General features: G+C 62.2%; 85 protein-coding genes and 7 pseudogenes (2 of these 92 only partly in view). 28 read left to right on the top strand and 64 right to left on the bottom strand.

Features of this window, described 5'->3' with window-relative positions; all coding sequences use genetic code 11:
- Positions 1-339, top strand: partial view of a LysR family transcriptional regulator gene (locus tag VCJ09_RS11610; RefSeq protein WP_324734435.1) — the end only. The gene continues 522 nt to the left of window position 1, outside the view; 339 of the gene's 861 nt are visible here — the last part of the coding sequence; the start codon falls outside the window, past its left edge; it ends in the stop codon at positions 337-339.
- Positions 340-396: 57 nt separating this feature from the next.
- Here VCJ09_RS11610 and VCJ09_RS11605 read toward each other — a convergent pair whose 3' ends face one another.
- The 11 genes from VCJ09_RS11605 to VCJ09_RS11555 all read right to left on the bottom strand — a co-directional run bounded on the left by VCJ09_RS11605 (position 397) and on the right by VCJ09_RS11555 (position 14,166).
- Entirely contained in the window at positions 397-1,533 is a 1,137-nt protein-coding gene (locus tag VCJ09_RS11605) for an HPP family protein (RefSeq protein WP_324734434.1), read from the bottom strand.
- 349 nt (positions 1,534-1,882) lie between these two features.
- On the bottom strand, positions 1,883-2,626 hold the full coding sequence (locus VCJ09_RS11600) for an SDR family NAD(P)-dependent oxidoreductase (RefSeq protein WP_324734433.1): 744 nt from the start codon (positions 2,624-2,626) through the stop codon (positions 1,883-1,885).
- Positions 2,627-2,779: 153 nt separating this feature from the next.
- Positions 2,780-3,970: an NnrS family protein gene (locus VCJ09_RS11595; protein ID WP_324734432.1), complete on the bottom strand. Its 1,191-nt coding sequence runs from the start codon at positions 3,968-3,970 to the stop codon at positions 2,780-2,782.
- 273 nt (positions 3,971-4,243) lie between these two features.
- Positions 4,244-4,423 carry a Sec-independent protein translocase subunit TatA gene (locus VCJ09_RS11590; RefSeq protein ID WP_324734431.1) on the bottom strand — a complete coding sequence of 60 codons (180 nt, stop codon included), beginning with the start codon at positions 4,421-4,423 and terminating at the stop codon, positions 4,244-4,246.
- A 26-nt stretch (positions 4,424-4,449) separates the two neighbouring features.
- Positions 4,450-4,989, bottom strand: a complete 540-nt coding sequence (locus VCJ09_RS11585; protein ID WP_324734430.1) for a nitrous oxide reductase accessory protein NosL — start codon at positions 4,987-4,989, stop codon at positions 4,450-4,452.
- Positions 4,990-5,054: 65 nt separating this feature from the next.
- Complete coding sequence (locus VCJ09_RS11580; RefSeq protein ID WP_079201946.1) at positions 5,055-5,885, bottom strand: ABC transporter permease; 831 nt, start codon at positions 5,883-5,885, stop codon at positions 5,055-5,057.
- Positions 5,882-6,808 (bottom strand): ABC transporter ATP-binding protein, encoded by a 927-nt coding sequence (locus VCJ09_RS11575; protein WP_324734429.1) that lies wholly within the window; start codon positions 6,806-6,808, stop codon positions 5,882-5,884. The genes VCJ09_RS11580 and VCJ09_RS11575 overlap by 4 nt, the downstream gene beginning before the upstream one ends.
- The gene (locus VCJ09_RS11570; protein WP_324734428.1) at positions 6,805-8,088 is read right to left on the bottom strand and encodes a nitrous oxide reductase family maturation protein NosD; all 1,284 of its coding nucleotides are present in this window, start codon (positions 8,086-8,088) and stop codon (positions 6,805-6,807) included. The genes VCJ09_RS11575 and VCJ09_RS11570 overlap by 4 nt, the downstream gene beginning before the upstream one ends.
- A 150-nt stretch (positions 8,089-8,238) precedes the next feature.
- Positions 8,239-10,149, bottom strand: a complete 1,911-nt coding sequence (gene nosZ / locus VCJ09_RS11565) for a TAT-dependent nitrous-oxide reductase (protein WP_324734652.1) — start codon at positions 10,147-10,149, stop codon at positions 8,239-8,241.
- A 77-nt stretch (positions 10,150-10,226) separates the two neighbouring features.
- Entirely contained in the window at positions 10,227-12,416 is a 2,190-nt protein-coding gene (gene nosR, locus VCJ09_RS11560) for a transcriptional regulator NosR (protein WP_324734427.1), read from the bottom strand.
- A 499-nt stretch (positions 12,417-12,915) separates the two neighbouring features.
- Positions 12,916-14,166 (bottom strand): acyl-CoA dehydrogenase family protein, encoded by a 1,251-nt coding sequence (locus tag VCJ09_RS11555; protein WP_324734426.1) that lies wholly within the window; start codon positions 14,164-14,166, stop codon positions 12,916-12,918.
- A 648-nt stretch (positions 14,167-14,814) separates the two neighbouring features.
- Between VCJ09_RS11555 and VCJ09_RS11550 the strand changes: the two genes are divergently transcribed.
- The 4 genes from VCJ09_RS11550 to VCJ09_RS11535 are packed head-to-tail and all read left to right on the top strand — an operon-like array spanning position 14,815 to position 19,953.
- Positions 14,815-15,684: a cytochrome c gene (locus VCJ09_RS11550; protein ID WP_324734425.1), complete on the top strand. Its 870-nt coding sequence runs from the start codon at positions 14,815-14,817 to the stop codon at positions 15,682-15,684.
- Positions 15,685-15,733: 49 nt separating this feature from the next.
- Positions 15,734-17,104, top strand: a complete 1,371-nt coding sequence (locus VCJ09_RS11545) for a cbb3-type cytochrome c oxidase subunit I (RefSeq protein ID WP_324734424.1) — start codon at positions 15,734-15,736, stop codon at positions 17,102-17,104.
- An 11-nt stretch (positions 17,105-17,115) separates the two neighbouring features.
- The gene (locus VCJ09_RS11540) at positions 17,116-17,928 is read left to right on the top strand and encodes a CbbQ/NirQ/NorQ/GpvN family protein (protein ID WP_407693027.1); all 813 of its coding nucleotides are present in this window, start codon (positions 17,116-17,118) and stop codon (positions 17,926-17,928) included.
- Positions 17,929-19,953, top strand: a complete 2,025-nt coding sequence (locus VCJ09_RS11535) for a nitric oxide reductase activation protein NorD (RefSeq protein ID WP_324734422.1) — start codon at positions 17,929-17,931, stop codon at positions 19,951-19,953.
- A 190-nt stretch (positions 19,954-20,143) separates the two neighbouring features.
- Here the strand turns inward: VCJ09_RS11535 and VCJ09_RS11530 are convergent, their stop codons facing one another.
- From VCJ09_RS11530 to VCJ09_RS11510, 5 genes are all read right to left on the bottom strand, one after another.
- Positions 20,144-20,584: a CopD family copper resistance protein gene (locus tag VCJ09_RS11530; protein ID WP_324734421.1), complete on the bottom strand. Its 441-nt coding sequence runs from the start codon at positions 20,582-20,584 to the stop codon at positions 20,144-20,146.
- 127 nt (positions 20,585-20,711) lie between these two features.
- Positions 20,712-22,100, bottom strand: a complete 1,389-nt coding sequence (gene hemN, locus VCJ09_RS11525) for an oxygen-independent coproporphyrinogen III oxidase (protein ID WP_324734420.1) — start codon at positions 22,098-22,100, stop codon at positions 20,712-20,714.
- 438 nt (positions 22,101-22,538) lie between these two features.
- Positions 22,539-23,237 (bottom strand): anaerobic ribonucleoside-triphosphate reductase activating protein, encoded by a 699-nt coding sequence (locus tag VCJ09_RS11520; RefSeq protein ID WP_324734419.1) that lies wholly within the window; start codon positions 23,235-23,237, stop codon positions 22,539-22,541.
- Entirely contained in the window at positions 23,234-23,401 is a 168-nt protein-coding gene (gene nrdD / locus VCJ09_RS11515; protein WP_079201935.1) for an anaerobic ribonucleoside-triphosphate reductase, read from the bottom strand. Before nrdD ends, VCJ09_RS11520 begins: the two co-directional genes overlap by 4 nt.
- A gap of 189 nt (positions 23,402-23,590) precedes the next feature.
- The gene (locus tag VCJ09_RS11510; RefSeq protein ID WP_324734418.1) at positions 23,591-25,618 is read right to left on the bottom strand and encodes a ribonucleoside triphosphate reductase; all 2,028 of its coding nucleotides are present in this window, start codon (positions 25,616-25,618) and stop codon (positions 23,591-23,593) included.
- 1,107 nt (positions 25,619-26,725) lie between these two features.
- Between VCJ09_RS11510 and VCJ09_RS11505 the strand changes: the two genes are divergently transcribed.
- Entirely contained in the window at positions 26,726-27,706 is a 981-nt protein-coding gene (locus VCJ09_RS11505; RefSeq protein WP_324733723.1) for an IS5 family transposase, read from the top strand.
- A 386-nt stretch (positions 27,707-28,092) separates the two neighbouring features.
- Positions 28,093-28,533, top strand: coding sequence for a hypothetical protein (locus VCJ09_RS11500; protein WP_324734417.1), 441 nt, complete (start codon positions 28,093-28,095; stop codon positions 28,531-28,533).
- Positions 28,534-28,633: 100 nt separating this feature from the next.
- Here the strand turns inward: VCJ09_RS11500 and VCJ09_RS11495 are convergent.
- The 3 genes and pseudogenes from VCJ09_RS11495 to VCJ09_RS11485 all read right to left on the bottom strand — a co-directional run bounded on the left by VCJ09_RS11495 (position 28,634) and on the right by VCJ09_RS11485 (position 32,413).
- A pseudogene (locus tag VCJ09_RS11495) lies at positions 28,634-29,664 on the bottom strand (IS30 family transposase).
- Between the two features lie 210 nt (positions 29,665-29,874).
- Positions 29,875-30,591: a hypothetical protein gene (locus VCJ09_RS11490; protein WP_407693026.1), complete on the bottom strand. Its 717-nt coding sequence runs from the start codon at positions 30,589-30,591 to the stop codon at positions 29,875-29,877.
- Positions 30,592-30,864: 273 nt separating this feature from the next.
- Positions 30,865-32,413, bottom strand: a pseudogene (locus VCJ09_RS11485) (IS3 family transposase).
- Between the two features lie 1,184 nt (positions 32,414-33,597).
- Between VCJ09_RS11485 and VCJ09_RS11480 the strand changes: the two are divergent.
- Together VCJ09_RS11480 and bglX are read left to right on the top strand one after the other, a co-directional pair.
- Positions 33,598-34,059, top strand: a complete 462-nt coding sequence (locus VCJ09_RS11480; RefSeq protein ID WP_324734416.1) for a methyltransferase family protein — start codon at positions 33,598-33,600, stop codon at positions 34,057-34,059.
- Positions 34,060-34,298: 239 nt separating this feature from the next.
- Positions 34,299-36,593: a beta-glucosidase BglX gene (gene bglX, locus VCJ09_RS11475; RefSeq protein ID WP_324734415.1), complete on the top strand. Its 2,295-nt coding sequence runs from the start codon at positions 34,299-34,301 to the stop codon at positions 36,591-36,593.
- Positions 36,594-36,734: 141 nt separating this feature from the next.
- Here the strand turns inward: bglX and VCJ09_RS11470 are convergent, their stop codons facing one another.
- The 9 genes and pseudogenes from VCJ09_RS11470 to VCJ09_RS11430 all read right to left on the bottom strand — a co-directional run.
- Entirely contained in the window at positions 36,735-36,902 is a 168-nt protein-coding gene (locus tag VCJ09_RS11470) for a hypothetical protein (RefSeq protein ID WP_324734414.1), read from the bottom strand.
- Positions 36,903-37,422: 520 nt separating this feature from the next.
- Entirely contained in the window at positions 37,423-38,415 is a 993-nt protein-coding gene (moaA, locus tag VCJ09_RS11465; RefSeq protein ID WP_324734413.1) for a GTP 3',8-cyclase MoaA, read from the bottom strand.
- 72 nt (positions 38,416-38,487) lie between these two features.
- Positions 38,488-39,459, bottom strand: a complete 972-nt coding sequence (locus tag VCJ09_RS11460) for a peptidylprolyl isomerase (protein WP_324734412.1) — start codon at positions 39,457-39,459, stop codon at positions 38,488-38,490.
- Positions 39,460-39,556: 97 nt separating this feature from the next.
- Positions 39,557-40,369 carry a respiratory nitrate reductase subunit gamma gene (gene narI, locus VCJ09_RS11455; RefSeq protein ID WP_324734411.1) on the bottom strand — a complete coding sequence of 271 codons (813 nt, stop codon included), beginning with the start codon at positions 40,367-40,369 and terminating at the stop codon, positions 39,557-39,559.
- The gene (gene narJ / locus VCJ09_RS11450) at positions 40,362-41,117 is read right to left on the bottom strand and encodes a nitrate reductase molybdenum cofactor assembly chaperone (protein ID WP_324734410.1); all 756 of its coding nucleotides are present in this window, start codon (positions 41,115-41,117) and stop codon (positions 40,362-40,364) included. Before narJ ends, narI begins: the two co-directional genes overlap by 8 nt.
- A 2-nt stretch (positions 41,118-41,119) precedes the next feature.
- A complete protein-coding gene (gene narH / locus VCJ09_RS11445) occupies positions 41,120-42,658 on the bottom strand; it encodes a nitrate reductase subunit beta (protein WP_079201923.1) in 1,539 nt (512 codons plus the stop codon).
- An 11-nt stretch (positions 42,659-42,669) separates the two neighbouring features.
- Positions 42,670-46,440 (bottom strand): nitrate reductase subunit alpha, encoded by a 3,771-nt coding sequence (locus VCJ09_RS11440; RefSeq protein WP_079201922.1) that lies wholly within the window; start codon positions 46,438-46,440, stop codon positions 42,670-42,672.
- Positions 46,441-46,509: 69 nt separating this feature from the next.
- On the bottom strand, positions 46,510-47,925 hold the full coding sequence (locus tag VCJ09_RS11435) for a NarK family nitrate/nitrite MFS transporter (RefSeq protein ID WP_324734409.1): 1,416 nt from the start codon (positions 47,923-47,925) through the stop codon (positions 46,510-46,512).
- Positions 47,906-49,208: pseudogene (locus VCJ09_RS11430) on the bottom strand (MFS transporter); the annotation flags it as partial. The gene VCJ09_RS11435 and the pseudogene VCJ09_RS11430, both read right to left, overlap by 20 nt.
- 235 nt (positions 49,209-49,443) lie before the next feature.
- Between VCJ09_RS11430 and VCJ09_RS11425 the strand changes: the two are divergent.
- Positions 49,444-51,243, top strand: a complete 1,800-nt coding sequence (locus tag VCJ09_RS11425) for a HAMP domain-containing protein (RefSeq protein WP_324734407.1) — start codon at positions 49,444-49,446, stop codon at positions 51,241-51,243.
- A complete protein-coding gene (gene narL / locus VCJ09_RS11420) occupies positions 51,240-51,878 on the top strand; it encodes a two-component system response regulator NarL (RefSeq protein ID WP_079201918.1) in 639 nt (212 codons plus the stop codon). The genes VCJ09_RS11425 and narL overlap by 4 nt, the downstream gene beginning before the upstream one ends.
- Before the next feature lie 242 nt (positions 51,879-52,120).
- Here narL and can read toward each other — a convergent pair whose 3' ends face one another.
- Positions 52,121-52,747 carry a carbonate dehydratase gene (can, locus tag VCJ09_RS11415; protein WP_324734406.1) on the bottom strand — a complete coding sequence of 209 codons (627 nt, stop codon included), beginning with the start codon at positions 52,745-52,747 and terminating at the stop codon, positions 52,121-52,123.
- A 267-nt stretch (positions 52,748-53,014) separates the two neighbouring features.
- Here can and VCJ09_RS11410 point away from each other — a divergent pair, with 267 nt between their 5' ends.
- The 3 genes from VCJ09_RS11410 (at position 53,015) to VCJ09_RS11400 (ending at position 55,832) form a co-directional block, all read left to right on the top strand.
- Complete coding sequence (locus tag VCJ09_RS11410; RefSeq protein ID WP_407693039.1) at positions 53,015-54,229, top strand: alginate export family protein; 1,215 nt, start codon at positions 53,015-53,017, stop codon at positions 54,227-54,229.
- Positions 54,230-54,312: 83 nt separating this feature from the next.
- Positions 54,313-55,086, top strand: a complete 774-nt coding sequence (locus VCJ09_RS11405; RefSeq protein WP_324734404.1) for a type IV pili methyl-accepting chemotaxis transducer N-terminal domain-containing protein — start codon at positions 54,313-54,315, stop codon at positions 55,084-55,086.
- Positions 55,087-55,154: 68 nt separating this feature from the next.
- Positions 55,155-55,832, top strand: a complete 678-nt coding sequence (locus VCJ09_RS11400) for a Crp/Fnr family transcriptional regulator (protein ID WP_324734403.1) — start codon at positions 55,155-55,157, stop codon at positions 55,830-55,832.
- 152 nt (positions 55,833-55,984) lie between these two features.
- On the opposite strand, the pseudogene VCJ09_RS24780 reads toward VCJ09_RS11400, so the two are convergent.
- The 9 genes and pseudogenes from VCJ09_RS24780 to norR form a co-directional block, all read right to left on the bottom strand.
- A pseudogene (locus tag VCJ09_RS24780) lies at positions 55,985-56,584 on the bottom strand (methyl-accepting chemotaxis protein); the annotation flags it as partial.
- 267 nt (positions 56,585-56,851) lie between these two features.
- Positions 56,852-57,580 (bottom strand): annotated as a pseudogene (locus tag VCJ09_RS24775) (type IV pili methyl-accepting chemotaxis transducer N-terminal domain-containing protein); the annotation flags it as partial.
- A 97-nt stretch (positions 57,581-57,677) separates the two neighbouring features.
- Positions 57,678-58,178, bottom strand: coding sequence for a ubiquinone anaerobic biosynthesis accessory factor UbiT (gene ubiT / locus VCJ09_RS11390; RefSeq protein ID WP_324734401.1), 501 nt, complete (start codon positions 58,176-58,178; stop codon positions 57,678-57,680).
- Positions 58,175-59,062, bottom strand: a complete 888-nt coding sequence (locus VCJ09_RS11385; RefSeq protein WP_324734400.1) for a U32 family peptidase — start codon at positions 59,060-59,062, stop codon at positions 58,175-58,177. Before VCJ09_RS11385 ends, ubiT begins: the two co-directional genes overlap by 4 nt.
- 10 nt (positions 59,063-59,072) lie before the next feature.
- Positions 59,073-60,068: a ubiquinone anaerobic biosynthesis protein UbiU gene (gene ubiU / locus VCJ09_RS11380; RefSeq protein WP_324734399.1), complete on the bottom strand. Its 996-nt coding sequence runs from the start codon at positions 60,066-60,068 to the stop codon at positions 59,073-59,075.
- A 172-nt stretch (positions 60,069-60,240) separates the two neighbouring features.
- Positions 60,241-61,473, bottom strand: coding sequence for a molybdopterin molybdotransferase MoeA (locus tag VCJ09_RS11375; protein WP_324734398.1), 1,233 nt, complete (start codon positions 61,471-61,473; stop codon positions 60,241-60,243).
- Positions 61,470-62,027: a molybdenum cofactor biosynthesis protein B gene (gene moaB, locus VCJ09_RS11370; protein WP_324734397.1), complete on the bottom strand. Its 558-nt coding sequence runs from the start codon at positions 62,025-62,027 to the stop codon at positions 61,470-61,472. Before moaB ends, VCJ09_RS11375 begins: the two co-directional genes overlap by 4 nt.
- A gap of 183 nt (positions 62,028-62,210) precedes the next feature.
- The gene (locus VCJ09_RS11365) at positions 62,211-63,569 is read right to left on the bottom strand and encodes an oxygen-independent coproporphyrinogen III oxidase (RefSeq protein ID WP_324734396.1); all 1,359 of its coding nucleotides are present in this window, start codon (positions 63,567-63,569) and stop codon (positions 62,211-62,213) included.
- A gap of 209 nt (positions 63,570-63,778) precedes the next feature.
- Positions 63,779-65,308: a nitric oxide reductase transcriptional regulator NorR gene (norR, locus tag VCJ09_RS11360; protein ID WP_079201907.1), complete on the bottom strand. Its 1,530-nt coding sequence runs from the start codon at positions 65,306-65,308 to the stop codon at positions 63,779-63,781.
- A gap of 157 nt (positions 65,309-65,465) precedes the next feature.
- On the opposite strand from norR, the gene ytfE reads away from it, so the two are divergent.
- Positions 65,466-66,131 (top strand): iron-sulfur cluster repair protein YtfE, encoded by a 666-nt coding sequence (gene ytfE, locus VCJ09_RS11355; RefSeq protein WP_324734395.1) that lies wholly within the window; start codon positions 65,466-65,468, stop codon positions 66,129-66,131.
- A gap of 169 nt (positions 66,132-66,300) precedes the next feature.
- Here the strand turns inward: ytfE and VCJ09_RS11350 are convergent, their stop codons facing one another.
- The 5 genes from VCJ09_RS11350 to VCJ09_RS11330 all read right to left on the bottom strand — a co-directional run bounded on the left by VCJ09_RS11350 (position 66,301) and on the right by VCJ09_RS11330 (position 70,019).
- On the bottom strand, positions 66,301-66,744 hold the full coding sequence (locus VCJ09_RS11350) for a CopD family copper resistance protein (RefSeq protein WP_324734394.1): 444 nt from the start codon (positions 66,742-66,744) through the stop codon (positions 66,301-66,303).
- A gap of 53 nt (positions 66,745-66,797) precedes the next feature.
- The gene (locus VCJ09_RS11345) at positions 66,798-67,988 is read right to left on the bottom strand and encodes an NnrS family protein (protein WP_324734393.1); all 1,191 of its coding nucleotides are present in this window, start codon (positions 67,986-67,988) and stop codon (positions 66,798-66,800) included.
- Positions 67,989-68,028: 40 nt separating this feature from the next.
- Positions 68,029-68,202, bottom strand: a complete 174-nt coding sequence (locus VCJ09_RS11340; RefSeq protein WP_324734392.1) for a hypothetical protein — start codon at positions 68,200-68,202, stop codon at positions 68,029-68,031.
- Positions 68,203-68,297: 95 nt separating this feature from the next.
- The gene (locus VCJ09_RS11335) at positions 68,298-68,648 is read right to left on the bottom strand and encodes a hypothetical protein (protein WP_324734391.1); all 351 of its coding nucleotides are present in this window, start codon (positions 68,646-68,648) and stop codon (positions 68,298-68,300) included.
- 354 nt (positions 68,649-69,002) lie between these two features.
- Positions 69,003-70,019, bottom strand: a complete 1,017-nt coding sequence (locus tag VCJ09_RS11330) for a zinc-dependent alcohol dehydrogenase family protein (protein ID WP_324734390.1) — start codon at positions 70,017-70,019, stop codon at positions 69,003-69,005.
- Between the two features lie 259 nt (positions 70,020-70,278).
- Between VCJ09_RS11330 and VCJ09_RS11325 the strand changes: the two genes are divergently transcribed.
- The 5 genes from VCJ09_RS11325 to VCJ09_RS11305 all read left to right on the top strand — a co-directional run bounded on the left by VCJ09_RS11325 (position 70,279) and on the right by VCJ09_RS11305 (position 78,297).
- Positions 70,279-71,196: a LysR family transcriptional regulator gene (locus tag VCJ09_RS11325; protein ID WP_079201901.1), complete on the top strand. Its 918-nt coding sequence runs from the start codon at positions 70,279-70,281 to the stop codon at positions 71,194-71,196.
- Between the two features lie 312 nt (positions 71,197-71,508).
- Positions 71,509-72,750: a multidrug efflux RND transporter periplasmic adaptor subunit MexE gene (gene mexE, locus VCJ09_RS11320; RefSeq protein ID WP_324734389.1), complete on the top strand. Its 1,242-nt coding sequence runs from the start codon at positions 71,509-71,511 to the stop codon at positions 72,748-72,750.
- A 13-nt stretch (positions 72,751-72,763) separates the two neighbouring features.
- Positions 72,764-75,937: an efflux RND transporter permease subunit gene (locus VCJ09_RS11315; RefSeq protein WP_324734388.1), complete on the top strand. Its 3,174-nt coding sequence runs from the start codon at positions 72,764-72,766 to the stop codon at positions 75,935-75,937.
- The gene (locus VCJ09_RS11310) at positions 75,934-77,337 is read left to right on the top strand and encodes a TolC family protein (protein ID WP_324734387.1); all 1,404 of its coding nucleotides are present in this window, start codon (positions 75,934-75,936) and stop codon (positions 77,335-77,337) included. The genes VCJ09_RS11315 and VCJ09_RS11310 overlap by 4 nt, the downstream gene beginning before the upstream one ends.
- 330 nt (positions 77,338-77,667) lie before the next feature.
- Complete coding sequence (locus VCJ09_RS11305; RefSeq protein WP_324734386.1) at positions 77,668-78,297, top strand: disulfide bond formation protein B; 630 nt, start codon at positions 77,668-77,670, stop codon at positions 78,295-78,297.
- Positions 78,298-78,308: 11 nt separating this feature from the next.
- Here the strand turns inward: VCJ09_RS11305 and VCJ09_RS11300 are convergent, their stop codons facing one another.
- Positions 78,309-79,043, bottom strand: a complete 735-nt coding sequence (locus VCJ09_RS11300) for an SDR family oxidoreductase (protein ID WP_324734385.1) — start codon at positions 79,041-79,043, stop codon at positions 78,309-78,311.
- A gap of 370 nt (positions 79,044-79,413) precedes the next feature.
- On the opposite strand from VCJ09_RS11300, the gene VCJ09_RS11295 reads away from it, so the two are divergent.
- Positions 79,414-80,421 (top strand): TRAP transporter substrate-binding protein, encoded by a 1,008-nt coding sequence (locus tag VCJ09_RS11295; RefSeq protein WP_324734384.1) that lies wholly within the window; start codon positions 79,414-79,416, stop codon positions 80,419-80,421.
- A gap of 96 nt (positions 80,422-80,517) precedes the next feature.
- On the opposite strand, the gene VCJ09_RS11290 is transcribed toward VCJ09_RS11295, so the two are convergent.
- The 13 genes from VCJ09_RS11290 to VCJ09_RS11230 all read right to left on the bottom strand — a co-directional run bounded on the left by VCJ09_RS11290 (position 80,518) and on the right by VCJ09_RS11230 (position 103,673).
- A complete protein-coding gene (locus tag VCJ09_RS11290) occupies positions 80,518-84,090 on the bottom strand; it encodes an EAL domain-containing protein (RefSeq protein WP_324734383.1) in 3,573 nt (1,190 codons plus the stop codon).
- The gene (locus tag VCJ09_RS11285; protein WP_324734382.1) at positions 84,066-85,169 is read right to left on the bottom strand and encodes a chemotaxis protein CheB; all 1,104 of its coding nucleotides are present in this window, start codon (positions 85,167-85,169) and stop codon (positions 84,066-84,068) included. Before VCJ09_RS11285 ends, VCJ09_RS11290 begins: the two co-directional genes overlap by 25 nt.
- Before the next feature lie 16 nt (positions 85,170-85,185).
- A complete protein-coding gene (locus tag VCJ09_RS11280) occupies positions 85,186-87,384 on the bottom strand; it encodes a hybrid sensor histidine kinase/response regulator (RefSeq protein WP_324734381.1) in 2,199 nt (732 codons plus the stop codon).
- Between the two features lie 7 nt (positions 87,385-87,391).
- Positions 87,392-89,149, bottom strand: coding sequence for a methyl-accepting chemotaxis protein (locus VCJ09_RS11275; RefSeq protein ID WP_324734380.1), 1,758 nt, complete (start codon positions 89,147-89,149; stop codon positions 87,392-87,394).
- 64 nt (positions 89,150-89,213) lie between these two features.
- Positions 89,214-90,851, bottom strand: a complete 1,638-nt coding sequence (locus VCJ09_RS11270) for a methyl-accepting chemotaxis protein (RefSeq protein ID WP_324734379.1) — start codon at positions 90,849-90,851, stop codon at positions 89,214-89,216.
- A gap of 31 nt (positions 90,852-90,882) precedes the next feature.
- Positions 90,883-91,512 carry a chemotaxis protein CheW gene (locus VCJ09_RS11265; protein ID WP_324734378.1) on the bottom strand — a complete coding sequence of 210 codons (630 nt, stop codon included), beginning with the start codon at positions 91,510-91,512 and terminating at the stop codon, positions 90,883-90,885.
- Positions 91,497-93,014, bottom strand: a complete 1,518-nt coding sequence (locus VCJ09_RS11260) for a CheR family methyltransferase (protein ID WP_324734377.1) — start codon at positions 93,012-93,014, stop codon at positions 91,497-91,499. The genes VCJ09_RS11265 and VCJ09_RS11260 overlap by 16 nt, the downstream gene beginning before the upstream one ends.
- Entirely contained in the window at positions 93,001-93,480 is a 480-nt protein-coding gene (locus VCJ09_RS11255) for a chemotaxis protein CheW (protein ID WP_324734376.1), read from the bottom strand. The genes VCJ09_RS11260 and VCJ09_RS11255 overlap by 14 nt, the downstream gene beginning before the upstream one ends.
- 120 nt (positions 93,481-93,600) lie before the next feature.
- The gene (locus VCJ09_RS11250; RefSeq protein WP_324734651.1) at positions 93,601-95,055 is read right to left on the bottom strand and encodes an efflux transporter outer membrane subunit; all 1,455 of its coding nucleotides are present in this window, start codon (positions 95,053-95,055) and stop codon (positions 93,601-93,603) included.
- Positions 95,056-95,141: 86 nt separating this feature from the next.
- A complete protein-coding gene (locus VCJ09_RS11245; protein ID WP_324734375.1) occupies positions 95,142-98,249 on the bottom strand; it encodes an efflux RND transporter permease subunit in 3,108 nt (1,035 codons plus the stop codon).
- 37 nt (positions 98,250-98,286) lie between these two features.
- Positions 98,287-101,379, bottom strand: a complete 3,093-nt coding sequence (locus VCJ09_RS11240) for an MdtB/MuxB family multidrug efflux RND transporter permease subunit (RefSeq protein ID WP_324734374.1) — start codon at positions 101,377-101,379, stop codon at positions 98,287-98,289.
- Positions 101,376-102,587 carry an MdtA/MuxA family multidrug efflux RND transporter periplasmic adaptor subunit gene (locus VCJ09_RS11235; RefSeq protein WP_324734373.1) on the bottom strand — a complete coding sequence of 404 codons (1,212 nt, stop codon included), beginning with the start codon at positions 102,585-102,587 and terminating at the stop codon, positions 101,376-101,378. The genes VCJ09_RS11240 and VCJ09_RS11235 overlap by 4 nt, the downstream gene beginning before the upstream one ends.
- A 174-nt stretch (positions 102,588-102,761) precedes the next feature.
- Positions 102,762-103,673, bottom strand: a complete 912-nt coding sequence (locus VCJ09_RS11230; protein WP_324734372.1) for a LysR family transcriptional regulator — start codon at positions 103,671-103,673, stop codon at positions 102,762-102,764.
- A gap of 116 nt (positions 103,674-103,789) precedes the next feature.
- Between VCJ09_RS11230 and VCJ09_RS11225 the strand changes: the two genes are divergently transcribed.
- A complete protein-coding gene (locus VCJ09_RS11225) occupies positions 103,790-104,785 on the top strand; it encodes an aldo/keto reductase (protein ID WP_324734371.1) in 996 nt (331 codons plus the stop codon).
- Between the two features lie 60 nt (positions 104,786-104,845).
- Here the strand turns inward: VCJ09_RS11225 and tpx are convergent, their stop codons facing one another.
- Together tpx and VCJ09_RS11215 are read right to left on the bottom strand one after the other, a co-directional pair.
- Entirely contained in the window at positions 104,846-105,346 is a 501-nt protein-coding gene (gene tpx / locus VCJ09_RS11220; RefSeq protein ID WP_079201886.1) for a thiol peroxidase, read from the bottom strand.
- A gap of 251 nt (positions 105,347-105,597) precedes the next feature.
- Positions 105,598-105,753 (bottom strand): annotated as a pseudogene (locus VCJ09_RS11215) (TetR/AcrR family transcriptional regulator); the annotation flags it as partial.
- On the opposite strand from VCJ09_RS11215, the pseudogene VCJ09_RS11210 reads away from it, so the two are divergent.
- Positions 105,740-105,943, top strand: a pseudogene (locus VCJ09_RS11210) (DUF4442 domain-containing protein); the annotation flags it as partial. The pseudogenes VCJ09_RS11215 and VCJ09_RS11210 sit on opposite strands and share 14 nt — an antisense overlap.
- Before the next feature lie 81 nt (positions 105,944-106,024).
- Here VCJ09_RS11210 and VCJ09_RS11205 read toward each other — a convergent pair.
- Positions 106,025-107,017 (bottom strand): YhdH/YhfP family quinone oxidoreductase, encoded by a 993-nt coding sequence (locus VCJ09_RS11205; RefSeq protein WP_324734370.1) that lies wholly within the window; start codon positions 107,015-107,017, stop codon positions 106,025-106,027.
- A gap of 25 nt (positions 107,018-107,042) precedes the next feature.
- Positions 107,043-108,062, bottom strand: a complete 1,020-nt coding sequence (gene sohB, locus VCJ09_RS11200) for a protease SohB (protein ID WP_324734369.1) — start codon at positions 108,060-108,062, stop codon at positions 107,043-107,045.
- A 211-nt stretch (positions 108,063-108,273) separates the two neighbouring features.
- Between sohB and VCJ09_RS11195 the strand changes: the two genes are divergently transcribed.
- The 4 genes from VCJ09_RS11195 (at position 108,274) to VCJ09_RS11180 (ending at position 111,433) form a co-directional block, all read left to right on the top strand.
- The gene (locus VCJ09_RS11195) at positions 108,274-108,984 is read left to right on the top strand and encodes a histidine phosphatase family protein (protein WP_324734368.1); all 711 of its coding nucleotides are present in this window, start codon (positions 108,274-108,276) and stop codon (positions 108,982-108,984) included.
- Between the two features lie 56 nt (positions 108,985-109,040).
- Complete coding sequence (locus tag VCJ09_RS11190; RefSeq protein WP_154067046.1) at positions 109,041-109,355, top strand: SCP2 sterol-binding domain-containing protein; 315 nt, start codon at positions 109,041-109,043, stop codon at positions 109,353-109,355.
- Positions 109,356-109,560: 205 nt separating this feature from the next.
- Entirely contained in the window at positions 109,561-110,628 is a 1,068-nt protein-coding gene (locus VCJ09_RS11185; RefSeq protein WP_324734367.1) for a phosphotransferase family protein, read from the top strand.
- Between the two features lie 37 nt (positions 110,629-110,665).
- Positions 110,666-111,433 carry an SDR family oxidoreductase gene (locus VCJ09_RS11180; RefSeq protein ID WP_324734366.1) on the top strand — a complete coding sequence of 256 codons (768 nt, stop codon included), beginning with the start codon at positions 110,666-110,668 and terminating at the stop codon, positions 111,431-111,433.
- A gap of 112 nt (positions 111,434-111,545) precedes the next feature.
- On the opposite strand, the gene VCJ09_RS11175 is transcribed toward VCJ09_RS11180, so the two are convergent.
- The gene (locus VCJ09_RS11175) at positions 111,546-112,193 is read right to left on the bottom strand and encodes a hypothetical protein (protein WP_079201879.1); all 648 of its coding nucleotides are present in this window, start codon (positions 112,191-112,193) and stop codon (positions 111,546-111,548) included.
- Between the two features lie 106 nt (positions 112,194-112,299).
- Between VCJ09_RS11175 and VCJ09_RS11170 the strand changes: the two genes are divergently transcribed.
- Positions 112,300-113,079 (top strand): TSUP family transporter, encoded by a 780-nt coding sequence (locus VCJ09_RS11170; protein ID WP_324734650.1) that lies wholly within the window; start codon positions 112,300-112,302, stop codon positions 113,077-113,079.
- Positions 113,080-113,213: 134 nt separating this feature from the next.
- Here VCJ09_RS11170 and nudC read toward each other — a convergent pair whose 3' ends face one another.
- Complete coding sequence (nudC, locus tag VCJ09_RS11165) at positions 113,214-114,044, bottom strand: NAD(+) diphosphatase (RefSeq protein WP_324734365.1); 831 nt, start codon at positions 114,042-114,044, stop codon at positions 113,214-113,216.
- On the bottom strand, positions 114,045-115,343 hold the 3' portion of the coding sequence (locus tag VCJ09_RS11160) for a ferrous iron transporter B (protein ID WP_324734364.1). 381 nt of this gene lie beyond the right edge of the window; only the last 1,299 of its 1,680 coding nucleotides appear in the window; its start codon lies beyond the right edge, outside the window — the gene reads right to left on this strand; its stop codon occupies positions 114,045-114,047.

Genomic DNA, 115,343 nt, shown 5'->3' with positions numbered 1-115,343 from the left:
CCCTATATGTATGTCGACTGGGGACCGACGTTTCGCCAACTGCACGACAATGCCCTGCCGGAACACACCCGCACCACCCTCTCCTTCGATCTCGGGCCACTCGCTCTGCAGTACCTGCTGCAATGTGGCGGGCGCGGTTACTTCCGCACCCGCGTAGTGCAGCGCCATATCGATGAAGGCACCCTCAAACGAGTGGAAATGGCGCCGGAGTTCTCCTACCCGATCTATCTGGTTTATCCCCGAGCGGCCGACAATCCAGCCCTGCGCAGTGCTCTGCAACTGGTGCGCGAAGTGGCTCAGGACGACTTCGACTGGTCACGCTGGGATTACGATATTTGAAGCGCCATGGCGCAGTCCGCCACACCAGCCCTGACGCGACAACTAGCCAGGAACGACTCAATCCGGCAGCTGCTTGAGCCAGTTGCGGTATAGCGCCGCGATCAGATCGGTCTGGGTGATCATGCCCACCAGCCGCTCGTGCTCGTCTACCACCGGCAAGCAGTGCAGGCCGCGGTCGGAGAGCAGGAACACCAGTTCGACCATATGAACGTCTTGTTGCACAGCAACCACAGGCGCACTCATGATCGAGCGCAGCTTGGTTCCGCGCAGGTACTTCAGTTGGCCGAAATTGACCCGCGCCTGACTGGGCTGAAACTGTTTGAGCAGATCGACCAGGGTGACAATGCCGATCAGCTTGCCACTGCCCTCCTCCACTACCGGCAGCGAACGCAGGCGGTGTTCTCGCAGGGTCTGCCAAGCCTGTTCGATAAAGCTCTCCGGCGCCGCCGAATAGAGATCGCGCGACATGATATCGGCCGCACTGATCTCGCCCATGCTGCGGCGCAAGGCATGTTTTTCGGTTTGTTTGATCAGCCGTTCGAGATCGTCACGGGTGACGTCAACATATTCGCCGAACTCCTCGAGGGCCCGATCCATGTCGTCGCGGCTGAAGCTCAGGCGCTCGCCCGGTAATGGATCGCGAGTGTGATGGCGGTTCTCCCCGGATCGGCGAGGTTTCGGGTAGGTGTGGCCGGTCAGGTTGTTGTAGATCAACGCTACCGCCACCAGCAACAGCGAGTTGAGTGCCACCGGATAGAGCACGGCGTAGCCCATGTCGACCCCAAGACCACCACTGGCGGCCAACACGGCCAACGCACAGCTTGGTGGGTGCAGGCAGCGCAAGGCAAATAGGCAGAAGAGCGAGAGGCTGGCGGCCAGCACAGTCGCAGTCACACCATCCAGCGCACTCAAGCCCAGGCTGATGCCGATCAGGGCGGCGCACATATTGCCCGCCAGGACCGACCATGGCTGAGCGAACGGACTGGATGAGGCGCCGAACAGCAATACGGCGGAGGCTGCGATAGGCGCAGCGATATGCAAGGTGATCGGCGCACCGAACAACCAGACGCCGATCGAAACGCACAGCGACATGCCGAGCGCGATACCGATGGCGACGCGCATCCATTCCTGGGCGCGGGCATTGAGCGGTGCGGGGGCGAAAGACTTGAACCAGTCGAGAAGCTGTTCTTGCATTATTCCTGCTTGGCATTGGGGGACTGCAATAGCGAATCCTACGCAGGCCATAAGCCCAGTACAGGGCAAGGCTGGAACCAATCGCTGCAGACAGTCGAAGCAAGATGGCTTGGCACTGGATTCAGCGTGTTTGCGAGAGCAATCACGACCGCCAGCAAGCAGACATAGCGCACGTATACGCAGCCGCTTTGAAGAACTCGGTCGGATTGGCGCAACAGACGATGGCGCGTAGGCATGAGTGCCTACGCATTGTGAGGGGGGTGTTAAGTTATCTCTAATGAATGTTATTGCTCCTGTTGAGCAATATTAATGCTTTAAAAGTGCAGCCAATGCAGAAATGCGCCGCCCTTCAGCTCAAGGTATAACCATTATCGACAACCCAGTCCTGACCGTAGACGCCGCGGGCGCCCTGAGACAGCTGGAACAGGATGACATTGGCCACCGCCGCGGCTTCGAGAAAGTGGCCGGGCAACAAGCGTTTGGTGACCGTATCGGCAACATCGCCCAACTGCTCGTCGGTCAGTCCCAGGCTGCCCCAGATAGCGGTTGCCGTGGGTCCGGGCGAGACCAGATTGATGCGCACACCGACTGGTGCAAATTCCACCGCGAGGGTGCGCGCCTGGGCGCTAAGCGCCGCCTTGCTGGCGATATAGGCGGCCAGGCCGGGAAAGGTCGAACGGGTAAGAAAACTGCTGATGAACACCACCGAACTGGGACTGGCCAGGGTGTCACGCAACGCTGCCAGGGTATTCAAGGCGCCGGCACCGTTGACCGCCCACTGCCGATCGAATGCACTCAAGTCGAGGCTCTCGGCCAGTTCGGCGATACCCGCGTTGGGTACCAGATAATCCACCTGCCCCAGTTGCGCTGCGCGCAAACCGAGGCTGGCCAGATCCTCGCTCGAGGTGACATCGCCAGCATGCCAGAACAGGCGCTCGGGGTGGCTCGCCTGCAGGCCTTGCAAGCCGCCCAGGCTGCGCGACATTGCCAGTACCCTGGCGCCGCGCTGCAGCAAAGCGGCGCATAACGCCAGGCCGATACCTGAACTGGCGCCGGTGACAACGGCCAGACGATCTTGAAATTCGGTTTTCATTAGCTTCTCCGATGCTCGGCAGCGCCGAGCGGCAAGGCCACCCATGCGCAAGCACGGGTAACCGGATATCAATTACTGGGCAGCGCGGCGCTGCATGCTCAAACGGTAGACGCAACAGATCGCCAACCTGGATTCAACACTCAGCCCGAGCTATCAGCCCGGATGACCATCCACCCGTGCCGTGATTAGCATCGGTACATAGCGCCAGGCATAGATGGCCAAGGCCAGCGACCAGCCGATGGTCGCCAGCCACAGCCCTGCCAGCGGCCAGAGCGGGTAAACGAAGACCCGCGCCACGCAACCCAGATTGAACAGCACCAGGGCCCAGGCCATGCCCGCCGGCAGTTGTAATGGCCGCCCGGTATGCCCCAGAGTGACGCGGGCAAGCATGGCCACAATCAGCCCGCTCATCGCGCCCATGGTCAAGCCATGCAAGGCCGGGCTGAAGCTGGCCAGCAGGCCGGCATGCCACAGCGCCAGGCCGAGGGTCGCGACCACCAGCCAGAGCATCGCCAAGTGCAGCGACCAGAGCAGCGGTACGCGCCAGATACCCGGGTCGTACCAGCGCGCCAGGCGCAACAGGTGGCCACCAGCCACCACCAAGAACAGCGGCGCCAGTAGCGGCTGCGCCTGCAAGGCCACCCCGCTGGCATAGAGCGCAGCGATCAGGCCGGTGCCGAGCAGCAAGGCGATTTCCAACCAGGCCCAGGGTTTGACCGCATTGAGCCGGCCCAGGCCGCGCTGGGTGAAGAAGGGAATCACCCGGCCGCCGATCAGGCCCATTAACGTCGCTACCAGCCACAACCCGGCCAACACGCCGCGGCGCTGCAGCTCATCGTCGCCCAACGCCAGGCCGGCCAGCAGCAAGGCATTGGCCGCGGCCAACAGGCTCAACACCAGCACGATCGGGTAGTTACGCTTCTGCCGCGCCACCCAGAGCATCCGCCCCATCAGGGCGGTTACCGCCAGCAGGAAGCTGAAGTCGAGCGGAATCAACAGCAGTGGTGCCAAGCCGAATAACCAGCCCAGGCGTGCCGCCAGCCAGAGGCCAGCGAGCATCATCAAACGCGTGCCGCTCAGGCCCGGCTGACCGGTCCAAGTCTGCACCGCGGTCAACAGAAAACCGGCCACTATGGCGCTGGCGAAGCCAAACAGCATTTCGTGTCGGTGCCAGGCAAGCCAACCACCACTTGGCTGCCAGTCCGCCAACAGGCCGGACCAGGCCATCACCCACAGCGGGATCGCGACCAGCGCATAGAGGCTGGCGCAGAGGAAGAACGGGCGAAAGGCAAGACGCCAGATAGGCGGGATACTCAAGGCGGTACGCCGGTCGAGAACGTGCACTGCAAGCCTCCTAAAAAGATCGTCAAGCACCGGCAAGCAGCATATTCAGCAGTACCAGCCGGGGCATTACAGCTGCGTGGGAATTGCCAGCTGTTACGGTCTTTTTACAGGGAGGAAGGGCTTTGGCGACTTGACCGCGATCAGCTTTGCGACTTGGCCAAGCACAAAGCGCCTGGCGCGGGGACGTTCGGCGGCCGGGCTAGTGGTGCGGCGGAACCTGCGCAAACAGCACAGACTCGCACACCGCCTAGCCTGGCAGACATGGTGGGTGAACTACGGCAAGGGCTGCTTGGTCGACTCCGGCTGTTGCGGCGCATCGCCGCTGCCCATCGATTTACGAAATCCGTTGATCGCCCCGCCGACATCGGAACCCAAGCTGCGCAGGCGCTTGCTGCCGAACAGCATGACCACGATCAACAGCACAATCAGAAATTGCCAGATGCTGATACCCATTTGGATCTCCTCTTTACGGATGGCAATCAGTGCATGCCCGCAGGCTGCATGGCGGCGGCCTGTTGCAGCACGCCTTGGTCGATCTCGTCGAAACGTAACACCCGAGCGCCGTGGATGGTGGCCAGTTTCTGCGCGGCCTGCTCATCGGCAAACGAGGCCAGCACCGCGCCCATGGCGCCCTTCAACCCGCTGTCGGCAAGACCAATCACATAAAAAGCGCTGGCGGCATCGATCAGGTGGCTGTCGTCGGGCTTGGCCCACTCACTGCGACCCATGTCATGCACATAGAGCTTGGCAGTGCCTATACGGTTTTCCGGTTGCAGCCACCAGCCGAACATCTCGGCGGCGGAACAGAACTTCTTAACCCCGGACTTATCCACGGCCTGGCCCTTGGGGCCGGGAAAATCACTGATGATCATGCCGCACACATGGCACTCATCGCTGTCGTGGAAGGCTACCGGGCCCAGGCTTTTCTGTTGCTCCTCAGGCTCGCTGCAGGCCACCAGTAACAGACCAAGCAGCATCACCAGCAGGGTTCGCGCCGTACGTATATACAGGTTGTTCATCGTTGCTAACTCCATAGCTGAAACAGGCCTTGAAGGGCACGCCGTGCGCATGGCCAAGCCGATAGTCATGTCGGCCGACGCAGAAACATCCGATAGGCCAACAACAGCGGCGCCCCGACCCACAGCAGCAGGCACAGCCACAGCAACAGGCCGCCAATTGGTAGATCGCCGCCCAGGGCCATGACCCCGACGGCATTGCCGCTGCCCGCAAAACCGGACAGGTTGATCAGCCGGTAGACGTCAGCAGGATTGAGCAGCAGCAGCCAAGGCAGCAGATCCGGGTTGAACTTGCCCTCGCTCAGCACCAGCAGCGCCAGCAAAGCCAAGTCGAACACCAGGACGAAGAGAAACCACACGCCCAGGGCCAGCCCGGCGGCGCTGGATTTTTCGCTGGCCCTGCTACTCAGTACATAGGCCAGGGCGAGGAACACCCAGCCGAGCAGAGTCGACGACAGCATGAAGCGGCCGAAGGCCCAGGCCAGCAGGCCCAGTTCGATATCATCGACCAGCACGGCGATGGCCAGGGCCGCGCAGCCGAAGCCGATCAGGGTGGCCAGCGCCAGAATCAGACCATGGCCGACGAACTTGCCGAGCAGCAACTGGCCGCGGCCAAGGGGGTAGGTCAGCAACAGCATCAGGGTGCCGGCCTCGTCCTCGCCGACGATGGCGTCATAGGCCAGCAGTAGCGCGATCAGTGGCACCAGGAAAGTGGCCAGGCTGGCCAGGCTGGCTATGGTCGCCGGGATCGAGGTAAAGCCCAGTTGCCCGGAGGCCGCCGCACCTAACCAGGCGATGCCCACGGCCAGCACGGCGAACAGCAGACTGATGGACAGCAACCAGCGATTGCGCAGGCCGTCGCTCAATTCCTTGCGGGCAATATTCCACACCTGGTTCATGTTCTGCCCTCCGCGCTCGGCACAGTGCTCGCTCGCTCCATGTAATAACGGTAGAGGTCCTCCAGCGACGGCTGGTGGATGTCGATGTCCTGCGCCCCGCCCTCGCCAAGCAACTGGCGCAGCAGGCCGAGTTTATGGCCGTTGATGGCGACCACTTCGACGCCATCGACGCCGACCGAACGCGCCTCATGCCCGGCGGCGTGCCAGCGTTGCAACAACTGCGCGCTCTGCTTCAGTCCACTGGCGCGAATCACTGCCGGCAGACCGGCATCTTCGCGCAGCCTGGCCAGGCTGCCGACCGCCTGCAGCCGACCATGGGCGAGGATGGCCGCGCGGTTGATATGCGCCTCGACCCCCGGCAAGACATGCGAGCAGAGGATGATGCTGGTGCCCTGCTGACGCAGACGGTCGACCAGCTGATAGAGATCCTGGGTGGCGATGGGATCGAGGCCGACCGTGGGTTCATCGAGCAGCAGCAGGCGCGGTGCGCCGAGCAGTGCCTGGGCCAGGCCGAGACGCTGGCGCATGCCCTTGGAGTAGGTTTTGACCCGCCGATTCATGGCGTCGGCCAGACCCACCTGCTCCAGCAGTTCGTCCACCTGCGTCAGCGCGGCGCCCTTGAGGCGAGCGAAATGGCGCAGGGTCTCGCGTCCGCTGAGTTGCGCATAAAAGGTGACGTTCTCCGGCAGATAGCCGAGCTGACGGCGCACCACCGAATCATTCGGACTGCGCCCGAGCACATGCACCTTGCCGGCGCTGGCCTGCAACAGGCCGAGAATCAGCTTCATGGTGGTGGTCTTGCCGGCGCCGTTGTGGCCGAACAGGCCGAGTACTTCGCCTTCGCCCAGACACAGGTTCAAGTCGTGCAGCACGGTCATGCTGCCGTACTGCTGGCTGACGCCTTCGATTTCGACGGCATTCATGGTGTTGGCTCCGGGCTGGCTCGCAGCAGATCGGTGGTCGGCAGTTGCATCAGCGGGTAGCTGTCCTGCACGCCAGGGGATTTCATCACCGGAAAGGCGCGCTGCACCCAGCGCAGCAATTCGATGCTCGGGCTGTTCATCAACAGGCGCACCTGCGGGTACAACCACAGCAGTCGGTCGACGTTGTCGTTGGGTTCATAGGCCACATCACCCAGGCCATCGTCGTTGCGATCCCAGCCCAGGTAATCGCTCCAATAGTTGCCGCGGCCGTCCACCGACCATTCCTGGGTACGGGTGGCGACATACTTGACCTGCTGCTGGTTACCGACAAAGGCATTGCCGGCGATGCGGTTGTCTTCCGAGCCGGCGGTCAGGTGGATACCCAGGGCGCTGCGCTCGAAGTGGTTGTGTTCGATGCTGTTGAACAGCGAGTTGTAGATGAACAGCGCCTTGCCTTCGGCACCGGAGATCATGTTGTCGCCGGTCGAGCCGCTGCGCACATCGCTGACGAAATTGTCGCGCAGGGTGGAATAGGTGATGTAGTTCATCAGGATGCCGTAGTTCTCGTCCTGCTCGGAACGATTGCCGATTACCGTCAGCTTGCGGCTCTGCATCAGCGCATAGCCGGTGCGGGTGCGGCGGGTGATGTTGCCGAGCACCTGGTTGTCGTTGGAGAACATGTAATGAATGCCATAGCGCAGATCCTCGAGGGTGTTGCCTTCGAGGCGATTGCCGTTGGACACGTCGATATAGATGCCGTCGCGTGTATTCCACACATGATTGCCGATGATTTTGGCGCCGCTCACGGAAAACAGGTGAATACCGTTGCCGCGGTCCTGGGAGCGGATGCGTTGATCGCCCTCGATCTGATTATTGAGCACACTGACGTTCGGGGTGCCATCGACCCAGATGCCGAACCCCGGCCCCGACAACTGACTGTCGCGCACCTGGGCACCGCTGGCCTGGCGCTCGATAAATACGCCGGAATTCAAGGCCGTCAGGTCTTGGCCCCAGTTGCGCAGCGTACAGCCCTGGATGCTGACGTTGGCAGCCTGAATGGTCAGGGCACTGCCCTGGCCCTGAGCGTCGATTATTGCGCCGGGCGCGCAACTCAAGGTCATCGGGGTGGTAATGCGAAACTGTCCGCGGTATTCACCGGCGGGCAGTCGCCACTGTGCTTCCCCTACGGCCTGCAGGGGCAGCGTCGCTAACGGCTGCGCCAACACCTCGGAAGGACCGAGGAGCCAGCAGAATAGGAGCAATGCCCACTTACGTGGCATTGCGCGTCTTGCTTGATGGAGCGCTACGGCTTTAGTAATACGGATAGCCAATTACCTGTTATGCAAGTACCAATTACCAGCAGCCCGCCACCCGCCAAGGCAGCCACTGGCTGCACCGACGCCCCGCAACAGCGGGGCGACGGTGCGAGTTTATGCGGGTTCGACCAGCATGCGCCCGACCATTTCCATGTGCAGGGCATGGCAGAACCAGCTGCAGTAGTACCAATGCAGACCCACCTTGTCGGCGGTGAAGGTAATCGACGAGGTCTGCTGCGGGCTGATTTCCATGCTCGCACCATGGTTGACCATGACGAAGCCGTGGGACACGTCCTCGATCTGGTCGATGTTGGTGATGGTCACTGTGACTTCGTTACCCTGCTTGACGGTGAACTCGGTAAGGCCGTAGGCCGGTGCCATCGAGGTCATGTACACCCGTACCTTGTTGCCGTCACGGATAACCTTGTTGTCGGTTACCAGGTTGATGCCGTCCTTTTTCGCCCGCTCTACGGTGGGGGCGAAGAACGGGTCGTCGCGATCCCAGATCTTCTTGGTCTTGACCTGATCACGACGAGCCATGGTGCAGTCATGTGGCTCGGCGAAGGTCGGGCCGTCGTGCACCAGCTTCATTTCATCGCCGGAGATATCGATCAACTGATCGTTCTCTGGGTGCAGCGGGCCGACCTGCAAGAAGCGATCCTTGGAGAACTTGCACAGGGCAACCAGCCACTTGCCATCGGCTTCACTGGTTTCACACAGAGAAGCGTGGATGTGACCCGGCTGGTAATGCACATCGAGCTTCTGCTTGATGTAATTGACCTTCTCGCCCTTGTAGGCGCGTACGGCGTCAGCCATGCTCCACTTGACCACCTGACTGTCGATAAACAGGGTGGTGTAGGCGTTGCCGCGGCCGTCGAAGGTGGTGTGCAGCGGGCCCAGACCCAGCTCCGGCTCGGCGATGATGGTGTCGCGCGGATCCTTGAGCTTGTCGGCGAACAGGTCGTCCAGCCTGGCGATTTCGATCATCGACACGGTGGGCGACAACTTGCCGTTGGCAATGAAGTACTTGCCATCTGGCGAGGTATTGAGGCCGTGCGGGTTCTTCGCCACCGGGATATAGCGGGTGAACTCGCTGTTCTTGTCGCCTTTCTTACGACCGTCGAGTACCGGCACCTTGGAGTCGCCCAGGGTGATGAACTTACCGGCCTTGACCGCCGCTTCGGCGCGTTCGATGTTGAACACCACCACCCAGTCACGCTCGTTGCGCATCATGCCGCCGAGATCGGTGGCTTTCTCGGAGTTGTAGCAGGTGGCTGCGGTATAGCGACCCGTGTAGTCAGCGTCGGTGTTGTCCAGGTTGCCGTCGACGATGATCTGGAAAGCCATCTCCATCTTTTCGGCGTCGATGACGTTGTACATGGTGTAGCTGTTTTCATCCTGCAGATCGAAGATCTTGCCATCGTTGGGATGGGGGATGACGAACTCGGCGTTGGCGTACACGTACTTGGTGTACGGCACCTTTTGCAGGCGCAGGCCGTGGATGGACTGGCAGTTCGGCACGGTCAGCATCTTGTCGCACTTCATGATATCCAGGCGGATACGTGCAACGCGGGTGTTGGCCTTGTCGTTGATGAACACGTACTTGCCGTCGTACTTGCCGTCAACCATGGAGATGTGCGGGTGGTGGCAGTCACCGTTGAGGAACTTGACGCTGTCGCCCATGATGGCGCGGCTTTCGTTGGTCAGGCCCCAACCGGTGGCCGAGTCGACGTTGAATACCGGGATGCGCATCAGCTCGCGCATGGACGGAACGCCCAGCACGCGCACTTCACCCTGATGGCCGCCGCTCCAGAAACCGATGTAGTCGTCCAGCTCGCCCGGCGCAACATTGTAGTTCTGCTTCGCGTCCTTGGCCGCTGCCGCCCAGGACTCGCGAGTCATCACCGCGCTGCCCAGCGCTGTGGCACCGACCAGGGCCGCGCCTGTCATGGCGCTGGCGCCAAGGAAGCCGCGGCGGCTCAAGCCGGCCTTTTCCAGAATTTGCGTCTGCTCTTTACTATCGATTGCCGGCTTGTTCTTCGGTTCTTTATCGCTCACGGGTTCTGCTCCTTGGCTAGATAAATACTATCGCGCTCACGCGGTTATAGGGCTCGTTCAGGCACGACTACTTGCACTACGGGGATCAAATCGGCGCTGACAGGGGCCTTTTTGCTGCGTTTCTTCTGCTTGAGAATCAGCGGCGGGCACTTGTCGTCGTTGTGATAAGTCATCTGGCAATCGAGGCAGTAGTGGCACTCGTTGGCATTGATATGGCCGTCGGGATGGATCGCCTGGATCTCGCATTCCTTGGCACACAACTGGCACGGACTGCCACACTCCTTGCGCCGCTTGAGCCAGTCGAACAGACGGAATTTGCTCGGAATGGCCAGCGCCGCGCCGAGCGGGCAGACATAGCGGCAATAGACCTTGCGGGTGAAAATATTGATCACCAGGAGGATCACCGCATAGAGCACGAACCACCATTGGCGATCGAACTTCAGGGTGATGGCGGTCTTGAACGGTTCCACTTCGGCGAAGCGCTCGGCGGTGGCCAGCGATTCCAGAGAGAGGCCAAACAGCAGCAGGAGGATGATGTACTTGATCGCCCAGAGCCGCTCATGCAGCGCGAAAGGCAGCTCGTACTGGGGGATTTTCAGTTTGCGTGCGGCCTCGTTAATCAGCTCCTGCAGGGCGCCGAACGGGCACAACCAGCCGCAGAACACGCCACGTCCCCAGAGCAGGATGCTGGCGGCGGTGAAGGTCCAGATAATGAAGATGATCGGGTCGGTGAGGAACAGCTCCCAGCGGAAGTCCTGCACCAGGGCATGCACGAAGGTCAGCACGTTGACCACCGACAATTGGCCCAGGGCATACCAACCGATGAACACCACGGTGAAGATCAGGTAGCCACGGCGCAGCCAATGGAGGAAATGCGGGCGCTGGGTGAATTTATCCTGGAGGAACAGGATCACCGTGAGCAGCAGCAGGGCCAGGCAGATCACGCCGATCTGGAAACTTTTCTGGTACCAGATATTCAGCCACAGCGGCCGATTGGCTTCTTCGACGGCAGCCAGTTCGGCGGCAGTCGGCTGTGGCCGCTCAAGGTACTCCTCGGGCATCTGATAGGGCAGCTCGAAGCTGCTGAAGATGCCGCTGATCGGTCCGGTCTGCCGCTTCACCAGTAGCTCAAGGGCCCAGGGCGAGCCCGGATCGAAGCCATGGGGCTCGCGCACGATAAAGATCGCCATCTCGCGGAAGTCCGGCATGCCCTCGGCATAGACATCGCTCAAACGCTCGAAATCGCGGTCATGGAAGCTGATGGTTGCGCCGAACTGACGCAGTTGCACCCGATCGAAAATACCTCCACGCACATAGCCCGACCCCTTGAACGAGTACTTGCCGCTGCCGAGCACGGCAATCGCCTGCTCACCGGGCTTGAGTTCTTCCATGAGGAAGCGGTACTGGTTGTCGCCCAACAGGTTGCGACCGATAGTCGGAGCATTCAGGTGAGCGGTGTAAAGGTCGATAAAGGTGTCGTCAACTTGATCGGTCGACGCCTGGTCGACACCTTCGGCCTCGCTGCCCTTGAAGGCTTCGTCGACCTGACCGCGGGTCAGGTGCAGGCGGCGGATGGCACCATTACCGGTCAGCTCGGCCCAGTCGGCAGGCTGATAGATATCCTCGCGCACGGTGGCCGGCTTCTGCGCCAGCCCGGCATTCTCTTCGACCAGACCAAGCGACACAGCTACCGCGCGGGCAGAGCGCATGACTATTTCATTGACCACCATGACCGTAACGGTGGCGCCGGTGACCGCATCGACAGTCACTGCATCGGGGTCACCGGAACGGCCGACCACCACCCGCTGGTTGACCTGAATGCCTTTGTACTTGGCGTTGAAGGCGTGCAACTTGGAGATGGGAATACCGACCAGCAGGATCGGCTCGTGGTGCTCGAGCACATAGGCGTCCTGAATCACGCCGGTGGTATCGAGGATCACCTGCATGTTGATCGGCTTGCCGGAATAGGCCGGAATATCGACCACATCCAGGCTCTGGAACACATAACCGAGCACCTCGTCGCCACTGGACAGGGTGCGCACCTTGAACTCGCCTTGCGGCTCGGAGGCGCTGTCAGCCTTTGGGAAAACCAGATCGATGCGCTGCTGCTCGATCTCGCCGTAGCTCTTGGCTTGCACGCCTTGAAGCGTCGCCAATGTCAAAACCAGCAAAAGCAGGCAAGCGTTCTTCCATGAATACAGATGACTGCTCGTTAAAAACCGATTGATCTTCATGGGGTTATCTAAAGCCAACAATGAAATATATGCTTGCATGGTACTCACCACGCCCTCTTTTTCTATTGACACAGGTCAAGTTGCGTCAAAGTGCGGCAAGGTGCCGTAAACCCACGTCGAGATGCTCGGGATAGACCTGTAAAATCCGTCGACACGCATTCTGGGGCGGGCGGCACAGATTAGGCGCCAGCCCGTCTCGCCGAAGACGCTGCATCGCTGATCATACTCTTCCCGAGCAGTCTATCGCCATGAGGGTGCCCCGTGCGCAGCAGGCTTCGGAACCTTAGGTGCGCCTAGGCCTGTACGGTTAATCCGTTAATCCATGGGCTCAAGCCTGTCCAGAACCTTGACGGAGGCGCGCTCAGCGGCCGCAGGGCTGCCTGGTTGCGGTGTCGTAGTGCGGGCGAAAGACTTCGTCCCGAGGGCGGGCCTGCCACAGATAAGGTTCAAGCCTGCGAATTTAACTTAACCAACTAACCGCACAGGCTGCCAGCGTCTCTCAGCTTCTGCCGAATGGCGTCAGATAGGCCGCGGTTGCCCCCCGCGTGGCTTCGCTGGCCTTGAGTTCCATACGCGCGATGCTGCGCAGGTGCACCTGGTCCGGGCCGTCGGCGAAGCGCAGGGCGCGGCCGGTGGTCCACATGTCGGCCAGCGGCGTGTCCGGGGTCAGGCCCATGGCACCGTAGACCTGCATGGCGCGGTCGACCACGCGGGTGTGCATGCCTGGCACCAGCGCCTTGATCATGGCGATTTCCTTGCGCGCGGCCTTGGCGCCGACCTCGTCAATCATCCAGGCGGTCTTGAGTACCAGCAGCCGCGCCTGTTCGATTTCGATGCGCGACTCGGCGATCCAGTCGCCGATATTGGCGTACTGGTGCAGATACTTGCCGAAAGCCTTGCGTTCCTGGCAGCGCTCGACCATCAGTTCCAGGGCCAGCTCGGCCATGCCGATCGAGCGCATGCAGTGGTGAACGCGCCCCGGACCGAGGCGCGCCTGGGCCATCATGAAGCCCGCACCCTCCTCGCCCAGCAGATTGCCGACCGGCACCCGCACATTGCGCAGCAGCAGCTCGCTATGGCCTTCCGGGGCAATGTGGTTCATCACCGGGATATTGCGCAGCAGCTCCACCCCAGGCGTGTCGAACGGCACCAGAATCATGCTCTGCTGGCGATGGGCGTCGGCGTCCGGGTCGGTCTTGCCCATCACGATCAGCAGCTTGCAATCAGGGTGCGAAGCATTGGTGATAAACCACTTGCGCCCGTTGAGCACGTAATCGTCACCTTCGCGACGGATCAGGGTCTGGATATTGCTGGCGTCTGATGAGGGCACATCCGGCTCGGTCATGGCGAAGGCCGAGCGGATCACGCCGTCGAGCAGCGGCACCAGCCAGCGCGCACGCTGCTCGGGCGTGGCGAACAGGTGCAGCAACTCCATGTTGCCGGTGTCTGGCGCGTTGCAGTTGAACACCTCCGAAGCCCAGGACACGCGACCCATGATCTCCGCCAGTGGCGCGTATTCCAGGTTGCTCAAGGCAGTGCCCGGTTCGTCCGCATGCAGCGACGGCAGGAACAGGTTCCACAGCCCTTCGGAACGGGCCAAGGCCTTGAGGTCGGCCATGAACGGCACCGGGAACTGCCCGGCGCCGACCGCCTGATGCCAGGCGCCGATACGCGGCACGACATGCGCGTCCATGAAAGTGCGCAGCTGCTGACGTAGCGCCTCGGTGCGCGGGCTGTAGGCGAAGTGCATGGTGGACCTCGAATCGATCATGGGTTGAGGCTTTACGATAGGCCGGCATGTTGCGAAAACCCAGGATCTTCGACTGGCTGAATCGGCGCCAATCACAGCGGCTAAGACGGCAGCTAATCTTGATCTGGATCATCATCGATGTCGCCAGAGCTGCTAAGTGCTGCAATTTACCTCGCCCCAAGGAGCCGGCTTGCTCCGGCAGCTAATGCCCAGTCATTCTATGAATTCAGGCTTCAATCTTTTCTATAAAAGTGAACAGGCCATCAAGTGCGCCCCCACCACGTTTCTGGACAGTGGCGTAAAGCTTAACTACCTTCATCTTTACTTCATTACATTCAACCATGGCTCCTGCAACAGGCGGACGCGGGTTCCAATGTGAATATCCATTCCGTCTATTCGCCAATTTCTTAACTCGGCTTTCAGGCAATAGTCTGCAAACCGCAAATCGAGGTTGCTAGCCTCAAGAGGCACAGCAGCAGCGATCTGCCAGGCACCTTCCAACTGCACGTTCAACCAGGAATGCAGCCGTGCAAAAAGCACTGAAGATAGTCAGCTTCGTGATTCTCGCGCTGATGGCCGGCGCGATCGTCTATGCCGGGCTTATCGGCATCACCTATTGGACCGGCATCGGCGTCTAGAGAGTTGGCTATGAATAAACGACAAACACGCTCGTTCGCCCTTATATCGACCGCTATCGCTGTTGTTGTGTTTCTTGGCCTTACAGTCGACAGTCACCGACAGTTCCCCAAACTGACCAATGCCGAGCAGATCACCCCGCAAGTCACGCGCGGCAAAGATGTCTGGCACCAGTACAACTGCATCAATTGCCACACCCTGTTCGGCGAGGGCGCCTATTACGCCCCGGACCTGACGAAAATCGCCCAGCAGCGCGGCGCCCCCTATCTCACGGCCTTCCTCAAGGATCCCTCAAAGTTCTACGATGAGCAGCGCCATCGCCGATTGATGCCAAACCTGAACCTCGCCGACGATGAAATCGCCGGGCTGATTGCCTTCCTCGACTGGGTGAGCAAGGTCGACAACAATGGCTGGCCGCCACGACCGATTCTGGTCACTGGCTCGTCGATCCCGGGCACAGACCTCTCGGTGGCACAACAGGACCTCTCCGGTTCGACAAAACCCGGCGGTCAGCTGCCACCCGGCGCCCGTCCGGTCTCCGGCAAAGAAAACCCGATCGCCCTCGGCGAGGCGCTGTTTCGCACGGCCACTCCGGTGTGTAGCGCCTGCCACTCCATCGCTCCTGGGGTCAACCTCGCCGGACCAACGCTCGCCGGCCTGGCCAGCCGGGCCAAACAGGTCATCGCCTCACCCGACTACAAGGGCAGCGCCGAGGACGTCGAAGGTTTCATCCGCGAATCCATAATCACGCCGAGCGCCTACCTCCATCCGGGCGACATGTATTCAGCTGACGGCATGTCCTTCATGCCCAACACCTTTGCCAAATCGCTGACGCCCGAACAGATCGACCAACTGGTCGCCTACCTGGCGTCCTTCCAGTAACCGCCGGTTGCCTCACTCGCAACGCCGCAACTGATCGCAGGGGATGACCATGCGCTACAGATCTCAATCCGTCGCCTACTGGTATTTCGCCGTTGCCATGGTGCTGTTTGGCCTGCAACTAGTCTTCGGTCTGCTCTCGGCGGCGAAGTACCTGGGGCCGGACCCACTGCTGCAGTTCCTGCCGTTCGATGTGACCAAGGTCATCCACACCAACCTGTTGATCGTCTGGGTGCTGACCGGATTTATGGGGGCTACCTATTGGCTGGTGCCGGACGAGTCGCGCACTGAGTTGCATAGCACCAAGCTGGCGTACATCCAGCTCGGCTTGTGGACGGCCATGGGCGTCACTGCGGTCATCGGCTACCTGTTCGGCTATGGCACCGGTAACAAGTTGCTCGAACAACCACTGCCGCACAAAATCGTGATCGTCATCTGCATGTTGATCTTCCTCTATAACATCGGCATGACGATCAAGAAATCCGGGCGCTTCACCACGACCGAAGGCGTACTGTTACTTGGCCTGGGCAGCGCCGCGGTGCTGTATGTTCCGGCCCTGCTGCATTACGAAAACTACACGGTATCCATCTACTACCGCTGGTGGACCATCCACCTGTGGGTCGAAGGTGTTTGGGAGATGATCCAGGGCGCCTTCCTCGCCTACCTGCTGATCAGGCTGTCCGGCGCCGACCGTGAAGTGATGGAAAAGTGGCTGTACGTGATCGTCGGTCTGGTCTTCATCGCCGGCATCCTGGGTACCGCACACCATTATTACTGGGTCGGCGTGCCGGGCTACTGGCTGCCGATCGGAGGCGTATTCAGCGCGCTGGAGCCGTTGGCGCTGGTAGGCATGGCGATGTATGCCTACAACGCGTTACGCCGTTCCGGGCTCGCCCACCCCAACAAGCTGGCCTTGCACTGGACCCTCGGCAGCGCGATATTTACCCTGTTCGGAGCCGGTCTGCTCGGCTTGGCCCACACCTTTCCCGACGTTAACAAGTGGACCCACGGCACCCTGATTACTGCCATGCACGGCCACGCGGCCTTCTACGGGGCCTACGTCATGATCATCCTGGCGATGATCACCTATGCCCTGCCGAGCATGACCCGGCGCAACGAGGAAGGCAGCAGCATCGGCTATTGGGCGTTCTGGATGCAGATGGCGGGCATGTTCGGCATGACCCTGTCATTCGCCACCGCCGGTATCGCCCAGGTCTACCTCGAACGCATCCTCGGCATGGGCTACCTGGACGTGCAACTGAAGATCCAGGTGCACTTCCTGATGCTGGTGGCCACTGCATCTATCTTCGCCACGGGTGTAGGGCTGTTCATCTTCGATTTCTTCCGCCACGCGCCGCGCTTCGTTATCGACGAACCCGATCCGGCACTGGCAACGCCCCCAACCTCAAGCCCCGCGTTGTAATGGAGCATTCGTTGTCGCGCCGCTCCGGCACGCAGCCCGCACGGCTGGAAGTAGAGCCCTATTACCAGCCCTGCGGTGACGAGGTGGCGATCTTCGAACAATGCCATGCACAGCAACTAGCGATCATGCTCAAGGGCCCGACCGGTTGTGGCAAGACTCGTTTCGTCGAGCACATGGCCTGGCGCCTCAAGCGCCCGCTGATCACCATATCCTGTCATGACGATCTGAGTGCCAGCGACCTGGTTGGGCGCTTCCTGATCGGTCACCAAGGCACCCATTGGACGGAAGGCCCACTGACCCGGGCGGTGCGCGAAGGCGCTATTTGTTACCTGGACGAGGTGGTCGAAGCGCGCCAGGACACCATTGTCGTGCTGCACCCGCTGACCGACTATCGGCGCATCTTGCCACTGGACAAAACCGGCGAAATTCTCGAGGCCTCGCCGCACTTCCAACTAGTGGTGTCCTACAACCCCGGCTACCAGCGCATGCTCAAGGATTTGAAACCGAGCACCCGACAACGCTTCGTGGCACTGGACTTCAACTTCCCGCCGGCCGAGCGCGAGATAGCCATCGTCATGCACGAAGGCGGAACCGACCACGCCACCGCGCACGCCCTGGTCTCGCTCGCGCAGCGGCTGCGCGCCCTGCAGGATTGCGGACTGGCGGAAGTCCCCAGCACGCGTCTACTGATCGCCAGCGCACGCCTGATCAGCAGCGGTATCGCCGCCCCCATCGCCTGCCAGGTCGCGCTAATCTCGCCGCTGTCCGATGACGCCGCGCTGATCGGTGCCATGCGCGACCTGGTCGACCTGACGTTCATCTAGATGGCCGAAGCCGAAGATGTAATCACCGATGTCGCGCGCCATGCCACCGTGTATGCCCAGGCGCTATGGCGGCGCCACCACCGCCCCGCGGCCGCGGCGAAAGTCGTCACCTTGGCCGATGTCGCGCAACGCATCGATCTGCTGATCAGGGCTATGTTCGGCACCAGCTACCCACTGCGTGTCGCACAACCGCCCTTGCCCCCCACCCTATTGGTAAAGCTGTTCCAGCGTAACGAAAAACCCCGCCAGCAAACCGCCGTTCCCGCTACCGACGGCGTGCATATATGGCTGCCGGGGCAACTGGACGGCGAGGATGCCCCACTCGCCCTGGCGCGCTACCGAACCCTCGCCCTGCAACAGGCGATGCGCGCCCAACGGGGCAGTGCAGCTCACCTGCATGCCCTCGACGATCCGCTGCAGCGCAGCCTCTATCTGCTTCTCGAAGCCTGGGCTGCCGATCGCGATCTGCTGCGACAGTTGCCGGGGCTCACCGCCTCGCTGCAGGCGCTGCGCCAGCAGGCCTTGGCCAATCGCCCGCCCATGCGCGCCTTCTCCAGCCAGCGCCAGCCGCTGGAACGCTTCCTGCGTGCCCTGCTGCGCAACCAATGCGGCCAGCCTCTGGAGCATCTGCCGATACCCGTGACAGCGGCCGACTCGCTGCAACAGGTGGCGGCACTGGCGACACGCCTCATGCCACCCGAGCAAACCCGCAGGCTCGGCGCCCAACCACTGTTGCGCGACGCCTGGACCGGCGATCTACGGTTGCCGGCGACCTCCTTGAAGCTGCCGGACACAGCCGGCGCCGAAACCGAACCAGCCGATGCCCTGCCGCGTAGCGCGCGCCTACCGCGCCGACCGAACGTGCGCGAGGCCCAGGCGGGCGAGGATGACGTTCAGGAACAGGGCCCGAGCATGGTGCAGCCCGGCGAGCCGCTGGAACATGCCGAAGACCCCATGGGCATGTCGCGCCCCACGGACCGGGACACCGCCACCCCAGCCGCCGATTTCGCCGACTCGCTGGCGGAGCTGAACGAAGCCAGGCTGGTGGTTGCGCCGGGCCGGCCGAAGGAAATACTGCTCTCCGATGAGCCGCCAGAAACGCGGGTTCGGCGCAGCGCCGAGGCCTCGGCAGCCAGCGGGATCAGTTATCCCGAATGGGATTACCGCAGCCAGACCTACCGCGACCCAGGCGCGACCGTGCGGCTGTGCGCCGCCGAGGACGGCCCGCAACAATGGGTCGAACAGACCCTGGAGACCCATCGTTCGATGCTCGATGCCATCCGCCGGCAATTTGAACGACTGCGCGCCAGTCGCGTCAGGCTGCGTAAGCAGCTCGATGGCGACGATATCGACCTGGAAGCGTATATCGACGGCTGTGCCGAGGCCCGCGCCGGCCTGAGCATGCCGCAGGCGCTGTACCAGACCCAGCGCTGCACTCGGCGCGACATGGCAATCATGTTGCTGATCGACGTCAGCGGTTCTACCGACGGCTGGATCTCCCAGCAGCGACGGATCATCGATGTCGAGCGCGAGGCTCTGCTCCTGGTTTGTCTGGCGCTGGAGAGCATGGGCGAGCCCTATAGCGTACTGGCGTTCTCCGGCGAAGGCCCGCAACAGGTCACGTTACGCACGCTCAAAGCATTCGATGAGCGCTACAGCGACGAGGTTGGTCGGCGCATCGCCGCACTCGAACCGGAGCGCTATACCCGGGCGGGCGCCGCCATCCGCCACGCCAGCACCTTGCTGATGCGCGAAGCAGCCAAACACCGGCTGCTATTGCTGCTCTCCGACGGCAAGCCGAACGATGTAGACGAGTATGAGGGTCGCTATGGTGTGGAAGACATGCGCCAAGCCGTGACCGAAGCCAAACTGCAAGGCATCTCCCCCTTCTGCCTGACCATCGACCGCCAGGCCGCGAACTACCTGCCGGCGGTGTTCGGCCCTCGCCACTACGCACTGCTGCCCAAGCCTGAGCTGTTACCCGCGGTGCTGCTGGAATGGATCAAGCGCCTGGTATCGGCATGAGCTCGATTGCGGCAGGGCCGCGCATAGCCACTAGACGACAGCGGGAAGCATCAGGGCGCTCTGCGTCAGCCGCGTAGCTTGCCGGCCAATCGGCGAGTAATCCATCACCGCCTAGCGTGACTATGCCCAAGTCCAATTTCGTCACCCCCGCAAACGCGGGGCAACCGATGTCACCGTCTGTGCAGGGGGCTCACCAATGGATATAGAACATCGCCTTGGCCAACAGCACGATGCCGAGCATCTGCGCCAGCACCGCCCAGTGCAACTTGCGGTAGAGGCTCGGAGTCATGCGCCCGGACCTGAGCAGCATGGCGACCAGGCCGAAGCTGAAAAATACGCTGACGGCCAGCACAATTTTCAGACTCAACAACGTTGCGAAACTGCTGGCGAAGGGATCGGCCAGCGCCTGGCGGTGCTGCCAGGCCAGGCCGAAACCGGCACCGTAAACCAGCAGCACCACCCAGTGCAGAACCGAGCGGGTACGCCGGCCGAGCGCCTGCTCAAGTGCGCCCAGCGTGCCAGGATCGAGCTGCGGCTTGACCTTGGCGAGGATGATCACCTCGAAGAACAGCGTACCGATAAAGGCAATAGCCGCGAGCAGATGCACGGCATGCAGGAGTGAATAACTCATCGCGGGATCCTGGTGAGCCGTCGGCAAATGATCGTTGCGCCGGATTGGTCAACGTTGTAGAGCTCGGCATGCTGGCGATCTAATGCTCCAAAGATCACCAGCATGCCGGACCACAGCAAGTTGACTGTTACACCGTGCGCGAGAAACGGCCCTTCTGCTCGCCGCCCAGGTAGGCGTCGAAGGCCATGGCCACGCTGCGCATCATCAGGTGGCCTTGCGGCAGCAGCACCAGGGCGTCGTCGTGGATTTCGACCAGACGATCCGTTACATGCTCCTCGAGTGCCGCCAGGGAATCGGCGAAGTAGTTTTTGAAGTCGATAGCGTGACGCGCCTCGACAGTGGCGAAGTCGACTCGGCCATGGCACATCAGGGCGCTGATCACCTCGCGGCGCAGCAGGTCGTCGGCGTTCAGGCTGTAGCCGCGATGCACCGGCAGCAGGCCCTGATCGAGACGCGCGTAGTACTGCGAGAGTTCCTTGACGCTCTGGCTGTAGCTGTCGCCGACATTACCGATCGAAGACACGCCGAGGCCGATCAGGTCGCAGTCGGCATGAGTGGAATACCCCTGGAAATTACGCTGCAAGGTGCCATTGGCGCGCGCCAGGGCCAACTCGTCATCCGGCAGGGCGAAATGGTCCATGCCGATATACACGTAGCCGGCGTCGGTCAGGCGCTTGATGGTCAGCTCCAGCAGCTCCAGCTTGCGCTCCGGCGGCGGCATGTCTTCGCGGCGGATCAGGCGTTGCGCGCGCACCATTTGCGGCAGGTGGGCATAGCTGTAGGCGGCGATACGATCCGGGCGCAGGGCGATGATCTTGCTCAGGGTGACGTCGAAGCTGGCCACCGTCTGCAGCGGCAGGCCGTAGATCAGGTCGACGCTGACCGACTTGAACTGCGCCTCGCGCGCGGCGGCGACCAGTGCATAGACCTGCTCCTCGCTCTGCACGCGGTTGACCGCCGCCTGTACATCCGCATCGAAGTCCTGCACGCCGAAGCTCAGCCGATTGAAGCCGAGCGCACGCAAATGTTGGATCTGTTCGGTGCTGATGGTGCGCGGGTCGACCTCGATGGAGAACTCGTGGTCGTCGCTGTCATCCATGTTGAACGCCTGGTGCAAGGTGGCCATCAGGTCGGCCAGTTGCTCGCTGGTCAGGTAGGTCGGCGTACCACCGCCAAGGTGCAATTGGGTCAGCTTGCGCGTGCGGTCGAACAAGTCCGCCTGCATGGCGATTTCGCGCTTGAGATAGGTCAGGTACTCCACCGCACGGTGGGTCTTCTTGGTGATGATCTTGTTGCAGGCGCAGTAGTAGCACAGGCTCTGGCAAAACGGGATGTGGATATACAGCGACAACGGTTTGGGCGCGATCGCCTGATTGCTGGCGGCAACGGCGTTCTGATAATCGTCCATGGCAAACGCCTGATGGAACTGCGGCGCGGTGGGATAAGAGGTATAGCGCGGCCCCGGGCGATCATACTTCTCGACCAGCGCGCGATTGAAGTTCAGCGATTGGTCCATGTTCGACCACCTCGTAGCATGAATAGGAAGACCGCGACTGCGACTAGCGCAGCGCCCGCCCTGCCCGCGTGGGTAGCCGGCAATATGCCGACATTGTATGGCGCGGCGCAGGCGCAGCACCTGACGAGGGTCAATTCTCACGCACACTCGGTTCCAGCTGCTGCTCGTGTAGGCTGGGTTAGTAACGCAGAGCAGGCGTCTACAAGCAAACGCAGAGTTTGCCCGCCACGTAACCCACCCGCGATGATCAGCCTGCTCCATCTGCCGGGTTGGGCGCAACTGATCAGGCACTCGGACCCTCAAGGCCGCACAGGCATAGCTGCGCGAAACCCAGCGGGGCAAAAACCGGCAAACCCGGAGGCCAACTTTAGACGGGCGCTGGGCTTACGCGCCCCGGCCGCAACCTACCGCAGAGCGCTACAACTGTCGGCTGACCAATTAATGATCACGCAGCTCGAAATGCGGGAACAGTTGCTCTAGGCGCTGCCACAATTCGCCCGCCTCGTTCGGCGTCGCTGTCATAGGCAGGTCTGGATCGAGCATGCGTGCGCTGCGCACTATCTGTACGGCAAAGCGCTCGACGCCGAAGGCACGCAGACGCTGGCCGATGCGCCACAGGCGTTCGACGTCCAATAGATGCCAGTGCACAGTGGTTCGGCACTCGTAGTCGACGCCGCTGGCCAGCAGGTGTTCCAGGCTGCGCCAGTTGGCCTTGCCGCTGCCGCTGACGCCGGTGATTAGCTCGGTATCCTCGGCAAGGGCCTTGATGTCGAAACCAACCCAGTCCGCCGCCTTGACTGCCCATGAGAACGCCCAGGGCTTGATGCCGGCACTGTGCAGGCCAACGCGAAAACCCATCTGCCGCACCTGCTCCATCGCCGGCACCAGGCCGCCTTGCAGGGTCGCCTCACCGCCACTGAACACCACGGCCTGCAACAAGCCCTGACGGCGCTGGAGGAAGTCCAGTACCTGCCACCAGGGAATTTCCTGCTCGCCGCGGGCCGGGATCAGATCCGGATTGTGGCAATAGCGACAGCGCCAGGCGCAGCCCTGACAGAACAGCACACAAGCCAGCAGCCCCGGATAGTCGAGGGTGGTCAGGGGCACTAGGCCCCCAACCCGTAGCGACCTGCTCACGCAGCGCTTACTCGCGCCGCCGCTTCGGTGAAGTGCTGGCGTTCGCGGTGTTCGGACTGCTTGCCCGGGTTGAAGGCGGTGACCGGGCGGTGATAGCCCATCACCCGGGTCCAGACTTCGCAGCGCTGGCGTTGTGCTTCGGGGAGTTGCTGGGTGCTGTGCATGGTGTCGCTCCTTGCTGTGGGGAAAACGGGAAATCAACTCTTGGCTGATCAACGCCGCTCCAGTGGGCGCGGCGTAGGTGGTGCTATTCCGTAGGGTGGGTTAGCGGCGCCGGACACCGAGGAACGAGCTAGCGACTAAGTCGGGCGCCGCGTAACCCACCACCCGGCCGTTAGGCCGGCAATGACGAGTCAGCCACTGACCTTCTCGGCGCCGTCCTGCCGGGTTTGCTTGTGCAGCAACGCCTCGTCGCATTTCGGGCAGAACTCATGTTCGCCATCCAGGTAGCCGTGCACCGGACAGATCGAGAAGGTCGGGGTGATCGTCAGGTACGGCAGGCGGAAACGCCCCAGGGCGTTGCGCACCAGTTGTTTGCAGGCCTGGATCGAGGAGATCCGCTCGGCCATGTACAGGTGCAGCACGGTGCCGCCGGTGTACTTGCACTGCAGTTCGTCCTGCAGTTCCAGCGCCTCGAAAGGGTCGTCGGTGAAGCCCACCGGCAATTGCGAGGAGTTGGTGTAGTACGGCGCCTCGGCGCTGCCGGCCTGGAGAATGTCCGGGTAGCGCTTGCGGTCTTCCTTGGCGAAACGATAGGTGGTGCCCTCGGCCGGGGTCGCCTCAAGGTTGTACATTTGCCCGGTTTCCTCTTGGAAGCGCACCAGGGTGGCCCGCACATGATCGAGCAAGAGCAAGGCGAATTCGCGGCCCTTGGGCGTATGCATGCCTTCCTGGTCACCGCTGAAGTTGCGCAGCATCTCGTGCATGCCATTCAGGCCGATGGTCGAGAAGTGATTCCGCAGGGTGCCCAAGTAACGCTTGGTATAGGGATAGAGACCGGCGTCCATGTGATGCTGGATCACCTTGCGCTTGACCTCCAGGCTCTCCATCGCCAGTTCCATCAGCTGATCGAGGCGCTTGAGCAGGCCCTGGGTGTCGCCCTTGAATAGATAACCCAGGCGCGCGCAGTTGATCGTCACCACCCCCAGCGAGCCGGTCTGCTCGGCCGAGCCGAACAAGCCACCACCGCGCTTGAGCAGTTCGCGCACGTCCAGTTGCAGGCGGCAGCACATCGAGCGCACCTGATTGGGCTGCATGTCGGAATTGAGGAAGTTCTGGAAGTACGGCAGGCCGTAGCGTGCAGTCATCTCGAACAGGCGGTCGGCGTTCTCGCTGTCCCAGGGAAAATCATGGGTGATGTTGTAGGTCGGGATCGGGAAGGTGAACACCCGGCCCATGGCGTCGCCGGCCTGCATCACCTCGATATAGGCGCGATTGATCAACTCCATCTCGGCCTGCAAGTCGCCATAGGCGAAGGGCATTTCCACCCCGCCGATATAGGGGATCTGCTCGCGCAGGTCTTCCGGACAGACCCAGTCGAAGGTCAGGTTGGTAAACGGCGTCTGGGTGCCCCAGCGCGACGGCACATTGAGGTTGTAGATGAACTCCTGGATGGCCTGGCGCACCTCGGCGAAACCCAGGTTGTCATTGCGCACATAGGCCGCCAGGTAGGTATCGAACGAGCTAAACGCCTGGGCCCCGGCCCACTCATTCTGCAAGGTACCCAGGAAGTTGACCATCTGCCCCAGGGCACTGGACAGGTGCTTGGGCGGCCCCGCTTCAACCCGTCCGGGAATGCCGTTGAAACCCTCGTTGAGCAGGCTGCGCAGCGACCAGCCGGCGCAGTAGCCGGCGAGCATGTCCAGATCATGTACATGCAAATCGGCCTCACGATGCGCCAGACCGATGGTCTCGCTGTACACCTCGTCCAGCCAGTAGTTGGCAGTGACCTTGCCCGACACATTGAGAATCAAGCCGCCGAGGGAATAGCCCTGGTTGGCGTTGGCCCGCACCCGCCAGTCCTCGCGCGACAGGTACTCATTCATCGACGCGGCCACATCGACCAGCGACTTACGATCACGGCGCAACCGGCCATGGCGCTCGCGGTAGACGATATAAGCGCGTGCGGTCTGGTAGAAACCGGCCTCCATCAGCACCCGCTCGACGCGGTCCTGCACCTGTTCGACATCGATACTGGGCGAGTCCTGCAGGCGCATCAGCACCGCCTCGGCCAACTCCCCCGCCAGCGCCTCATCGAACTCGCCACTGGCCTCGCCCGCCGCGATGATCGCCTGACGAATCTTACCGAGATCGAACGCCGCAATGCTGCCATCGCGCTTGCATAACTGCTGAGGATGAAGGGCTTTAACCGGGCTGAGCATGTCGCCTCCTGACACTACATATAGATATTTATTTATCTGTAACCACAATATGCAGTGAAAGTTACCCGAGAACAGCCTACCCGAGCTTGACCTCGATCAAGGACGGCGAACACCGCTCACGGCGAATAAACCGACTGAGTAGCCATTAGCTTTTGCGCGCGCTGTTGGCGCCGGCGTCTCGTTGTGGCAGCGGTTTGAGCCGAGGAAGTCGCGGATAAATCCGCTCCGGTAGAGAGACGGATAGCCCCATGCGCAGGGAACTGGGACATCGCCAATACATACACAAATGGCCGGCCAGGCATTACGCAGCGCACGCGAGCCCACCCCCAAACAACCAACGGTAAGGCAAAGGTTTGCCGCACTGATCGCTCCAGACTGAGCAATTCAGCCCAGGCAAGCTCTGCGTGCGTCCAGGAAAACAACCATCAGAGCAGCCGCTGAAGTGCTAAAACACATCAAAGGTACGCGCTGCTCAGCGGCGCCGGGCGCCAGAAATTGCATTGGTGTACAACGCCCTTACACCGTCGAGAGCTACACTTTTTCGACATTGGCGTCGGGACGCATCATGGCAACTGACTCCAGAAAGAAACCAGGAGTACAGCATCGGCCGGAGTTCGGATTATTTGAAGGCGGGGTTTATGGAGCGGTTACGATCCAACAAGCCCCCCGTTGAGCAACTGACTCCACTCCTGAGCATTCTGGATGCGCAATCGAGCGCTGCTGATGCGAAGGCTCGTGGGTCCTTGGTTCTGGCGGCGAATGTCACCGTAACGACGTGAGACCTCGCAGAGAGAACCCTAGACACAGGCGCCCGAACCCCAGGGTAAATCGTTGCCTACGGAGCCTTTCAGGGGGCTTCATGGCGAAAATCGCCAAGTCTGGATGCAAGATCCTCAAACAACTCGATTGTGAGTCCGGCAATCGACCAGAAATAATCAGTCGCACCAGGCAGCCAGCGGCCACAGCCGACAGCCATTGGCGCCTACCAACCAAGGAGCGATTCGACCTCTTGAGATATAGGCTATGGGCTTGGCCGCGCTAAGGAAACTCTGAAAAAGACTTCCCGATTTTGGCAAAATAGCCGGACACCACCCGCCGAGTTTTCCGATGAAGCAGATGACCTTCGCCGACGCCGAGTACGCTGGCAAGCGCAAGCAGACCCGCAGAGAGTTGTTCCTGATCGAGATGGATCGGGTGGTGCCGTGGAAGGGTTTGATTGCCCTGATCGAGCCGCATTACCCCAAGGGTGAAGGCGGTCGTCCGTCCTACCCGCTGATGGCGATGTTGCGGGTACATCTGATGCAAAACTGGTTCGGTTACAGCGATCCGGCGATGGAAGAGGCGCTGTACGAGACGACCATTCTGCGCCAGTTCTCGGGGTTGAGCCTTGAGCGTATCCCTGACGAAACCACCATCCTCAACTTCCGTCGGCTGTTGGAGAAACACGAACTGGCTGCTGGCATCCTCGCTGTGATCAATGGCTACCTGGGCGACCGAGGTCTGTCACTGCGCCAGGGCACCATCGTCGATGCCACGCTGATCAATGCGCCCAGCTCGACCAAGAACAAAGAAGGTAAACGCGACCCGGAAATGCACCAGACCAAGAAAGGCCAGCAGTACTACTTCGGCATGAAGGCCCACATCGGCGTGGATGACGAGTCGGGCTTGGTGCACAGCGTGGTGGGCACGGCAGCCAATGTGGCGGATGTCACCCAGGTCGATAAGCTGCTGCACGGCGATGAAAACATGGTCGGGGCCGATGCCGGCTATACCGGTGTCGAGAAGCGCCCCGAGCATGAAGGCCGTCAAGTGATCTGGCAGGTTGCAGCACGTCGCAGCACCTACAAGAAGCTCGATAAGCGCAGCGTGCTGTACAAAGCCAAGCGCAAGATCGAGAAGGCCAAGGCTCAGGTGCGCGCCAAGGTCGAACATCCGTTCCGGGTGATCAAGCGCCAGTTCGGTTATGTGAAGACGCGCTTCCGTGGCCTGGCCAAGAACACGGCACAACTGGTGACGCTATTCGCGCTGTCAAATCTGTGGATGGCGCGCAGGCATTTACTGACAAATGCAGGAGAGGTGCGCCCGTAATATGGGCAATAGCCGCCGCGAGGTGCTCGCGGCGGCTAGAAACACCGAAATGAGCGGGTGATCTGATCGTTTTTGATCGATTTGCCGCTTTCAAAATCAGCGGGGGCTGAAGTCGGCCAGAAATGCATGGCTACTTCAGAGGATCCCTAACCATAAAACTGACCAAAACACTCAAGTAAAACTCTGAAACCTAACGAGAAATATACGAAATATTCAATAATTACAACTAGTTAGACGTTGACCCGTTCTAGCCCTTTCCTGGTGACTGTTCGCTTCCCCCCTAGAAGGCCAGTTCAGGTACCATGGCGTCCGCTTTTGTAAATCGTTTGTAAACCTATGTTAATTAACAGCCTTAACGCCGACTGAATGCGTATAGCGAGTAAATTATGAAAAACGAAACTAGAGCCCTGGGATTTGCGCCACTGATAATGCCGTTTGCATTCTCTTTCTATGCATTTTTTGCCGACCTCCCTGGCTTTAATATGCAAGACGGGCTCCTGCCCTTTATAGGTTTATTTTTCGGCATCGTGTTAGTTGGCCTTCCCGTTGTGTATATCTATGAATTCTTTATCGGCTTCCGCTTTTATCAGCTGCTTTCGAAAAAGAAGCGCGTTAATATTTTTACATTAACTTTGGGTGGGGCGCTGATAGCCGACATCCCTATGTTCTTAATATGGCCAATGACAGGAGGGGGGGGCACGGTTAGCTTTGCTGTGACTTTCCAATTATTTTCATTTATTGGCTTTATGATAGGCCTCAACTTCTGGGCTTTGCTGAATTTCGAACGCCTACGAGATTACGTAAATAATCTATTGAAGAGCGCGTAATTTTCGTCTTGGGCAGGCATCAGATTGCAAAATCAAAAAGAAACGAAGGCGACTACAGAACCAAAGAAAAGGGCGGTTGCAGGAGCTGAGTGCAACACGGTTATTGAATTGAGGCTGGAGCATCATGCTGCATTGTCATGGCCTTTTGCATTACTTCCCCAATAACTTCGATCGGGCATTTAAAGTCGAAGCGTTTACGGGGACGCATATTCATTTGCAAGGCAATGGCATCCAACGTTTCCTGGCTATGCACCGACAAGTCCGTTCCTTTGGGCAGGTACTGACGGATCAGGCCGTTGATGTTTTCGTTGCTGCCGCGCTGCCAGGGGCTGTGCGGGTCGCAGAAGTAAATTGCCACCCCGGTCTGCTGGGTGATTTCAGCATGCCGCGCCATTTCTCGGCCCTGGTCGTAGGTCATGCTCTTGCGCATCGCCAACGGCATGCCATTGAGCGCTGCACTGAAGCCCTCCATCGCCGAGGTTGCCGTCGCGTCATTCATCTTCACCAGCATCAGGTAGCCACTGGTGCGCTCCACCAACGTGCCTACAGACGAGGCGTTGGCCTTACCCTTGATCAGGTCGCCTTCCCAATGCCCCGGCATCAGCCGGTCTTCGATCTCCGGCGGGCGCACATGAATGCTGACCATCTCGGGGATCTGTCCGCGCCGATCCACGCCGCCAGAACGCGGTCTGCGCGTCGTCTTGCTTTGGCGCAGGCAGATGATCAGCTCCTTACGCAGCTCGCCGACCGGCAAGGCATAGATCGCGTTATAGATCGTCTCGCGACAGACGTAGGCATCTCTGAGGCTGGGAGTGTTCATGCTGCGCAGCTTGCCGGCAATCTGCTCTGGAGACAAACGCCCACGCAGCATATGGGCCACCAACGCCCGAAGCGCTCGCTACCCGGCAACAGTTTTCGCATCGGTCGACAAACCTGACGGCGGTCCTGCATCTGCTGCTGGGCCAAGCGGGCCGAGTAGCCGCCACAGGCATCTCGATTGCGGCGCAGCTCACGGCTGATGGTCGAAGGGGATCGGGTGATCAAGCAGGCAATCTTGCGCAGGCTGAAGCCTTGGGCACGACCGATTTGAATGGTGGCGCGCTCTTCAACGCTGAGTTCGGAATAAGACATAGGGGCAGCACCGTACCGGAAAGGTCAGGTGTTGCACTCAGTTCTTGCCGCCGCCAAGCCTATGCCGGAATGGCACTTACTTGAGCTTTAGGGTGCCCGTTTTTTATGACGTCATCGCGAGCAGAGTGCCGCAATTTGGCCAGCACTAGGTAGGTCGCGGTAGGGACGGCAGTTACCTGCCGCCCCCCGCACAGATCCGTACGTGCGGAACTACCGCATACGGCTCCTGCCTCGGGTATGTGACGCGAAGCGATCCTCAGGGTACGGATGTGCATTTCTAGGTTTAGGTATGTAGAGGTCGGCGAGGCGTCCGTAGCGTGACCATTGGAGCCTATTGCGCTGGCTGCGACGTATGAGGGCTTGCCGCCATAGACGGCAAACCGCCGAACGAAAACCGCCAAGACGTATCAGGTTCCCCGGCACCGCGTGGTAGTTGAAGTAGCCCCTGACCACCCGGGTAAGCCACTGACCCACGACGTGAACAGACTCGTGGCGTCGACGTTTCAGCTCATCCCGAATAGCCAGCAGCGTCGCACGCATTCGCTTCTTGACCGTCAGTCGCAGTATTTGAAAACCACCGCTTCTGTTGGTACTACAACAGTGCGTGAAGCCCAGGAAGTCCTCTTCATAGATCGCATTCAGAACGGTAACAACCGCCTGCTGTACGATCTTGTCCTCCAAAGAGGCAATACCCAACGGGCGCTGCCTGCCATCGGCTTTGGGAATGTAGACCCGCCGCGATGGCGTTGCCCGATAGGCTCCGCTGTGGAGCTTTGCGTGCAAATCGGTTACCCGCTGGAGAAGACCTTCCTCATACTCTCGCCACGACATGCCGTCCACGCCCACCGCTGCATCGCGGCGCAGGGCATAAAAGCTCTGCTCCAATAACTGCGGTGTGATGTGGTGCAGCAATGCCGTGAACTGCATGCCCTTGTTCCTTCGGGCTGCTTCACGTACACCTTCAAGTCCCATCGACGTGCAACTGATCCGGCTCAGTGTCCGGGGCACGGGGTTCTTCTCGGTGTTTCCCTTGGCTACGTCCCTTTCCTCCACTATCTCCGCAGGGCCAGGCCCTTTGTTCGATGGCTTCTCAGGTACTACGGACGTATCCGACTTCTCAGCGACGTGAACAGCAGGGTTATGGCTTTTGGCCTTTCCTGCTCGGCGTTTTGCAAGGTAGTTGTCGCGTCAGCCGTGTTTTTAAGCTGCTATTTTCAGTGCCGGTTGCTCTCTGTCTGGATTGAGTGTGACAGCGCCGATAGGTTGCCAATTTCGAGTCGCGCCCGACCAGCGATGCGGGTGTTGATTGCGAGCATGCTGGTAAAGCGCATGACGCTTGGCCAGCACCTCTTGATCCTCGCCGCGATGCCGCTGCGCCGGGGTCACGAAGCGGATGCGGCTATGCCGGTGTTCGTGGTTGTACCAGCGGATAAAGTCGCGCACCCAGCTGCGTGCTGCATCCAAATCGGCAAAGCCATCCTGCGGCCATTGCGGGCAGTATTTCAGGGTTCTAAACAGCGATTCTGAGTAGGGGTTGTCGTTGCTCACCCGTGGTCTCCCGCGCGACGGCGTAATGCCCAGGTCGTACAGTTTGCTCAGCAGCGTCACTGATTTCATCGGTGCGCCGTTATCCGAGTGCAACACCAAGGGCCGGCGCAGCGCTCAGTCAGTACGGTGCGCTGCATCAGTTCGGCCGCCAGTTCGCCGCTTTCTTGTTCGTAGACTTCCCAGCCCACGCCCTTGCGGCTGTAGATATCCTCGATCAAATACAGGTAGTAATACTTCCCGCGCACCTTTGAAGCCAGGTAGGTGATGTCCCACGACCAGACCTGGTTGGCCTTCGTAGCGTTGTGCGTGGTCGGCGCGGCATGCTTGTGCGGTGTATGACTGCGGCCACGTCGATGCTGCTGATCGGCGGCTTTAAGGACGCGATAAAAGGTCGCCTCCGAGGCCAGGTAGCGGCCTTGATCGGCCAACCTTGGCACGACCTGGCTGGGCGGCAGGCTGGCGAATTCCGGGCTGTTGCAGGCAGCCAAGATCGCGCTGCGCTCGCACTCACTCAGGGCGTTCAACGGTCGTGGGCGTAGCGTGGTGGTGCGCACGTCAGCCTGCACCACCGGCGTAGACGCCCAGCGTTGCAGGCTGCGTAGCGACAGCCCGATCTCAGCGCAGGCAACCGCCTTGCGCGCACCCGAAACCACCGCATGGTTAAAACGCTCAACGAGTTGTTGCCGTTCTGGCAACGAGGTCAGACGTCCTCGCTGTCGTTTCCCCAGAAGGCATTCATCTTTTTTCGTAGCACCAAGATGGCGGCGGTCTCTGCCAGCGCCTTGTCCTTGCGCCGCAGTTCGCGCTCTAGCTCTGCGATGCGCTTCTTGTCGGCACGCGCTTGTTCGCGCTCGGCTTGACGCTGAGCCTGGGCCGACTGCTGGCCGCTGATGCACGCTTGGCGCCATGCGCTGATTTGCTCAGGGTACAAACCCTTGCTGCGGCAGTACTCACTGAGCTCAATCTCACTCAAGGACGCCGCGTGCAGCACCGCTGCAAACTTGGCTTCAGCCGGCCAATTATCGGTTTGTTTCTTGTCTCCAGGCACCACCGCACCTCCTGCTTTGAGCTTGGTTCGCCAAGCATACAGCGTCGCTTCGGGGATACCTTCTTGGCGCGACAACGCCGCCACAGACATGTTTTGTGGCGGGAGTAATTTGTTCAGCAGGGCAGCTTTACGCTCAGGTGAATAACTCGACATATCAGCTCTCTTTGACGCCCCCGATCTATCGTTTTGATAAATCAGCCGAGGCGACAACTAGCCTGACACCGGGGGTGCTCCGCCCGGTGCTTGCGCACCGGGCGCCGCTGAGATCTCCCAGTTTCTGTGCGAAGGACTTCCCGACGTGCACAGGGTCTCCGACCGCGCGGGATCAGAGCATGACTGGCGTAAAACGCCATGCTCCCTGTTGCCTTCTGCTTCGCTTAACAGCATCGGCATCCCGAACTTGTGATTACGCGGCTCAATGGCTGGCCCATCGGTTTCCCCTGTCAACGCTTCACCCTGCACCTCACGGTGCAACATGCATGACTCGGGGTCTGGTTGATTCGCCATTTCTTATCAGTATCGAACTTTCATCGACTATCCTCCGCCAGCTTTAACTGGCGCACTAAGCGCTCCATAAATTCCGGCTTCACTGACCTGAATATCCGCCGGTGCGTAACAACTCTCCCAGCGATCTCCCGGACGACTCGGTATCGGCAAGTGTGGTGCAAGGAAAGTCCATCAAGTCGTTCGTTTCACTCACTGGAACTGGCAAAAAACCAGCCCCTTAGCTTAGTCGTTAGGGTCAAAGTCAAAATCGGAGTACGCCCACATGGAAGTCAGATGCAGCTCACTCAATGAAGTCCGCGATAATATCGACTCGAAAAAATATCGTCGCAATCGAAAACCAGGCCATTTTTCACCTTCAAATGCATATTTTTGCCCTGTGAGGGGCACTTTGCAGGCCACATTCCCCGCATTACCCGCGCACCTCTCCTGCAATGATTACTGTTTGTGCACCATCTACAGGTGCGACAACGCAAACAGCGTGACCTGCTGGGCGGTGTTTTTCACCAAGTTGCGAAAGCGCACCTTGGTGTAGCCGAACTGGCGCTTGATCACCCAAAGTAGCCTGGATACCCATTGGTGGAAAACGCTTCGCGGTTTGCCACCCTACGCGAACTGGGGGGCCAGGCAGGGCGGATAACGCTTTGCTTGTCCACCGATTGCGACGTCTTGGGTCGATGGGGGTGGCGCGCCCACTCCGACCACGGCCAAGTATTTGCGGGCCGCTCAGTTTAAAGTAGCGCGACACGCTCTGGAGCAGTGGCCTGCCCCACTATTAATGAACCAGTCGGGCACCCTGCCCGGCACCCTGAACGCCGTCACAAGGACAGCCGATGCAAGCACTAGAAAACAAGATGCCACCGCCACTGGTCGCGGCGCTGTTCGCGCTGTTTATGTGGGCGCTTGCCTCTGTGCTGCCGAGCGTTGATATGAGCGACGCGGTGCGCATAGCCTCCACAGCGGCCGTGCTGTTACTTGGCGCTTTCTTCTGTCTGGCTGGAGTGATGTCTTTCCGCCGGGCCAAGACCACGGTCAATCCGCTGAAGCCGGAAACGGCATCGTCGCTAGTGAGTTCGGGGATCTATCAGGTTTCGCGCAACCCGATGTACCTTGGCTTTGCCCTGTTTCTCGCTGCCTGGGCGGTGTTTCTTGCAGCGCCCTGGGCTCTGGTTGGGGTGTTGGGGTTCGTCCTCTATATGAACCGCTGGCAGATCACCGCGGAGGAGCGTGCGCTTGAGGCACTGTTCGGCGCTGAATTCGATCGCTATAAATCCAGAGTTCGCCGCTGGTTGTGACCCATAATGCCTGGCTGTAGCCGGAGCCTAGCGTTGACCGGCTGTTGCCCGGGGAAGCCGCTGGCCGGTCAGGCATGCACGCATTGCCGGTGATTGGCTGGTGCACACGGCGCACCCTGCGCGGATCATAACCGGCGCTGGGCGGGCCAAACGTCAGGCGCAGTTACGCTTCTATCGCACAGTCCAACCAATGCACCCTCGCGGCTTTCAAGTACTGCGTTACTCAGGAATACCATCGAATGATCAGGCTGTACCTGCTTGGCCTATTAGCCAGTTTTGCCAGTCACGCGGCTCTGGCCGCCACGTCCCCCGTCCTGCTGGATAACAAACAGGCCTTTATCGCCGACCTGATCACGCAGATGACGCTCGAGGAAAAGGTCGGGCAATTGCGCTTGATCAGCATCGGCGGGGATATGCCGCGCCCGCGCATCCTCGAGGAGATCGCCGCCGGCCATATCGGCGGTACCTTCAATACAGTGACACGCCGCGACAATCGGCCGATGCAGGACGCCGCCGTGCAGAACAGCCGGCTGAAGATTCCGCTGTTCTTCGCCTACGACGTGATCCACGGCCACCGCACTATTTTCCCAATCAGCCTGGCCCTGGCGTCGAGTTGGGATCTGCAGGCGATTACCCTGAGCGGTCGCATATCCGCCATCGAGGCCAGCGCCGACGGCCTCGACATGGTCTTCGCGCCGATGGTCGATATCACCCGCGACCCGCGCTGGGGCCGCACCTCGGAAGGCTTTGGCGAAGATCCCTATCTGGTGTCGCAGATCGCCCGGACCATGGTCAAGGCCTTGCAAGGGGCAACGCCCAGCGCCGCCGACAGTGTGATGGCCAGCGTCAAGCATTTCGCCCTGTATGGCGCGGTCGAGGGCGGGCGCGATTACAACGTGGTGGATATGAGCCCGATGCGCATGTACCAGGACTACTTGCCGCCTTATCGTGCCGCCATCGACGCTGGTGCTGGCGGGGTGATGGTCGCCCTGAACTCGATCAATGGCGTGCCGGCCACCGCCAATACCTGGCTGATGCAGGATCTGCTGCGCAGTGACTGGGGCTTCCGCGGGGTCACGATCAGCGACCACGGCGCGATCAGCGAGCTGGTCAGCCACGGGATTGCCAGGGATGGTCGCGAGGCCGCCAAACTAGCGATCAAGGCGGGCATCGACATGAGCATGGCCGACTCGTTGTATCGCCAGGAGCTGCCCGCCCTGGTGCGTTCGGGCGAGGTCAAGGTGCAGGAAATTGACAATGCCGTGCGTGAAGTGCTCGGCGCCAAATACGACATGGGCTTGTTCCATGATCCCTACCGGCGCATCGGCATCGCCGCCGAAGACCCAGCCGAGGTCAGCGCCGAAAGCCGCCTGCACCGCGCCGAAACCAGGGCTGTGGCGCGCCAGTCGATGGTGTTGCTGGAGAATCGCCAGCAGACCCTGCCGCTGAAAAAAACCGCCACCATTGCCCTGGTCGGGCCGCTGGCGGATTCGCCCATCGACATGCTGGGTAGCTGGTCGGCAGCCGGAGTTGCCGCGCAGTCGGTAACGCTGCGCCAGGGCCTGAACGCGGCGCTGGGCGACCCGGCGCAGGTGATTTATGCCCTGGGGGCGAACCTCACCGATGATCAGCACATCATCGACTACCTGAACTTTCTCAAAGAGGACAAGCCGGTGGTCGTGTTGGACCCGCGCCCGCCGGCCGAGTTGCTCGCCGAAGCGCTGAAGGCCGCCGAACAGGCCGATGTCATAGTCGCTGCGGTTGGCGAGGCGCGCGGGATGTCACACGAATCGTCGAGCCGCACGCGCCTGGACATTCCCCCCAGCCAGCAGGCGTTGCTGCGCGCGCTAAAGAAGACCGGCAAACCGCTGGTGCTGGTGTTGATGAACGGCAGGCCGCTGGCACTCAACTGGGAGCAGGCCAACGCCGACGCGATCCTGGAAACCTGGTTCAGCGGCACCGAGGGCGGCAATGCAATTGCCGATGTCCTGTTCGGCGACTACAACCCGTCCGGCAAGCTGCCCATCACCTTCCCGCGCTCGGTCGGGCAGATTCCGACCTACTACAACCATTTGCGCCTCGGTCGTCCGTATGTCGAGGGGCAGCCTGGCAACTACACCTCGCAGTACTTCGAGGAAGCCAACGGGCCGCTGTATCCATTCGGCTATGGTTTGAGTTACACCGACTTCAGCCTGTCCGAGGTGCAGCTTTCGAGCCACAGCCTGGCGCGTGACGGCAGCCTCGACGTCAGCCTGACCCTGAAAAATACCGGGCCACGTGATGGCGCGACTGTGGTGCAGCTATATATCCGCGACGTGGCGGCTTCCGTGGTGCGTCCAGTCAAGGAATTGAAGCGCTTCCGCAAAGTAACCCTCAAGGCCGGCGAGCACACCCAGGTGCGTTTCAGCATCGATGAAGATGACCTGAAATTTTTCAACGCACAGTTGCACCACGTAACCGAGGCGGGTGAATTCGAAGTGCAGATCGGCCTGGATTCGAAAACCGTGCAGACGCAACGATTCGAGCTGCTGTAGAGGGGGTCAATGCAGCGCCGAGTCGATTGGATGAGTGTCGGCTCGAGCTGGGCCGCCTGACTCGGCGGTTATCCGGCGCAGGAGAACGTCTTGAACGGGAGCTTGGCGCTCGATTCGAGAATCGCCAGGCTCCGCTAAGGGTCAGGCGTCTTTTTGCCCAGTGACGGTCGCGCCCTGAACGATGGCGAGCCAAGCCAGGCAGAGCACACCAACGCTAATCCACTGCGCAGGCACGTCGAGCCAATGAGCGCCAAACGCCAGGCCGACGATGAATATGATGTAGCCGACGATATATATCCCAAATGACATCACGATCACCCAGACTAAACAGACCTCGCGACTATACCCACCTGGCCTGGCCAGCTCTGTACGCCAGCGCACGCTGATTAGTGGTTGTGGCAGGCAGGGCGGACTCAGCCGCGCAAGTGAGCAGTCCGCCATTTTGCGGCCGGTCGACGTGCCACTTCAGCCGTAACAAGCGCTTCTACAGAGCGAGCCTTAGGCCAGAAATCGGCTAAACAATGGCTAGGTACCCGTTAACTGTTGCAACGCGCTTTTGCCGGGTGGGTTAGTGGCGCTGAGCAGAGGCGGAACATCAACTGCGGAAATTGCGTGCCGCGTACCCCACCAAGCGGTTGTCGACTTCCCTCATCTAGTGGGTTAGGGCGCAACCGACTACGCACCCACAAATAGCCTGCAGTCATGCGCCTAATTCAACCGAGGAAATGGCGCTTCAACCCATAACGGCTACATAGCCCAGAAATGGCCGCTCAGGGCGACCAACTGAGAGGTAAAAGGAGTTTATCGATAGGGCATCGGAGACAAGGCTTCAGCCGCCGCTGGCGTTCATGAAACGCAGGATCTTCACTTCGCCATCGGCGCTGAATTCGTGGCGCAGTGGTTTGCGTTGCAGGGCCTGCTGCACCGCGTCGATGATTGGTTGGTCGTCCAGCGGGTAGCGGCGCACCAGGGCGCGCAGGTCGATGGAGTTTTCATGGCCCAGGCACAACAGCAGGCGGCCTTCGACGGTCAGGCGCACGCGGTTGCAGGTGCTGCAGAAGTTGTGCGAATTCGGTGAAATGAAGCCGATTCGGGTAGCCGCATGCTCCTTCAGGCGGATATAGCGCGCTGGCCCGCCGCTGTGTTCGGCGCTATCGAGTACCGCATGCCGGCTGCTGATCAGGTTGCGCACTTCTTCGCTGGAACAGTACGACTCGCCACGTGAACGGCCGACGTCGCCCAGGGGCATTTCCTCGATGAAGCTGATATCGAGCTGCTTGGCGATGGCGTAGTCGACCAGGTCGAGCACTTCGTCGAAGTTGCGCCCTTTCATGACCACCGCGTTGAGCTTGATCCGCTCGAAACCGGCATCGCGCGCCGCTTCGATGCCGTCCAGCACCTGGCGCAGGCTGCCGGTCCGGGTGATGCCGCGAAATTTTCCGGCATCCAGGCTGTCGAGGCTGATGTTCAGGCGCTTGACCCCGGCGTCGGCCAGCGGCCTGGCCAGTTTGACCAGTTGCGAGCCATTGCTGGTCATCACCAGCTCGCGCAAGCCGGGCAAGGCGGCGATGCGCTGGCACAGCTCGACGATGCCGTTGCGCACCAGCGGTTCGCCGCCGGTCAGGCGGATCTTCTTCACCCCCAGGCCGACGAACAGCGCCGCCAGGCGATACAGCTCCTCGATCCCAAGTACCTGCTGACGCGGCAGGAAGGTCATGTCTTCGGCCATGCAATAGACACAGCGAAAGTCACACCTGTCGGTGACCGACATGCGCAGGTAATCGATAGTGCGGCCAAAGCCATCCTGCAAGACAGTGTTCATGGGGTACTCCATGCCTGGGAAAAATCGAGCCTCGCGGCGCGCAGCAGGCACTGCGCACCGTTGCCATCGGGGCTACTGCAACAGCGGTGAATCGGCGCCTTGCAACAGGATGCCGACGATAGTCGCCGCGCCAATCAGGGTTTGCAGGTACTGAGCCACGCCCTTCTGCCATACGCCTTGTTGCAGCAGTGTACGGATCGAGTCGGCGACCACGTCGTAAGGCAATTGCTTGCCTTCGATGCGCTGATCGACGCTGACTACATGCCAGCCGTAGCGGCTTTCCAGCGGTTGGCCGGCCAGCCCGGCAGGCAGCTTGAACAGTTGCCGCTCGAACTCGGGCACGGTCTGGCCTTTGCTCAGTTGCCCCAACGCACCAGCCTGGGCCTTTGAAGGACACGCCGAGTGGACCAGGGCCAGTTCGGCGAAGCGACCGCCATCCTGGCGCAACAGCTCAAGCAACTGATCAGCTTTCTCACGAACCAGGCTGCGCGCCTCGGCATCGTCCGGGGCACACTCGAGCAGGATGTGCCGCGCGGCCAGCAAGGGAGCGGTGACGTAGCGCGCCCGATTGCTCTGGTAATAATGCTGACAGCTTTGCTCGTCGCACTCCGGTAGCGCCACTTCCTGCTCGATCAGCTGGCGGGTAGCGGCCTCCTCCGCGCTTTCGCCAGGTTCGGCCTGCACCGACAAGCCCAGTTCGACGATGCGCTGCTGCAGCAGTTCACGAATCACCAGCGCCTGGGCGGCAAGAAACACCGCTTCCTCGCGGCTCTCTGCCGGGTGATATTGCAGCTCCTGAGCCATGGCGTCGGACGCGATAGTCACGCCGTTGACCGTGACCCGCGGCCATTCCTGCTCGCTGCTGGCGATCAGCGTGGGGGCTGACTCGACTTCCTCGGCAAGGGCCTCCGGCTCATCGGCCGTAGGCCGCGATTGGGGAGTTACCTCTTGTACTCCAGGGGCATCAACCAGCAGATCGACTGGCGGCTTTTGTCCGCCGCACCCGCCCTGCCCTGCATTGCTACCACCGCATCCACATCCCATGAGAAATTCCTCGTTAGCGCTTACATCATTCATTCACGTACCAGCTGTGGTGGGCCGCTGCGGATCGCCGCCCGGCCCACCCGACACCACTGGCCTGTTAGATATCCTTGGCCTTGGCGGCGCTAAAGGCATAGCCAGGCTGCGGCGCTTGCACAGGTCTCTCATGAGCAGGTTGTGCGAGCGGACGCACCTGCGGCCGTTGCGCAACCGGACGCACAGCCTTCTGCCGGACGATCTGGTAGCGCCGTCCCAGGTACCACACCGGTGCGCTGATGATGTGCACCAGGCGGGTGAAGGGGAACAGCACGAACAGGGTCATCCCGAGGAACACGTGCAGCTTGTACACCACGCTCACCGATTCGATGCTGGCGGCCGCGGCCACTGGCTGCAGGGTGACGGTGTATTGTGCCCAGTCGGCCAGCAGCACCATCACCGAGCCGTCCATGTGGCCGGCCGAGACGAAGATGCTCAACAGGCCAAGCAGCAACTGCGTCAGCAGCACGAACAGGAGGACGATGTCCGAGGTGGTGGAACTGGCTCGCACCCGCGCGTCGGACATACGCCGTTTAAGCAGCATCAGCAGGCCGATCAGGCACAGCACGCCGAAGAAGCCGCCGGAGACCATGGCCAGCAATTGCTTGTTCTCGGTACTGATAAACACGTGGTAGAGCGCTGCGGGCATCAACAGGCCGACGAAGTGACCGGCCAGGACGAACAGCACGCCGACGTGGAACAGGTTGCTGGCGATGCGCATGTAGCGTTGCTCGGCCGCCGAGCGGGCGAATATCTGGCTCGATCCGGCCTTCCAGCTGTACTGCGACAGGTCGAAACGCGCCCAGCTGCCGATGATGCAGATAGCCAGGGCGATGTAGGGATAAACCCCGAACGCCATCAGATTGAAGTTAGACATTGCGCACCTCCTGGGTCAGCTCGGTGGCCAACCCATCCTGATTGAAATCAACCCAGTGCAACGGCACCGCCGACTCTTCACGGGCCTTGCCCGGCAAGCTGGTCTGGCTCGGGCAACGGTCTTGCTGCTCGGCTTGGAGGAAGTCCACGGCCTCCTCCTCCCAGATCTTGTCGAGGGCTTCGAGCGAGTCGTCGCGTACCTCGGCAGCGACCTGTTCGCGCATCTCGGCCATGGCTTCCTGCGGTTCGACCCCGGCGATCTGCAGCAGTGCGCGGAAGCAGCCGGCATAGGCACTTTCGCGCTCGTCCAGACGAGTAGCCAACAACGTCAGCAGATGACTGACATCGGCCAGGCCCTCGCGGGCCTCCAGGTCTTCGCGGGTGGAGAGAAACTCCAGGTACAGCGGGATGTAGTCGGGCAGTTCCTTGATGCCGATGGCGAAACCGGCTTCCTCGTACTGCGCCATCATGTCGACCATCGCCTGACCACGATCACGCGACTCGCCGTGTACGTGCTCGAACAACAGCAGCGACAGCGAGCGACCACGACCGAACAGCGCACCATAGTGCTCCTGGCCATCCATCAGGTCGTTGTCGCAGATCAGTGCCAGCAGCTCGTGCAGCGCGCCGCGTTGCGCCGGGCTGATTTCCCGCGAGGCGTCGACGGCCAGGGCCAACTCGGCCCGGCCCTCCAGCAACTGCTCGGTCGGATAATCCAGCAGCAGTGAAATCACCTTGAGAATTTGCATGCTCACTCCTCCCACATCTGTACGGTTTTGAGGATGTCGCGCTTGTTGGCCTTCTTCGCCCCGAACATGTTGGTGTCGGAGGAGCCGCCACAACCGCTGCCGAAGCTGAAGCCACAGCCGGAACGCTCGGCGAAGGCATCGCTGGTCGCCTCCTCACGGTGCGCACTGGGGATGACGAAGCGGTCTTCGTAGTTGGCGATGGCCAAGTAGCGGTACATGTCTTCGACTTGCGCCACGCTCAGGCCGACATCGGCCAGCACCTGCAGGTCCTGCACGCCGTCCACTTGCTCGGAACGCTTGTAGGCCCGCATGGCCAGCAGCCGCTTGAGCGCCAACTTGACCGGGATGACGTCGCCGGCGGTGAGCAGGTTGGCCAGGTAACGCAGCGGAATGCGCAGGCTGTCGACATCCGGGATCACCCCGTTCATGCCTACGGTGCCAGCGGTCGCGGCGTTCTGGATCGGCGACAGCGGCGGCACGTACCAGACCATCGGCAGGGTGCGGTATTCCGGGTGCAGCGGCAGCGCCAGCTTCCAGTCAACCGCCAGTTTGTACACCGGGGATTTCTGCGCGGCGTCGATCACCGACATCGGTACGCCGTCGGCCAGGGCCTGGGCGATGACCTTCGGGTCATTCGGGTCGAGGAAAATCTCCAGTTGCTTGTGGTACAGATCCTGTTCGTTCGGCGTGCTGGCCACTTCAAGGATGCGGTCGGCGTCATACAACAACACGCCGAGGTAGCGGATGCGGCCGACGCAGGTTTCCGAACACACGGTCGGCATGCCGGCCTCGATGCGCGGGTAGCAGAAGATGCACTTCTCGGATTTTCCGCTCTTCCAGTTGAAGTAGATTTTCTTGTACGGGCAGCCGCTGATGCACATGCGCCAGCCGCGGCACTTTTCCTGGTCGATGAGGACGATGCCGTCTTCTTCGCGCTTGTAGATCGCCCCGCTCGGGCAGGAAGCCGCGCAGGTCGGGTTGAGGCAGTGCTCGCACAGACGCGGCAGGTACATCATGAAAGTATTTTCATACTCGCCATAGATGTCGGCCTGGATCTGGTCGAAGTTCTTGTCCTTACGCCGCTTGGCGAACTCGGTACCGAGAATCTCTTCCCAGTTCGGGCCCCACTCGATCTTCTGCATACGCTTGCCGCTGATCACCGAGCGCGGCCGAGCGGTCGGTTGGTGCTCACCCAGGGGCGCGGTGTGCAGGTGCTGGTAGTCGAAATCGAACGGCTCGTAGTAGTCGTCAATGGTCGGCAGATCCGGGTTGGCGAAGATATTCGCCAGTACGCGGAATTTGCCGCCAATCTTCGGATTGATCGAGCCGTCCTTGTTGCGGATCCAGCCGCCCTTCCACTTGTCCTGGTTTTCCCATTCCTTGGGGTAGCCGATCCCTGGCTTGGTTTCGACGTTGTTGAACCAGGCGTATTCCATACCTTCGCGGCTGGTCCAGACGTTTTTGCAGGTGATCGAACAGGTGTGGCAACCGATGCACTTGTCCAGGTTGAGGACCATGCCTACTTGCGAACGAATTTTCATGGCAGAGCTCCTCAAATGTCTTGCGGCAGGGGTTGTGGCAGAGCTTCGTCGTCTGTGCCATCAAGCCAGTCGATCTTGTCCATCTTGCGTACCACGACGAATTCGTCGCGGTTGCAACCAACCGTGCCGTAATAGTTGAAACCGTAGGCCTGCTGGGCATAGCCACCGATCATATGGGTCGGCTTGAGCACCACGCGGGTCACCGAGTTGTGGTGGCCGCCGCGGGTCTTGGTCATCTCGCTGCCGGGCATGTTTATGATGCGTTCCTGGGCGTGGTACATCATCACCATGCCGTCCTTGACCCGCTGGCTAACTACCGCACGGGCGACCAGAGCGCCGTTGACGTTGAAGCATTCGACCCAGTCGTTGTCCTCGATACCGGCACGCTTGGCGTCGGTTTCCGAGAGCCAGATGATCGGCCCACCACGGCTCAGGGTGAGCATGATCAGGTTGTCGCTGTAGGTGCTGTGGATGCCCCACTTCTGGTGCGGGGTGATCCAGTTGAGAACAATCTCGGTGTGGCCGTTAGGCTGCTTGCCCTTCACTGCATCGATGGTGCGGGTGTTGATCGGCGGCCGGTAGCTCATCAGCTGCTCGCCAAACGCCTGCATCCACGGGTGATCCTGGTAAAACTGCTGACGGCCGGTGATGGTGCGCCATGGGATGAACTCGTGGACGTTGGTGTAGCCGGCGTTGTAGCTGACCTTCTCGTCTTCCAGACCCGACCAGGTCGGACTGGAGATGATCTTGCGCGGCTGCGCCTGGATGTCGCGAAAGCGAATCGCCTCGTGCGCCTTGGAGATCGCCAGGTGGCTGTGATCCAGGCCGGTGAACTCGGACAACGCCGCCCAGGCCTTGAGCGCTACGTGGCCGTTGGTTTCCGGGGCCAAGGTGAGGATCACCTCGCAGGCATCGATGGCCGTCTCGATCTGTGGCCGGCCTTGGCTGACGCCTTCGGCACGCACCTTGTGGTTGAGTTCGCCGAGGAATTCGACCTCATGCTCGGTGTTCCAGTTGATGCCCTTGCCGCCGTTACCCAGCTTGTCGAGCAACGGGCCGAGGGAGCTGAACTTCTTGTAGACGTTCGGGTAGTCGCGTTCGACCACGGTCATATTCGGGCAGTTCTTGCCTGGTACCGGGACTTCGCCTGCAGTTTTCCAGTCGATACCGCCGAACGGCTGGGCCAGTTCGCCGACGCTGTCGTGCTGCATCGGAATAGTGACCAGATCCTGCTCGACGCCCAGATGGCCGACCGACATCTCGGAGAAGGCCTTGGCGATGCCCTTGTAGATTTCCCAATCGGAACGCGATTCCCAGGCCGGATCGATGGCCGCGGACAGCGGGTGGATAAACGGGTGCATGTCCGAGGTGTTCATGTCGTCCTTCTCGTACCAGGTCGCCGTCGGCAACACGATGTCCGAGTAGACGCAGGTGGAAGACATGCGGAAGTCCAGGGTGGTGACCAGGTCGAGCTTGCCGATCGCACCTTCGTCAACCCACTCGACATCGCTCGGCTTGACCCCGCCACGTGTGCCAAGGTCTTCGTTCATCACGCCGTTCTTGGTGCCCAGCAGGTACTTGAGCATGTACTCGTGGCCCTTGCCCGAGCTGCCCAGCAGGTTGGAACGCCAGATGAACATGTTGCGCGGGAAGTTCTCCGGGCTATCCGGCTGCTCGCAGGAGAAACGCAGCGACTCGTCCTGCAGCGACTTGAGCACGTAATCCACCGGCGACATGCCGGCAGCTGCCGCATCCTTGGTGATTTGCAGCGGGTTACGGTTCATCTGCGGCGCACTCGGCAGCCAGCCGGCGCGTTCGGCGCGGATGTTGTAGTCCAGCGCATGCTCGGGGAACTGCGACTTGTCGGCCAGCGGCGAGAGCACTTCGTGCATGCTCATCGTCTCGTGACGCCATTGCGAGCTGTGGGCATAGAAGAAGCTGGTACCGTTCATCTGGCGTGGCGGACGGCTCCAGTCCAGACCAAAGGCCAGAGGCAACCAGCCACACTGCGGACGCAGTTTTTCCTGGCCGACGTAGTGAGCCCAGCCGCCACCGGTTTGGCCGACACAACCACACATCATCAACATGTTGATGAGGCCGCGGTAGTTCATGTCCATGTGGTACCAGTGGTTCATCGCCGCACCGACGATGATCATGCTGCGACCCTTGGTCTTGTCGGCGTTGTCGGCAAATTCGCGGGCGATCTGGATCGCCTTCTCGCGCGACACGCCGGTGATCAGTTCCTGCCAGGCCGGAGTGCCTGGCACAGTGGCATCGTCGTAGTCCTTGGCGACGTTGCCACCACCCAGGCCGCGGTCGATCGCCAGATTGGCTGCCGACAGGTCGAACACGGTGGCGACCTTGGCTTGGCTGCCGTCGGCCAGCGTAATGCTGCGTACCGGTACGCGACGCAGTTGCACGGCTTCGCCGGCGACATGCTGGAAGTGCTCGTGGGTCTGGCCGCCGAAGTACGGGAAGGCCACTTCGGCTATCTCTTCGCCGATCAGGCTGAGTTGCAGATTGACCTCGCGACCATCGCCGCCTTCACGGGCTTCGATGTTCCACTTGCCCTTCTCGCCCCAGCGGTAGCCGATCGAACCCAACGGCGACACCAGTTGATTGGTGTCGCTGTCCAGCGCGATGGTCTTCCACTCGGGATTGTTTTCCTGATCCAGGTTGGCGGCCAGGTCAGCGGCACGCAGGAAACGATCCGGCTGGTAGCCGTTGAGTTCCGGGGTGGCGCCGACGTGATCCTTGAGCAGCACCAGCATCGGGAAGTCGGTATAGCGACGCACGTAGTCGGTGAAGTAAGCGCTCGGCTTGTCGAGGTGGAATTCTTTGAAGATGACGTGGTTGAACGCCTGGGCCAGCGCCGCATCGGTGCCCTGCTTGGGGTTCAGCCAGAGGTCGGTAAGCTTGGCCACCTCGGAGTAATCCGGAGTGATGGACACGGTCTTGGTGCCCTTGTAGCGCACTTCGGTGAAGAAGTGTGCATCCGGGGTGCGCGTCTGCGGCACGTTAGAGCCCCAGGCAATGATGTAGTTGGAGTTGTACCAGTCGGCCGATTCCGGCACGTCGGTCTGCTCGCCCCACACTTGCGGCGAAGCCGGCGGCAGGTCGCAATACCAGTCGTAGAAGCTCAGGCACACGCCACCGATCAGCGACAGGTAACGCGAACCGGCGGCGTAGCTGACCATCGACATGGCCGGGATCGGCGAGAAGCCGACCACGCGGTCCGGGCCGTGCTCTTTAACGGTGTAGACGTTGGCCGCGGCGATGATCTCGTTGACTTCGTCCCAGCTCGAGCGGATGAAGCCACCCATGCCGCGCTTGCTCTTGTAGGACTCGGCCTTGACCGGATCCTCGACAATGCTCGCCCAGGCCTGCACCGGGGCCATAGTAGCCCGCGCTTCACGCCAGAGTTTCAACAGCGGCTTGCGGATTTTCGGGTACTTCAGGCGGTTGGCGCTGTAGATGTACCAGCTGTAGCTAGCCCCGCGCGGACAGCCGCGTGGCTCGTGATTGGGCAGGTCGTTGCGGGTGCGCGGGTAATCGGTCTGCTGGGTTTCCCAGGTGATCAGACCGTTCTTCACGTAGATCTTCCAGGAGCACGAGCCGGTGCAGTTCACCCCGTGGGTGGAACGCACGATCTTGTCGTACTGCCAGCGCGAACGGTAGACGTTCTCCCAGTCGCGGGACTCGATACGGGTTTCGCCATGACCATCGGCGAATTCACCCTGCTTACGGTTGAAGAAACGCAATTGGTCGAGTAGATGACTCATCTCTATATTCCTCTCAGGCTTGCCGCGGGATCTGCGTCCCGCACACGCAATAATTCGATTCGTTACCGGTTAGCAGGGGATTTCCGCGCCTTTGCGCGAGTACCACCACCAGGTCACCAGGATGCAGCTGACGTAGTAACCGATGAACACGTACAGGGCCATTTGCGGGCCGCCTGTCAGCGCCATCGAGGTGCCGAAAGACTTGGGGATGAAGAAGGCGCCGTAGGCCGCCACTGCCGAACTGAAACCGAGCACCGCGGCCGCTTCCTTGCCGGCGTCCTTGAGCGCCTGCGCCTTGATCGCCGGCGTTTTACCGATGCTGCTGCGCTCGTGCAGGGTGCGGAAGATCACCGGAATCATGCGGAAGGTGGAGCCGTTGCCGATGCCGGTGGTGACGAACAGCAACATGAACATGGCCAGGAAACCGTAGAAGTTGCCCTCGGTGCCGGCTACCGGGATGAAGGCGAGTACGCCGAACACCGCCGCGATCATCAGCACGAAGTTCCACAGGGTCACCCGTGCGCCGCCCAGCTTGTCGGCCAGCCAGCCACCCAGCGGGCGCACCAGGGCGCCGACCAACGGGCCGAGGAAGGCGAACTGGAGCGGATCGACGCCAGGAAACTGGGTCTTGATCAGTAGCGGGAAGCCGGCGGCGAAGCCGATGAAGGAGCCGAAGGTGGCCAGGTACAGCCAGCACATCAACCAGTTGTGCTTACGGCCGAAGATCACCGACTGCTCTTTGAAGGACGCCTTGGCGCTGGACAGGTCGTGCATACCGAACCAGGCCGCCACGGCCACCGCGGCAATGAACGGCACCCAGATGAAGCCGGCGTTCTGCAGCCACAGTTGGCTACCGTCGCCCAGTTCCTTGGCCTGACCACCGACCGCACCGAACAGGCCTACGCCGATCACCAGCGGCACGGTGAACTGCATCACCGATACGCCGAGGTTGCCCAAGCCGGCATTCAGACCGAGCGCGGTGCCCTGCTGCGACTTGGGATAGAAGAAGCTGATATTGGCCATGCTCGAGGCGAAGTTGCCGCCGCCGAAGCCGCACAGCAGCGCAATGATCACGAACACACTGTACGAGGTGTTGATGTCCTGTACGGCGAAGCCCATCCACAAGGCCGGCAGCAACAGCGAAGCGGTACTCAGGGCGGTCCATCTACGGCCGCCGAAAATCGGCACCATGAACGAGTAGAAGATCCGCAGGGTGGCGCCGGACAAGCCCGGCAGCGCCGCCAGCCAGAACAACTGGTCATTGGTGAAGCTGAAGCCGATGCTGTTCAGGCGCACGGTCACCGCGCTCCAGACCATCCACACGGCGAAGGCCAGGAGCAACGCCGGGATCGAGATCCACAGGTTGCGGGTGGCGATCTGCTTGCCGACGCTGCCCCAGAAGTGCGGGTCTTCCGGTCGCCAGTCGTGAATAACCGGTCCCTGGTTGGGCACCCCGGTTACCGGGGGATTCTTGGTTGCGGACATGCTCATTCTCCTTCAAGCGGCAGGAAAGCAGGAGCCGTGGACTTCTCGGAGACCAGGCCCATAACGGGAGTTTTGCGAACTTCGCTGAAGTACATCCAGATCAGGGAGACCCAGACCACGCCGTACATCAGCATGAAACTGGAGGAGCGCACGCCCGTCAGATCGACCAGGGCGCCGAACATGATCGGCAGGATGAAGCCACCGAGGCCGCCGGCCAGGCCGACGATGCCGGAGATGGCGCCCATGTTGTCCGGGTAGTCATCGGAGATGTACTTGAATACCGAAGCCTTGCCGAAGGCGAAGGCGATACCGACGATGAACAGCAGCGCGGTGAAGGCCCAGGCATTGAGGCCAATGCTGTAGGTCTGCGGGCCATTGACGGTCTGCACGATCAGTTCGGTCTGCGGGTAGGACAGCAGGAACAGGCACACCCAACTCACCCACATCACCCACCAGGTCACGCTCTGCGCGCCCCACTTGTCCGACATCCAGCCACCCATGGCGCGCAGCACACCGCCCGGCAGGGAGAAGCAGGCGGCCAGCAAGGCGGCGCTCTGCAGGTTGAAGCCGTATTCTTCGACGTAGTACTTGGTCATCCACAGGGCCAGGGCCACATAGCCGCCGAAGACGATCGAGTAGTACTGGCAGTAGCGCATCACCTTGGGGTCTTTCAGGGTGCGCAGCTGATCGGCCAGGGACACGGTGCTACGCACCTGATGGCCCTTGTTCTCGTAAGTACAGAACCAGAACAGCAGCGCGGTGATGAACATGATTGCCGAGTAGACCTTGGGCACCATCTGCCAGCTGGCCGCGGCGATGATCGCCGGCGCGACGAACTTGGTCAGCGCGGCGCCAGCGTTACCGGCACCGAAGATGCCCATGGCGAAACCCTGGTTCTGCCGCTCGAACCACTTGGCGACATAGGCGATGCCGACCGAGAAGGAACCGCCGGCCAGGCCGACGAACAGGCCGAGGACCAGGAAGTGCCAGTACTCGGTGGCCATGCTGATCATGTAGATCGGCAACACACAGACCAGCATCAGCAGGAAGAACACGATGCGCCCGCCGAACCTGTCGGTGAGCATGCCCAGCGGCAGGCGCACCAGCGAACCACTGAGCACCGGTGTGGCGGCCAGCAGGCCGAACTGGGTATCGTTGAGCTGCAGTAACTCCTTGATCGGAACGCCGAGTACGGCGAACATCATCCAGACCATGAAGCAGATAGTGAACGCCAGGGTACTCATGCCCAACACTAGGCCCTGTTGTGCTCTCAGACTTGCCATAGCGAACCCCCTAATTCCTGAACCATGGGCGGTACACTAGATAGGCAAGGGGGCGGCGCACTTGACTTGGGTCAATTAATTCAGCGCTGTCTGGGCCTACCCTGCCCCGTCTACCTCCTAAGTGGTAGTCCGTTTTTTCACATACTTTTCCTTTTAAAACATATAGTTATAAACAATATAAATCCTTGCCAGCGAGACTGCTGGCAGGCTGAGTTCTTTAGAGGTAGTCAGTCCGATGTTGAGATGGATGCGCAGTTCGCTGCCGGTCAGAGCCGGTTTTGCGGTGACCCTGATCGCCGTGCTGGCGCTCGGCAGCTCCATCAGCGCCGGGCTGATTGCCTGGTTCAGCGAGGACGATGCGGCGGCGATCAATACCGCCGGCTCCCTGCGCATGGCCACCTACCGCCTGAACTGGCAACTCGAGGCCGGTGCGCCCCCGGAAAGCATCGCCGCGCTACGCGATGACCTGCAGTTGCGCCTGGACGGCAGCCTGCAACAGCGCATCAGCGGCAGCCCGGACGATCCGCTGTACAACGCCTACCGCGATATCCATACGCTATGGCTGGAGCAGCTGCGCCCGGCCCTGGATCGCGGCGATAAGGTCGCCTTCCAGCAGCACACCGAAAACTTCGTCGCCCAGTTGGAGCATTTCGTCATGCTCCTGCAGAAACAGAGCGAACGCCGCCAGGGCTGGCAACAGAGCATCCAGGGCGCTGCCCTGCTGATCACCGTGATCATTCTGCTGGTGGGCATGTACGAACTGCAGCTAAATGTGATCAGCCCGCTGCAGGAACTGGCCGGGACGGCCGAGCGTTTTCGCAACGGCGATCACGGCGCGCGGGTCGAGTTCCGCTCGGATGACGAGCTGGGGCAGATGGCCGAGAGTTTCAATGCCATGGCCGAGGCCATCGAAGAATCGCACCGCACCCTGGAAAGCCGGGTGGCGCAGAAGACCCAGACCCTGGAGCAAACCAACTCCGCCCTGGAACTGCTCTATCAGAGCAGCTCCAGCCTGGCCACCCGCCAGGCCAATGCCGAGCGCCTCGACGAGCTGATCAGCCGCTTCCAGCAGCGCCTGCCGGGCCTGCGCCTGACCCTGTGCCTGCAGGACAATGTCTATGCGCCCGCCGAGCAACTGCTGGCCCTGCATGGCAGCGAAACCCGCGAGGTCTGCGCGCGCAGCGATTGCGACACCTGCGAACGCAAGACCAACCCCGACCAGGCCACCTTCATCATCAGCAATCAGGGCAATAACCTGGGCGAACTGAAAGCCTACTTCCGCGACGGGCATAAGCCGCAGAGCTGGGAAACCGCGCTGATCCAGGCCCTGGCCAACCAGATCGGCACGGCGCTGTCGCTCAAGCGCCAGCGCGAGCAGGAACATCGCCTGCTGCTGCTTGACGAGCGCACCACCATTGCCCGCGAGCTGCATGACTCGCTGGCCCAGGCGCTGTCCTATATGAAGCTACAAGTCAGCCGCCTGCAGACCCTGATCCGCCGCGGTGAAAGCGCGCAAACCCTGGAAACCGTCAGCGACGAATTGCGTGACGGCTTGAACACCGCCTACCGGCAACTGCGCGAGCTGCTGACCACCTTCCGCCTGCAGATCCAGGACGGCGGCCTCGACCAGGAACTCAAAGACACGGTGCAGGAGTTTGCCAAGCGCGGCGACTTCAGCGCCGAACTGCAGATCGACCGCCTGGCCTTTCAGCTCTCGGCCAGCGAGCAGATTCATCTGTTGCAGATCGCCCGCGAGGCGCTGTCCAACTGCGCTCGGCATGCCCAGGCCAAACACGCCTGGCTGCGCCTGCGCCAGGTCGGCGAACAGGTCGAGTTGTCGGTCGAAGACGATGGCTGCGGCCTGGTTCAGGGCTTCGACCCGCGCCAACACCACGGTCTGACCATCATGCAGGAGCGTGCGCGCAGCCTGCATGGCCAGCTCGACATCGAACCACGCGCGCCCAAGGGCACCCGTATCCATTTGCAGTTCCGCCCGGAGTTCCTCGGGCGTCACGAACAAGGTAACGCCGCATGAACCCGCCGATCCGCCACAGCATCCTGCTTGTCGATGACCACCCGATGATGCGCCGCGGCATGCGCCAGTTGCTCGAACTCGAAGCAGACCTGGAGGTCATCGGTGAGGCCGGGCATGGCGCAGAGGCCCTGCAGATGGTCGGCGAGTTGCAGCCCGAGCTGATCCTGCTGGACAACAACATGCCGCAGATGAACGGCCTGGAAACCCTGCGCCGCCTGCGCGAGATGCACTACCACGGCAAGGTGTTGATCTTCACCGTGTCCGATTCCGAAGACGACATCCGCGACGCCATGCGCCTGGATGCCGATGGCTACCTGCTCAAGGACATGGAGCCGGAGTTGCTGATCCAGTCGATTCGCGATGCCCTGCAAGGCAGCCTGGTGGTCAGCCCCACCCTGACCCGGATCCTCGCCCAGGCGCTGCGCTCGCCCCACGCCAGCGCGCAGGCCGACCTGACCGAACGCGAACGCCAGGTGCTGAAGACCATCGCCGCCGGCCACAGCAACAAGGTCATCGGCCACAAGCTCGGGATCACCGAGGGCACGGTCAAGGTCCATGTGAAAAATCTGCTGCACAAACTCGGCCTGCGCTCGCGGGTCGAAGCCGCGGTCTGGGCGATGGAACATCTGCGTTAGCCCACCGCCGAAACCGGATGAGTCTGGCCGCGCAGGTTGAGCGTAGCGATACTCATGCTGTCGAACAGTATGAGCAACGCCCGATCACCAACAACACTGAATGATCGTGCCCACGCTCCGCGTGGGTACGCCGCTCTGGACGCTCTGCGTCCATGCCTCGTTCGCCGTGACGCGCAGCGTCACTGGCTGTATTCCCACGCTGGAGCGTGGGAACAATACGATCCAACCGCGCCCGCCTGCATTCACTGATCGTAGAGAAAACTGTCGTCGAGCTGGTCCGCCCCGCTGACCGTCACCCCCAGATCATTGACCAGACCATCGGTAAGCCCGTAGATCCAGCCATGCACGGCCAGCGGTTGGCCGCGTTTCCAGGCGTTCTGCACGATGGTGGTATGGCAGACATTGCGCACCTGGCGTTGCACGTTCAGCTCGCACAACAGGTTGACCTGGGCTTCCGACTCCAAGCCACGAAAACATTCGAGATTCTGGTGATACAGCGCCTTGAGCGCGCGCAGCCAGTTGTCGATCAGGCCCAGCGCCTCATGCCCCAAGGCCGCGCGCACTCCGCCACAACCATAGTGGCCGCAGACGATCACCTGTTTGACCTGCAGCACGTCTACCGCGTACTGCAGCACCGAGAGAAAATTCATGTCGGTGGCCACCACCATATTGGCCACGTTGCGATGCACGAACAGCTCGCCCGGCATCAGGCCGACCACCTCATTGGCCGGCACCCGGCTGTCCGAGCAGCCGATCCAGAGAAACTCCGGCCGTTGCTGGCGCGCCAGGCGCGCAAAGAACTCCGGATCCCTGGCCTTGAGTGACTCAGCCCAGAAGCGGTTATTGGCCAACAACTGTTCAACGTCCATCGACGCTCCCGATCTCCCCACCGGCGGCAGGGGCATGCGCAAGGATAGACATGACGCATAGCGGCAGAATTGTTGTGGATCAATATTCCATTCCCTCTACCCACCCTGAACCAGGACGACCTCTTTAGAGGTAGCCCGCCTAAACACCCGGGAGCAGCCCGGCGACAACTTTTTCGCCATCTTGATGGCCGTCAATATGTTCTACCGCCGTGCCGCTAACGTGCCCTCCAGAATTCACCTGCTTGAGGCATGACCATGAAAAGCTACATGACGCCAATCGCCCTTGCCCTGCTCGCCTGCGCCAGCAACGCCAGCGCCAGCGCCAGTGAAAACCTCGGCAACCTGTTCAAGGACGGCAAGCCGATCCTCGACCTGCGCTACCGCTACGAACACGTCGACCAGGACAACGCGCTGAACAACGCCAACGCCCAGACCCTGCGCACCCGCGTCGGCTTCCAGAGCGGCAAGTGGTACGGCCTCTCTGCCCTGATCGAGGCGGACAACGTCAGCCGCATCGGCGACGCCAGCTACAACAGCACGCGCAACGGCCAGACCGATTTTTCCGTGGTCGCCGACCCGGACGGCAGCGAAATCAACCAGGCCCTGCTGCGCTATGACCACAGCCTGGGCAACGCGGTGGTCGGCCGCCAGCGCATCAATCTGGACAACCAGCGCTTCGTCGGCGGCGTCGGCTGGCGGCAGAACGAGCAGACTTACGACGGCGTGCTCGGCCAACTGAAACCGCTGGACGGCCTGACCCTGACCTACGCCTACATCGACCAGATAAACAGTATTTTCGGCCCCGGCAACGGCCGCTTCGACACGGCGGGCAACCCGGCCAATATCGAAGGCCACAGCCACCTGCTGAATGCCCAGTACGTGGTCATGCCCGAGCTGACCGCCACCGTCTACCAGTACCGCCTCGGCCTGGACAACCTGGCGCTGGGCAATCAATCGAGCCAGACCAGCGGTGTACGCCTCAATGGCGCCGTAGCCGGGGTCAGCTACACCCTGGAGTACGCCCAGCAGAAGGATTACGCCGACAACCCGCAGGATCTGGATAGCGACTACTACCTGGCGGAACTGGGTTACACGGTCAAAGGCGTGGCGCTCAAGGGTGGCTACGAAGTGCTCGGTGGCGACTCGGGACCGAGTAACCGCGCCTTCCAGACCCCGCTGGCGACCAAGCACGCCTTCCAGGGTTGGGCCGACATCTTCCTGCTGACCCCGGCTGATGGCGTCGAGGACGCTTACGTCGGCTTTACTGCCCCCCTGCTCGGCGGCAACCTGGCGGCCTGGTACCACGATTTCAGCGCCGAGCGTGGCAGCAACAACTACGGCTCGGAGATCGATGTTTCCTACGCCCATGCGATTCCGGGCGTGAAGGGCCTAGTCGGCCTGGTCAAGTACTCTGGCTACGATGCCGACGACTTCGCCGTGGACACCGACAAGCTGTGGCTGCAGGCGCAATACAGCTATTAAACGATAGGCTCGGTCGTTCTTTTACCGAGCGCACCCTGGGCGCGTCTTCCCCTGCGGGAGGGCGCACCCCCTGGAGAGACTCCATGCGCAAGAAAAACTGGTGCGGGCTGCTGTTCGGTCTGGTGCTCCTCAGCCCTTCGCTGTGGGCGGCCATCGGCGCCGCTGAGGCGGTCAACCTGTCGGGCATGCAGCGCATGCTCAGCCAACGCATCGCCAAGAATTACCTGATGATCGGCGCCGAGATTCGGCCTGAACAAGCCAATCAGCAGCTCGATGAGAGCCTGGCACGTTTCGAAAGCAACCTCCTCGCCCTGGATGGCTATACCTCCAGCCCGCCCATCGAGCAGCAGCTGCAGCGCGTCACCCTGCGCTGGCAGGAGTACCGCAACCTGATTCTGCAACGTCCCGACCGCGACTCCGCGATGCGGGTGCTGACCCTCAGCGACCAACTGCTCGCCGAAAGCGAGACCTTGGTGGCACAGATCGAACGCTCCAGCGGCGGTCGCACTGCACAACTGGTTAACCGCAGTGGACGCCAGCGCATGCTCAGCCAGCGCATCGCCAAGCTGTATCTGGCACTGAGCTGGAGGCTGCCAAACACAGAGCTGCAGACCCAGTTTGAGCAGGCAGTGGACGAGTTCAACCAGGCCCTGGAAGAGTTGCGCGCGGCACCGGAAAACAATGCGGCAATCAACGCGGCGCTGGCCAAGGCCAGTGCACAATGGGAATTCTCGCAACGTGGTTTTCAGCTGTCCGAGGACGCCCGCTATGTGCCGACGCTGATCAGCATAACCTGTGAGACGCTGCTCAAGCAGATGGACGGCCTGACTCGGGCCTACGCCGAGCTGCCCCTTTAGAGGTAGCCCTGAGGAGGAATGGGCAGCCCCGGTTGGGGCACCTAAGATGGTACCTACTGAGGTGAACCATGCTGAGCGACTCCACGACCCTTGCCATTCTGCGCGAGCACCAGTTGTTCGATAGGCTGCCCGCCAGCGCTTTTCAGGAAGTCGGCAACCTGGCGATTCATCGACGTCTGCACAGCCTCGACATCCTCTTCCACCAGGGCGATCTGGCAGAGCGTTTCTACCTGCTGCTGGAAGGGCAGATCATCCTGACCCGCGTGCTGCCGGAAGGTAGCGAAAAACTGGTCGAGGTGATCCGGCCAGGGCAGATTTTTGCCGATTCCCTGCTGTTCTGCGATACCCGCCACTATCCGGTAACCGCCAGCGCCCTGAAACCCAGTTGCCTGGTAAGCATCGATGGCGCCCACTATCGCCACCTACTCGAAGTGCAACCGAGCATCTGCCTGGAACTGCTGGCCAGTTTCAGCATGCGCCTGCACCAGCGACTGGCTGAAATCGACACCCTCGCCGTGGCCAATGCCAGCCGCCGCGTGGTGCGCTTTCTCTGTCAGGAACAGGCGGCCGGCAATGGCCAGATCAAGCTCAGCGTGCCGAAACGTCTGATCGCCTCGCAACTGGGCATCCAGCCGGAAACCTTCTCGCGCATCCTCCATCGCCTGATCGATGCCGGATTGATCGCCATGGAACAGCGCAATATTCGCATCATCAATACGCTCAGACTGGCCAACTACTACGAGTGAGGCGAGGGCTGCGGTTGCGCCATCCACCGAGCGCCCCCTTATCTAGCAGGTACACGGTTCGACGGCGCAGCGTCCGATGGATCCTTTACGCGATTGATCATCTGCCGCCGCAACGGCGGCGTGGCAGGCTGACTGCCCACCACGTCGTCCCGTCAAACCTGCAAACGGAAGCGTCCGGTCAGCACTTGCAGGCCATCCATACTCAGGGTGATGGCCTGGCTGGTCGACTCGGTATCGCGGGTGGAAACGGCCGCCTGATCGGCGACTCCAGCGATATGGGTCAGCGATCGGTGCATGTCGTCGGCCACCTGGCACTGCTCCTCGGCCGCCGTGGCGATCTGGTTGGTCATGCCGCGAATGGTCTGCACCGCACCGACGATATTTTCCAGGGCGCCCTGCGCCGCTTCGATCTGCTGCAAGGTGGCATCGCTGCCACGCCGTGATTCGTCCATGGCCCGGCCGGCGCGCTCGGTTTGCTGCTGCAGGCGCCCGATCAGGCCGCTGATCTCGCCGGCGGAACTCTGGGTGCGTGCGGCCAGACTGCGTACTTCGTCGGCGACCACGGCAAAACCCCGGCCCTGCTCACCCGCCCTGGCCGCCTCGATGGCCGCGTTGAGTGCGAGCAGGTTGGTCTGATCGGCAATTGCGCTGATCACCTCCAGCACCCGACCGATTTCCTGGCTGTCTGCAGCCAGTTGCAACATCAGTTCGGACAACCCATCGACATGCCCGGACAGCTCGCGAATGGCGGCGACCGAACTGCGCATGACTGTGCGGCCATTGCCGGTTTCGCTGTCGGCGGTATCGGCTGCCGATGCCGCCGCTACTGTGCTGCGCGCCACTTCTTGGGAGGTGGCGAGCATTTCGTGCATGGCCGTGGCCACCTGATCGATCTCGGCCTGCTGGCCGACCACATTACGCGCGCTCTCGCCGGCAACCGCCGCCATGCGACTGCAATGACCATCGGCCTCATCCGCGGCCTGACGCACCGCACGGATCATGTCGCTGACCTGTTGCAGCAGTCGGTTATAGGCCGTGCCGATCTGACCCAATTCATTGTCGGCGTAATCCACAGCCAACTTTTGCGAAAAATCACCGCGGCTGACCCGCTCGAGCCTGCAGCGCAGCTCATCGAGCTGGCGCATCAGCCAACTCATCCCGGCCACCCGTCCGAGCACCACCAACAACAGGATGGCCAAGGTCGAACCCAGCGCCACCCAACGCTGCACGCTGGCACTGCGGTTGGCCTCGACCGACATCAGCTGCACCACTTCGTTGCTCGCGGCGAGCAGGGATTCCGAGTCGGCGGCAAGCGTTTGCAGCGCGTCGCGGTCGCCCTTGGCAACGGCCAGCACCAGCGTGCGGTAACGGCCCCAGGCCTGATCGACCTGACGCAGAAGCAGCTGGGCGGCCGGCAGTTCTACCGCGGCGATGCCCTGGCCCTGGTCACCCTGTACCAGCAGCCGATGGGCACTCTCGAAGCGCTGCAGGGTGGCCTCTAGTTTCGCCAGCGGCAACGCCTCTTGCGCGACCAGCAGGCTCTCCTTGGCCATTTTCTGGCTGAGCATGCGTTGCGCGCCGGCCATGTCCAGTTGCCTGGCATCCTGGTCGGAGGTGAACAGCACCCCGGCAGTCAGTGCCGCGCAGAGGAAGATCAGGCTGTAGGAAAAGAAGAACTGGGTGTTGATGCTGCGCAGGCCAACACCGCGCAATAGCCGCTGAATTCCGCGCGCCAAGGTGTCAGACATATCGAGTCCTTTTCCATCATGCTATTTGATTGATCATTGTCAGAAGCTCGCCACATCATCGCAATCACACTTTAGGTGTACTTGCTTTGCCGCCCGCTTAGGAATAAACCTCGGTCTTGCCCTTCGTCGCCGGAACTTCAACCGCCTCGCCCAGCGCGCAGATCAACTGCCATAACTTGGGCGGCAAGCCTTCCGGGTCGAGGCTGTCAAGCAGGTTCTTGATGCCCAGGCCCAGGTCGGTATCGCCCTCGATCATCAGGCGGCGGCGGAAAAACAGGGTATCCGGGTCCTCCTGACGACTGGCCAACAGGAGGAACTCGCGCCAGTTGCCGCGGATGCAGACATCCACCGGCGCCTCGGCCGCGATACGCAGACCACTCTGGTCGCGGGTCAGGCACCAGGCCAGCTGCAAATCGCTGATTTCCAAGCGCAGCCAGCGGCCCTGCAACAAGTCGAACTCGCCTGCCGCCAGGGGTTCGGCGAACAGGCGGGCAATGACCTTTTCCAGCACCAGGCGCTGCAGCGGGAATGGCACATGGCGGCCCAGCGGCAAGAGTGGCGGGCCGACTCGCATGGCCAGGCGGGCAAAGGTCTTCATAGCACCACCTCGGCGGCGCCCAGCATACCGGCGCGGCCGTGCCAATAACCGTTACAGCCGTCCACCGCCAAGGGCGGCAGCGCGCCGCCACGCACCGCATCGAACGCACCGATCACTCCGGCCATGCCTTCGGCGCGCGGGCTCAGGCGCAGCATATCGGCGCCGGTCGCGGCCAGTTGCGCATAGTCGGCGAGCAAGTTGTTGACCTTGGCCGACATGGTCTGGATGCCGTTGAGGGTGAACAACGCCTCGCCTTCCTGACTGTGCAGCACGATGCCTTCCGGGAAACTCTCGCAGCAAATCTGGCAGTCGTCCTTGGGCCGGTTTTCCGCGCGGGCGGTGAAGCAGCGCGCCGAGTAGGCCAAGGGCAGATGCCCGTAGGCGAACAGCTCCACCTCCGGCCGCGTCAGGCCGAGGCTGTCGAGTTGCTCCAGGGTGTTGCGGATCAGCGCGCCGGAGCATTCGACCGGCGGCACCCAGCGCTGCAGGCCGCAGTCGATCAGCTCGGCCAGGGCGTGGCCGTTGTACAGATTCAGCGCGGGACCGGCGACGAAGGGCAGCTTGCGTTCACGCAGGAACTGCACCGCGCCCATATCGTTGGCCTCCACCAGCAGTTCGCCGTTGTCGCACAGACGCTTCAGGCTGGACAGCTCGGAAGCCGCCTCGACCAGCGCCAGGCCCGACAGCACCCGCTCGGCGCGCGTGCATTCGCCCAACTCGCGGGCCAGGCCGAGCCAGTCATCCAGGCTGAGGGCGCGACGCTTGGCGCACACCGTCTCGCCGAGATAGATGGCATCGAGTGGTTGCTCGGCCATTTCGGCATAGAAATCCAGCAGTTTTTCGCGGCTCCAGTAGAACAGGACGGGTCCCAGACTGAGCTTCATGATGATTTCCTCATTGCCAGGAACGATGGTAGGCGCCCAGCGTGGTCTGGCTGCCCTCGGACAAGCTGTCCAGTGCGCTGCGCCACTGTGGCTGCACCGTGAAATTCTCCGGCGCGCGGGTGTAGGCATCCAGCGCCGAGCGCCAGACCCGGGTGACCTGCTCGACATAGGCCGGGCTGCGCTGGCGGCCCTCGATTTTCACCGCCGTCACGCCGATCGCGGCGAGCTGCGGGATCAGGTCGAGGGTGTTTAGGCTGGTCGGCTCTTCCAGGGCATGGAAGCGCTGGCCGCCGACCAGGAAGCGGCCCTTGCACAGGGTCGGGTAACCGGCCGGCTCATCCTTGCCATAGCGGTCGATCAGCACGCCATTGAGGCGCGAGGTAAGACCCTCGGCATCTTCCTGCCAACGCACGGCCTTGGCCGGCGAACAGACGCCACACAGGTTGGGCGATTCGCCTGTCAGATAAGACGACAGATGGCAGCGGCCCTCGGCCATGATGCACAGGCTGCCAAAGGCGAATACCTCGATCGGCACCGGACTTTTTTCCGCCACCTGGCGCACCTGCGCCAGCGACAGCACCCGGGGCAGCACCGCGCGGCGGATGCCATAGCGCTGCTGATAGAGCGTCAGGGCGGCGGCATTAGTCGCCGAGCCCTGCACCGACAGGTGCAGGTTGAGGCTGGGATGCCGGCGGCTGGCATAGGCCAGCACCCCCGGATCGGCGGCGATCAGGGCATCCACACCGAGCGCCGCGGCCTGGTCGACCGCACGCTGCCAGCGTGCCCAGCCGTCGGGCTGGGCATAGGTATTGACCGCGATATACAGCTGCCGCCCGTGCTGACGGATCAGCTGCAGGCCGCTTTCGAGCTGCTTGTCGTCGAGGTTCAGACCAGAGAAATGGCGAGCATTGGTGTCATTGCGAAAACCGACATAGACGGCGTCAGCGCCCTGCCGAACCGCGGCCTTGAGGGCAGGCAGGCTGCCTGCGGGACAAACCAGTTGCATGAAAACTCCTTCCGGGCGGAATACTGTCGGGCACTGTAGGGGTTGGCTCTGAGCGAGGCCTTGATCGCGGTCAACAAGCCTCGACTCGCCGGGTGGGCCGAGCCTTGGCCACATCGCCTGAACTGTGGAATCAGCAAGGGCCGAGTATCTCCCCGGCCGCAACGGTTTGGCGTTAATGCATCAGCGCACTGAACGGTAGGTAATCGAGCATTTCGCCCTCCTCCAGGGTCTGGCCTACCTCGACCAGCGCCAGGCCGTCGGCCCAGCAGGCCGAGGTGAGCATGGCCGAGCCCTGCTGCGGGTGCAGGCACACGCGCAACTGACCGTCCTGCTGCTGCAGGCGGGCACGCAGGTACTGGCGGCGACCATTGGCCTTGGGCCAGGCGAATCCCGCCGGCAGGCGCAGCGGCTGCGGCACTACATCCAGGCAACCCTGGGCGCGCAGCAGAAAGGGCCGCGCCACCACCAGGGCGGTGATCAAGGCCGCCGCCGGGTTGCCTGGCAAGCCCAGCCAGGGTTTGCCGCCCACGTCGCCGAAGGCCAGCGGCTTGCCCGGCTGGATCGCCAGGCGCCACAGGTGCAATTCGCCCAGCTCGCGGATCGCCTGTTTGAGGTGATCCTCCTCGCCGACCGACACCCCGCCGGAGGTGATCAGCATGTCCCACTCCGACGCGGCCAGGCTCAGGGCATCGCGGCTGGCCGCCAGCTCGTCGGCCATGATTTCGTAATCATGGACTTCCACGCCCAGGCTGGTCAGCACAGCTGCCAGGCTGTAGCGGTTGGCGTTGTAGATCTGCCCGGGCTGTAGCGCTTCACCCGGCTCGCGCAACTCGTTGCCGCTGCTCAGCAGGCCGACCCGCAGACGCCGATAGACCGCCACCCGGTCGATGCCGAAGCTGGCCAGCAGGCCCAGTTCCTGGGGCCGCAGGCGCTGTCCGACGCTCAGCACCAGGGTGCCGGCAGCCAACTCCTCGCCACACCGGCGCACATGTTCGCCGCCCTGTACCGGCGGCAGCCACACCCGCCCCTCCTCGAGCCGGCATTGCTCCTGCATCACCACGCTGTCGGCGCCAGGCGGCAAGGGCGCGCCAGTGAAGATGCGCACGGCATGGCCGGCCGGCAAGGCGTGCGCTGCCGCATCGCCGGCAGCGATACGCCCGGCCAGGGGCAGGCAACCACCACCCGCCGGCAGATCGGCGGCGCGCAGGGCGTAGCCATCCATTGCACTGTTGTCCCAGGCCGGCACCTCGAACGGTGCGTGCAGCGGCTCGGCCAACACCCGGCCGAGAGCCTGGCTCAGGGTTACCCGCTCCACTGGCGGCGGTGCCGGTGCGCGCGCCAGCAATTCGGCGATGGCCTGATCAACCGGCCGCAGGTTGTTGCCGTCGCAGCCGCAGGCGCTCAAGAGCGAGCTCCGCAGCGCGCGACGTGCGGCTGATCGGCCAGGCGCTTGAGGTGGGCGACGAAGTTGCACGGCCCAGTGCGGCTATCCAGTTGCTCGCGCAGAATCTTCTCCCAGGCCGTGCGGCAGGCGTTGGGCGAACCGGGCAGGCAGCAGACCAACGCGCCATTGCTGATCCCGGCCAATGCACGCGATTGCAGGCTGGAGGTACCGATTTCATCCAGCGAGACCTGGCGAAACAGTTCGCCAAAGCCATCGACCAGCTTGTCCAGCAAGGGCGTCACGGCTTGCGGGGTATTGTCCCGCGCGGTGAAACCGGTGCCGCCGGTGATCAGTATCACCTGCACCAGTGGATCGGCGATCCAGGTACAGACCCGCGCGCGGATCTGCCAGATATCGTCGATCACCAGAGCACGCTCGACCAGCGCGTGGCCGGCGGCCTCCAGCCCCTCTATCAGGGTTTGCCCCGAGGTGTCGCTCGCCCGATTGCGGGTGTCGCTGACGGTCAGGACGGCGATGCGTAATGCCTGGAATTCGGCGCTGGACAGATGAGCCATGCTGGAAACCTCCATAGAATGTCTGGCCGCAGACTGCACCGGTACTTTGCTACAGCCCATTCCTCGTTGGAGGTATGCCCCAGGAAGCAGTACCGCCTGTGCAGGTCTCAACCCCTGCTGCCAGGGGCTTTCAGCGGCTTGTTCAGCGGCTGCGACCCAGGGTCGCAGGTATCTTGTGAACGACTAAACCGCCTGGGAAACGGAGTGCACACGCGGCGCCCCGTTGTAGCGATCGAACAAGCGGCACACCGAGTGCACCAGCAAACGACCGGCGGGAAGAATAGCGATGGACGCCTCGTTGAGGCTGATCAGGCGGTCGCGCTGCATCTGCTCCAGGGCCGGCCAGGCGTCGGCGAAATAGTCGCGGAATATCAGGCCGAAACGCGCTTCGATGCCTCGAATATCCAGGCCGACGTCACAGATCAAGCGCTCGATCACCTCGCCGCGCAGACGGTCGTCGGGCCCGCAGCGAAAGCCGCGCCAGGTTGCCAATTGGCCCCTATCGAGCTGGGCCTGATAGCCCTGCAGATCGCGACTGTTCTGTACATAAAGGCCGTCAATCTGACTGATGGCAGCGACGCCCAGGCCGACATGGTCGCAGTCCGCGTGCCGGCTGAAACCTAGGCAATTGCGCTGCAAGCTGGCGCTTTCCTGAGCGATGACCAGATCGTCATCCGCCAGGGCAAACAAACCCATGCCGATATAGCGATAGCCCGCCCGACTGAGCTGCTCGACGCCTTGCCGCTGCATGGCCAGCTTGTCCTCCCGGTCAGACAGGTCTTTAGCGGCAAACCGGCCCATCGACCGATAACGCTGCGGCGGATCGGCATAGTCGAAAACCGTCACCCGACTCGGCTGCAGCTCGATAATGGCCGCCACCTTGCGCGCGAAACTTGTCCGGGTCTGCCAGGCACGCCCATAGCCAATATCGATGTTCACCGAGCGAAAGTTGAGTGCGCGGGCGGCATCGATCAGCGAGCGGATGTGCCGCGGGTCCTGCCAGGCCAGCGTTGCACCACTGATCGCGGCGATATCAGGCACGCCGATACTGACGTGATTGAAGCCCAGATCGCGCAACCGCCCCATGGTCGCCCAATCCGAATGGGGCAACTGGATCTCGATGCTGTAGTCGCCCGTGTCGTAATCGAGAAAATTGAAGTGTTGGCGCAGATGACTCATCAGCCTGAGCAGCTGTTCGTCAGTGGGCGTACTACCGCCCGCCAGGTGAAATTGTTCGACGCGTTGCTGCGCCCCCAGGTGGCAGCCGATCGTGTCGATCTCCCGCTCCAGGCGCTCCAGGTAGGCGGCGAAGACGCTCGGCGAACAACTCGCCCGCTGCTGGCCGAAGGCGCAGTTGATTGGCAACTGCACAGCCAGCGATAGCGCTCGCTGGGCCCGCCGACTACCACGCAAGGCGCGCAGCAGATCCAGCGAGCCAATACCGCGATGAAAGACTGTGCTCTCGGGATAGCAGCTATGGCTGGCATCGCCATGGGCGTAGCGGCCGAGCAGCTTGCTGTCCCAGTTGATGGATTCACGCATCTGGCTCTCCCCGTATGACCGCTAACACAGTGTCGGGGTATTGCCGGCAAGCCTCATTGACCTGAGTCAACCTTGGGAAAAGCCGCGTGCCTGTGACGACCTGGTGCGCTTAAGCCATGGTTGACTCATGCCAACGCGTAGGCCGTATGTGCATAGGCAAGCTCTACGACATCGCTCACTTGGCTTGAGTGAGCGGGCTTGCGGGCGAATCACTTCAAGCGCAGACGCCGCGCCAGTTTATGCAGGTTGCTCGGGTCGAGTTCGAGCAGGCGCGCCGCGCTGGCCCAGTTATCCGCGCACAACGCCAAGGCTTGCAGGATGCTCTGGCGCTGACAGGCTTCGACTGCCTCGCGCATCGAACAGGCGGCAGCTGCGGGCGTGTTTTGCTGCTCCAGCGCCTCGCTGGCGCCAGGCTGGCGCACTGAGCTGTCGAGGTCGAGCAGGTCGGGTTCCAGGGTCAGAATCTGCGTGCGGCTGGCGCCGCGACTGAGCAGTTTGATCGCCGCTCGGCTGATCACATGCTCCAGTTCGCGCACATTGCCCGGCCACGCATAAGCCAGCATGGCACGCTCCGCCGCGGGCGAAAGGCGCATGCTGCGCAAGCCCAGGCGCGCGCGATTGAGTTCGAGGAAGTGCCCGGCCAGCATCAACACATCGTTGCCGCGCTCGCGCAACGGCGGAATCGGCACCGGATACACCGACAGGCGGTGATAGAGGTCCGCGCGGAAATGGCCGTCGCGAATGCTGTCCGGCAGGTGGCGATTGGTCGCGGCGATAATTCGCACGTCGACATGCAGGGGCTTATCCGCACCCAGGCGCTGAATCTCGCCATTTTGCAGGGTGCGCAACAGTTTGGCCTGCACACTGAGGGGCAGTTCGCCCACCTCGTCGAGCAGCAGGGTGCCGCCATTGGCCGCATCGAAGCGCCCGGGACGATCGCTGGTAGCGCCGGAAAAGGCGCCCTTGACGTGGCCGAACAGTTCACTTTCGGCCAGCGACTCGGGCAGTGCCGCGCAGTTGACCTGAATCAGCGGCTTGTTGCGGCGCCGCGACAGACGATGCAGGTGACGGGCGAACAACTCCTTGCCCACCCCGGTTTCGCCCAGCAACAGCACCGGCAACTCCGAGTCGGCCACCACTTCCAGCTCGCTCAGCAGTTGGCGAATCGCCTGGCTGTGGCCGAGGATCTCGCTCTCCTCGGTGACCAGGGCGGCCGTCTGCACATCGCTGCGGGCCAGGCGCAGGCTACGGTTTTCCTGCTCCAGGCGCGTCACCCGTACCGCCGCTTCGATCATCAGGGCATAGCGCTGCAGATCGCGCCGGGCGTTGCTGTCGAAGGTCCCGGCATGCAGGGCGTCGAGCGTCAGCGCGCCCCACAGCTGGCCCTCGACGTACAGGCTGACGCCCATGCAGTCATGCACCGGCAAGGGCTCGCCGACATGCGCGTCGAGCAAGCCGTCATACGGATCCGGCAGGCGACTGTCCGGCTCGAACCAGGTCGGCTCGCGGGCGGCCATGATCGCCGCCAGGCGCGGGTGCTGGGCGATCACGAAACGGCGGCCGAGCGCCTCATGCACCAGGCCCACGGCCGCCAGTGGCCGCAGGCTGTCGCCATCCAGACGCAACAACCCCACCGCGCCACAATTGAAGTGCTCGCGCAGGGTATGCACCAGACGCTGCAAGCGCACGGCATTAGGCAGTTCGGTGATGAGATCGGCGAGCAGACTGCTTTCCAGCATGGTATTTATCACCCTAATTGGTCGATCGAACCCTAACAGATCAGGGTTCGATCGACCATGTGAAACATAAATACCTTTGTTTTCAAGTGATCGGTCCTGGCACGGCTGATGCTATTGACCTAAGAATCCCCATTGATCGATGCACAAGGAAATCGCCATGAGTACGACCCTTCTCGACCAACCCCTTGGCAGCCTGGCCTGCGAGATACCCGGTGCCACACGGGTATTTCATGCCTTCAATCTCGACTTCTGCTGCGGCGGTCACAAGAGCCTGCGCGAGGCGGCGGCCCTGCGCGGTATCGAGCCTGAAGAGGTCGCCGCCGAACTGGACAGCCTGCAGGCCCGGGGCGGCACGCAGCTGGACTGGCGCACTGAGCCCAGCGCACGCTTGATCGAGCATATCCTCAAGCGCTATCACGCCCGCCATCGCGAGCAACTGCCGGAATTGATCCGCCTGGCCTGCCGGGTGGAACAGGTTCACGGCAACCGCGCCGATTGCCCGAACGGCCTGGCCGACCTGCTGCGCGATATGCAGCAGGAGCTGGAGAGCCACATGCTCAAGGAGGAGCAGATCCTCTTCCCCATGCTCCTCAGCGGTTACGCCAAACAGGCCAGTGCGCCGATCTCGGTGATGCGTTTCGAGCACGACCACCACGGCCTGGCACTGGAACGGATGGAAGCCCTGACCCACGGCCTCACCCCTCCGGAAGACGCCTGCAACACCTGGTGTGCGCTGTACCGCGGGCTGAACGAATTGCACGATGACCTGATGCAGCACATCCACCTGGAAAACAACGTGTTGTTCGTCGCCGACCAGGCTTAGTCTTATTTAGGACTATGTCCTTGCAGGGTGGCTCGGGCCGCGCCGCGCCGAGCAGGGTTTGCGCAGTAACTTCGGTGTTAGTGCGCCACGTAACCTACCAAGCGGCCTATTTATCGGCTCAATCGCCGGCATGCCGGCGAAGTCTGGGTGTCGGCCAAACCGTGCCCCATCACCAGCTCAGATAGAACATGCTCTTGGCCAGCAGTACGATGCCGACCATGTGCGCGAACAGGCTGACGTGGATGATGCGCAGATAACGCGCATTCATGCGCTTGCTTCTGAACAGCCACATGGCGCTGAAAAAATGCCCGAGCACACTGGCGGCGAGCATGATCTTCAGGGTCAGCAGGGTATTGAAGGACGACGCCAGCGGTGCGGCCAACGCGGGCAGATAACGTAGCCAGAGCATGCCGAGGCCGGCGCCGAACAGCGCCAGCAACACCCAGGGCATCAATTGCCGGGCACGCCGGCCGACGCCCCGCTCAATCAGACGCATCGCCTCGGCCGGCACCTGCTTGCGCACGCTTTCCAGGATCAGTACTTCGAAGAACACCGTGCCGATGAAGATCAGCGCGGCAAACAGATGGAGAATCAGCAGGATCGGATAAATCATCGGCTACTCGGCAGGCAGGACAGCAATTGGCAAGGCATCACGTAGATACACATTCATCCCGGATGGCCATCCACGCGGGCACTGCACAGCATCGGCCCGTAGCGCCAGGCGAACAGGACAAAGGCCAGGCTCCAACACGCGGCGGCCAGCCACAGCCCCCAGAACGGCCAGATTTCGATCAGGCCAACGCGAAACAGGCTGGCCAACTGCACCAGGATAAAAGCCAGGGTCATCCCGGCCGGCGGCGCTAACGGGCGACCGGTATGGCCCAGGCTGACACGGGCGACCATGGCCAGGATCAAACCGCCTATGGAGCCGACGGTCAGGGCATGCAGCGGCTGGCTCGGGTTGCTCAGCAGGCCCAGATGCCAGAGCGCCATGCCCAGGCAGGCCAGGCCCAACCAGGCATAGGCCAGGTGTAATGACCAGAGCAAGGGCACCCGCCACATGCCCGGGTCATACCAGCGCACCAGGCGCAGCAGATGCCCAGCCGCGAGCAGCATGAACAACAGGCCAACCCAGGCGTTGGCCTGCAAGGCGATTCCGGCGGCATACAGCATGGCGATCAATGCCGAGCCCAGCAGCAACAACAGGTCGAGCCAGGGCCAGGGCTTAACGCCCTCCACCCGACCCAGGCCGCGCTGGGTGAAGAACGGAATCACCCGCCCGCCGATCAACCCCATCATCGCCGCGACCAGCCAGACTCCGGCCAATACGCCCTGGCGCTGCAGGACGTCGCTGGCACTGGCCAGCCCGTACACAGCGACGGCATCCGCTGCCGTCAGCAACAGCAAGACAGCCACAATCGGGTAGTTGCGTTTCTGCCGGGCCTGCCAGAGCGCTCGGCCCATGACTGCGGCCACCGCCAGCGGGAACGCCAGTTCCAGCACGGCCAGTAGTGGCAACGGCAGGTCGCTCAACCAGGCCACCCGCGCCGCCAGCCAGAGCAGCGCCAACAGGGTCAACGGGCGCCCCTGCAGCCCAGGCTGGCCGGTCCAGGTCTGCACCGCGGACAAGAGAAAGCCGGCAATGATCGCCAGGGCGAAACCGAACAGCAGCTCATGCCGGTGCCAGGCCAGCCAGCCTCCGGCCGGCTGCCACTCGCCCAGCCAGCCACTGTAGGCTGCCAACCACAGCGGCACGACCAACAGGGCGAACAGGCAGCCTCCCAGAAAGAACGGCCGAAACCCCAGACGCAACAACGGGGTGATCGCCAATGCCTTGCGGCGGTCAAGCACTTGCATGATGCAACTCCTTTAGCAGGCCGAGCGAATCCGGCCCAATTTACTCAACCAGCACGCAGGCAACCATGCCGAGCAACAGCAGACCCAACAGTGACCAATGACTGTTCAATCGCGAGCATGCGCCAGCAACGGCAGCCTGTCGCCCGCAGCGAGCCAGATGTGCCGAAAAACACTCGGCTCCTTGTTCCAGATTGCCACCCATGACTTCAAACATAAGAATCACTCCTTTGCGGCGACAGGCCACTGACCAGGGTCAAACAACCACTGAAGTTGCCAGGCCGGATCGACAGATACGGTTCGCCTTGACCATCAGTGGATTGCTTGCAAGCGGCCAGCCTGGCGACTGACCTGATCGCCCTGGCGAAACTGCGCGTTTGGCGAGCGCACGGTGGTTTCCTCGCCTTGCGCGGTCTTGACCACGTAGGCACGCTGGCTCAACCCGCTGACCTGCTGAGCGCCCTCCCCGGCAAACAAGCCGATGCCCGCACCGACCAATGCGCCCAGCGGGCCGCCAGCGGCGCCGCCTATCAGCACACCGCTGAGCCCGCCATATAGCGCACCGACGCTGTTGTCGGCGGTTTCCTTGATCACTTCGTCTGCATGTGCACCGGTAGCGCCGAACAATGCTGCACTGAGGAAAAACATGTTGAATAATTTCATGACTGACTCCGGCTGAATGATTCGTTTAACCATTACTAATCCAGAAATCGTGCCAACATTTAAACCCTTATATATCAATGTATTAATAACTAGACAGTCATTATAACCACGGCATAAGTGGTATATACGACCCTATAGAGTCCAAATAACTACATTGGCGGTATCGAGAGGTGGGAGGGGGCGAAGGCTGACTCAGGTGCGAAAGCATCTATTTGAGCAGGTACAAGGAGAGCCGCAGGCGGGCGCCTGCAGGGGAAGGAAGAAAGGAAGGAAAGAAGAGGAACTGCAATCCGTGCTGTCCAGCCCCCGGACCTGCGTGTCATGGCGACGCAGTCCGGCGACAGGCTGGCGCGATCAGGGCAGTAGCAGCGCTACTCGACCACGATTGGGGCAGGTTTCCATGTAGCGATGAGCCTCGATGAAATCATCGAAGGCGAACACCTTGTCGATGACCGGCGTGAGCAAGTGATCTGCGGTCAACTGATTGATGTGCTGCAAGGCACGCTGCACGGCTTCCTGATTGGGCTCGATGCCCATTTCTGGAAGGCCGGTGAAGTCGAGGACGCAGTGACGGAAGAACTGTAAGTGCTTCTTGAACGCGGCGCACGCCGGAAAGGCCGTATCGTTGCCACCGTTGACGCCACACATGATCAGCTTGCCGCGCGGCGCGGCGACATCGCCGAGCAGCTTCATCTGTTGTCCGGCGCACTGGTCGAGGATCACTTCGACTCCCCTGCCCTCGGTGTAGCGCTCAATTTCCAGGACCAGGTCCTGCTCTTCGGTGACCACCACCTTGTCGGCGCCCAACTCGCGGAGGAACTCGCGGTTACCCGCTTCACTGGTCGAGGCGATGACCGTGGCGCCCAGTGCCTTGGCCAGTTGCACGGTCTGCGGAGCCAGGCAATGGCTGGCCTCGGTGATCAGCACATGCTGGCCGGGCTGTAGCTTGGACAGGTCAACCAGGGCGAAATAGGCGAACAGCAACGCGGTGTAATGCACGCTGGCTTGCAGCGGTGACAACACCTCCGGGTAACGGGTCAGGGCGTAACGCGGCATCAGCACCAGATCGCCCCAGGTCGGGTAGCGATTGGCCGTGCTGGCCGGGAAGCTGGCGACCGACGTACCGACCTCAAGGTCGTCGACGCCCTCGCCCAGGGCTTCGATGGTGCCGGCCAGCTCGCTGCCCATGCCGGCGGGTAAGCGGGCCTGCTCGGCAGCCAGATTCTGCCGCCACAGTACATCGCTCCAATTCAGCCCTACGGCCTGGACGCGCACCAGCACCTCGCCTGGGCCAGGTGTCGGGGTTGGCAACTCTTCGCGCTGAAGTACATCAGCGTCGCCGAATTTATGGAAACGGATCATGTGGGACATCGTTACCTCAAACTCTGATCACGAAATGACACTTCAATGACTGTGGACTCTATCCGCTGATGTCCGGCAACACCACCCGCTGGCATTGATAGTTGTCATGCCTGGCAGTGATTGCCGGCTTTCCTTATCGGCATTGCAGCTCGTACTATTGCCCGGCGAAGGCTCTCATTGGCAACGTATTACTGGCAACGTATTACTGCAAAAAACAGCATGCCACGCCTGATCGCATCAAGGCCGCTTCACTTCGAATGGTAACCGGATGAACCGTAACGACCTACGCCGCCTCGATCTCAACCTGTTGATCGTGTTCGAGACGCTGATGCACGAGCGCAGCGTGACCCGCGCGGCGGAGAAACTGTTTCTCGGCCAGCCGGCAATCAGCGCCGCGCTCGCCCGCCTGCGCAGCCTGTTCGACGACCCGCTGTTTGTGCGCACCGGCCGCAGCATGGAACCAACCGCCCGCGCCGTGGAAATTTTCGCCCTGCTTTCACCGGCGCTGGATTCGATCTCCACGGCAGTCAGTCGCGCTGCCGACTTCGATCCGGCAACCAGTACCGCGGTGTTTCGCGTCGGCCTCTCGGATGACGTCGAATTCGCCCTGCTGCCCGCCCTGCTCCGCCGCCTGCGTGCCGAGGCGCCCGGGGTGGTGCTGGTGGTGCGCCGGGCCAACTACCTGTTGATGCCCAACCTGCTGGCATCCGGCGAGATTTCGGTGGGCGTCGGCTACACCGAGGAGCTGCCGGCCAACGCCAAGCGCAAGACCCTGCGCCGTAGCAAGCCCAAGCTGTTGCGCGCCGACTCGGTGCCGGGGACTCTGAGCCTCGACGACTATTGCGCCAGGCCACATGCCCTGGTGTCCTTCGCCGGCGACCTCAACGGCTTTATCGACGACCAACTGCTGAAGCTGGGCCGCAGCCGCAAAGTGGTGCTGGCGGTACCGCAGTTCAACGGCCTGGGTACCTTGCTGGCCGGCACCGACCTGCTCTCGGTAGTGCCGGACTACACCGCCGCCGCCTTGACCGCCGTCGGTGGCTTGCGCGCCGAAGAGCCGCCACTGGAATCCCGGAGCTTCGAACTGCACATGGCTTGGCGCGGCGCCCAGGACAACGACCCCGCCGAACGCTGGCTGCGCTCGCGGATCCAGATGTTCTGCGGCGACCCGGACAGCCTGGACTGAACCGACGCCGATCGCTGGCGAGCCTGTAGGAGCGACCGGGCGGCGTTGCGCTTTGGCCGCAAATTGGTGGTGTGATCGAATACTTCGCGGATAAATCCGCGCCTACAAGTGCATCGCTGCTTCCGAGCGTAAGCCGGGCCCGCAAGCGGCTCCGGAGGGTAGCAGTCCTCCCGCACCAATATGGCCTGCTATTGATACACACAGTGCAATCATCATTCCCGATGATATTCATCTTCGCGGCATTCGATTCGTCCGCCGCTACCTCGCCCAGCAAACTCCGCCCATCCTTAACACCCTCTGGCGGAATCATCCATGGAACAGCCCAACAACCCTACCTGGCAGTTGCCTTTGGCCCTTGCGGCCGTCCTGGTACTCAGCGCTTGCGGTAAAGCCCCAGAAACCACCGCACAGATGCCCGCCGCGCAGGTCAGCGTCGCCGAGGTGATCGAACAACCGATCAACGAGTGGGATGAGTTCACCGGGCGCCTGGAAGCCCCGGAATCGGTGGATATCCGCCCGCGAGTGTCCGGCCTCATCGATCGAGTGGCGTTCGACGAAGGCAGCCTGGTGAAGAAAGGCGACCTGCTGTTCCAGATCGATCCGCGGCCGTTCGAGGCCGAGTTCAAGCGGCTCCAAGCCCAGCTGCAACAAGCGCGCGCCAGCCAAACCCGCGCCCTCAGCGAGGCACGTCGCGGCGAACGCTTGCGTAAAAGCAATGCGATTTCCGCCGAACTGGCCGACGCCCGCGCCAGCGCCGCCCAGGAAGCCAAGGCCGTTGTCGCCGGCATTCAGGCCGAACTGGACAACGCCCGCCTCAACCTGAGCTTCACCCGCGTCACCGCGCCCATCAACGGCCGGGTCAGCCGCGCCGAGGTTACCGCCGGCAATCTGGTGACTGCGGGGCAAAGCCAGCTCACCTCGCTGGTCAGCACCGACAAGGTCTACGCCTACTTCGATGCCGATGAGCGGGTGTTTCTCAAGTATGTCGAGCTGGCCCGTAAAGCCGGCAGCAAGACCCGTGATGCCAGTCCGGTCTATCTCGGGCTGTCCAATGAAGACGGTCACCCGCACTTGGGCCAGTTGGATTTCATCGACAACCAGGTGAACCCCAAGACCGGCACCATCCGTGGTCGTGCGGTGTTCGACAACGCTTCTGGTGACTTCACCCCGGGCCTCTATGCACGGCTGAAACTGGTCGGCAGCAGCCGCTATGACGCCACCCTGATCAAGGACGACGCCGTCGGCACCGACCTGGGCAAGAAGTTCGTCCTGGTACTCGGCGAAGACAACAGCGTGAACTACCGCGCCATCGAACTGGGGCCGAAGCTGGAAGGTTTGCGCATCGTGCGCAGCGGCTTGGCCAAGGGCGAGCAGATCGTGGTCAACGGATTGCAGCGCGCCATGCCGGGCTCAATTGTCGACCCGCAGAACGTCCCCATGGCCGATGAAGCAACCCTGGCCAGCCTCGCGCGCCAGCGTCAGATCGTCGAAAGCCGCAACACCCCAAGTGTGGCGGTGAAGACCCTGCCCTCTCCTTCAGCGCCGCGCAGCTAACAGGGTTACGACGATGAATTTCTCTCAATTCTTTATTCAGCGACCGATCTTCGCCGCGGTGTTATCGCTGTTGATCCTGATCGGCGGGGCCATCTCACTGTTCCAGTTGCCGATCAGTGAATACCCGGAAGTGGTACCGCCTACCGTGGTGGTACGCGCCGCCTTCCCCGGCGCCAACCCCAAGGTGATCGGCGAAACCGTGGCCTCGCCGCTGGAACAGGCGATCACCGGTGTCGAAGGCATGCTCTACATGTCGTCCCAGGGCACCGCCGACGGCAAGATGACCCTGACTCTGACCTTCGCCCTCGGCACCGATCTGGACAAGGCCCAGGTGCAGGTGCAAAACCGCGTGACGCGGACCATGCCGACCCTGCCCAGCGAAGTGCAGCGCCTCGGCGTGACCGTCGACAAGGCCTCGCCCGACCTGACCATGGTGGTACACCTGACCTCGCCGGACGACCGCTACGACATGCTGTACCTGTCCAACTACGCCGCCCTCAACGTCAAGGACGAGCTGGCGCGCCTGGACGGCGTCGGTGACGTGCAGCTGTTCGGTCTGGGCGACTATTCGCTGCGCGTATGGCTCGATCCAAACAAGGTTGCTTCGCGCAATCTCACCGCTACTGACGTAGTCAACGCCATCCGCGAACAGAACCGCCAGGTCGCTGCCGGCTCCCTCGGCGCGCCGCCCTCCGATGCGGGCAACAGCTTCCAGTTGTCGATCAACACCCAGGGCCGACTGGTCACTGAGGAAGAGTTCGAGAACATCATCATCCGCGCCGGCGATGACGGCGAGATCACTCGCCTGAAGGACATCGCCCGCATCGAACTGGGGTCCAGCCAGTACGCCCTGCGCTCGTTGCTGAACAACAAACCGGCCGTGGCCATCCCGGTCTTCCAGCGCCCCGGCTCCAATGCCATCGAGCTTTCCGATTCGGTGCGGGCACGCATGGCCGAGCTGAAGCAGAGCTTTCCCCAGGGCGTGGACTACGAAATCGTCTATGACCCGACCATCTTCGTCCGTGGTTCCATCGAGGCGGTGGTGCATACCCTGCTCGAAGCCATCGTCCTGGTGGTCCTGGTGGTAGTCCTGTTTCTGCAGACCTGGCGCGCCTCGATCATCCCCCTGGTCGCCGTGCCGGTGTCGCTGGTTGGCACCTTCGCCGTGATGCACATGTTCGGCTTCTCGCTCAATGCCCTGTCGCTGTTCGGCCTGGTGCTGGCGATCGGCATCGTCGTGGACGACGCCATCGTCGTGGTGGAGAACGTCGAACGCAATATCGGCCTGGGTAAAACGCCGGTAGAAGCCACCAAACAAGCGATGAAGGAAGTCACCGGACCGATAGTCGCGACCGCCCTGGTGTTGTGCGCGGTGTTTATCCCCACCGCGTTTATCTCGGGCCTCAGCGGGCAGTTCTACCAGCAGTTTGCGCTGACCATTGCCATCTCCACCGTGATCAGCGCCTTCAACTCGCTGACGCTGTCCCCTGCCCTGGCGGCCGTGCTGCTACGCAGCCACGATGCACCCAAGGACCGTTTCTCCCGCTTGCTGGAAAAGCTCTTCGGTGGCTGGTTGTTCGCACCGTTCAACCGCCTGTTCGACAGGGCTAGTCATCGCTATGTCGGCACGGTGAAGCGTGTGCTGCGCGGCAGCTCGATTGCCCTGGTGGTCTACGCGGGCTTGATGGGCCTGACCTACCTGGGCTTTGCCAGCACCCCGACCGGTTTCGTCCCGCCACAGGACAAGCAGTACCTGGTGGCCTTCGCCCAACTGCCGGACGCCGCCACCCTCGATCGTACCGAGACGGTGATCAAACGCATGTCGGCAATCGCCAGCAAACACCCAGGAGTGGAGAACACCGTGGCCTTCCCCGGCCTGTCGATCAATGGTTTCACCAACAGCCCGAACAGCGGCATCGTCTTCACCCCACTCAAGCCTTTTGACCAGCGCACTGACCCGTCGATGAGCGCCGGCGCTATCGCCGCCGAACTGAACGCTCAGTTCAGCCAAATTCAAGACGCCTATATCGCCATCTTCCCGCCACCACCGGTGCAAGGCCTGGGCACCATCGGCGGCTTCCGGGTGCAGGTGGAGGACCGTGCCAGCCTGGGCTATGACGAACTGTACAAGCAGGTGCAGAACGTCATCAGCAAGAGCCGCAGCGTGCCTGAGCTGGCCGGGCTGTTCACCAGCTACACCGTCAACGTGCCGCAGATCGACGCCGACATCGACCGCGAAAAGGCCAAGACCCACGGCGTCGCCATCAGTGACATCTTCGACACCATGCAGGTCTACCTCGGCTCGCTGTACGCCAACGACTTCAACCGCTTTGGCCGCACCTACCAGGTCAACGTCCAGGCCGAGCAGCAGTTCCGTCTGGAGCCGGAGCAGATCGGCCAGCTCAAGGTGCGCAACAACCGTGGGGAAATGGTCCCGCTGGCGGCATTCCTCAAGGTCAGCCCGAGCGCCGGACCGGATCGGGTGATGCACTACAACGGCTTCCTCACCGCCGAGATCAACGGCGCCGCAGCCCCTGGTTACAGTTCCGGCCAGGCTGAAGCCGCCATGGAGAAACTGCTCAAGGCAGAGCTGCCTAACGGCATGAGCTACGAGTGGACGGAGCTGACCTACCAGCAGATCCTCGCTGGCAACAGTGCGCTGTTCGTCTTCCCGCTCTGCGTGCTGTTGGCCTTCCTGGTGCTGGCCGCGCAGTACGAAAGCTGGAGCCTGCCACTGGCGGTGATTCTTATCGTGCCGATGACCCTGCTGTCGGCGATCACCGGGGTGATCCTCACCGGTGGTGACAACAACATCTTCACCCAGATCGGCTTGATCGTATTGGTGGGCCTGGCGTGCAAGAACGCCATCCTGATTGTCGAGTTTGCCAAGGAGAAACAGGAGGAAGGCATGGATCGCGTCAGCGCTGTGCTGCAAGCCTGCCGCCTGCGTCTGCGGCCGATCCTGATGACCAGCTTCGCCTTCATCATGGGCGTGGTACCACTGGTACTGTCCTCCGGTGCAGGTGCCGAGATGCGTCACGCCATGGGCGTCGCGGTGTTCAGCGGCATGCTTGGGGTGACCTTCTTCGGCCTGCTGCTGACCCCGCTGTTCTATGTACTGATCCGCGCCTTCGTGGAGAAGCGCGAGGCGAGAAAAGCCGCGCGTCTGCTGGAGGCACAGGCATGAGAGCATTCGCTGGCAACACCCTGATAATCAGCCTGCTCGCCCTAGCGCTGAGCGCCTGTGCCGTCGGCCCCGACTACCAGAGCCCACCAACCGCGCCGGCCAAACTGGTCAGTGCCGCGACCGGCAACTACGACCGCACGCGGTTCGAGGCGGTCTGGTGGCAGCAATTCGATGACCCGACGCTGAACCAGTTGGTGCAGCAGTCGCTCGCGGAAAACCGCCAGCTGCGCGTGGCTTTTGCCCGCCTGCGCGCGGCGCGCGCGATCCGCGACGACGTAGCCAACGACCGCTTACCAACCATCAGCAGCCGCGCCAGTGGCGAGTTCGGCAAGGCCCAGCAGCCCGGCATTAGCGAGCAGCGGGTGAAAACCGAGCGTTACGACCTGGGCCTGGACATGGCCTGGGAGCTGGACCTGTTCGGCCGTATCCAGCGCCAACTGGAAGCCAGCGAGGCACAGATCGAGGTGGCCGAAGCTGACTTTTATCAGTTGCAGGTCAGCCTGATCGCCGAACTGGTGGATGCCTACGGCAACCTGCGCGGCGCGCAACTGCGTGAACGTATCGCCCGGGAGAATCTGGCTAACCAACAGGAGTCGCGCGGCATCACCGAGCAACTGCGCGATGCCGGGGTCGGCAGCGAGCTGGATGTATTGCGCAGCGATGCGCGCCTGGCCGCCACCGAAGCCAGCCTGCCGCAACTGCAAGCCGAACAGCTGCGCGCACGCAACCGCATCGCCACCCTGCTCGGTCAGCGTGCGGAGCAATTGACCGTGGACCTGTCCGCACAGCCGTTGCCGGCGATTGCCAAGGCGCTACCGATCGGCGACCCCGCCGAACTGCTGCGCCGCCGCCCCGATGTGCGCGCCGCCGAACGCCAGCTGGCGGCGGCTACTGCAACCATTGGCGTGGCCACCGCCGACCTGTTCCCACGGGTCAGTTTGAGCGGCTTTCTCGGCTTTACTGCCGGGCGCGGTTCGCTGCTGGGTTCATCGGCGGCGCGCGCCTGGGGCGTGGCGCCGACCATCACCTGGGCGGCGTTCGACCTGGGCAGCGTACGCGCCCGTTTGCGCGGTGCTAGAGCCGACGCCGACGGCGCCCTGGCCAACTACGAGCAGCAGGTATTGCTGGCCCTGGAGGAATCGGAAAACGCCTTCAGCGATTACGCCAAACAGCAGCAACGCCTGCTCGCCCTGCTGCGTCAATCACAAGCCAGCCGCGCCGCCGCCGAACAAGCCGGCGTGCGCTACCGCGAAGGCGAAGTGGACTTTCTCGTCTTGCTCGACGCCGAACGCGAACGCCTGGCCGCCGAAGATGCCCAAGCGTTGGCCGAAGTCGCGCTGTACCGCGGCATCGTCGCCATCTACAAGGCCCTGGGCGGCGGTTGGCAGCCCAACGCCTAGCGTTTGCTTTGCCCAACCCTCCCCGCGCCACGGCAGTTGCATCTTGCCGTGGCGCGGCCTGCGTACAAGGAGCCGCGTCCCGGGGGTGCCGTCGACTAGACCGCTGTATTGACGTAGCCCGAGCAAGCGTCAGCGAAATCCGGGGTTGTTCTCCCGGCGCGCATCGCGCTTTACGGTTTACGGTTTATCCCGGCGACACAACGCTGAACTGAATGTGCGCCGTTGCTGGCAAACGTTTCGCGGTGTTCCACCCTACTGGGGTTGGGAAATACTCCAGGGTGGCCACCATCTCTTGTTCCACTTGGTTGATTTTCCTTGTGGTTTCATGACATGAATCCCGGCACCATGGCGCGTTCACAGCAGTGGCTGGCGACAAGAGTTGTCTGCCCTGATCACGCCACGACTCAAAAAATGCTCCAAGCCATTGTCCAGCTGCCCACGGAAATTCAAATGACCCGCCAGAAATCCATCATTGCGCTGCTCTCGATTATTAGCGTTGCCTGTTTCGCGATGCTTGGCGGTGCTTTGCTCTTGCAGCATCTGTTCGCCTGGGAACCCTGCACCCTGTGCGTGCAGATTCGTTTGTGGCTGCTGCTGGGTGGCACTCTCAGCCTGCTGATCATTGCCGCCGAGGCTGTCGGGCAACGCTGGTTGACCCTGATATTCTGGCCATTATTGTTGGCTGCAGGATTTATGGCGGTGTTCGACAATAGCCATCTGGTGCTGATCGAAACCGGCATCTTGGAAAGTTTCAGCTGCTCACCTTTCCCGTTCTATGCCTTCTACCTTCCCCTGCATGAGTACCTACCCGAGGTATTCATGAGCGCCGGCGTTTGCGGGCAAAACGACTACGCAATCCTCGGCGTATCCTTCACCAACTGGACGCTGTTGAGCGTAACCCTGTTGTTCGGATTCATGCTGTTTGTGGCGTGGCGCGCGATCGGCAAAGCCAGGGGATAGCAGGTGCTCTGCTAGACGATGCCGCCATTGACCCGCAGTGTCTGTCCGTTGACCCAGCCACCCTGCTCGCTGACCAGAAAGGCCACGACACTGGCGATGTCCTCGGGAGCCCCCAGACGCTCCAGCGGTGGTTGTTTGGCCAGGCGCTCGACCTGCTCGGCGGATTTACCATTGAGAAACAGCTCGGTCGCCGTAGGCCCGGGGGCTATCGCGTTGACGCAGATACTACGTCCGCGCAGCTCCTTGGCGAAGATCGCGGTGAAGCTTTCCACCGCAGCCTTGGACGCGGCATATACCGAGTAACCCGGCAGCGCCAAGCCAACCACACTGGTGGAGAAATTGACAATGCGCCCACCATCGCGCAGATGCCTGGCCGCCAGACGCAGGGTGTTGAAGGTGCCCTTGGTGTTGATCGCGAAGATTCTCTGGTACAGCCCATCGTCGCTGTCGGCCAGGCTGACCATGCCGGGCTGAATGACGCCGGCGTTGTTGATCAGGATATCGATACCACCGAACTTCATCTGTGCCTGGTCGAACAAGGCTTCGACCGCCACCGAATCGCTGACGTCGGCCAGTACGGCATAAGCCTGACCTCCCGCGCTAACGATGTCGCGGACCACACGCTCGGCATCAGCGGGCTGTGCGGTGTAATTCACCACCACACTGATGCCGTCGGCGGCCAGGCGTTTGGCGATTGCAGCGCCAATACCCCTTGAGGCGCCGGTGACTATGGCTACTTTTGACATGGTGACTCCTGCGATAAAGGCAACTCGCGCTGCACAGGTTGTAACCACTGGTATAGCTGCCATCGGCGCAGGACGTTCGACCGGTGGTCACGTCGCGTTGAACACGCCCCGAGCGCTTGTGCAAACTCTCGCAGACGGCACAACCAGCGAATAACCGCTCACCCGCACCCTGAGAAAGGCGGGAAACCGCCAGCCCATGCGAACTGGATCACACGCCTAGGTCGACGATTCAAGGGTTGCCCTGTAACCGCCCCCTTGGCACAGGCATTGCCATAGATTGTGAGCGCCCGGCGGATCGCACACCGCCGTTCTAACCACGCAAGCCCCTGCCGGCAGGGTGCAGACCGCTCAATAAAAAATAGGCCATCCAATGTTCAAGTCGATTTTCGCCATGGCCGCCTGCGCCCTGGTCTTAACGTCTGCCAGCGCTTATGGCGAGCAAACCCAAGCGCCCATCCTGATCAAGTTCGCCCATGTGGTCGCCGACAATACGCCCAAGGGCCAGGGTGCCCTGTTGTTCAAGCAACTGGTCGAAGAGCGTCTGGACGGCAAGGTCAAGGTCGAGGTCTACGCCAATTCATCGCTGTATGGCGACGCCAACGAGCTGGAGGCACTGCGCAACAACGAGGTGCAACTGCTGGCGCCCTCACTGGCCAAATTCGAGAAATACACCAAGCAACTGCAGGTGTTCGACCTGCCCTTTCTGTTCGACGACCTGAACGCGGTCAACCGCTTCCAGAAGCGCGCCAAGGGCCGTCAATTGCTGCGCGCCATGGAGGATCAGGACATCGTCGGCCTGGCCTATTGGCACAACGGCATGAAGCAGCTGTCGGCGAGCAAGGCGCTGCTGGTGCCAGGCGATGCAGCAGGCTTGAGCTTCCGTATTCAGCCATCCAGCGTGCTTGAGGCGCAGTTCAAGCAACTGCACGCCACACCGCAGGTTCTGCTCTTCGCCGAGGTTTTCGACGCCTTGAAAAACGCCAAGGTACAGGGCGCGGAAAATCCCTGGTCGAACATCTACAGCAAGCAATTGCATACCGTGCAACCGTTTATCACTGAAACCAATCACGGCGTGCTCGACTACATGCTGGTTAGCAACCCACGCTTCTGGTACGCCATTCCCCATCAGATCCGCACCGAACTGGAAGGCATCATCGACGACGTGACCTTCGTGGTGAATCGCCAGGCCGAAGCCGCCAACCAGGCCGACCGCCTGCGGATCGAGACCTCGGGCAAAAGCCGGCTGATCACCCTCGATGATCAACAACGCGCTGCCTGGCGCCAAGCCATGCAGCCAGTGTGGCAGCAGTTCGAGGCCCAGATCGGCAGCGACGTGATGAAAGCCGCGCAGACCGTCAACCGTAAGCAACGCAATTGACGCCAAAGCCCGCCCCTAGACCCACGGTCAGGTTCGTCGCCGCAGTGCGTGCCCGAGGGCTCAGCGCATAGCCGCGTAGTAAAGCTCACACATTGGCTAGAGGCCCAGCACTTGCTGACGCAGGCGCTGATTCTCCTGCTCCAATTGACGCTGACGGAAGGCTTCGCGCAACTGGCTGCGCAGATCGTCGGCCAACCAGGGCTTGGTGAGAAAACGATTAATTACCCCCTCGTTGGCCGCCTTGAGGATGCTGTTGACCTCGATAGAGCTACTCAGCACCATGCGGATGATCTCCGGGTAGAGACCCTTGATTCGCCGCAGAAACGCCAGATCGCTCATGTCGGCCAAGCGCATATCGGTCAGCACCACATCCACCGCATGGACCGCCAGCAAAGGCAGTGCCTCGCTGCAACTTGCGGCGGTCAATATCCGGTAGTTCTCCAGGCCTAACTCGCCCTGCAATGCGTTGAGAGTGACGGGGTCGTCGTCGATCAGCAGCAGGCACTGCTCACGGCCATCGAGGATATCGGCGGGTAGATGCAAGTCCGCGCCGCTCTGGAGGAACTGCATGCAGGCCGCCGGCGGCAGTGGCGGCGAATAGTAGTAACCCTGTAATTCGTCGCAGCCAGCGCGGCGTAGGAAACCGAGTTGTTCTGGCGTCTCCACGCCCTCGGCGATCACCTTGAGGCCCAGGTTATGGCCGATGGAGATCATCGAGCGGGCCAGCGAGGCGCTGTCCGGATCCAGATGGACATCGGTCACGAAGCTGCGATCGATCTTCAGTTCGCTGAAGGGAAAGCGCTTCAGGTAACCGAGAGACGAATAGCCAGTGCCGAAATCATCGATCGAAAAACGAATCCCCAGGGCGCTGAGCGCCTGCATCTTGGCCAGCACTTCGGCGGTATTGGTCATCAGCAACGATTCAGTCACTTCCAGCTTTAGTCGCCCAGGGGCTACACCGTGCTGGGTGATGATCTGCTGCACCCGGTCGATGAAATCGCGCTCCATGAAGCTGATGGCGGAGAAATTCACTGACATGCTCAGGCCCTGCATCGCATCCTTCCAGGCCAGTATCTGGCGACACGCGGCGTCGAAGACATAGAGGTCGATGCCGACGATCTGCCCAGTTTCCTCGGCCAGCGGAATGAACTCGTCGGGCGCCACCAGCCGGTCCTCCTGCTGCCAGCGGACCAATGCTTCGAAACCACACAGGCGACCACTCTGCAGATCCAGCTGCGGCTGATAGACCAGACGGAACTCGCCGTTTTGCAGGGCTTGGCGGATTCCTCGCTCCAGCAACAGGCGGCGCTGTATCTGCTCATTCATCTTGGGGGTGAAAGCGCAGATGCGGTTACGCCCCTGATGCTTGGCCTGGTACATGGCGGTGTCGGCGTTGCGCAGCAGAGTGTCGACATCCCGGCCGTCTTCGGGGTAGCAGCAGAAGCCAATGCTGCAACTGAGCACCAGCTCCTGACCTTCCAGCACCAGCGGGGCTGCAACCAGCTCCTTGAGCCGCTCCAACCAACCGATTCGCCCGGCGAACGGACCGCTGTCGGCCAGCAGGATAACGAACTCGTCGCCGCCCAGGCGCGCCACGGTGTCGACTTCCCGGGCACTGCCCTGCAGGCGCCTGGCCATCTGTAGCAGCACCTGATCGCCAGCGTTGTGACCGAGACTGTCGTTGATCACCTTGAAATGGTCCAGATCCATAAAGGCCAGGGAGAACTGGCTCTGGTTACGGCTGGCAAAGGCAATGGCCTGGTGGATCCGATCGTTGAGCAGGTTGCGGTTGGGCAACCCGGTGAGACTGTCGTGGTTAGCCTGGTGTTCCAGTTCATCCTGGTAGCGCTTGGCCTCGGTAATGTCGTGGAGGATGCCGACGAAGTGGCTGACCTTGCCGCGGTCGTTGACCACCGGAGCCACCTTGAGATCGTTCCAGAAGGCCGAGCCGTCTTTGCGGTAGTTGAGCAGAATCGCTCCACCCTCCTCCTGGTCGCGCAGCGCCCGTCGGATAGTGTCCAGTGCCGGCTGCTCCAGCTCCTCGCCCTGCAGGAAGCGGCAATTGCGCCCCAGTACTTCCTCGCTACGGTAGCCGGTGATGCGCTCGAAGGCCGGGTTGACGTAGACGATCGGCTGATCCGCCTGCTCGCAATCGGTGATGATGATGGCATTGACACTCGCCTCCACGACTCGGGTGCGAATACGGATATCCAGGTCACGCCGGCGCTGCTCGCTGACATCCTGGATAACCGCGATGGCGCCCTGTAACACGCCCTGATCATCGAGGAACGGCACCGCCGAATTGAGAATGGTCTTGTTCGCGCCGTCTAAGGTCTCGATGTCGATCACCTGGTTGCGCGAGGCCTCGCCATACTGCGCCGCGCGAGCCAGTGGCCAGTCATCGGCCTGTACCGGTTCGCCGGTTTCCGCCCAAAAGCCCTGAGACTGACTGTGCTCGGCCAGCTCGCCCGGCTGCGCACGGCCCCAGATCAGGTTGCTCTCGGGATTGCTCATGATCAGCCGGCCACTGCGGTCGGCAACGAACACGCCGACCGGCAGGTTATCGAGAATCTTGCGCAATAGCGCCTCGCTCTGCCTCAGCGCCAACGTGCGCTGTTCCACCTGCTGTTCCATGCTCTCGAACAGCCGGGCACGGCCCACGGCCATGGCCAGTTGTCGACCGATCGTGGCCAAGGCGCTAAGCCATTCGTCTGGCCAGCTTTGGCCATGCCGGCGGACCACATTGAGCATGCCGATGATCTCGCCGCCAAGCAGCAGCGGAATGCTGGCATGGGCGCATTCGCCCGCTTGCTCGGCCAGCGCCGGACAGCCGCTGATATTGCACGGGGTACTCAGCCGATCACTGAACCAGGCATGCAGGCACGGGCAGTTGGCAACGCAGGGTTGCAGATGCTCGATGCTGTATAGCGTGCCCCGCCCTCGCGCCCCGGCGACCCGCACCGGCGCGTCGGTATTGCCCGTATCGGCCAGTAGCAACCAGGCACCGATCGCCTCGGGGAATTCGAGAATACGCCGCAGGGCCGCATCGATGACATGCAGTTCGGTCTTGGCATCGGTCAGGCCGCTGGTGAAGTGAAACAGGCCGTTGAGTAGCGAGTTGCTGCGCGTCAGTTCGTCATGCTTACTCTGCAACTCGTGGTTGAGGCGCACGCCTTGCTCGTAGGTGGAAATCAGCAGGTCGAGAATCTGCTGGCGGCCGGCGGTGATGAAGTGCCGCTCGCCATCGAGCATCACCTCCACACCAATCTGCACCCGCTCATGGCTGCGCAGTTCGAGATTGACCAGGAAGTAGCGGATCCGCGACATCAGGTACTTCTCGTCATAGGGCTTGACGATGAAGTTGTCTGCACCGCAGACCAGGCCATGTACCACATCTCGCGCATCGGCTAGGCGGGTGACCAGAATCACCGGAATGCCCGCAGTCTGTGCATCGTTCTTCAGCCACCGACAGAGTTCATAGCCGTCCATTTCGGGCATGACGATATCGCTGATGACTATGGTCGGGTGACGCTCGGCGACCTTTGCCAGCGCCTCGACTCCGTTGCGCGCTACACGCACCTTACAGCCTGCTGCTTCGAGCAGGTACTGCAACTCGGTGGCCTGAGTCGGGCTGTCCTCGACGATCAGAATTTCGGTGGTGTCGTACATGGCTCGCTCCCTCTTCTCACGACATTCTGTGTAGCAATCTGCTGCGCAATCGAGTTAAGCACGGCGGCAATACCTTCCGGCGGCAGTACCAAACAGGCGGCCTGCAAGTCAATGGCAGCTCGCGGCATCGAGTCGATCACCGCACTGGCAGGCTCCTGCACCAGGGTAAAACCGCCCAGGCGGCGTAGTTCGGCCAGCCCCTCGGCACCGTCGCGACCCATGCCGGATAGTTGGATGCCGACGGCCTGCTTGCCGAATGCACAGGCGACCGAGCGGAACAGGTGATCAGCCGATGGGCAAAAACCCTGTTGCCCACTAGCCGCCTCCAGACGCACGCGCAAAGCCGCGCTCACCCCCGTCTGCAAGCCGTCCGGAGCCAGGTAGAGCCTGCCGGGCAGCAACGTCTGTCCGTTCTCGGCGATCTCGACCGGTAGTGCGACCGTATTCGCTAGCCAGTGACAGAAACTCGGCAGAAAGCCTGCGGCAATGTGCTGCACCAGAATCAGCGCCCAGGGCTGGCCCGGCTGGAGATTCTGCAGCAGGGCCTTGAGTGCTGCCGGACCGCCAGCTGAGGCAGCGATGGCGATTAATTTTGGCGTATTGGCGGCCGTCTGCCCGGCCAGGCTGATCGGCACCGCCGTCGCCTTCAGCGGCGGGCTGGAGCCGGCGGGGCGGGGGCGCCGCACTATCTTCACCTGCGCCATGCTGCGCAGGGTGCGCAGCAATTCATCGATGCGCTCGTCGAAATCCGCCGCACCCAGGCCCCTGGGCTTTTCCAGCACCGCCAGCGCACCGGCGGCCAACGCGCGGATGGCGGTTGTAGAGTCGCGCACATTGGTACCGGCGGTCAGCACCACGACCGGCAAGGCATACAGTTCAAGGATGCGCGCGGTCGTCTCATAGCCGTCGAGGCCCGGCATATGGACATCCATGGTCACAATGTCAGGGGTATAACGCTTCAACATATCCAGGGCCTGCTCGCCAGTGTCGGCGGCGCGCACCTCGTAACCCGCACTCTCGAGCACCGCGCGCAGCAGCATGCGCAGTACCGGCGAGTCGTCAACGATCAATATGCGCATGGTCGTGGGCCTTCACTCAGATCAATCGTCGAATGGCGTCAAGCAGGCTGTCCTGCTCGAAACCGCTTTTCACCAGGTAAGCGTTGGCGCCCGCCTCCAGGCCGCGGCCGCGGTCTTCGGCCGAATGCAGGGCCGTCACCAGCACTACCGGCAGTTGCGTCAGCTCGCGGTCGGCGCGAATGCGGCTGGTCAAGGTGAAACCATCCATGCGCGGCATTTCCACATCAGACACCAGCAGATCGAAAGGCCCCTGTTTCAAGGCATTCCAGGCTTCCAGACCGTCGTTGGCGGTCGCCACCTGATAGCCGGCGCCTTCGAGAATAGCCTTGAGTAGGCCGCGCGAGGTGAACGAATCTTCGGCGATCAACAGCCGCTGGCTGCGCACGTCCGGCCCGTCCGCAGACACCTGGACCAGCGCGCTGGCGGTTGTGGCCAGGGCGCTGCGGTAAAGGTCACCCGGATGCAGGATCGGCACCAGCTGGCCGTCGCCGAGCACGGTTGCGCCGAGCAGATTACGCACCCGCAGCAACTGCCGACCGAGGTTCTTGACGGTGATCTCCTGATCACCGAGCAGTTCGTCGACCAGCAGGAAAAACCGCTCGCCGCGCACCTTCATTAGCAGCAGGGTCAGAGTGCCATTGTTGCGGGCCTGGGCGTCGAGGCCGAGCACGTCAAACAACGTCCAGACGGGCAGCACCTGCTCCTCGAATACCAGGGTGGGACGGTTTTCCTGAGTTTTCACCGCGCTGGCCGGTAGCCGCAGGCAGCGCTCCACCGCCAGTGCCGGCACGGCATAGGTACGCTCGGCATTGCGCACGATGACCGCGCGGAAGGTCGACAGATTGAGCGGCAAGTGCAGGTGAAAGCAGGCGCCCTGGCCGGGCGCGGACTCCAGCTCGATGCGCCCGCCGATGCGCTCGACCGATTCCTGCACGATGGCCATGCCCAAACCGCGCCCGGACAGGTCGGTGAGCAGCGCACTGGTAGACAGCCCGGAGGCAAAGATCAGTTTGCCGGCTTCGGCCTCACTCAGAACGTGGGCCTGTTCCTCGCTCAACATGCCAGCGGTCACGGCCTTGGCCTTGAGTTGCGTCAGGTCGAGGCCGCGGCCATCGTCCTGCACCCGCAGTTCGAAACGGTCCGCCGACTCCTGAATCAACTCCAACTGGATCAGACCGACCTCGGGCTTGCCGCAGGCAACGCGCTGCCCTGGGCTTTCCAGGCCATGATCGACGGCATTGCGCAACAGGTGGGTGAGTGGGCTGCGCAATTCGTCGAGAATGCGTTTGTCGACTTGCAGGCTGGCTCCACGCACCTGCAGTGTCACCCGCTTGCCAGCCTGACTGGCCAGGTCCTGGACCATCGCCGGCAATCCTTCCACCAGGCTGCTGCCAGCTAGCAGGAGTACGCTCTGCAGCTCCTCGGCGAGGGACTCGGAGAGCTGGGCCAGGCCTTGCGACAGATGCTTGCCGGCCTTTTCCAGATGGATTGCCTCGAAGTGCAAACGGTCCATCTGCGCCTGGCTCCAATCCAGGTGTTCGAGCAGCGCCTTGAGCGCATCCTGGCTCGCCGCGGGCAACACTTGCGCACTTTCGCGCAACCGTTGCAGGGCTCCACCGGCGGGCAGTCGGTGACCGCGCTGCGGTTCACAGGCGAGGCGATGTTCGCCGAGCAGACGAACATGGACACGGGCCTCGATCTTGTGCTGCAACAGGGTCTCGCTGTGAAACAACAGGGCATCCAGGCGCCCCGCCGAGACTCGCACCGTACCAGGCTCGGCAGGTGGCGCAGGAATGGCCGCGACGCTCACGGGCAGGCTAACCGCCGCACCGCGAGCGGCAGCCTCCAGATCCTCGATCAGCTGCGCCTGCTCCACACCATCCGCGGGCTGCCCGGCGTGCAGCTTTTGCACCACGCGCAAGACATAGCGACACAGCTCGACCCGCACCGGGCTCAGTTCCAAGGTGCCGGCACGCACTGCGCCGAGCAGGCTCTCCCAGGCATGGCAGAGCTGCTCGATCGGCTGCAGGCCAACTGCCCGCGCCGCCCCCTTGAGGCTATGCACCTCACGGAACAGCGATTCGATGGACTCGCGGCTGGCGCCTTCCTCGCGCCAGTTGGCCAGGCCGTCGGCGAGCACACTCAGGCGCTCGTCGGCCTCCACCTTAAAGCTGCCCAGCAGACGCTGTTGCAGCGCGTTGCGATCCAGACTCATGGCTGCCTCACAATTTGAACCGGGCCGTCAAACCCTTGAGTTGTAAGCCGAGCTGATGCAGGTTACGCGCCGACAGGTCGACTTGGCGGGTGCCGCCGACGTTGTCCTGGCTGGCCTGGCGGATGTTTTCCATGGCACTGACGACCTGATCCATGCCGATCAGCTGTTGCTGGCTGGTGGCGGCGATTTGCAGGGCCATCTCGCTGGACTGCTCGATGCTGCCGCTGAGACTGCGGATCGCCTCGCCACTGACCCGCGCCCGTTCGTAGCCGACCTCCACGGTTTTACTGCCCTGCTCGGCCAGCAGCACCGCCTTGGTCATGGCTTTCTGGATGTCCCCGAGAATCCCGCGCACCTGTGCGGTGGCTTGCTTGGATTGCTCCGCCAAGGCCTTGACCTCCTGCGCGACCACCGAAAAACCTTTGCCGATTTCGCCGGCTTTGGCCGCCTCTATCGAGGCGTTGACCCCGAGCAGGTTGGATTGCTCGGCGAGGTCGCCAACCGAGGCAACGATCTCGCCAATGGCCTGGCTCTGTTCGCCCAAACGCATGATGCTTTCTGCCACCGCCTGCATCTGTTCGCGAATTTTTTGCATGCCGGTGAGCGCCTCCTCAACGGCCTGCCGGCCGCTCAACGCGACTTGACGGGTGCGCTCGGTGCTTTCGGCCACGCCCTGCGATTTCGATCCGGCCATCACCGCGGTCTGCTTGACCTCCTCCACCGTGGTGGCGATTTCACTGATAGCGGTGGCGGTCTCCTGGGTGCTGGTAGCAACCTGACTGGTCCCCGCGAGAATCTCCTCACTGGAAGTGGCCAGCACGGTGATGCCTTCGTTGAGCTCCCCGACCAGGTTGCGCAGGTTGCTCAACATGGTGGCGAAGGCTGTGCCCAATACGTCCTGGTCGGAAATCGGCTGGCTATCCTGGCTCAGGTGCCCCTGGGCCAGGTACTCGGCCTTGGCGGCCAGGGCCAGCAAGTACTGGCTCATCTGGCTAAAGGCCAAGGCCAGCCGGCCGACCTCGTCGCGGCGGCTCTCGCTGCGCAGTTCCCTGGGGATCTCGCCGCGGCTGATCCGCTCGGCCATGAGGGTCAGGTGCGCCAACGGCTGAGCGATGTGCCGGCTGAGTTGCCATGCCATGACCATGCCGAAGATCAATACCACCGCCCCTACCAGTAGCTGCTCCAGGCGCTGGCGCGCCACCGTCTCCTCGGCCTGGACCAGGGCTTGGCGTACGTTGCGCTCGGTCAGTTCGGCCAGACGCAAGCCCAGGTCGTTGATCTGTTCCATCCTTTCCAGCTGAATTCCCAAGGCCAGGGCCTCAGCCTGTTCCACCTGTCCATCACGGATCAGCGGCAGCAGTTGCTGGTCGCGAGTCTGCACGAAGGCGTTACGCACACCGATGAGTTGATCGAGCAGCTGGCGGGTCACGCCATCATCGCCCAGACCAGCGAGCAACTTGTCGAACAGACGATCGTTGGCTTGCGACAGGGCCGCGATTTCGCCCTCGCGCTGACGCAGCTTGTCGCCTTGCCCTTCGCTCATGGCCTGAAGCAACTCGGCGCGCTGGCTGATGATGTTGACGCGCAGTTCCTTGACATTGGATACCCGCTCGAAACTGCGCTGAAACAGCTTGGCCTCGGTCGCCTGCAGATCGGCGAAGCGCTGCAGCGAAGTGATCAGCAGGGCGCCGAAAGCGACTATGAGGACGGCGAAAGCCAGAACCAGCTTGCTGCCGATACGCAGGTTGGCAATATTCCCCAGCATGTTCGTTTCTCCTTGTCCCTGGGACTACTCGGCGGGGCAGTAGTGAAGCCCTTGATGATTCTGCTTACAGTTTGAATCGGCTGGCCAAGCCTTTGAGCTTGAGGCCCAGCTGGTGCAGATTGCGCGCCGCCAGGTCGACCTGACGGGTGCCGCCGACGTTGTCCTGGCTGGCCTGGCGGATGCTTTCCATGGCACTGACGACCTGATCCATGCCGATCAGTTGTTGCTGGCTGGTGGCGGCGATTTGCAGGGCCATCTCGCTGGACTGCTCGATGCTGCCGCTGAGGCTGCGGATCGCCTCGCCACTGGCCCGCGCCCGTTCGTAGCCGGCCTCCACGGTTTTACTGCCCTGTTCGGCCAGCAGCACCGCCTTGGTCATGGCTTTCTGGATGTCCCCGAGAATCCCGCGCACCTGGGCGGTGGCTTGCTTGGATTGCTCCGCCAGGGCCTTGACCTCCTGCGCGACCACCGAGAAGCCTTTGCCGATTTCGCCGGCTTTGGCCGCCTCTATCGAGGCGTTGACGCCGAGCAGGTTGGATTGCTCGGCGAGGTCGCCGACCGAGGCGACGATCTCGCCAATGGCCTGGCTCTGTTCGCCCAAACGCATGATGCTTTCGGCCACCGCCTGCATCTGTTCGCGAATTTTTTGCATGCCGGTGAGCGCCTCCTCAACGGCCTGCCGGCCGCTCAACGCGACTTGACGGGTGCGCTCGGTGCTTTCGGCGACCCCCTGCGATTTCGACCCAGCCATCACCGCGGTCTGCTTGACCTCCTCCACCGTGGTGGCGATTTCACTGATGGCGGTGGCGGTTTCCTGGGTGCTGGTGGCAACCTGACTGGTGGCGGCGAGAATCTCCTCGCTGGAACTGGCCAGAACCGAAATGCCTTCATGCATATCTTCAACCATCTCGCGCAGGTACTTGCTCATGCTGGCGAATGCCTGAGCCAGCCTGCCCACTTCGTCCTGGCGGGAGCTGACGATGACTTCGCGGGGAATCTCGCCACGGCCGATCTGCTCGGCCCAACCGGTCAGGCGCGCCAGGGGCAGCGCGATATGCCGGCTGAGCAACCAGGCCAGGAGCGCGCCCAGCACCACCAGCACGAGGCTCAAATTAAACATCCGTTCGCGCAAGGTGTTCAGCGCCAGGCGCGAACGTTGCTGGGCTTCGGCGATGCGCTGCTCGGTCAACTCGGTCAATTGCAGGCCCAGGCCGTGAACCCGTTCGATGCGCTGCAATTGCACCCCCGTACTCAGTTGCAGCGCCTGCACAGATTGGCCAGCGCGGATCAGTTGCAACTGATTGTCACGGGTTTCCTGCATCGTGGCACGTAGCACGGTCAGCTGTTCGAGAAGGTCTGCGGCCTTTAGATCGCCCCCCCCCCTCGTGCGCATACGTTGCATCAAGTGGTCGTTCTGTATTTTGCTTTGACGAATCCGTTCTTCATGCTCATCCAGGCCGTCAACGGTGCCTGCGCTAATCGCCTGCAACAGTTCGTTACGCTGGGTCTCGAGATTGATGCGCAGTTCCTTGGCGTCGGAAATCCAGCCGTACTGCTCCTGGAATTGCCGCGCCTCGCTTTCCTGCAGGCTGACGAAGCGTTCCAGCGTCATGAAGATCAGGCTGCCAAAGCCGATTATCAGCGTGGCGAAGGCAACAATCAGTTTGCTGCCTATGTCGAACCGTAGCGTTTTACCGATCATGCAGGTGTATCTCCTTCGCCAGGGTTGTTGATTAGTCGGCCATCACCGGTAAATCGGGATCGCCCAGCAGGCGCGCGCCATCGAGTACCGTGACCTGCTCGGCGGTGACCCCGAGCAGGTAGTTCGCGCGCACCCCGGTTAGGTTCGCCGGCGCCTTTTGCAGCGCGTCGCGACGGATCTGTGCGATGCCCAACACGCGGTCGATCAGCACGCCGAACTCCATCTCGGGACTGTGCAGGATCAGTAGAAAATTGCGCTCCGACAGACTGTCGACCGGCAGTTCGAACAGCACCCGTAAATCCAGCACCGAGACGATCCGCCCGCGCACATTGACGATACCCAGCACATAAGCCGGGGTGTTCGGTAAAGGGGTGTATTGATTGAGTGGCAACACCTGGGCGACATGCTCGCTGGCGATGGCATACAGCTCGCCGCTGATGCCAAAGCGCAGCACTTCAAACTCGTCCGCGGGCGCCTGATCGTCGGCCGCGCAGGCCCATTGCCGGCTGCGTTCGCGCAGGCGCGCGGCGCGTTCCTCGGGGTCGATGGCGAAGCCCTCTAACAAGCGCCGTTCGAATTCGGCCAAACGCTCGTGCAGCTGCGCCCAGCGTGCCGGATCGACGCTCGGTGGCAGCTGGGGATCGTTCATGGGTTCAGACATGCGTGCCGTTGCTCCTGTAGTTGCTCGCACAAACGCAGTAGCTGTGCGCAGCTGATGCCGTCGCCGTGCGGCACCATGGCCTGCCGATCCTGATCCTTGAGCAATTGCCCGCACACGCGCAGGGCTTTATCACTGGCTTGGGGGCGGCCGAGTACGAGCAACAGGCGGGCCTGGAGGAAATACCCGAGGATAAACTCGGCATCCAGATAGAGGCATTTCTGCACGGCCAGCAACGCGTCCGGGTGATCGCCGCGCTGCTGCGCCAGTTGTGCCAGCAGCCAATACGCGGTGGCCGATGCGGGGTCGAGCAACAGCGCGCGTTGCAGCCAATCCTGCGCTTCTTCGAAGCGTTGCAGGTCCGCCCAACTGTGCGCGAGCAGCAAACAAGCCTGGTGCTGCTGTGCATGACTGAGCTCGGCGCAGGCCAGGTAGCCCAGCAGAGCTTCTCGGGCGTCGGCGCCGCGGCCTTGGCTCAAGGCATCCTGTGCCTGTTGCCACAATGCAGGGGCTGGCGCGGCAGCGCCGTTCTGTACAGGCGTGACAGCGGCAGCCGGCACTACGCGTTCGGGCCCGGGCGCCGCAGGCGCAGGCGCAGGCAGGCTGAACGGGACGTGCAGCGCCTCGGCGCGTTGCGCAGAGGCGCGATGGTGCAACGCATCACGGTCTAACGCGTAATTACTGCCGGCCCAGCGCCCGTTGAGGCCGGCCTGGGTGGCGATGCCGGCTTCGACGGCGCTGAGCAGCAATAACCCTTCCGTACTCAGGCTGGCGAGTAGCCGTCGCAGCGCGCTGGCCGCGCGACTTTCCGAGAAATACATCAGGACGTTGCGGCACAGGATCAAGTCGGCAGCGGGCAGTAGGCAGGCGTGTGCGCCATCGACGAGGTTGTATTGGATAAAACGAATGCGCCCACGCCAGGCCGGCCGTACCCGCCACGAACGCCCCTCGGCCTGAAAGTACTGACTGCGAAATTGCGTTTCATTGTGGCGAAAGGCGTGGGCGCCATAGAGCGCCTGTTCGGCGCGGGCGAGAAACGCCGCATTGATATCGCTGGCGACAATCTCCAACGACCAGCTAGCGCGCTCCGCACCGAGCAACTGATCGACCAGAAATAACAGGCTGTAGGCCTCCTCGCCGGTGCAGCAGCCCGCGCTCCACACACGCAGGATGCGCTGCCCGGATTGGCGCCGGCGCGCCAGCAGCGGGCCCAGATGGTTGGCGGCCAACCAGTCGAGCGCCTCGGCATCGCGACGGAAATAGGTCTCGCCGACGCTGAACGCGGGGATCAACGTCTGCATCAGGGCCGCATCCCAGTCGGCAAAGGCCAGTTGCTGCAGCCAATGCTCGAGATCCGTTACCTGCAACTCCAGGGCTAGCAACTGCAGACGCCGCAGCAAGTCGGCACCACGCGCCCCGGAGAAATCCATCCCCAGATGCTGATGCACCTTGTGATTCAAGGCTGCCAACAGGCGTGGCGAGCAGCGCGCTTCAGTCCGCTGCATCGGCCAATCTCCCGTCGTCCGTCAACAGCGCAGCCAGCTGCAACTCATCGTTATCGCTGAGCAGTTGTTCGACGTCCTGGATCAGCAGCAGGCCTTCGCGGGTCCGCAGCACACCGCGCAGCAGGTTGGAGGGTACCCGCGGATCCGGTGCCGGAATGAAGTCCTCGGCCACAGCGCTAAATACCGACTCCACCCGCGCCACCGGGAGCAGGAGCTCACGCGTGCTACTGCGCAGCCAGATAAACGGTTGCCACAGGCTCAGCGCAGGCGTGGACCAACCGAAACGCCGGGCCAGATCCACCACCGGGAGCAGTTTGCCGCGCACATTGACCAACCCACAGACCGTCTCGGGTGCCCCTGGCAGGGGGGTAGTCTGCAGTGCCGGCAGCACGCGAACCACTTGATCGAGGGTTACCGCTAAACGTTGTTCGGCCAACCAGAAGGGCAACATCTCGTATCTGTCCATAGATCTGTCCCTGTCACCACCGACTGTAGATCCTCCCTGAACCCTAGCTCAGAAGCGCCCAGAACGTCCAGTACGTCCAGTACGTCCAGTACTGCCGGTAAGCGCCCCGCTGCAGTCCGGCTATGGCTCCTTGGCCACGGGCACTGCCGCACCCGCAGAGGCTGCTTGCCAACCGCCACCCAAGGCGGCAATCAACTGCACGCTGGCGGTCAGACGGCTGCCCAGCAAGGTCAGGTTGCTGCGTTCATTGGTCAACGCAGTCGCTTGCACGTTGACCACGCTGTTGAAATCGACAGTGCCCGCCTTGTACTGGTTCTCGATCAGGCGCAGAGCCTCGCGGGCAGCGTCCAGTGCCTGCTGCTGGTACACCGCCTCCTGTTCCAGCACCCGCAGCTGCACCAGGTAGTCTTCGACTTCGCGGAAGCTGTCTAGCACGGCCTGACGGTATTGCGCGACAGTCTGGTCGTAAGCCGCTTCGCTGCGCTCCAGCTCGGCACGGCGGGCGCCGCCGTCGAACAGGCTCAGCGCCAGTTGCGGGCCGAGCGACCAGAAGCGATTGGGCAGGCTGACCCAGTCGGCAAAGCTGCTGCCACGGTAGCCGCCAGTGGCGGAGAGGGTCAGGTCCGGGTACCAGGCGGCTTCGGCTACGCCAATCTCGGCATTGGCGGCGATTACCCGGCGCTCGGCAGCGGCGACATCCGGGCGGCGTTCCAGCAGTTGCGACGGCAGCGCCACGGGAATCATGGGCAAGGCCGGCAATTGCTCACGCGCGGCGATGCTCAGCTCGCTCGGTGGCACGCCGATCAGCACGGCGATGGCGTGTTCCAGCTGGGCGCGCTGCCACTTCAGGTCAATGGCCTGGGCTTCGGTGCTTCTCAACTGGGTCAGCGCCTGGCTGACGTCGGATTTCGGCACTATGCCGGCGTTGTACTGGTTTTCGCTGAGGCGCAGCGAACGCGCATAGGCGGCCACGGTGGCATCGAGCAGACGCTGCTGATCGTCCAGCACGCGCAGTTGCAGGTAGGTTTGCACCAGTTCGGCCTGCAGGCTGAGCTTGAGCGCGGCCAGATCGGCGGCGCTGGCCGCGAAACCGGCGCGGCTCGATTCCAGCGAGCGGCGCAGCTTGCCCCAGATATCCAGTTCCCAGGCGGCGTTCAGGCTCAGGTCGTAGCTCTTCGAGATGCTTGCGGCATTCGAGCCGCCGACACTGAAACCGTCCGAGGTGCGCAGGGTGCTGTCGCCGCCGCCCTGCCCGGCCCGGGTCGCTCCGGCGCTGCTCGACAGGCTTGGATAGAAGGCTGCGCGCGCACCACGTACCAGCGCGCGGGCCTGGCGGTACTGAGCCTCGCTGGCGGCGAGGTTCTGATTGGACAGGTTGAGGCGACCGACCAGGCCACTCAACTCGGCATCGCCGTACAGCTCCCACCAGGCACCGCGCTCCAGCGCATCGCTGGGCACTGCGGTGGTCCAACCTTCAATCTGCTTGAACTGCTCCGGAGTGGTCAGTTGCGGGCGCTGGTAATCCGGGCCGATGGCGCAGCCACTTAACAGCAAACTGAGCGCAAGCAGCCCCATGTAGGAGCGAGCCGTGCTCGCGAGTGGCTTCGCCACGGGAAAGGCTTCGCGAGCATGGCTCGCTCCTACGGGTATTGGCAGCATGCTCATAGCGGAGTTTCCAGGGCAGCGTCGGTACGCACGCCGCGCCAGCGGTTGACCCGGTGGCGCAGGCGATCGAAATACAGGTAGATCACCGGGGTGGTGTAAAGCGTCAGCAACTGGCTGAGAATCAGCCCGCCAACGATGGTGATGCCCAGCGGCTGGCGCATCTCCGAGCCTTCGGCACTGCCCAACACCAGTGGCAGGGCGCCGAGAATCGCCGCCAGGGTGGTCATCATGATCGGCCGAAAACGCAACAGGCAGGCGCGGCGGATCGACTCCTGCGGGCTCAGCCGCTCCTGACGTTCCAGCTGCAAGGCCAGATCAATCATCAGGATGGCGTTCTTCTTGACGATGCCGATCAGCAGGAACAAGCCGAGCAGCGAAATCAGGCTGAATTCGATGCTCATCAACTGCAGGGCGAGCAAGGCGCCGACCCCGGCCGAGGGCAAGGTGGAGAGGATGGTCAGCGGGTGGATATAGCTCTCGTAGAGCACGCCGAGGACGATATACACCACCCCCAGCGCCAGCAGGATCATCCACGGCTGGCTCTGCTGGGTCTGTTGGAAGGCGCCACCGGTGCCGCCGAGCCGACCTTGCACCTCGGTCGGCAGGTTGAGTCGCGCCACCGTACGTTCGATCGCCACGCTGGCCTGCTCCAGGCTGACGCCTTCGGCCAGGGCGAAGCCGATATTCTCCGCGGCGAACTGGCCCTGGTGATAGACCCGATCTTCTTCCAGGCTGCGCTCCCAACGGGCAAAGCTGGACAGCGGCACCCGGGCGCCCGCGGCGGTGATCAGCTGGATCTGCTCCAGTGCCTCGGGGTGCTGGGCGTATTGCGGATTGATTTCCATCACCACGCTGTACTGGTTGAGGCTGTCGTAGATGGTCGAGACCTGACGCTGGCTGAAGGCGTTGTTGAGCACCCCGGTGACCATGGCCATGTCCACGCCCAGGCGCTTGGCCGCATCGCGGTCGACCAGCAGGCGAATCTGCTGGGTGCCGTCGGCTTCCTTGGCGTCGATATCGGTCAGTTCGGGTAGCGCCCGCAGCGCGTCGCGCACAATCGGCAGCCACTGGCGCAACAGGTCGAGGTCGCCGGAGAGCAGCATGTATTCGTTCTCCGAACTGCGCCCTTCGCGCCCGCCGATCTGCAGGTCCTGATCGGGCATGAGGAACATCCGCCCGCCGGGGACCTTGGGCACCGTGCGGCGCAGCCGCTCGATCACCTGTTGCGAAGACAACTTGCGCTCGCTCACTTGCTTCAGCCGCACGATCATGAAGGCGTTATTGATCCCGCCCGAGCCGCCGATAAAACCGGCCACGCTGTCCACCGCCGGATCGGCCAGCAGCGCGCGGCGGAAGATTTCCATCTTCGGCTGCATGACTTGGAACGACAGGCCGTCGTCGCCACGCACGAAGCCGATCAGCTGGCCGGTATCCTGCTGCGGCAGGAAGGTCTTGGGCACGCTGACGAACAGAAACACATTCAGCGCGATGGTCGCCAGCAGGCTGAACAGCATCAGCAAGGAGTGCTGCAAGGCCCAATCCAGGCTGCGCCGATAAACGCCCAGCACCCGCGTTTGCACCCGCGCGCCCAGACGCTGCATGGCATTGGCCGGCGGCTCGGCCTGTTCGGCCTTGAGCCAGCGCGCGCAGAGCATCGGCGTCAGGGTCAGCGACACCAGCAGGGAGATGACGATGGCCACCGCCAGGGTGATGGAGAATTCGTGGAACAACCGTTCGACGATGCCGCCCATAAACAGAATCGAGATAAAAACCGCGACCAGCGACAGGTTCATCGCCAACAGGGTGAAGCCCACCTCACGCGCGCCCTTGAAGGCGGCGGCGATAGGCGCGACGCCGGCCTCGATATGCCGGGTGATGTTTTCCAGCACCACGATGGCGTCGTCCACCACCAGGCCGGTGGCGATGATCAGTGCCATCAGCGACAGGTTGTTCAACGAGAAGCCCAACAGGTGCATCACCGCGAAGGTGCCGACCAGCGACACCGGCACCGCCAGCGCCGGGATCAGCGCTGCGCGCCAGCGCCCGAGGAAGGCGAACACCACCAGAATCACCAGGGCCACGGCAATCAACAGGGTGCGCTCGGCCTCGTGCAAGGTGGCGCGGATCACCGGCGAGCGGTCCATCGCCACTTGCACCGTGACGCTGGCCGGAATCACCGCGCGCAACGCCGGCAACTGCTGGCGAATGCCGGCAATGGTTTCGATGATATTGGCCCCAGTCTGGCGATTGACCACCAGCAGCACCGCCTGCTCGTCGTTGTAAAAGCCGCTGTTGTAGCGATCCTCCACCCCGTCGCTGACCGTCGCCACATCGCCCAGGCGCACGGCGGCGCCATCCTGGTAGCGAATGATCAGCGGCAGATAATCGGCGGCTTTCTCCAGCTGGTCGCTGGCCTGCACCTGCCAATGTCGGTCGCCCTGTTCCACCGCGCCTTTCGGCCGTTTGGCGTTGGCGGCGGTAATCGTTTGGCGCACCTCATCCAGAGCGATGCCGTACTGGTCGAGCAGGCGCGGTTCCAGGGCAACCCGCACTGCTGGCAGCGAGCTGCCACCGATGGTCACTTCGCCGACACCGCTCACCTGCGAGAGCTTCTGCGCCAGGATGGTCGACGCCACATCATAGAGCTGGCCCTTGTCCAGCACCTCGCTGGTCAGCGACAGCACCATGATCGGCGCCTGCGACGGGTTGACCTTGCGGTAGGTCGGCATCGCGCGCATGCCGCTGGGCAGCAGCTCGCGCGCGGCATTGATCGCTGCCTGCACCTCACGGGCGGCAGCGTTGATATCCTTGTCCAGATCGAACTGCAGCATGATCCGCGTGTTGCCCTGACTGCTGCGGCTGTTCATCTGGCTGATGCCGGCGATGGTGCCGAGCGAGCGTTCCAGCGGCGTGGCCACGCTCGAGGCCATGATCTGCGGGCTGGCGCCAGGCAGGCTGGCCTGCACCGTAATGGTCGGAAAATCCATCTGCGGCAGCGGCGCCACTGGCAACAGGCCGAAGCTGACGCCGCCGAGCAGGAGGATCGCCAGGCTCAGCAGCAGAGTCGCCACCGGCCGGCGGATAAAGGGCGCGGATAGGTTCATGGCCAACGGCTTCCCTGGCCCCGTAGCAGCAGGGCACTCATACCAGCACTCCCGCTGCGCTACGCCCGGTCAGGCGCCGCGACAGGCGGTCGAAGTACAGGTAGATCACCGGTGTGGTGAACAGCGTCAGCACCTGGCTAAGCAGCAGGCCACCGACCATCACCAGCCCCAGCGGCTGGCGCAACTCGGCGCCGGAACCGCTCGCGAGCATCAGCGGAATGGCGCCGAACAGTGCCGCCAGGGTGGTCATCAGGATCGGCCTGAAACGCAGCAGCGCCGCCTGATAGATCGCCGCCTCGGGCGCCATGCCCTGGTTGCGCTCGGCGTCGAGGGCAAAGTCGATCATCATGATCGCGTTCTTCTTGACGATGCCGATCAGCAGAATGATGCCGATGATCGCGATCAGGCCCAGCTCATTGCCGCTTAGCAGCAACGCCAGCAGCGCACCGACCGCCGCCGAGGGCAAGGTCGAGAGAATGGTGATTGGGTGGATATAGCTCTCGTAGAGCACACCCAAGACGATGTACATGGTGACGATCGCCGCCAGGATCAGCAGCAAGGTGCTCGACAGCGAGGCGCGGAAGGCCTCGGCCGCGCCCTGAAACTGGGTCTGCACCCCGCCCGGCAGACCGATGTCCTGCTGCACCCGCTCGATCACCGCCACCGCCTCGCCCAGGGACACCCCCTCAGCCAGGTTGAACGACAGGGTCGCCGCCGGGAACTGACCGATATGGCTGATCAGCAGGCTGGCGGCGCGCTCGTCGATGCGCGCCAGCGACGACAAGGGGATTTGCCCGCCGTCGGCCGTCGCCACGTGGATCTGCCGCAGCGCGGCCGGGCCGATGCTGCCGGCGTTCTCGCTCTCCAGCACCACTCGGTACTGACTGGCCTGGGTGTAGATGGTGGAAATCTGCCGCTGACCGAAGGCGTCGTACAGCGCGTCGTCGATGTCAGCGACGCTCACGCCGAGGCGCCCGGCGCTGTCCCGATCGATCTGCAGGAACACCTGCAGGCCGCGACTTTGCAGGTCGCTGGCAACATCGCTTAGTTGCGGTTGTTCACGCAGCGCGGCGACCAGTTTGGGCACCCATTCCTCCAACAGAGCCTGCTCCGGCGACTCCATGCTGAACTGAAATTGAGTACGACTGACCCGGTCCTCGATGGTCAGATCCTGCACCGGCTGCAGGTACAGCTCGATGCCGGTGAGCCTGGCCAGCTCGGGGCGCAGGCGCTCGATCACCTGGCTGGCCGTGACATCGCGTTCGGCATGCGGCTTGAGGTTGATCAACAGGCGCCCGCTATTGAGGGTCGGATTGTCGCCATCCACGCCAATGTAGGACGATAGGCTGACCACCGCCGGATCCTCCAGGATCACCTCGGCCAGGCGCTGTTGGCGCTCGCTCATGGCGCCGAAGGAAATCGACTGCGGCGCCTCGGAAATACCCTGGATCACCCCGGTGTCCTGCACCGGAAAGAAGCCCTTGGGCACAGCCAGGTACAGCAGTACGGTCAGGGCCAGGGTGGCGATGGCGACCACCAGCGTCAGCGGCTGACGCTTGAGCACCCACTGCAACCAGATGCCGTAGCGCGCGATCATGCCGTCGATAACCGCACCACTGGCCTTATAGAAACGCCCCTGCTCCACCTCCGACTCATGCTTGAGCAAACGCGCGCACATCATCGGCGTCAATGTCAGCGACACCACCAGGGAAATCAGGATGGCCACCGCCAGGGTGATGGCGAACTCGCGGAACAGTCGGCCCACCACATCGGCCATGAACAACAGTGGAATCAGTACGGCGATCAACGAGATGGTCAACGAGATCAGGGTGAAGCCGATCTGCTTGGCGCCCTTGAGCGCCGCATTCAGTGGCGTTTCGCCTGTTTCCAAGTGGCGAGCGATGTTTTCCAGCATGACGATGGCGTCGTCGACTACGAAGCCGGTGGCGATGGTCAGGGCCATCAGGGTCAGGTTGTTGATGGTGAAGCCGGCCAGGTACATCACACCGAAGGTGCCGATCAGCGACAGCGGCACCACTATCGACGGAATGATCGTTGCCGACAGCTTGCGCAGGAACAGGAAGGTCACCAGCACCACCAGCAGTACCGCCAGTAACAACTCGTGCTGCACGTCCGTCACCGCGGCGCGAATGGTCTGGGTGCGGTCGGTCAGCACGCTGACCTCGACATTGGCCGGCAAGCCTGCCGTGAGGCTGGGCAACAAGGCCTTGATGCGGTCGACCACCTCGATCACATTGGCGCCGGGCTGACGCTGCACATTGACCAGTACGGCTTCATTGCGGTTGGCCCAGGCCGCCAGGCGATTGTTTTCCGCGCCATCGATGATCTCGGCGACATCCTTCAGGCGCAGCGCAGCGCCGTCCTGATAACTGAGGATCAGCTCGCGGTATTCTTCTGGAGATTTCAACTGGTCGTTGGCATCCAGTTGCGAGACGCGGGTCGGCCCGTCGAAGTTGCCTTTCGGCTGGTTGACGTTGCTCGCGGTAATCAGGCTGCGCACATCCGCGAGGTTCAGGCCATAGGCGGCCAGGGCTAGCGGATTGACCCGGATGCGTACCGCTGGGCGTTGGCCGCCGGCCAGGCTGACCAAGCCGACGCCGCTGGTTTGCGCCAGCTTCTGCGCCAGGCGGGTATCGACCAGGTCGAAGACCTGCGGCAACGGCATAGTGGCCGAACGAATTGCCAGGGTCAGCACCGGGGTGTCCGCCGGGTTGACCTTGTTGTACACCGGTGGCGCCGGCAGATCGCCGGGCAGCAGGTTGCTCGCGCCATTGATCGCCGCCTGCACCTCCTGCTCGGCGACATCCAGTTGCACTTCCAGATTGAAGCGCAGGGTAATCACCGAGGCGCCAGCGGAACTGCTCGAGGACATCTGCTTCAAGCCCGCCATCTGGCCAAACTGGCGCTCCAGCGGCGCGGTCACCGCACTGGTCATCACGTCCGGGCTGGCGCCGGGATACAGAGTCATGACGCGAATGGTCGGGTAATCCACCTCGGGCAGCGCCGACACGGGCAACATTCGATAGGCGATCAGGCCGCTGAGCAGGATCGCCAACATGATCAGGGTGGTGGCGACCGGGCGCAGGATGAACAGGCGGGAAGCGTTCATGCGTCTTTAGGTATCCGTGCTTCGGTTTGCTTGGCGGTCGGTGTCTGGCCTTCGCCGACCACCTCGACTGCGCTGCCCTCACGCAGGCGGTCGGTGCCCTCCAGCACCAGGCGTTCGCCCACCGCGACGCCCTCCTCGATCAACGTCATCTGACCATTGCTCGGCCCCGCCACAATCGGCCGCACCTGCACCTTGTCTTGCTCATCGATCACATAGACGAAGGTGCCGCGCGCACCGAACTGCAAGGCTGCAGCGGGAATCAGCAGGGCCTGCTCGCGGGTCTCCACCAGCAGGCGGACGTTGACGAACTGATTGGGAAACAGCAGCTCTTCGGCATTCTCGAAGCGGGCCTTGAGCTTGACCGTGCCGGTGGCGGTATCGATCAGGTTATCCAGGCTGTCCAGCTGCCCTTCGGCCAGTTTGAGTTTCTCGCTGCGATCCCAGGCCTCGACGCGCAAGGTCTGCCCTGCCCTGAACTGGTGCAGCACCGCCGGCAACTCGGCCTCGGGCAAGGTGAACATCAGGGCAATCGGCAGGGTTTGGGTAATCACCACCAGCGGCAGTGCATCGGCGGAACTGACCAGGTTGCCGCGATCCACCTGACGCAGACCGAGACGTCCACTGATGGGCGCGCGCACCTGGGTGAAGTCGAGGTTCAGGCGCGCCTCGGCGACTGCCGCCTGGTTGCTCTTGAGGGTGCCGCGGTACTGGTTGACCAGGGCCTGCTGGGTGTCGAGGGTCTGTTTGGCAATTGAGTCTTCTTTGTACAGGCCACGGTAACGGGCCAGGTCCAACTCGGCATTGTGCAATTGCGCCTGATTTTCCTGCTGCACCCCCAGGGCCTGTTGCAGGGCCACTTCATAAGGCCGCGGATCGATCACCGCGAGCAGATCGCCGGCCTTGACCCGCTGGCCATCCTCGAACAGCAGCTTGACCAGCTCACCTTCCACCCGGCCACGCACATTGACCGTGTTGTAGGCGGTCACGGTGCCCAGGGCTTTCAGCTCGATCGGGAAACTGCCTTGCGTGACAGTCGCCACCCGCACCGGCACTAGCCCACCATCGCCCCAACGACCGCCGGCCTGGTTCTGCGGTTTAGCGGGCCAGAACCACCAGATCAGCACGAGCAGAAGCGCCAACAGCATCAGGCCAATCAGCCATTGGCGTGACTGCGTCGAGGTACGGGGTATTGCAGTTGTTTCAGGCATGGCAGGGTCACTTCCTTGGAATGCCTGAACGATAAGCAGTGTCAGGCATGAAGCAAAGCCTCTTTACCGGCTATTTACCTCCAGCTGACGTTGCTAAGCCCCTGAGCCGCAAATGAAAACGGCCCCCACGGGAAGCCGTCGGCTATGTTGCCGGGTATTGCCGCAGCGCCCAGCTCAACTCGGCCGCAGCAGATCGTGCTGGGCAAACAGCTCGACCAGCCAATCGACGAACACCCGCACTCGCCGCGACAGCTGTCGGTGCGGCGGGTAGAGCGCCGCCAGCGGCATCGGCGCCGGGCGCAAATCGGCGAGAATTTCCTGCAGGCTGCCGGCCGCCAACTGCTCGCGCAGGTGGTAATAAGGCGCCTGGATGATGCCCATCCCCGCTTCGCAGGCGGCGACATAGCCTTCGGCGGTACTCAGGGCGATGCTGCCGGGCAACGCCAATTCGACGCGTTCGCCACCTACCAGAAAATCCAGGGGGAAACGCCGTCCGGTGCGGGCAGAGAAGAAATTGACGGCGCGGTGCCCCTCCAGCTCGGCGAGCGTGCGCGGGGTGCCGTGCTGCTGCAGGTAGGCCGCACTGGCGCAGGTGATCTGCGGCAGTGCCGTCAGCGGCCGCGCCACCAGGCTGGTGTCGTACACCTCGCCGGCGCGCAACACGCAATCCACCCCTTCGCGGATCAGGTCCACTGGCCGGTCGCTGGCGCCGACCTCCAGCTCGATGCGCGGGTAACGGGCACAAAAATCCCCCAACGCAGGGATCACCACGCGGTGCGCCAGCGAGGCCGGCAGGTCGACCCGCAAGCGTCCCTGCGGACCGCTACCGCTCTGCGAGAAGAACGACTCGGTCTCCTCCAGATCGGCGAGCAAACGCAGGCAGCGCTCGTAGTAGGCCTGACCATCCAGGGTCGGACTGACCTGGCGGGTGGTGCGGCGCAGCAGTTGCACCCCGAGGTGGGCCTCCAGCTGCTTGATCAGTTGGGTGACCGAGGCCCGCGGCAGGTCCAGGCTGTCCGCAGCCTTGCCGAAGCCGCGCAATTCGACAATCCGACTGAACACCCGCATGGCGAGAAAACGATCCATCTGCAGCACCACTATTTCGAATAAGCAAATAGTTAATACGTTTTCACCATGTTTATCCATCCTTAGCAAACAGCCAGACTGAGCCTGAACCTTAACCACTGCACAGGAGCACTGCCATGAAAAACCGTCGACTCGGCCGCAACGGCCCCTTGGTCTCGGCAATCGGCCTCGGTTGCATGGGCATGAGCGAGTTCTATGTCGCCGACCGTGATGAGCGTGAATCCATCGCCACCGTGCACCGGGCCCTGGAACTGGGCCTGAACCTGCTCGACACCGCCGACGCCTATGGCCCGCACAGCAACGAGGAGTTGCTGGGCAAGGCGCTGGCCGGCAGGCGCGAGCAGGCCTTCCTGGCCAGCAAGTTCGGTTTGTTGCGCGATCCGCAGGACCCGCAGCGACGTGGCGTCAGCGGCAGGCCTGAGTATGTGCGCCAATCGATCGAGGGTAGCCTCAAGCGGCTTAACACCGACTACCTGGATCTCTACTACCAGCACCGCATCGACCCCGAGGTGCCGATCGAGGAGACCATCGGCGCCATGGCCGAGTTGGTTCAGCAGGGCAAGGTGCGCTACCTCGGCCTGAGCGAGGTGGCCCCCGAAACCCTGGAACGTGCCCACCGGGTACACCCGATCAGCGCGGTGCAGAGCGAATACTCGTTGTGGACCCGCGACCCCGAGGAGAATGGCGTGCTGGCGACCTGCCGCCAGCTGGGCATCGCCTTCGTGCCCTACAGCCCGCTGGGTCGCGGCTTTCTCACCGGCACCCTGAAGAGCCCGGAGGACTTCGCCGCCGACGATTACCGGCGCTTCAGTCCGCGCTTCCAGGGCGACAACTTCGCCAAGAATCTGCAGTTGGTCAGCCAGGTCGAACAACTGGCCGCGGATAAAGGCGTGCTGGCCTCGCAACTGGCGCTGGCCTGGGTGCTGGCCCAAGGCGAGGACCTGCTGCCGATCCCCGGTACCAAACGCCGCAGCTACTTGGAACAGAACGTCGCCGCGCTGGACGTTCAACTGAGCGCCGCCGAGATCGCCACGCTGGACGCGATCTTTCCGCCGCAAGCCGCTGCGGGTGAACGTTATGCGGCGGAATCAATGGCTATGCTGACGCGCTGAATCTATTGGCAAAAAAAACGGCCTACCGAAGTAGGCCGTTCTTGTCCGGATCGTTTGCGATTACTTCAGCACAGCCAGGGCCGCCTCGTAGTTCGGCTCGTTGCCGATCTCGGCGATCAGTTCGCGGTGCAGGACCTTGTCGTGCTCGTCCAGCACCACCACGGCGCGGGCAGCGACGCCGGCCAACGGGCCGTCGGCGATAGCTACGCCGTAGTTCTTGAGAAACTCGGCGCCGCGCATGGTCGACAGGTTGATCACGTTTTCCAGGCCTTCAGCGCCACAGAAGCGCGCCTGGGCGAACGGCAGGTCGGCGGAGATACACAGGACAACGGTGTTATCCAGCTTGCTGGCGCCGGCGTTGAAGGTGCGTACCGAGGTCGCGCAAGTTGGGGTGTCGACGCTGGGGAAAATATTCAGAACTTTGCGCTTGCCCGCCAGGCTGGCCAGGCTCACATCGGCCAAACCGGCGCCGACCAGGGTGAAGGCCGGAGCTTGCTGACCGACCTGTGGCAGCTGACCATCGACTTGTACCGGATTGCCATGCAGGGTTACTTGAGTCATTGAGGTGTCCTCTTTTGTCGGGGAATGAAAACGAATACAGAGTTAAGCATGCCACCTATGAAAAAACTCCGAAACCCAGGGCTTTTTCCATGCACCGCCAGCTTCTAGATAGGGCGAACCCGTTCACCCGACCTCAGGGCCAGCCTGCAAGTATTAGTAGTAGCAACCAACCCTGCTGGCAATCAGGCGTTGCGAGGTGAATGGATCGCCAGCATACCGGCTGCTAATAGGGCATGGCTTTGGACATACCGCTAGGCCCGCACACTGTCCCAGGCGACTTGGGCCAACAACTCGCGGCAGTCGGCCAACTGGGTTTGCGTCCTGCCGGCCAGCCAGTTGCGCGCGAAGTCGTGGGTTGGCCCGATGATCACCGAGGCGAAGCAATCGCTTGGCATCGCCCTGTGCAACGCCGCCGAACTGGCTGCTGGGACCATGACCGACGCCTCGATCCCGGCCGGCTGCCGCTGGATTCCACGCGGCATGACGGTGGAATACCTGGCCAAGGCCGACGGCGATGTGACGGTGCCGGTGATGGCCTACGTCGGCGACAAAGCGGTATTGCGCGCCGAGATCAGCATGTACGTCAGTCGCGCCTGAAACGCGACGGCCCGGAAAACCGGGCCGTCGTTGGCAGGCGAGTAAGTGCCGGTCGCAGGTAACAGAACCAGGCAGTATTTCTCAGTCCACCCGCACCAGTACCCGGCCAACCAGCTTGCCGGCGAGTATCTGGCCGATGGCCTCGGGCAACTGCTGCAGGCTGACTTCAGTCACCAGGCGTTCGAGACCATCGAGCTTCCATTGCAGCGAGAGCTTGTCCCACATGGAGGCTTTGACCACCAGCGGCAGTTCGACCGAGTCGACCCCCATCAGGTTGACCCCGCGCAGGATGAACGGCAGCACGCTGCCCTTGAACGCCACCCCGGCGGTCAGCCCGCAGCAAGCGGCGCTGCCACCGTAGCGCAGCGACTTGACCACATTGAACAGAATATCGCCGCCGACGGTGTCAACCGCGCCAGCCCATTGTTCCTTGAGCAGTGGACGCTCTGCGCCTTCCTGCAATTCGTTACGTGGAACTATCTGCCGTGCGCCCAGGCCCTTGAGGAACTCGCCCTGTTCGGCCTTGCCAGTGGACGCCGCCACGCTGAAACCAAGCTTACTCAGCAAAGCCACGGCAATACTGCCTACGCCGCCGGTCGCCCCGGTCACCAGAACAGGGCCGGCATCCGGGAGCACCCCGGCTTGCTCCAATTTGGCGACGCAGAGCGCAGCAGTCAGGCCTGCGGTACCCAGCACCATGGCCTCACGCAGGGACAAGCCTTGCGGCCGTTTCAGCGCCCAGGCCGACGGAATCCGAATGTACTGAGCAAAGCCGCCCGCGATATTCATGCCCAGGTCATAGCCGGTCACGATCACTTCATCGCCCACGCTGAATTCGGCGACGCTCGACTGCTCGACTACGCCCGCTGCATCGATGCCTGGGGTATGCGGGAAATGTTTGGTCACGCCACGGTTGCCACTGGCGGACAGGGCATCCTTGTAGTTCAACGACGAGTAGCGAACCCGAATCAACAGTTCGCCGGCCGGCAGTTCGCTGATAGTGCGCTGGACAATCGCTTGTTCGAACTCACCCGTCGCACTTTCGCGGGCCTGCAGTGCTGTGAACGTAGTCATTTTCATCCCCCAGGGTAAACGTGGATCACCAGAAACGCTGCTGATTGAGACGGCTTAGCCAATTCAAGGTGAAACGGTCCAAGGCTACGCTGGCCGCCAACCCGACACGTTCCTGCAAGCTTTTCTTCTCGGCGTAGTGCAAGTGAAACAGTTCCGCCTCCTTGGCCCGCTCAGCCAGGTATTCGTCGCTGGTCTTGAGTTCATCAACCAACTGTTTTTCCAACGCGGCCAGGCCCAGCCAGACTTCTCCGGTGGCGATGTCGTCGATATCCAGTTGCGGTCGATAGCGGGCGACGAAGTTCTTGAACAGCTCATGGATGACTTCCAGGTCTTCCTGGAATTTTTCCCGGCCCTTCTCGGTATTTTCGCCAAAGATGGTCAGGGTGCGCTTGTACTCGCCAGCGGTAAGCACCTCGAAATCGATGTCGTGCTTTTTAAGCAGGCGGTGCACGTTAGGCAACTGGGCAACCACGCCGATGGATCCGAGCATGGCAAAGGGGGCGGAAATGATCTTCTCACCGATACAGGCCATCATGTAGCCGCCGCTGGCCGCGACTTTATCGATGCAGATGGTCAGCGGGATGCCCGCCTGGCGAATACGCGCCAGCTGCGAGGACGCCAGGCCATAGCTGTGCACCATGCCGCCGCCACTTTCCAGGCGCAGCACCACTTCATCCTGAGGCGTGGCCAGACTCAGCAACGCGGTGATTTCATGCCGCAAGCTGTCAGTCGCCGATGCCTTGATATCGCCATCGAAGTCCAGGACAAATACCCGCGGCTTGTGCACCCCGGCTTTCTTCGCCAACTTGGCCGCCTTGGCCTCGTCCTTGTGCGCCGCCTTGAGTTGGTCCTTGTCCAGCACGGCCTGCTCGAGACGTTGGCGCAACTGCTTGTAGAAGTCGTTGAGCTTGTCTACTTGCAAATGCCCGGCAACGCGCCGGCCCTTGCTGCGTGCTGCGACTGCTGCCACCAGAATCACCAGAACAGCCACAACCAGCGTTACCGTTTTGGCCAGAAAGGCCGCATATTCTGCGAAAAACTCCACGCATGTCCCCTCATTATTTACTTCAGCGCCAGTGTCGCTCAGCGCTCGTTGCAACCAAGCATACCGACGCCACCGGCCGGCGGCCAGTTGCCTGGCGTGCAGGCATGAATGACAGCCCATAAATTCAAACAAGCGTATGTTTTTTCGTTGACAGGCCTGTGCGATCCTCATACGCTCGGCGAACTTTTACCGAATCTGGATAGTGGCAAACGTGGGCAGCATTTACCTGATCAGACATGGCCAAGCCTCATTCGGCGCCGATGACTACGATGTGCTCTCGCCCATCGGTATTCGTCAGGCTGAAATACTGGGCGCGCACCTGGCTGATCTCGGTATTCGCATCGACCGTAGCCTGAGTGGCGCATTACGCCGCCAACAGCACACCGCCAACGCGGCGATGAGCCAGTTGAGCAACAGCGGTCAGGCAATACCTGATATGTACGTGGATGCCGCCTTCAACGAGTTCGATGCCGACGCGGTGATCCACCGCTTGCTTCCTGGCCTGCTGGACGAAGAACCCGAAGCCCTGCATGTTTTACGCAACGGGGCACAGAACCGCGCCGAGTTCCAACGCCTGTTCTCATTGCTGATCGGCCGCTGGATATCCGGCGAACACGACCAACATGGCCTGCAAAGCTGGCAGGCATTCGTCGAACAGGTCCAGGGTGGCCTGACCCGCCTGTTGCAACAGGCCGATAGCAAGCAGAACATCGCGATCTTCACCTCCGGCGGCACCATCACCGCACTGCTGCAGTTGATCACCGGCGTGCCGGCCGCCAAGGCCTTCGAACTGAATTGGCAAATCGTCAACACCTCACTGAGCTGCCTGAAATTTCGCGGCAGCCAAGTGAGCCTGGCTTCCTTCAACAGCCATGTGCATTTACAGCTGCTGAAGGAGCCGGAACTCATCACCTACCGCTGAGCTCCGGCCTACCGCGCCCATAAGGGCGCGAGAAAACCCTGAAAACAAAGGAAGACATCATGAGCGTTGCAGACATCATCAATACCATGCAGTCCAAGTTCAATGCCCCCGCCGCTGCGGGTCTGGATCTGGTGTTCCAGTTCAACATCGAAGACGGTGATAACCACTACCTGGTCATCAAGGACGGCACCTGCGACGTCCAGCAAGGCGATGCCGACAACGCCAGCGTGACCCTGATCATGGACAGCGAAACCCTCAAGGGCATCACCAGCGGCGAGACCGATGGCATGCAAGCGTTCATGGGCGGCAAGCTGCGCGCCGAAGGCGACATGATGTTGGCCATGAAGCTGGGCGAATTGTTCCCAGTCTAAGCTTCACTGCAGCAGCCTCAGCGAAAAACCGGAGCCCCAGGCTCCGGTTTTTTTTCGCCTGCGGGCTGGCCTGCAGATCAATCAGGCTGTTTGATTAGGCGGCAACACGAGCGTCTATAACGGCGTGTATTACTTGTTACGCCCAGGGTGCAGTATTAGATTGAGCAATAATCTAGAGCACCCATTATAAGTAGAAGGGATAAGCATGGCGCTTACTGACCAGTCCACTCGCATCCGCGAGGGCGAAGAACTCGACACTGCGATCATCGATCCGTACCTCAAGGCGCAGATTCCCGGCCTGACTGGCGAGCCACGGATCAGCCAGTTCCCCGGCGGTGCATCGAATCTCACCTACCTGATCGAATATCCCGAGAAGGAATTCGTCCTGCGGCGTCCGCCATTTGGCCACAAGGCCAAATCCGCTCACGACATGGGCCGCGAGTACCGCATTCTCAACCAGCTCTACGAGGCCTTCCCCTACTGCCCGAAAGCCTATGTGCACTGCACGGACGAAGCGGTGATCGGTGCCGAGTTCTATGTGATGGAACGGGTCAACGGCATCATTCTGCGCGCCGACATGCCGGCCGAACTGAACCTCGATGCCGACAAGACCCGCCAGCTGTGCAAGAGCTTCATCGACAAGATGGTCGAGCTGCACAACGTCGACTACGCCGCCTGCGGCCTCGGCGACCTGGGTAAACCGGAAGGCTATGTAGAACGCCAGATCGGCGGCTGGAGCGCTCGCTACGAGAAGGCCCTGACCCCTGACGCGCCGCTGTGGGAACCGGTCAAGGCGTGGTTGAAAGACAAGATGCCGGCCGACCACCCCAAGCCGGCCATCGTGCACAACGACTACCGCTTCGACAACGTGATCCTCGACCCGCAGAACCCGATGCAGATCATCGGCGTACTGGACTGGGAGCTGACCACCCTTGGCGATCCGCTGATGGACCTGGGCAACACCCTTGCCTACTGGATCGAAGCCGACGATCCGGCGCCGGTGCAAATGATGCGCCGCCAGCCGAGCAATGCCCCCGGTATGCTCAGCCGTCAGGAGTTCGCCGACTATTACGCCGAACGCGCCGGCATCGAAATCAAGAGCATCGACTTCTACTACACCTACGGCCTGTTCCGCCTGGCCGGTATCGTGCAGCAGATCTACTACCGTTATTACCACGGCCAGACCCAGGACAAACGCTTCGCGCAGTTCATTCAAATGAACAAACTGCTGGAGCAGATGAGCCTGCAGGTCATCGCCAAGTCGCAGTTGTAATCGGCCGAACAGGCCTTCAACAAGAAAGGAAACGTCCATGTCCAAGACCCAACTGTTCGATCTCGATGGCAAGATCGCCTTCGTCTCTGGCGCCAGCCGCGGTATCGGCGAGGCCATCGCCAAGTTGCTGGCCCAGCAAGGCGCCCACGTGATCGTCTCGAGCCGCAAGATCGACGGCTGCCAGGGCGTCGCCGACGCCATCGTCGCCGACGGCGGCAAGGCCACCGCGATGGCCTGCCATATCGGCGAAATGGAGCAGATCACCAACGTGTTCGCACAGATCCGCGAGCAGTTCGGTCGCCTGGACATCCTGGTCAACAACGCGGCCACCAACCCGCAGTTCGGCAATGTCCTGGAGACCGACCTGTCGGCCTTCCAGAAGACCGTCGACGTCAACATCCGCGGCTATTACTTCATGTCCATCGAAGGCGGCAAGCTGATGAAGGAAAACGGCGGCGGCAGCATCGTCAACGTCGCCTCGATCAACGGCGTCAGCCCAGGTGAGATGCAAGGCATCTACTCGGTGACCAAGGCCGCAGTGATCAGCATGACCAAGGTGTTTGCCAAGGAATGCGCGCAGTTCGGCATCCGTTGCAACGCCCTGCTGCCGGGCCTGACCGACACCAAGTTCGCTTCGGCACTGACCAAGAACGACGCCATCCTCAACCTGGCCCTGCAGCGTATTCCGCTCAAGCGCGTAGCCGCCCCGAGCGAAATGGCCGGCGCCGTGCTGTACCTGGCCAGCGACGCCTCCAGCTATACCACCGGCGTGTCACTGAACGTCGACGGCGGCTTTCTCTCCTGATAAAGACCGGCGCCATGCAAAAAGGGACCTTCGGGTCCCTTTTTGTTTGCGCTCAACCACGTGCAACTGGGGTGACCTCTAGCGGACCTGTGCCTGCCCTACTCACCGCACTCTACTGCCAATCCTGCAACGCCTGCTTGGCCGCTTGATTCATCGGCTGCACCAGCAGGCCGGTTGACGTCAGGCTGATGCTGTATACCGCCTGGTCGGCGATCGGCAGGTAGGTGACCCGGCGTGCCTGGGCATCGAACATGAACAGGTCGTGCCGGCCCAGGCGTAGCCAACGCCACAGGTCGATGCCATAGGGACTCTGCGCCAGCTCGACCTGGGCCTGCTGAGCTCGCGCCTGCTGCTCGATGGAGAGGAAACGCCCCGAGAGATTTTCCAGGCGGTAGCCAGGTTGCAGTCCGATCAGTGCAGCGAGTCCCTTCCAGTGTAGAAAACGCGCATCCAACTGCCACAAGTCCCCCTCCAGCAGCACACTGCGCTCGCTCCCGCGCTCCAACAGATTGACCCGATAACGTGGGCCGTCAGCCTCGAAGCTCAAGGTCACCAGCGGTTTGTCCTCCGGCAACGGGGCATAGCTATAGAGGTCGTAGGCCACCAGGCCGATGAAACCGGCCAGGGCCAAAAAGGCCAGGCCGCAGGTGCCGCGCAGCCAGCCGAGGAACCAGTGGCTATTGAACAAAATTCGCGCGGCAATCAATACCGCCAGCAAAGCCAGTAGCGCCGTCGCCCATGCCAGACCGTCGTATTGCATCGAGTCAGTTCCTTGCCCGTGAAAATGCCGGCATTATGCGCAGCTACCTCGCCTGCGCACAGCAGGTTCATTGCACAATCTGACACAGGTCGTCTTTTCCATGCCCTTGCCTTTCGAGCTTGCCGTTGACCCGGCAACCTTGGCCATTCTCGCCCTGGTGGCCTTCGTCGCCGGTTTCGTCGATGCCATTGCCGGCGGCGGCGGCCTGCTGACCATTCCGGCCCTGCTGATGGCCGGCCTGCCGCCGCATCTGGTGCTCGGCACCAACAAACTGTGCGCCACCTTCGGTTCGGCCACTGCCAGCTATACCTTCTACCGGCGCAAGCTGTTTACCCCCCTGCCCTGGCGCAATGCACTGATCGGCACCGCGATCGGCGCCCTGCTGGGCGCGACGCTGGTGCACTGGCTGCCGGCCGCCTGGCTCAATCAACTGCTGCCGGTGGTGGTATTCGCCTGCGGGCTGTATTTACTGTTCGGTCGCACCCCGGCGGCTCCGCTCAACGCCGACGCGCCTATTGCGCAAGGCCGGCAGTGGCCGCAAAGCCTCGGACTGGGGTTCTACGATGGCGTCGCCGGGCCAGGCACCGGAGCCTTCTGGACGGTCAGCAGCCTGCTGCTCTACCCGCTCGATCTGGTTCGCGCCAGTGGCGTGGCACGCAGCATGAACTTCGTCAGCAACGCCTGTGCCCTGGTGGTATTCATCGTCGCCGGGCAAGTGGCCTGGTTGCTCGGCATCAGCATGGGCATCGCGCTCATGGCTGGGGCGTTTCTCGGTGCGCGCTCGGCAATCCGTGGCGGCTCGAAATTCATCCGCCCGGTGTTCATCCTGATGGTGTTGGCGCTCGCCGCGCGGTTGGCCTGGCAACACTGGTTCGGCCTGGCCTAGGAGCCTGTCGGACTTAACGCTGTTCTACTGCGGAAAAGCGGGACTTGGTCATTTTTGCTGCTTCCCTCGCGACGAACGGTCAAGTCCGACAGGCTCCTAGGTGAATGGCGCTGTATCCATCCACCGAAGCGCGACTATTCCGACAGCGACGGCTCCGGCAGCCCTAGCCGGCGCGCCACATAGACGTCGATCAGGTAGCGAGCGATCGAGCGCGCTGCCGGTAAGGGCGGTAACTGGTGCACGCTGAACCACTGCGCATCCTCGATCTCGTCGGCCTGCATGACAATCTCGCCAGTCGCAAACTCGGCATGGAAGCCGAGCATCAGGGAATGTGGAAACGGCCAGCCCTGACTCCCCAAGTACTGCAGGTTCTTGACCTCGACCCCCACTTCTTCGCGCACCTCACGTACCACGCACTGCTCGACCGACTCACCCGCCTCGACGAAACCGGCCAGAGTGCTGTAGACACCGGGCACGAAACGCGGCGATCGGGCCAGGAGGACTTCATCCTCGCGGGTAACCAACACAATCATGCTCGGTGACAGGCGCGGATAGTGGTGCAGCTCGCAACGCGGGCAATGCATCGCGCGCTCGCCAGCGAAATGCAGCATCGGCTCGCCACAGCTGCCGCAAAAACGATGCTGGCGCGCCCAAGTACCGATCTGCGTCGCATAGCCGAGCATCTTGAAGGTCTCGGCATCGCCTTGCAGCATGAACTGGCGCAGGCTTTGCCAGCTGCAGCCGGGCATATCGAACGGTTCCTGCAGCTCCAGCAGGTAGATGGCATCGCCAGCGAAATGGCCGATGCCGTGCTCGGCCAGAATCGGCAGCTCCTGCTTTTTCAGCCACTCACGGGGAAACAACACGCCGTTGTTGTCCGCCAGAAACTGCTGCCGGCAATGTACCAGTGCCCAACCACCGGGCTGCTGGCTATCGAGTAAGGCGGGCTGCCAACGCTGGGTCATTTATGCGGCTACCGGGAAGCCAAGGGCACGCACGCTGTCTGCGGCTAAGTCGAGCACACTGGGCTGGGTTTCCGGGCGCATAACCGCGCCCGCTTCCAGATAGTATTCGAGACTGCTAAGTGCGTCGGCAAGGGTTTCCAGCATTTGCTCGGAAGGCATCTGGGCCGCTTCGAACATCTGCGTCTGGATGTATTCGGCGCAGGCGCCGACCAGTAAGGCCGCCCGCTCCTGGCCGAGAAACCACAGGCCGCCGCGCACCGCCTGCAAGCTGAACGGCACATTGGACAGGTGCATGCGGTCGCCGTCGGCCTCCAGGTAGGCGGTGATCGCCCGCTTGGCCAGCGCCAAGCCGCCGCGGGCCTCATCGACCACAACGATGCGTGCTTCGTTGAGCTGATAGTAGGCGAAGGATTCGATCTCCTTGCCAGCTGATAGCTGCCCGACACTGGTGTCACGCCGCTCGCCGCGTTCCAGGCTGGCGACCATGCCCTCGACATAGAGCACAGCATCGGCCAGTTTCAGCAGCTCCTGCTGTTGCGGGGCACGCTCCTCACTCCAGGCTGCAACCGTCTGCAGTTGCGCATTCAGCGCGTTGCCCGCCGAACTGAGGCCGACCATGCCCAGGGTCTTGCTCAGTTTGCCGAGCACCGCATGCAGATGGGCGAGGTTTTCAGCCTGCACGGTGCCCCGTTCGATCAGGTCGAGCATGTCCTTGGTGCTGGTCAGTTCTTCGCGAATAGCCGAACTCAGCGAGCGCATGACCGCCTGCCCAGGGCCGGCCAGGCGCTGGTATTCCTCTTCCAGCAAGTGATCGGTGAATGGCAGCGAGGTCAGGCCAAACAGCCCGCGCACGGGCATGACCGCAGGTCCACTGCTGTCGGCCAGGGCCACCAGATAGAGCAGCTCCTTGAGCAGGCTGCGTGGCGTCTCGTACTGGCTGTTGGCAAGTACTTGCTTGAGTTCACGATCGATCCGCGAGAACAGCTGCTTACGCGACTTGCGTGCCAATAGCTGGCCATCGAGCTGCGCCTCCACAGCCGCCGCGCCGATCCAGCACAGACGGCCACGCGGCTCGTTGGCGTACAGACTGTCCAGCCGACCCATGGCTCGGCCCATCAACTTCAGGCTGGCCTGCGGATTTTGTTCGCGAATAAAACCCAGCAACCCTACTTGATACATCTGCCGTAGGCGCCGGCCTTCGATTTCCTTGGCCGCTGCATCCAGGGCAGCCGGCGCGGTTCGCGGGCGCGCATGATCGAGGCGCACGCTGAAGAAGAAGCTTTCCGGCAGTGCTGGCTG

This window comes from Pseudomonas paeninsulae (assembly GCF_035621475.1).
Classification (GTDB): domain Bacteria; phylum Pseudomonadota; class Gammaproteobacteria; order Pseudomonadales; family Pseudomonadaceae; genus Aquipseudomonas; species Aquipseudomonas paeninsulae.
This window is presented reverse-complemented; position numbering and strand designations above follow the sequence as displayed.

What these genes read in the sequence shown, in the direction of transcription:
- VCJ09_RS11605 (WP_324734434.1), bottom strand. Translation starts at nt 1,533, where the DNA reads ATGCAAGAACAGCTTCTCGACTGGTTCAAGTCTTTCGCCCCCGCACCG.
- VCJ09_RS11600 (WP_324734433.1), bottom strand. Translation starts at nt 2,626, where the DNA reads ATGAAAACCGAATTTCAAGATCGTCTGGCCGTTGTCACCGGCGCCAGT.
- VCJ09_RS11590 (WP_324734431.1), bottom strand. Translation starts at nt 4,423, where the DNA reads ATGGGTATCAGCATCTGGCAATTTCTGATTGTGCTGTTGATCGTGGTC.
- VCJ09_RS11585 (WP_324734430.1), bottom strand. Translation starts at nt 4,989, where the DNA reads ATGAACAACCTGTATATACGTACGGCGCGAACCCTGCTGGTGATGCTG.
- VCJ09_RS11580 (WP_079201946.1), bottom strand. Translation starts at nt 5,885, where the DNA reads ATGAACCAGGTGTGGAATATTGCCCGCAAGGAATTGAGCGACGGCCTG.
- VCJ09_RS11575 (WP_324734429.1), bottom strand. Translation starts at nt 6,808, where the DNA reads ATGAATGCCGTCGAAATCGAAGGCGTCAGCCAGCAGTACGGCAGCATG.
- VCJ09_RS11570 (WP_324734428.1), bottom strand. Translation starts at nt 8,088, where the DNA reads ATGCCACGTAAGTGGGCATTGCTCCTATTCTGCTGGCTCCTCGGTCCT.
- nosR (WP_324734427.1), bottom strand. Translation starts at nt 12,416, where the DNA reads ATGAAGATCAATCGGTTTTTAACGAGCAGTCATCTGTATTCATGGAAG.
- VCJ09_RS11555 (WP_324734426.1), bottom strand. Translation starts at nt 14,166, where the DNA reads ATGCACTTCGCCTACAGCCCGCGCACCGAGGCGCTACGTCAGCAGCTG.
- VCJ09_RS11550 (WP_324734425.1), top strand. Translation starts at nt 14,815, where the DNA reads ATGAATAAACGACAAACACGCTCGTTCGCCCTTATATCGACCGCTATC.
- VCJ09_RS11545 (WP_324734424.1), top strand. Translation starts at nt 15,734, where the DNA reads ATGCGCTACAGATCTCAATCCGTCGCCTACTGGTATTTCGCCGTTGCC.
- VCJ09_RS11535 (WP_324734422.1), top strand. Translation starts at nt 17,929, where the DNA reads ATGGCCGAAGCCGAAGATGTAATCACCGATGTCGCGCGCCATGCCACC.
- VCJ09_RS11530 (WP_324734421.1), bottom strand. Translation starts at nt 20,584, where the DNA reads ATGAGTTATTCACTCCTGCATGCCGTGCATCTGCTCGCGGCTATTGCC.
- hemN (WP_324734420.1), bottom strand. Translation starts at nt 22,100, where the DNA reads ATGGACCAATCGCTGAACTTCAATCGCGCGCTGGTCGAGAAGTATGAT.
- nrdD (WP_079201935.1), bottom strand. Translation starts at nt 23,401, where the DNA reads ATGCACAGCACCCAGCAACTCCCCGAAGCACAACGCCAGCGCTGCGAA.
- VCJ09_RS11510 (WP_324734418.1), bottom strand. Translation starts at nt 25,618, where the DNA reads ATGCTCAGCCCGGTTAAAGCCCTTCATCCTCAGCAGTTATGCAAGCGC.
- VCJ09_RS11505 (WP_324733723.1), top strand. Translation starts at nt 26,726, where the DNA reads ATGAAGCAGATGACCTTCGCCGACGCCGAGTACGCTGGCAAGCGCAAG.
- VCJ09_RS11500 (WP_324734417.1), top strand. Translation starts at nt 28,093, where the DNA reads ATGAAAAACGAAACTAGAGCCCTGGGATTTGCGCCACTGATAATGCCG.
- VCJ09_RS11490 (WP_407693026.1), bottom strand. Translation starts at nt 30,591, where the DNA reads ATGCAGTTCACGGCATTGCTGCACCACATCACACCGCAGTTATTGGAG.
- VCJ09_RS11480 (WP_324734416.1), top strand. Translation starts at nt 33,598, where the DNA reads ATGCAAGCACTAGAAAACAAGATGCCACCGCCACTGGTCGCGGCGCTG.
- bglX (WP_324734415.1), top strand. Translation starts at nt 34,299, where the DNA reads ATGATCAGGCTGTACCTGCTTGGCCTATTAGCCAGTTTTGCCAGTCAC.
- VCJ09_RS11470 (WP_324734414.1), bottom strand. Translation starts at nt 36,902, where the DNA reads ATGTCATTTGGGATATATATCGTCGGCTACATCATATTCATCGTCGGC.
- moaA (WP_324734413.1), bottom strand. Translation starts at nt 38,415, where the DNA reads ATGAACACTGTCTTGCAGGATGGCTTTGGCCGCACTATCGATTACCTG.
- VCJ09_RS11460 (WP_324734412.1), bottom strand. Translation starts at nt 39,459, where the DNA reads ATGGGATGTGGATGCGGTGGTAGCAATGCAGGGCAGGGCGGGTGCGGC.
- narI (WP_324734411.1), bottom strand. Translation starts at nt 40,369, where the DNA reads ATGTCTAACTTCAATCTGATGGCGTTCGGGGTTTATCCCTACATCGCC.
- narJ (WP_324734410.1), bottom strand. Translation starts at nt 41,117, where the DNA reads ATGCAAATTCTCAAGGTGATTTCACTGCTGCTGGATTATCCGACCGAG.
- narH (WP_079201923.1), bottom strand. Translation starts at nt 42,658, where the DNA reads ATGAAAATTCGTTCGCAAGTAGGCATGGTCCTCAACCTGGACAAGTGC.
- VCJ09_RS11440 (WP_079201922.1), bottom strand. Translation starts at nt 46,440, where the DNA reads ATGAGTCATCTACTCGACCAATTGCGTTTCTTCAACCGTAAGCAGGGT.
- VCJ09_RS11435 (WP_324734409.1), bottom strand. Translation starts at nt 47,925, where the DNA reads ATGTCCGCAACCAAGAATCCCCCGGTAACCGGGGTGCCCAACCAGGGA.
- VCJ09_RS11425 (WP_324734407.1), top strand. Translation starts at nt 49,444, where the DNA reads ATGTTGAGATGGATGCGCAGTTCGCTGCCGGTCAGAGCCGGTTTTGCG.
- narL (WP_079201918.1), top strand. Translation starts at nt 51,240, where the DNA reads ATGAACCCGCCGATCCGCCACAGCATCCTGCTTGTCGATGACCACCCG.
- can (WP_324734406.1), bottom strand. Translation starts at nt 52,747, where the DNA reads ATGGACGTTGAACAGTTGTTGGCCAATAACCGCTTCTGGGCTGAGTCA.
- VCJ09_RS11410 (WP_407693039.1), top strand. Translation starts at nt 53,015, where the DNA reads ATGACGCCAATCGCCCTTGCCCTGCTCGCCTGCGCCAGCAACGCCAGC.
- VCJ09_RS11405 (WP_324734404.1), top strand. Translation starts at nt 54,313, where the DNA reads ATGCGCAAGAAAAACTGGTGCGGGCTGCTGTTCGGTCTGGTGCTCCTC.
- VCJ09_RS11400 (WP_324734403.1), top strand. Translation starts at nt 55,155, where the DNA reads ATGCTGAGCGACTCCACGACCCTTGCCATTCTGCGCGAGCACCAGTTG.
- ubiT (WP_324734401.1), bottom strand. Translation starts at nt 58,178, where the DNA reads ATGAAGACCTTTGCCCGCCTGGCCATGCGAGTCGGCCCGCCACTCTTG.
- VCJ09_RS11385 (WP_324734400.1), bottom strand. Translation starts at nt 59,062, where the DNA reads ATGAAGCTCAGTCTGGGACCCGTCCTGTTCTACTGGAGCCGCGAAAAA.
- ubiU (WP_324734399.1), bottom strand. Translation starts at nt 60,068, where the DNA reads ATGCAACTGGTTTGTCCCGCAGGCAGCCTGCCTGCCCTCAAGGCCGCG.
- moaB (WP_324734397.1), bottom strand. Translation starts at nt 62,027, where the DNA reads ATGGCTCATCTGTCCAGCGCCGAATTCCAGGCATTACGCATCGCCGTC.
- VCJ09_RS11365 (WP_324734396.1), bottom strand. Translation starts at nt 63,569, where the DNA reads ATGCGTGAATCCATCAACTGGGACAGCAAGCTGCTCGGCCGCTACGCC.
- norR (WP_079201907.1), bottom strand. Translation starts at nt 65,308, where the DNA reads ATGCTGGAAAGCAGTCTGCTCGCCGATCTCATCACCGAACTGCCTAAT.
- ytfE (WP_324734395.1), top strand. Translation starts at nt 65,466, where the DNA reads ATGAGTACGACCCTTCTCGACCAACCCCTTGGCAGCCTGGCCTGCGAG.
- VCJ09_RS11350 (WP_324734394.1), bottom strand. Translation starts at nt 66,744, where the DNA reads ATGATTTATCCGATCCTGCTGATTCTCCATCTGTTTGCCGCGCTGATC.
- VCJ09_RS11345 (WP_324734393.1), bottom strand. Translation starts at nt 67,988, where the DNA reads ATGCAAGTGCTTGACCGCCGCAAGGCATTGGCGATCACCCCGTTGTTG.
- VCJ09_RS11340 (WP_324734392.1), bottom strand. Translation starts at nt 68,202, where the DNA reads ATGTTTGAAGTCATGGGTGGCAATCTGGAACAAGGAGCCGAGTGTTTT.
- VCJ09_RS11335 (WP_324734391.1), bottom strand. Translation starts at nt 68,648, where the DNA reads ATGAAATTATTCAACATGTTTTTCCTCAGTGCAGCATTGTTCGGCGCT.
- VCJ09_RS11330 (WP_324734390.1), bottom strand. Translation starts at nt 70,019, where the DNA reads ATGTCCCACATGATCCGTTTCCATAAATTCGGCGACGCTGATGTACTT.
- VCJ09_RS11325 (WP_079201901.1), top strand. Translation starts at nt 70,279, where the DNA reads ATGAACCGTAACGACCTACGCCGCCTCGATCTCAACCTGTTGATCGTG.
- mexE (WP_324734389.1), top strand. Translation starts at nt 71,509, where the DNA reads ATGGAACAGCCCAACAACCCTACCTGGCAGTTGCCTTTGGCCCTTGCG.
- VCJ09_RS11315 (WP_324734388.1), top strand. Translation starts at nt 72,764, where the DNA reads ATGAATTTCTCTCAATTCTTTATTCAGCGACCGATCTTCGCCGCGGTG.
- VCJ09_RS11310 (WP_324734387.1), top strand. Translation starts at nt 75,934, where the DNA reads ATGAGAGCATTCGCTGGCAACACCCTGATAATCAGCCTGCTCGCCCTA.
- VCJ09_RS11305 (WP_324734386.1), top strand. Translation starts at nt 77,668, where the DNA reads ATGAATCCCGGCACCATGGCGCGTTCACAGCAGTGGCTGGCGACAAGA.
- VCJ09_RS11300 (WP_324734385.1), bottom strand. Translation starts at nt 79,043, where the DNA reads ATGTCAAAAGTAGCCATAGTCACCGGCGCCTCAAGGGGTATTGGCGCT.
- VCJ09_RS11295 (WP_324734384.1), top strand. Translation starts at nt 79,414, where the DNA reads ATGTTCAAGTCGATTTTCGCCATGGCCGCCTGCGCCCTGGTCTTAACG.
- VCJ09_RS11290 (WP_324734383.1), bottom strand. Translation starts at nt 84,090, where the DNA reads ATGTACGACACCACCGAAATTCTGATCGTCGAGGACAGCCCGACTCAG.
- VCJ09_RS11285 (WP_324734382.1), bottom strand. Translation starts at nt 85,169, where the DNA reads ATGCGCATATTGATCGTTGACGACTCGCCGGTACTGCGCATGCTGCTG.
- VCJ09_RS11280 (WP_324734381.1), bottom strand. Translation starts at nt 87,384, where the DNA reads ATGAGTCTGGATCGCAACGCGCTGCAACAGCGTCTGCTGGGCAGCTTT.
- VCJ09_RS11275 (WP_324734380.1), bottom strand. Translation starts at nt 89,149, where the DNA reads ATGCTGGGGAATATTGCCAACCTGCGTATCGGCAGCAAGCTGGTTCTG.
- VCJ09_RS11270 (WP_324734379.1), bottom strand. Translation starts at nt 90,851, where the DNA reads ATGATCGGTAAAACGCTACGGTTCGACATAGGCAGCAAACTGATTGTT.
- VCJ09_RS11265 (WP_324734378.1), bottom strand. Translation starts at nt 91,512, where the DNA reads ATGTCTGAACCCATGAACGATCCCCAGCTGCCACCGAGCGTCGATCCG.
- VCJ09_RS11260 (WP_324734377.1), bottom strand. Translation starts at nt 93,014, where the DNA reads ATGCAGCGGACTGAAGCGCGCTGCTCGCCACGCCTGTTGGCAGCCTTG.
- VCJ09_RS11255 (WP_324734376.1), bottom strand. Translation starts at nt 93,480, where the DNA reads ATGGACAGATACGAGATGTTGCCCTTCTGGTTGGCCGAACAACGTTTA.
- VCJ09_RS11250 (WP_324734651.1), bottom strand. Translation starts at nt 95,055, where the DNA reads ATGGGGCTGCTTGCGCTCAGTTTGCTGTTAAGTGGCTGCGCCATCGGC.
- VCJ09_RS11245 (WP_324734375.1), bottom strand. Translation starts at nt 98,249, where the DNA reads ATGAACCTATCCGCGCCCTTTATCCGCCGGCCGGTGGCGACTCTGCTG.
- VCJ09_RS11240 (WP_324734374.1), bottom strand. Translation starts at nt 101,379, where the DNA reads ATGAACGCTTCCCGCCTGTTCATCCTGCGCCCGGTCGCCACCACCCTG.
- VCJ09_RS11235 (WP_324734373.1), bottom strand. Translation starts at nt 102,587, where the DNA reads ATGCCTGAAACAACTGCAATACCCCGTACCTCGACGCAGTCACGCCAA.
- VCJ09_RS11230 (WP_324734372.1), bottom strand. Translation starts at nt 103,673, where the DNA reads ATGGATCGTTTTCTCGCCATGCGGGTGTTCAGTCGGATTGTCGAATTG.
- VCJ09_RS11225 (WP_324734371.1), top strand. Translation starts at nt 103,790, where the DNA reads ATGAAAAACCGTCGACTCGGCCGCAACGGCCCCTTGGTCTCGGCAATC.
- tpx (WP_079201886.1), bottom strand. Translation starts at nt 105,346, where the DNA reads ATGACTCAAGTAACCCTGCATGGCAATCCGGTACAAGTCGATGGTCAG.
- VCJ09_RS11205 (WP_324734370.1), bottom strand. Translation starts at nt 107,017, where the DNA reads ATGACTACGTTCACAGCACTGCAGGCCCGCGAAAGTGCGACGGGTGAG.
- VCJ09_RS11185 (WP_324734367.1), top strand. Translation starts at nt 109,561, where the DNA reads ATGGCGCTTACTGACCAGTCCACTCGCATCCGCGAGGGCGAAGAACTC.
- VCJ09_RS11180 (WP_324734366.1), top strand. Translation starts at nt 110,666, where the DNA reads ATGTCCAAGACCCAACTGTTCGATCTCGATGGCAAGATCGCCTTCGTC.
- VCJ09_RS11175 (WP_079201879.1), bottom strand. Translation starts at nt 112,193, where the DNA reads ATGCAATACGACGGTCTGGCATGGGCGACGGCGCTACTGGCTTTGCTG.
- nudC (WP_324734365.1), bottom strand. Translation starts at nt 114,044, where the DNA reads ATGACCCAGCGTTGGCAGCCCGCCTTACTCGATAGCCAGCAGCCCGGT.